We start from the raw sequence: 86212 nt of genomic DNA, 5'->3' as shown, positions 1-86212 counted from the left end.
CTTTGGGTTTTGAGAATTCCCTTTTCAAAATTTGGGGGGTGGGGAGGTTTTTTCCCCCAACGCTCCGGGACTCCGCCGCCCACGAGGACCGCAAGACCCGAGCCGAACACCGGTCCGTGAAGGCCTCCTTGAGGGACCCAGAGTCCCTCAAGGAGGCCTTCACGGACTCGGCACCCGACAGGACACCTTTGCCTATCTGCTCAATATTTGCTTCGGGATCGCGGCCGGAGGCGGGGTGTCCGAATGTTCGGGTTCAGGGGGCAGCGCGTTTCCGCTCCGGGGGGTGCGAAAGAAAGCGGAGCCGGACAACAACCGCACACCGGACGTAAAAGAACGCCACGGGCGCCCCGTGGCGTTCTCGACGTGCGGATCAGACCGTGGCCGGCGCCTCGGCCAGCTTGCAGGTGGCGACGCTGAGGTCGGCCGGGCACGGGGTGATCGACTCGACGTGCAGGCCCGCATCCGCGGCTTCGCGGCGGATGTCGGCCTCGGTGCGTTCGCGGGCGTGGGTCTCGCCCACCACCATCTTGATCACGTTGCGAAACGCCGCGCCGGAATCGTGCTCGGCCAGCGGGTCGATGACCAGTAGCGTCGGGTTGTCGCCGGCGGCCATCGCGGTGCGGATGTTCGACAGGATCCGCACGCTGCTCTCGGAGCTCCAGTCGTGCAGCACGTTCTTGATCAGGTAGAGGTCGCCGCCCTCGGGGATTTCCTTCAGAATGTCCGCCGGGCGGTAGGTGAGGCGCTGCTTGAGGTCTTCGTCGTCGTCGGAGGCTTGGAGGTCCGCCTCCGCGCGCCGGCAGGTGTCGGGCCGGTCCACGCACACGCCGTGCAGGTGCGGATGGGCCGCCAGGATCGTCTTGAGCAGCGCGCCGTTGCCGCCGCCGACGTCGACCACGACGCGGACGTTCTCGAAGGGCACGTGCTCGGCCAGCACCACGCCGATCGGGCGGGACCAGTCCTGCATGGCGAGGTCGAAGATCCGCGAGGTCTCGGCGTCGTTCTCCAGGTACTCGTACAGCGAGACCCCGAACGCGGCGGGCATCACCGCGGTGCCGTCCTTGACCGCCTTCGCGAGCCCGCCCGCGGCCGCCTGTCCGTAGAGGCCGCAGATGAGCGACGCCAGGTGCCGGATGGACTGCGGGTGGTCGGATTTCAGCTGTTCGGAGGCGGCGGTGTTGGCGTAGCGGCGGTCCTCGTCGACGGTGAAGATCCCCAGCGCTGCGACTGCCTGCATCAGCGATTCCAGCGAGACCTGGTCGGCTTCGATCGCTTCGGCGATCTCGGCGCCGGTCTTCGGCCTGTCGGCGAGCGCGTCCGCGATGCCGAGGCGGGCGACGGCGCCGATCGCGGCCGACGAGATCGACCCCATGACATGACTCAGCAGTGACACTTCCATGGCCCTTGGCTCTCCCCGGCTGGCTGGTGAATTGGCAGGCTCGTGCATTGGCTGGCGTGCTGTGCACACTAGGAGAATCGGGGTCGCGGGGACGGGCGTTCAACCGCCCGCGCGCCCGGAAGTCGTTCAGCCGCACGGAAAGGGCAGTTGAACAACTCTCGCGGTCTTGCGCTTTTTCCGGGCCGACGACGAGGCTGAGGCCATGACTGGTGCTCTCGAGGTTCCGGGTGCGCGGCGCAGTCGGGTCACGGCGACGCGCGGGTCTCGGCCGGCGGCGTGAACCTCGCGGGACTCTCCGGTCACCGAAGCCGATTTCGACACGCGTCACCGAAATGCGCTGGACCGCACGGTGCGGGCGCCCGTTCGGGGTGCGCCCGCGAATCCGTCTGTTATTCCGCCGCGGTCGCCCCGCCGCGGCGCTGTAGTGCGCAAGAGACAGAACCCCGGTAGTCAGGCGAGGTTGGGACCAGATGGCGAACGAAGACAAGCTCCGCGACTATCTCAAACTCGTGACGGCCAACCTGCGACAGGCCCGTCGCCAGCTCGCCGACGTCGAGCAGCGCGGACAGGAGCCGATCGCGATCGTGGGCATGGGCTGCCGGTTCCCCGGCGGCGCGCACAGCCCCGACGCGCTGTGGCAGCTGCTCGCCGAGGGCGCCGACGCCATCGGCGAGTTCCCGCAGGACCGGGGCTGGGATCTGGAGAACCTCTACGACCCCGACCCGGATAATCCGGGCACCTCCTACGCCCGGCACGGCGGCTTCGTCTACGACGCGGCCGGGTTCGATGCCGAGTTCTTCGGGATCAGCCCGCGCGAAGCGCTGATGATGGACCCGCAGCAGCGGCTCTTCCTGGAGGTGGCCTGGGAGACCGTCGAGCGGGCGGGCATTCCGGCGGATTCCCTGCGCGGCACCAAGACCGGCGTGTTCGTCGGCGCCTACAACCAGGGCTACGGCGCCAACCCCGCGGCCGAGGCCGGCGGTTCGGAAGGCCATCTCGTCACCGGGGTGTCGACGAGTGTCCTTTCCGGACGCGTGGCGTTCACGATGGGGCTGGAAGGCCCCGCTGTGACGCTTGACACGGCGTGCTCCTCCTCGCTGGTGGCCCTGCACCTGGCCACGCAGGCGCTGCGCTCCGGCGAGTGCTCGCTGGCGCTGGTCGGCGGGGTCACGGTCATCTCCGGGCCCGGCGTGTTCGTCGGCTTCTCGCGCCAGCGTGGCATGTCGACCGACGGGCGCTGCCGTTCGTTCAGCGCGGACGCGGAGGGTTCGGGCTGGGCCGAGGGCGCCGGCGTGCTGGCGGTGGAACGGCTTTCCGACGCGCAGCGCAACGGCCACCCCGTGCTCGCGGTGATCCGGGGCAGCGCGATCAACCAGGACGGCGCGTCGAACGGGCTGACCGCGCCCCACGGTCCTTCGCAGCAGCGGGTGATCCGCGCCGCGCTGGCCAACGCGCGGCTGTCCGGTTCCGACGTCGACGTGGTGGAGGCGCACGGCTCCGCGACCACGCTCGGCGACCCGATCGAAGCGGAGGCGCTGCTGGCGACCTACGGCCGGGAGCGGCCGGAGGGCCGTCCGCTTTGGCTGGGGTCGGTGAAGTCGAATATCGGGCACTCCCAGGCCGCGGCCGGGGTGGCCGGGGTGATCAAGATGGTGCTGGCGCTGCGGAACGGACAGTTGCCGCGGACGTTGCACGTGGGCGAGCCGACCCAGCACGTGGACTGGTCGGCGGGCGAGGTGCGGCTGCTGGCCGAGCCGGCGCCGTGGGAGCCGGGGGAGCGGGTCCGGCGGGCGGGGGTGTCGTCGTTCGGGATGAGCGGGACCAACGCGCACATCATTCTCGAGGAAGCTCCGGCCGGGCACGAGGCTGCCGAGTCCGCCGAGGTGTCCGATGTGGACGTTGCGGAGAACGAGCTGCCGGTGGTGGTCGAGCGCGTCCCGGTGGTGACGGGCGAGGCGACGGCGTGGCCGGTGTCGGCGCGTTCGGCGGACGGGGCGGCGGCGCAGCGGGATCGGTTGGCGGCGTGGGTCGGGGCTCGTCCGGAGCTGGACCCGTTGGATGTCGGCTGGTCGTTGGCGGTGACGCGGTCGGCGTTCGAGCATCGTTCTGTGACGGTGGGCGGCGACCTGGCGTCGTTGCTGTCGGGTGTGCCGGTGCGTGGGGTGGCGCGTTCTGGTGTGCGTGCGGTGTTCGTGTTCGGTGGGCAGGGTGCGCAGTGGACCGGTATGGGTCGTGCGTTGCTGGCGGAGAGCCCGGTGTTCGCGGCGCGGTTCGTGGAGTGCGAGCGTGCGTTGGTGTCCTGTGTGGACTGGTCTGCGCGGGAAGTGCTGTTGGACCCGGCGAAACTCGCGTCGGCGGAAGTTGTGCAGCCGGTCCTGTGGGCGGTGATGGTTTCCCTGGCGGCGGTGTGGGAAGCGGCGGGCGTCGAACCCGAGGCGGTGGTGGGGCATTCGCAGGGTGAGGTCGCGGCGGCGACGGTGGCGGGGATGTTGTCGCTGGACGACGCGGCGCGAGTGGTGACTGCGCGGTCCCGCGGTTTGTCGGGGCTGTCGGTGGAAGGGTCGATGGTGTCGGTGGTCGCGCCGGTCGGTTCGGTGACCGAACTGATGGAGCGGTGGGGTGATCGGTTGTCGGTGGCGGCGGTGAACGGTCCTGCTGCGACGGTGGTGTCCGGTGATCCGGAGGCGTTGGCGGAGTTCGAGCGGGAGCTGGCGTCGCGGAAGATGTTGCGGTGGCGTGTCCCGGAGACGGACTTCGTCGCGCACTCGTCGGCGGTCGAGCCGCTGGAGGCCGTGCTGGCCGACGAACTCGGCGGGATCTCTCCGCGGGCCGGTCGGGTGCCGATGATGTCGACGGTGACGGGCGGTTGGGTTTCCGGCGGGGAGCTGGGCGCGGGTTATTGGTATCGGAATCTGCGGCAGACGGTGCAGTTCGAGAGTGCGGCTCGGGCGTTGCTGGCGGCGGGCTTTGATTCCTTTGTGGAGGTTTCCCCGCATCCGGTGTTGATCGCGTCGGTGCGGGAGACCGCCGAGGATGCCGGGGTTTCCGGGGTGGTCGCGGTCGGGACGGTGGAGCGGGACAACGCGGGTGCGGCGCGGTTGCTGACCGCGTTCGCGGAAGGCTTCGTGCACGGCCTGCCGGTGGACTGGTCCGCCGTGCTGCCGGTCGGCGAGCCGGTGGAGCTGCCCACCTACGCGTTCCAGCACCAGCGCTACTGGCTGAACAACGAACTGCCCGCCGTTCGGCGAAGCGGTGCGGAAACGCCGGGCGAGGACTGGCGGTACCGGGTCAGCTGGGTGCCCGTCGCGGAGCCCGCGCCGGTGCGGCTCGGCGGGAACTGGCTCGTCGTGACGGCGGCGGGACAGTCCGGGCACCCGCTCGCGCAGGAATGCCGCGACGCACTGGCGAGGGCTGGTGCGGAGACGCGGAGCCTGGAGCTGCCGGACGGTGCCGGGGATCGCGGCGAGATCGCCGCCCTGGTGGCGGGCGACGAGTTGTCGGGCGTGCTTTCGCTGCTTTCGCTGGACGAGACGCACGGCCTGACGCAGACCGTTGCTCTGGTTCAGGCCCTCGGCGACCTTCAGTCCGAAGCTCCATTGTGGACGGTCACCAGCGGTGCGGTCGCGGCGGTTCCCGGTGAGGCACCGAAGAATCCCGCACAGGCCGGTCTCTGGGGACTCGGCCGGGTCGCGGCGCTCGAACACCCCGACCGCTGGGGCGGACTCGTGGACGTACCCGCGACGCTGACGGGTCGGGCCGCGAAGCGGTTGACGGCGCTCCTCGCCGGAGGCGGCGAGGACCAGGTCGCGATCCGCGAGACGGGTGTCCTCGGACGCAGGCTGCTGCGCGCCGCCACGCCGCGCGGTGGCGAAACGCCTTGGACGCCAAGGGAAACCGCGCTGATCACCGGTGAGGCGGACAAGATCGGCGGGCACGTCGCCCGGCTGCTGGCCGACCGGGGCGCCTCGCGCGTCGTGTTGGCCGGGCGGCGCGGTCCGGACGCGGGCGAGGCCGCGGCTTTCGCCGCGGAGCTGGCGGCGGCGGGTACCGCGGTCGACATCGTGGCCTGTGACACCGGGGTGCGGCCGGAGGTGGCCGCGGTCGTCGCCGGGCTCGGTTCGACGCTGTCCTCGGTGCTGCACACCGAAGAACTCATCGACGACCGGCCGATCGAGGACGCCGATCCGGCCGAACTGGACGCGGTGCTGGCGGTCAAGGCGGGTGCGGCGGCCTGGCTGCACGAACTGACCGCGGACCTCGACTTGGACGCGTTCGTGCTGACCTCGTCGGTCGCCGCGGTGTGGGGCGGCGGGCGGCAGCCCGGGTTCTCCGCGGCGAACGCCCGGCTCGACGCGCTGGCCGAGGCGCGGGTCGCCGCCGGGCTCCCGGCCACCTCGGTGGCATGGGGGCCGTGGGGCGCGGACGCGATGAACTCCGCCGCCGACCAGGCGCAGCTCGAACGCCGCGGCCTGTCGCCGCTGGCCCCGGACCGGGCGATCGGGATGCTGGCGCGGATCATGGACGCGCGCGAAGCGGTGGTCACCGTGGCGGACGTGGACTGGGCGAAGTTCGCTCCGCCGTTCACCCTGCGCCGTCCCAGCCCGCTGCTGGAAATCCTGCCGGAGGTGCGCACCGCCCTCACCGCCGGCGAGGCCTCGGCCGACCAGCAGGCGAGCGGCTCCCTGAAGCAGCAGCTCGCGGAACTGTCCGCGGCCGAGCAGGAACGGCTGCTGGTCACCCTGGTCCGGACCGAAGCGGCGGCGGTGCTCGACTACCCGTCCCCGTCGTCCATTCCGGCCTCCCGCGCGTTCAGCGAACTCGGCTTCGACTCGCTGACCGCTGTCGAACTGCGCAACCGCCTTGGCGCCGCCACCGGGCTGAAACTGCCCGCGACACTGCTTTTCGACTACCCGAACCCGACCACGCTGGCCGATTACCTCGGCACGGAACTGCTGGGCGCCGCGGATTCGACTCCGGTCGCGACGGCGGCGACGGCGGCGACGGCGGCGCTGGACGACGACCCGGTGGTCATCGTCGGCATGAGCTGCCGTTTCCCCGGCGGCGTCCGGTCGCCGGAGGAGCTGTGGGAGCTGCTGGCGTCGGGCACGGACGCGATCGGCGCGTTCCCGCAGGACCGCGGCTGGGAGCTGGACAGCCTCTACAACCCCGACCCGGAGCACACCGGCACCTCATACGTGCGGCAGGGCGGTTTCGTTTACGACGCAGCCGAATTCGACGCTGGGTTCTTCGGGATCAGCCCGCGCGAGGCGCTGGCGATGGACCCGCAGCAGCGGCTGCTGCTCGAAGTCTCCTGGGAGGCGCTGGAACGGTCCGGCGTCCCGGTGTCCTCGTTGCGGGGCAGCAAGACCGGGGTGTGGGCGGGGGCCAGCTTCACCGGCTACGGTCTCGCCGGTGCCAGCGCGGAGGAAGGCATCGAAGGGCATCTGCTGACCGGTACCACCACGAGTGTGCTGTCGGGCCGGTTGTCCTACACCTTCGGGCTCGAAGGCCCCGCCGTCACGGTGGACACTGCCTGCTCTTCGGCGCTGGTCGCGGTCGATTTGGCCAGCCAGGCGTTGCGCTCCGGCGAATGCTCGCTGGCGCTGGCCGGCGGCGTGTTCGTGTCGGCCACTCCGGACCTGTTCGTCTGGGTCAGCAGGCAGCGCGGGCTTTCCCCGGACGGCCGGTCGAAGTCCTTCTCCGCCGAGGCGGACGGCATGGGCATCGCCGAGGGCGCGGGCATGGTCGTGCTGGAGCGGCTGTCCGAGGCGCGCCGCAACGGGCATCCGGTGCTCGCGGTGGTCCGCGGCTCGGCGGTCAACCAGGACGGCGCGTCGAACGGGTTGACCGCGCCGAACGGTCCTTCGCAACAGCGGGTGATCCGCGCGGCGCTGGCGAACGCCGGACTGTCCACTCAGGACGTCGACGTGGTCGAGGCGCACGGGTCCGGCACGTCGCTGGGCGACCCGATCGAGGCGCAGGCGGTCATCGCCACCTACGGCCAGGGCCGGCCGCAGGACCGGCCGGTCTGGCTCGGCTCGGTCAAGTCGAACATCGGGCACCCGCAGGCCGCGGCAGGTATCGGCGGGCTGCTGAAGATGGTGCTGGCGCTGGGGCACAAGCAACTGCCCAAGACCCTGCACGCCGACGAGCCGTCTCCGCACGTGGACTGGTCCGCGGGCGCGGTCGAACTGCTCACCGCGCAGCGGGAGTGGGAGGCCGAGGGCCGTCCGCGCCGGGGCGGGGTCTCGTCGTTCGGCGTCAGCGGCACCAACGCGCACATCATCCTGGAAGAAGCCCCCGAACCGGAGGCCACCGCGGACACGGAGAGCACTGCGGGCCCGCACGCGTGGACGGTTTCCGGTCGCACCGCGGAAAGCGTGCGCGCCCAGGCAGCCCGGCTCGCCGAGCACGTGGCCGCCCGCCCCGATCTCGACCCGGCGGATGTCGCGTGGTCGCTGGCGTCGACCCGCACGATGTTCGAATACCGCGCCGTGATCACCGGCACCGATCTCGCGGAACTGACTTCGGGGCTGGCCGCGGTGGCCGCCGGCGAGCCCGCTCCCGGCGTCGTGGTCGGCGCTTCGGCGGCGGCTGAGGAGAGCGAGCCGGTCTTCGTGTTCCCCGGACAGGGCGCGCAATGGGCGGGCATGGGCCGGGAACTCCTGGCGTCCTCGCCGGTTTTCGCCGCCCGGATGGCCGAATGCGAGCAGGCGCTGCGACCGTACGTGGACTGGTCGCTGACCGAGGTGCTGCGGAACGAAGAAGATCTCGACCGCGCTGAGATCGGTCAGCCCGCCCTGTGGGCGGTCATGGTTTCCCTCGCCGCGGTGTGGGCGGCGGCCGGGGTCGCGCCGAGCGCCGTGCTCGGGCATTCCCAGGGCGAGATCGCCGCGGCCACCGTCGCCGGGATCCTGTCGCTGGACGACGCGGCGAAGGTCGTCGCGGTCCGCAGCAAGGCGCTGTCCGGGCTGGGCGCCGAAGGCGGCATGCTCTCGGTCGTCATGCCCGCCGAGGCGGTGCGGGAACTGCTGGTGCGGTGGGAAGACCGGCTGGCGATCGCCGCGATCAACGGGCCCGCCGCCGTGGTGGTCTCCGGCGAGACCGAAGCACTCACCGAATTCGAACGGGAACTGGCGTCGCGCAAGGTGTTGCGTTGGCGCGTCCCGGTTTCCGACTTCGTGGCGCACTCCGCCGGGATCGCCGGGCTGGAGAACGAGCTGCTCGAAGGCCTGGCGGACATCCAGCCGCAGCCGGGCGAGTTCCCGCTGTTCTCCACGGTCGAATGCCGGTGGATGAACGGCGAGGAACTCGACGCCGCGTACTGGTTCGCCAACGTCCGCCGAACCGTCCGGTTCGACGAAGCGGTCCGGGCGCTGGCCGCGGCCGGGCACCGCGCCTTCGTCGAGGTGTCCCCGCAGCCGGTGCTGACCACCGGCATCGCCGAGACCATCGAGGACCTGGCAGTCCCGGGCGCGCCGGTGATCACCGGCACGGTGGAGCGGGAGCAGAGCGGCGTCGCGCGGCTGCTGGCCTCGCTGGCCCAGGTGTATGTCGGCGGCACCGCGGTGGACTGGCCCGCCGTGCTGCCCGCCGGACAGTGGGTGGACCTGCCGACGTACGCGTTCCAGCGCCAGCGGTACTGGCTGGCCGGGTCCAGTCTGTCCGGCCCCGCCCCGGTGTCCGGCGACCGCGCTGTCTCCGCCGCGGACGCCCAGTTCTGGGCTGCCGTCGAGGAAGGAGACTTGGGACGGCTGGGTGGCGCTCTCGCGGTGGACGCGCAGCGTTCCTTCCACGAGGTGCTTCCCGCGCTCGCGGCCTGGCGTCGACGGGAGCAGGACCGGGACATCACCGGGAACTGGCGTTACCGCGTCACCTGGCGTCCGGTCGCCGATCCGGCTCCCATGCCGCTGACCGGGACCTGGCTGGCGGTCGTGCCGACCGGACACGGCGAGGACGTTCTGGTGCGCGCGTGCGTCGAGGCGCTCACCGCCCGCGGCGCGGACGTGACCGAGCTCGAAGTCGACGCGAGCACCGCCACCCGTGAAGAACTGGCGACCGCGGTCGCCGGGCCGCTGACCGGAGTGGTCTCGCTGCTCGCGCTGGACGAGACTCCGCTCGCGGGAGCGTCGGTGGTGCCGGGCGGACTGGCGGGCACCACGACGCTGATCCAAGCGCTGGCCGACGCGGATGTCACCGCGCCGCTGTGGCTGGTCACCACGGGCGCGATCGCCACCGGGCCAGGGGACGTGCTGACCCGGCCGGTGCAGACCCAGACCCGCGGCCTCGGCCGGGTGCTGCTGCTGGAGCAGCCGGACCGCTGGGGCGGGATGATCGACCTGCCCGCCGTGCTCGACGAGCGCACCGCGAACCGGCTGTGCGCGGTGCTCGCCGGATGCGGCGAGGACGAGGTGGCGCTGCGGCCCGCGGGCATTCTCGGCCGCCGCATCGTGCGCGCGCCACAGCCCGCCGAGCGGGAATGGCGGCCGCGCGGCACCACGCTGATCACCGGCGGCACCGGCGCGGTCGGCGGCCGGGTGGCCCGCTGGCTGGCCGAGCACGGCGCGGAGAAGGTGGTGCTGACCAGCCGTTCCGGAGCCTCGGCCGAAGGCGCGGCGGCGTTGGCCGCCACGCTGGCCAACGCCGGGACCGCGGTGGAGATCACCGGCTGCGACGCGGCATCGCGCGCCGACCTGTCCGGAGTGATCGACCGCATCGGGGCCGACGGACCCGCGCTCACCGCGGTGATGCACACCGCTGGGGTGCTGGACGACGGCGTGCTCGACCGGATGACCACCGACCGGCTCGCCAGTGCGCTGTCGGCCAAGGCCGGCGGCGCGGCGCACCTCGACGAGCTGACCGCAGAGCTGCCGCTCGACGCGTTCGTGTTGTTCTCCTCGGCCGCCGCGACCTTCGGCGGCGCCGGTCAGGCCAACTACGCGGCCGCGAACGCCTATCTGGACGGCTTGGCGGAGAACCGGCGTTCGCGTGGCTTGCCCGCGCTGTCGGTGGCGTGGGGACCCTGGTCCGGCGGCGGTGTTTCGCAGGCCAGCGAAGCCGCCCGCGCCCGGCTGCGCCGCAACCACTGGGAAGTCCTGATCGACCCGGACCTGGGCGTCAAGGCGCTGGCCGGGGCGATGGCCGGACCGGACACCGTGCTGACCGTGATGGACCTGGACTGGCCCGCGCTCGCCGCGGCGCCCGGACAGGCCGCCATCCTGGACCTGCCGTTCGTGCGCGACCTGCCGGACGCGCAGCGGTTGAAGGCCGGGCTCAAGGCCGACGGCGGCGCGCAGCGCGAGGCGGGCGAACTGGCCCAGGACCTCGCGGGCCGCTCCCGCGCCGAACAGGACCGGCTGCTGGTGGACCTGATCCGCGCCGAGGCGGCCGCCGTGCTCGGCTACGCGGGGCCGCAGGACGTGGAGCCGAGCCGCGCGTTCAGCGAACTGGGCTTCGACTCGCTGACCTCGGTCGAACTGCGGAACCGGATTTCGGCCGCGGCGGGCGTGCCGCTGCCCGCGACGCTGATGTTCGACTATCCGACCCCGACGGTGCTGGCCGAGCACCTGCGCACCACGCTGCTCGGCGCCCAGCCCGCCGGCCCGGCCGAACTGCCTTCGGCGGCGGCGGCCGTCGACGACGATCCGATCGCGCTGGTGGCGATGAGCTGCCGCTTCCCCGGGGACGTCAACAGCCCCGAGGAGCTGTGGGATCTGCTGGCCGCCGGGGGCGATGGGATCTCCGAGTTCCCGGCCGACCGCGGCTGGGACGCGGACGCGCTGTTCGACCCGGACCCGGCGAACCCTGGCACCACCTACGCGCGCCAGGGCGGCTTCCTCCACCAGGCCACCGCGTTCGACCCGGGCTTCTTCGGGATCAGCCCGCGCGAGGCGCTGGCGATGGACCCGCAGCAGCGGCTGCTGCTCGAACTGTCCTGGGAGGCGCTGGAATCCGCCGGACTGGACCCGGTCGCGCTGCGCGGTTCGCGCACCGGCGTGTTCATCGGCGGCTACTCCTCGAACTACGCGATGGTCAGCATGCAGCTGGCCGCGCAGAACGGCGCCGAAGCGGTCGAAGGCCACCTGATCAGCGGCAACGCGACCAGCATCATCTCCGGCCGGATCTCCTACACACTCGGTCTCGAAGGCCCGGCGCTCACCGTGGACACCGCGTGCTCGTCGTCGCTGGTGGCACTGCACACGGCGAGGCAGGCGCTGCGCACCGGCGAATGCTCGCTGGCGCTGGTCGGCGGTGTGTCGGTGATGGCCACGCCGTGGGAGATGGTCGGCTTCGCCCGCCAGCGCGGCATCGCGGCGGACGGCCGGTCCAAGGCGTTCTCCGAAGCGGCCGACGGCATGGGCATGGGCGAAGGCGCGGGCATCCTCGTGCTGGAACGCCTTTCCGACGCTCGGCGCAACGGGCATGCGGTGCTGGCCGTGGTGGCGGGTTCGGCGATCAACCAGGACGGTGCGTCGAACGGCTTGACGGCGCCGAATGGTCCTTCGCAGCAGCGGGTTATCCGGGCGGCGTTGGCGAATGCCGGGTTGTCGGCGTCCGAAGTGGACGTGGTGGAGGCGCACGGTACGGGGACGCCGTTGGGTGACCCGATCGAGGCGCAGGCGTTGCTCGCGACCTATGGACAGGAACGGGCCGGGCGGGACCCGCTGTGGCTGGGTTCGGTGAAGTCGAACATCGGGCACACGCAGGCGGCGGCGGGTGTCGCTGGGGTGATCAAGATGGTGTTGGCGTTGCGGAACAAGGAACTTCCGCGGACGCTGCACGCCGAAACGCCGTCGTCGCATGTGGACTGGATGGCGGGCGAGGTCCGGTTGTTGACGGAGAACGTGGCCTGGGAGTCGGGGCGGACTCGCCGGGCGGGCGTGTCGGCGTTCGGCATCAGCGGGACCAACGCGCACATCATCATCGAGGAAGCTCCCGAAGACGAGGCTGCCGAGGTCGTGGCGACGGACGAGCCGACGGTGTGGGTGGTGTCGGGTCGTTCGGCGGACGGGCTGACGGCACAGGCCGGGCGGCTTCGCGAGCGGGTCGTCGGGCGTGGGCTGTCGCCGGTGGACGTCGGCTGGTCGTTGGCCACCACGCGGTCGGTGTTCGACCATCGGGCCGTCGTGTTCGGCGACGATCTCCTGAGCGGGCTGGACAGTCTGGTCGCGGGGGAGTCCGCCGGGTCGGTTGTTTCAGGCGTCGCGGATCCGGGTGCTCGGGTGGGTTTGGTGTTCGCGGGTCAGGGTTCGCAGTGGGCTGGTATGGGTCGGCGACTGTTTGAGTCGAGTCCGGTGTTTGCGGAGGTGTTTGACCGGGTTTCGGGTTTGCTGGAGCTGGAGCTGGGTGTTTCGGTGCGGGATGTGGTGCTGGATCCGGAGACGCCGGGCAGTGATCAGACTTTGTATGCGCAGGCTGGGTTGTTTGCCTTTGAGGTGGCGTTGTTCGAGGTGTTGCGCGCCGCGGGTGTTCGGGCGGATGCGGTGGTCGGGCATTCGGTGGGCGAGGTCGCGGCGGCGTATGCGGCGGGGGTTCTTTCCCTGTCGGATGCGTGTCGTCTGGTCGCTACTCGCGCGAGGTTGATGCAGGCGTTGCCGGTGGGTGGTGCGATGGCGGCGATCAACGCGCCGGAGGACGCGGTGGTCGAGACCCTGACAGATGGGGTGTCGATAGCGGCGGTGAACGGTCCGGAGTCGGTGGTGGTCTCTGGTGAAGTCGAGGCGGTCGAACAGATCGTGGCGCGGTGGAAGGAGCGCGGGAACCGGGTTCGGCGGTTGCGGGTGAGTCATGCGTTCCATTCGGTGGCGATGGATCCGGTGCTAAACGAGCTGCGTCAGGTGGCTGAAGGGCTCACGTATGCGCGTCCGGAATTGTTGTGGGCGGGTGCGTTGACCGGTGAGCTGGTCGCTGACTGCGAGGCCGAGTATTGGCCGGAGCAGACGCGGGGTGCGGTGCGGTTCGGGGAGGCGGTGGAGTCTCTTGTCGCGCAGGGGATTTCGGTGTTCTTGGAGGTCGGGCCGGACGGTTCGCTGTCGGCGTTGGGTTCGGCGGCCGGGTTCGTGCCGTTGCAGCGCAAGGACGGCACCGGTTTGATCGCCGGGCTGGCGCGGGCCTTCGTGCAGGGCGTGAGTGTCGACTGGAGTGCGCTGATTCCCCAGGGGAACCGCGCGCAGCTGCCGACGTATGCCTTCCAGCACAAGCGCTACTGGCCGCAGGGCGTGCAGACGCGACCGGGCACCGCGACGGGTTCGGCGGCGGACGCCGAGTTCTGGGCCGCGGTGGAGAGTGGCGATCTGACCGAACTCGCCGACACCTTGTCTATAGAGGACAGTGCGCAGCTCGGCGAGGTGCTGCCCGCACTGGTCTCCTGGCGCAAACGCGAACACGACCGCACGGTCACCGCGGACTGGCGTTACCGCGTGAGCTGGGCTTCGATCCCGGAGCCCGCCGCGCATACGTTGTCCGGGCGCTGGATCGTGGTGCGCACCCCGGACCAGGCCGAGCACGAGTTGGCGCGGACCTGTCTGCGCGTGCTGGCCGAGCACGGCGCCGAGGTGAGCGTGCTGGAAGCGGTGGAGAGCACCGACGTGGCGGCCATGACCGCGCGGATCGAGGACGTCGTCGGCGACGGCGCGGTCTCCGGGCTGGTGTCGCTGCTGGCGCTGGACGAGACTCCGGCGCCCGGCTTCCCGAACCTGGCCAATGGCGTGGCCGGGACCCAGACGCTCATCCAGGCGATGATCGCGCTGCACCTGCCCGCTCCTTTGTGGACGCTCACCCGGGGCGCGGTGTCCGCCCTTCCCGGCGAGCCGACCGAGAATCCGGAGCAGTCGCAGGTATGGGGCGTGGCCAGGGTCGCGGTGCTGGAGCACCCCGACCACGGAGGCGGCATGATCGACGTGCCGGTCGAGTTCGACGACACGGCCGCGCGACGGCTGTGCGCGCTGCTGGCCGACTCGGACGGTGAAGACCAGCTCGCGATCCGCGAGAACGGGATCTTCGGCCGTCGTCTCGGCCGGGCCGGAGCGCCCAAGGGCGCGGCGGGGCGGTTCGCGCCGTCCGGCACCGCGCTGATCACCGGCGGCACCGGCGCGATCGGCGGGCACGTGTCCCGCTGGCTCGGCGAGCGCGGCGTCGAACGGCTCGTGGTGACCAGCCGCTCCGGCGCCACCGCGGCGGGGGCGCCGGCGCTGGCCGCCGAACTGGCCGGCGAGGGCACTGCGGTCGAGGTGTTCGCCTGCGACGCCGCTGTCGAGTCCGAGCTGGCCGGAGTGCTGACCCGGATCGGGCACGACGGCCCGCCGTTGAAGGTGGTCATGCACGCCGCGGGCGTGGCGCAAGCGACGCCGCTGGACGAGATTTCCTTGGCGGAACTGGCGACCGTGCTGGCGGCCAAGGCCGACGGCGCGGCCGCGCTGGACCGGCTGACCGCGGGGATCGAGTTGGACGCGTTCGTGCTGTTCTCCTCGATCGCGGCGACCTGGGGCAGCGGCATGCAGGCCGGCTACGCCGCCGCCAACTGCTACCTGGACGCGCTGGCGGAGAACCGGCTCGCCCGCGGCCTCGCCGCCACCTCGGTGGCTTGGGGTCCGTGGGGCGGCGGCGGGATGACCGACGTCGAGGACGCGGCGCTGCTGAGCCGTCGCGGGCTCGGCATGCTCGATCCCGCCCACGCGGTCAACGCGCTGGCGCAGGTGCTCGACAGCGGCGAGAGCCTGACGGTCGTCGCCGACGTGGACTGGGGCCGGTTCGCGCCGCCGTTCACCCTGCGCCGCCCGAGCCGGCTCATCGAAAGCCTTCCCGACGTCGTCGAGGCGTTGGAGAGCCGGGGCGAGGAGCCGGGCGTGGCCGCGGGCAACGCGCTGGCCGAGAAGCTGTCCGGGCTTTCCCAGGCCGAACAGCAGCGGCTGCTGGTCGACCTGGTGCGCGCCGAGGCGGCGACCGTCCTCGGGTACGAGAAGGACGTCGTGGAGGCCGACCGGTCCTTCAGCGATCTCGGCGCCGACTCGCTCACCGCGGTGGAACTGCGCGACCGGCTGGGTTCGAGCACCGGGATGTCGTTGCCCAGCACGCTGTTGTTCGACTACCCGACTCCGGCCGCGCTCGCCGAACACCTGCGGACGAGCCTGGTCGCGGAGGTCAGCGCGGTCGCCCCGGTGCTCGCCGAACTGGACAAGCTGCAAGGCCTGCTCGACGGGCTGGCCACCGCGGACGAATCCGCGCTGATCACCAACCGGCTCGAAGTCGTGCTGGCGAAGTGGAAAGAAGCGAAGGAAAACCACGCCGGCGACGGCGTCGAGGAGAAGCTCGAATCGTCTTCGGACGACGAAGTCTTCGACTTCATCGGCAAAGAACTCGGCATCTACTGACCAGACGAAGACGCGACTTCCTCGACGGGGTGACGTAAGTGAACGAAGACAAGCTCCGCTACTTCCTCAAGCGGGTGACCGCCAGCCTGCACGAAACGCGGCAGCGCCTGCAGGAGGTGGAATCCTCCGGCGAGGAGCCGATCGCCATCGTCGGCATGAGCTGCCGGTTCCCCGGCGGCGTGGCGACGCCGGAGGACCTGTGGGAGCTGCTGTCCGACGGGCGCGAGTCGGTCGCCGAACTGCCGCGAGACCGCGGCTGGGACGTCACCGCCGCGGAGGTGCGCGAGGGCAACTTCGTCGACGACGCCACCGGTTTCGACGCCGGGTTCTTCGGGATCAGCCCGCGCGAGGCGGTCTCGATGGACCCGCAGCAGCGGTTGCTGCTGGAGGTGGCGTGGGAGGCGTTGGAACGCGCCGGGATCGACCCGGCCTCGCTGCGGGGGTCCGCGACGGGTGTGTTCGCCGGTGCGTCCGGTTCGGGCTACGGCTGGCTTTCGGGCAAGCAGGGCGAGCACGACGGACACGTGATGACCGGCAATGCCACGAGCATTCTGTCCGGCCGGATTTCCTACACGCTGGGGCTGGAGGGGCCCGCGGTCACCGTGGACACGGCGTGCTCCTCGTCGCTGGTTTCGCTGCACCTGGCCTGCCAGACGTTGCGCTCGCGAGAGTGCTCGATGGCGTTGGTCGGCGGTGCCTTTGTCGCGGCCACTCCGGTGCTGTTCACCGACTTCAGCACGTCGCTCGGGCTTTCCCCGGACGGCCGGTGCAAGACGTTCGGCGCGGGCGCGGACGGCATGGGCGTCGCCGAGGGCGCGGGTGTCGTGGTGGTCGAGCGGCTGTCGGACGCGCGGCGGAACGGGCACCGGATCTTGGCGGTGGTGCGGGGTTCGGCGGTGAATCAGGATGGTGCGTCGAATGGTTTGACGGCGCCGAATGGTCCTTCGCAGCAGCGGGTGATCCGGGCGGCGTTGGCGAGTGCGCGTTTGTCCACTGAGGACGTTGATGTGGTGGAGGCGCATGGGACCGGTACGCCGCTGGGCGACCCCATTGAGGCGCAGGCGTTGCTGGCGACTTATGGTCAGGGTCGGCCGGAGGGGCGGCCGTTGTGGCTGGGTTCGGTGAAGTCGAACATCGGGCACACCCAGCAGGCCGCGGGCATGGCCGGGATCATCAAAACCGTGCTGTCGCTGCGCAATCAGGAACTGCCGCGCACCTTGCACGTGGAAGAACCGACCACGCATGTGGACTGGTCGGCCGGGGACGTCCGGCTGCTGGCCGAGCCGGTGCCGTGGCCGTCGGGGGAGCGGGTGCGCCGGGCCGGGGTGTCGGCGTTCGGCATGAGCGGCACCAACGTGCACATCATCGTCGAGGAGGCTCCTGCCGCCGAAGAGACCGCGCCCGAGCCGGACGCTCCGGAAGAGGAAGTGCCGGAGGGCGCGGACGAGCGGGTTCCGGTACTGGAGTCGGGCGGGTTGACCGCGTGGCCGGTGTCGGGGCGTTCGGCGGGCGGGCTGGCGGCGCAGTGGGATCGGCTGGCGGAGTGGGTCGGGGCTCGTCGGGAGCTGGATCCGGTGGATGTCGGTTGGTCGCTGGCGGCGACGCGGTCTTCGTTCGAGCATCGTTCCGTGACGGTCGGCGGGGATTTGGGTTCTCTGTTGTCGGGTGCGGCGGTGCGTGGGGTGGCGCGGTCTGGTGTGCGTCCGGTGTTCGTGTTCGGCGGGCAGGGTGCGCAGTGGGTGGGGATGGGGCGTGCCGCGTTGGCGGAGAGCCCGGTGTTCGCGGCGCGGTTCGCGGAGTGCGAGCGTGCGTTGGAGTCCTGTGTGGACTGGTCGCCGCGTGAGGTGTTGACCGGGGCTGCGGAGCTGGGCTCGGCGGCCGTGGTGCAGCCGTTGTTGTGGGCGGTGATGGTGTCTTTCGCCGCGGTGTGGGAAGCGGCGGGCGTGTCGCCGGAGGCCGTGGTGGGGCATTCGCAGGGCGAGGTCGCGGCCGCGACGGTGGCGGGGATGTTGTCGTTGGAGGATGCCGCTCGGGTCGTGGTGGCCCGGTCCCGGGGATTGTCGGGGTTGTCGGTCGAGGGGTCGATGGTGTCGGTGGTCGCGCCTGTCGGTTCGGTGGCCGAACTGGTGCAGCGGTGGGGTGATCGGCTGTCGGTGGCGGCGGTGAACGGCCCTGCTGCGACGGTGGTGTCCGGTGATCCGGAGGCGCTGGCGGAGTTCGAGCGGGAGCTGGCGTCGCGGAAGATGCTTCGTTGGCGTGTCCCGGAGACGGATTTCGTGGCGCACTCGTCGGCGGTCGAACCGCTGGAAGGTGTGTTGGCGGACGAACTCGGCGGGATCTCTCCGCGGGCCGGTCGGGTGCCGATGATATCGACCGTCACGGGCGGTTGGGTGTCCGGTGAGGAGCTGGATGCCGGTTATTGGTATCGGAATCTGCGGCAGACGGTGCAGTTCGAGAGTGCGACTCGGGCGTTGCTGGTGGACGGCTTCGATTCCTACGTGGAGGTTTCGCCGCATCCGGTGTTGATCGCGTCGGTGCGGGAGACCGCCGAGGATGCCGGGGTTTCCGGGGTCGTCGCGGTCGGGACGGTGGAGCGGGACAACGCGGGTGCGGCGCGGTTGCTGACCGCGTTCGCGGAAGGCTTCGTGCACGGCCTGCCGGTGGACTGGTCCGCCGTGCTGCCGGTGGGCGAGCCGGTGGAGCTGCCCACCTACGCGTTCCAGCACCAGCGCTACTGGATGGAGGCCGCTTCGGGCGGCGACGGCGCGGGAACGGTCGCGGAGACGCGGTTCTGGGCGGCGGTCGAGGGCGGCGATCTCGCGCACCTGACCGAGGTGCTGGAGCTGGAGGACGAGCGTCCGGTCGGCCAGGTGCTGGAGGCGCTGACCACGTGGCGGCACCGGGAACTGGGCCGGGCAGCGACCGAGAACTGGCGCTACCGCACCATCTGGACCCCGGTGGCCGATCCGGCCCCGGTCTCCCTCGACGGCATTTGGATGGTGCTCACCGCAGACGCGGCCGACGATCTCACCGCGAGCTGTGTGCGGGCGCTCGAGGCCCGCGGCGCGGAGGTGCTGGTCGCCGAGCTGCCCGATGGGGTCGTCACGCGCGAAGAAGTCACCGGGTTCCTCGACGAGGCGCTGCCGGAGACGCAGCCCGCCGGGGTGCTGTCGCTGCTCGCGATCGACGAGACGCCGATGCCCGAACACCCCGTCCTGACGCGCGGACTGGCACGGACGCTTTCCGTGGCGCAGGTGCTGGTGGACCTGGAGGTCGAGGCGCAGCTGTGGGTGGCCACGCAGGGCGCGCTCGCCGCCGCGGCCGACGACACGGTGCCGAATCCGGTGCAGGTGCAGGCATGGGGGCTCGGCCGGGTGGTCGGCCTGGAGCACCCCGAAGCCTGGGGAGGTCTGCTCGACCTGCCCGCAGAACTCGACGATGCGGCTGGCGACCGGCTCGCCGCGGTGCTCGCCGGCTGCGGCGAGGACCAGGTCGCGATCCGCGCCGGCGGCCTCCTCGGGCGGCGGCTGGCCAGGGCGGACCGGCCGAAGACGACGGACCGGATGTGGACCCCGCGCGGGACGGCGCTGGTCACCGGCGGCACCGGCGCGATCGGCGGGCACGTAGCCCGCTGGCTGACCCGCCGCGACGCCGAACGCGTTGTGCTGACCAGCCGTTCCGGACCTGCCGCCGGGCACATGCCCGCCTTCGCCGCGGAGTTGGCCGCGGCGGGCACCCGGGTGGACGTCGTCGCCTGCGACGCGGGCAACCGGGCGGAGCTGGCCGGGCTGCTGGACTGGACCGCGCGGACCGGACCCGCGGTGTCCTCGGTGCTGCACACCGCGGGCATCGGGCAGGCCACCACGGTCGCGGAGACCGATCTCGCCGAGACGGCCGCCGTGCTCGCGGCGAAGGTCGCGGGCGCGGTGCATCTCGACGCGCTGACCCGGGATTTCGACCTCGACGCGTTCGTGCTGTTCTCCTCGATCTCCGCGACCTGGGGCAGCGGCCTGCAACCCGCATACGGCGCCGCGAACACCTTCCTGGACTCCCTCGCCGAACAGCGCCGGGCCGCGGGCCTGCCCGCCACCTCCGTGGCGTGGGGTTCGTGGGGCGGCGGCGGCATGACCGACTCCGACGGTGCCGCGCAAGGCATCCGACGCGGTCTGCTGGTGATGGACCAGAACCGCGCCATCGACGCTCTCGGCCAGATCCTCGACGGCGACGAGGGCAGGCTGACCGTCGCCGACATCGACTGGGCGCGGTTCGCTCCGCCCTTCACACTGCGCCGCCCGAGCCCGCTGATCGAGAGCCTTCCGGAGGTCCGCGAGGCGCTTGACGGGCCGGAGGGCGCCGCCGCCGCGGACGACGCGACGCTGCGGCAGGAACTCGCCGGGCTGTCGAAGTCCGAGCGGAACCGGCTGCTGGTCGGGCTCGTCCAGGCGAAGGCCGCCGACGTGCTCGGCTACGCCTCGCCCGACGAGGTGGAGGCCGCCCGTGCGTTCAGCGACCTCGGTTTCGACTCGCTGACCTCGGTGGAACTGCGCAACCGGCTCAGCGCCGCCACCGGGCTCGCTCTCCCGGCGACGCTGCTGTTCGACGCGCCCACCCCGAACGCCGCCGCCGCGTTCCTGCTGGCGAAGGTGTCCGGCGCGGACGAGACCGCCGCGCAGGCGCCGGTCGCGGCGGCGGTCACCGACGAACCGCTGGCGATCGTCGGGATGAGCTGCCGGTACCCGGGCGGCGTCACCGGCCCCGAGGACCTGTGGAACCTGGTGGCCGCCGGGACCGACGCCATTTCGGTACTGCCCGGCGACCGCAACTGGGTGGTCGAGGACATGCCGACCAGCGGCGACGGCTACTCCGGGAAACCGGTCCGGTCCGGCGGATTCGTGTACGACGCCACCGGTTTCGACGCCGGGTTCTTCGGGATCAGTCCGCGCGAGGCGGTCTCGATGGACCCGCAGCAGCGGTTGCTGCTGGAGGTGGCGTGGGAATCGCTGGAGCGCGCCGGGATCGACCCGGCGTCGCTGCGGGGTTCCGCGACCGGCGTGTTCGCCGGTGCGTCCGCCTCTGGCTACGGCTGGAGCTCCGGGCTGCAGGGCGAACTGGACGGGCACCTGGTCACCGGCATCTCCACCAGCGTGGTGTCCGGCCGAGTCGCCTACGTGATGGGGCTGGAAGGCCCCGCGGTCACCGTGGACACCGCGTGCTCGTCGTCGTTGGTGGCGCTGCACCTGGCCTGCCAGGCGGTGCGCTCCGGGGAATGCTCCCTGGCGCTGGCCGGCGGTGTGATGGTGGCGGCGAGCCCGCTGCTGTTCAACCAGTTCAGCCGGCAGATGGGGCTCGCGCCGGACGGACGGTGCAAGCCGTTCGGCTCCGGCGCGGACGGCATGGGCCTCAGCGAGGGCGCGGGCATGCTGGTGGTGGAACGGCTTTCCGACGCCGAACGCAACGGGCACCGGATTCTGGCCGTGGTGCGGGGTTCGGCGGTGAACCAGGACGGTGCTTCGAACGGGTTGACCGCGCCGAATGGTCCTTCGCAGCAGCGGGTGATCCGGGCGGCGTTGGCGAGCGCTCGTTTGTCCACTGAGGACGTTGACGTGGTGGAGGCGCACGGGACCGGTACGCCGCTGGGCGACCCGATCGAGGCGCAGGCGTTGCTGGCCACCTATGGCCAGGGCCGGCCGGAGGGGCGGCCGTTGTGGCTGGGTTCGGTGAAGTCGAACATCGGGCACTCGCAGGCCGCGGCCGGCGTGGCGGGCGTGATCAAGATGGTGCAGGCGTTGCAGAACCGGGAGCTGCCGCGCACCCTCCACGCCGACGAGCGTTCGCCGCATGTGGACTGGGCGTCCGGCGAGGTGCGGCTGCTGACCGAGAACAAGCCGTGGGCCGCGGAGGACCGGCCGCGCCGGGCGGGGGTGTCCTCGTTCGGGATGAGCGGGACCAACGCGCACCTCATTCTCGAGGAGGCGCCGGAGCCGGTCGCGGCGGAGATCGTCGACGAGCGGGTTCCCGTCGTCACGGGCGGGCTGACCGCGTGGCCGGTGTCGGGCCGTTCGGCGAACGGCCTGGCAGCACAGGGGAAGCGGCTCGCGGCGTGGATCGATGCCCGCGCGGAGCTGGACCCGGTCGACGTGGGTTGGTCGCTGGCGGTGACGCGGTCTTCGTTCGATCACCGGTCCGTGACGGTCGGCGGCGACCTGGCGTCGCTGCGGTCGGGTGTGCCGGTGCACGGTGTCGCGCGTTCTGGCGTGCGTCCGGTGTTCGTGTTCGGCGGGCAGGGTGCGCAGTGGACCGGTATGGGTCGTGCGTTGCTGGCGGAGAGTGCGGTGTTCGCGGCGCGGTTCGTGGAGTGCGAGCGTGCGTTGGTGTCCTGTGTGGACTGGTCTGCGCGGGAAGTGCTGTTGGACCCGGCGAAACTCGCGTCGGCGGAAGTCGTGCAGCCGGTCCTGTGGGCGGTGATGGTTTCCCTGGCGGCGGTGTGGGAAGCGGCGGGCGTGTCGCCGGAGGCCGTGGTGGGGCATTCGCAGGGCGAGGTCGCGGCCGCGACGGTGGCGGGGATGTTGTCGTTGGAGGATGCCGCTCGGGTCGTGGTGGCCCGGTCCCGGGGGCTGTCGGGGTTGTCGGTCGAGGGGTCGATGGTGTCGGTGGTCGCGCCTGTCGGTTCGGTGGCCGAACTGGTGCAGCGGTGGGGTGATCGGCTGTCGGTGGCGGCGGTGAACGGCCCTGCTGCGACGGTGGTGTCCGGTGATCCGGAGGCGCTGGCGGAGTTCGAGCGGGAGCTGGCGTCGCGGAAGATGCTTCGTTGGCGTGTCCCGGAGACGGATTTCGTGGCGCACTCGTCGGCGGTCGAGCCGCTGGAAGGTGTGTTGGCGGACGAACTCGGCGGGATCGAGCCGCAGGCTGGTCGGGTGCCGATGATGTCGACGGTGACCGGTGAGTGGGTGTCCGGCGGGGAGCTGGGCGCGGGTTATTGGTATCGGAATCTGCGGCAGACGGTGCAGTTCGAGAGTGCGACTCGGGCGCTGCTGGCGGAGGGCTTCGATTCCTTTGTGGAGGTTTCCCCGCATCCGGTGCTGGTCGCGTCGGTGACCGAAACTGCTGAGGACGCCGTGGTTTCCGGTGTCATCGCGGTCGGGACGGTCGAGCGGGACAACGCCGGTGCGGAGCGGTTGCTGACGGCGTTCGCGGAGGCGTTCGTGCACGGCCTGTCGGTGGACTGGTCCGCCGTGCTGCCGATGGGGAAGCCGGTAGAGCTGCCCACTTACGCGTTCCAGCACCAGCGCTACTGGCTGAAGCCCGCGCCGGGCGGCGAGGCCGTGGGCACGGTGGCCGAGGCCCGGTTCTGGGCCGCGGTCGAAGGCGGCGACCTCGCGCAGCTGACCGAGGTGCTGGAACTGGACGACCAGCGCCCGGTCGGCGAGGTGCTGGAAGCGCTGACCTCGTGGCGGCACCGCGAACTGGGCCGGGCCGCGACAGGCAACTGGCGCTACCGCACCGTCTGGGCGCCGATCACCGACCCCGACCCCGTCACTCTCGACGGGACCTGGGCGATCGTCGCGCCGAGCGGCCGGCAGCTCGCCAGCGACTGCGAAGCCGCTCTGCGGGCTCGCGGCGCCGAGGTGCTGCTGCTCTCGCCCGAAGACCCGATCCCCGGCAGCGAACTCAGCGGAATCCTCTCGCTGCTGGCACTCGACGAGACCCCGACGCCGGGCAATCCCGCGCTGAACAAGGGATTGGCCGCGACCATCGACCTGGTGCGGGCACTGGGCGACGCGCAGCCGGACACGCCACTGTGGACGGTCACCTCGGGTGCGGTCGCCACCGCGCCGGGCACGCCGCTGACGAACCCGGTGCAGGCGCAGGTCTGGGGCTTCGGCCGGGTCGCCGCGCTGGAACACCCCCACCGGTGGGGCGGTCTGCTCGACCTGCCCGCCACCCTCGACGACCGCACGGCGGGCCTGCTGGCCGCGGTGCTGGCCGGCACCGGGGAAGACCAGGTCGCGATCCGCACCGCGGGGATCCACGGCCGCCGGCTCGAACGCGCCCCGCGCAGGGGGGACGCGGCGGCGCCGTGGATGTCGCTGGGCACCGCGTTGATCACCGGCGGCACCGGCGCGATCGGCGGCCGGGTGGCCGGCCTGCTGGCCGCCCGCGGCGCCGAACGGCTGGTGCTGGCCAGCCGCACCGGGCCCAGTGAGGGCGTCGTCGCGCTGGTCGCCGGGCTCGCCGCGCAGGGAGCCGACGTGGAGGTGGTGGCCTGCGACGCGGGCAACCGGCCCGACCTGGCCGGGCTGCTGGACCGGATCGCCGCGACCGGGCCCGCGCTCTCCAGCGTGGTGCACGCCGCGGGTATCGGGCAGTTCGGCGCCATCGCCGACACCGACCCGGCCGAGGCGGCTTCGGTGCTGGCAGCGAAGGTCGAGGGCGCGCGGCATCTGGACGAGCTGACCCGCGACGCCGATCTCGACGCGTTCGTGCTCTTCTCCTCGATCTCGGCGACCTGGGGCAGCGCCATGCAGTCGGTGTACGCGGCGGCCAACGCCTACCTGGACGCGCTCGCGGAAAACCGTGCGGCCCGCGGCGAACCCGCGACCTCGGTGGCGTGGGGTCCGTGGGGCGGTGGCGGTCTGACCAGCGAGGAAGGCATCGCGCAGCTGGCGCGCGGCGGGTTCTCCATCCTGGAACCCGGACAGGCGATCCAGGTGCTCGCGCAGCTCGTCGACGAGGGCGCGGCCCAGACGACGGTGGTCGACGTGGACTGGGCGACCTTCGCTCCGACGTTCACGCTGCGCAGGCCCAGCCCGCTGGTCGAAAACCTGCCGGAAGTGCGGCAGGCGCTGGACGACTCCGCGGACGGCCCGGCCGGGGACGGCGCGACGGACCTCGCCGAACGGCTGGCCGGACTGTCCCGCGCCGAACAGGTGCGGGTGCTGGTCTCGCTGGTCCAGGCGGAGGCGGCGGCCGTGCTTTCCTACGCCTCGGCCGACGACGTGGAAGCCACCCGCGCGTTCAGCGACCTCGGTTTCGACTCGCTGACCTCGGTGGAGCTGCGCAACCGGCTCGGCGAGGCGACCGGGCTGCGGCTGCCCGCGACCCTGCTGTTCGACTGCCCGACCCCGGCCGCGGTGGCCGGCCACCTGTGGTCCGAACAGTTCCAGGACGAGGCCCGGCCCGCCTCGCTGGTGGAGGAGGTCGACCGGCTCGGCTCGCTGCTGACCGAGGCGGCGCCCGACGAGAAGACCCACGAACTGATCGCCGAGCGTCTCCAGAGCCTGCTTTCCCGCTGGACCGACGCGGGAGCCCGCGACGGACGGGCGAACGCCGCGGAGAAGCTCGAATCCGCCTCCGACGACGAAATCTTCGACTTCATCCACACCGAACTCGGCCGGTGATCCCGCGCTTTCGCGCATCCGCGCTGGTGTATTTACGACTGGAATGGTGAGAACCGATGGCAGACGAGGCGAAGCTCCGGGATTACCTGAAATGGGTGACGACGAATCTGCACGAGACGCGTCAGCGCCTTCGTGACGTCGAGGACCGCTACGGCGAGCCGATCGCGATCGTCGGCATCGGGTGCCGCTATCCCGGCGGGGTGACTTCGCCGAAGGAGTTCTGGCGGCTGCTCTCCACCGGGACCGATGGCGTCGCCGGGTTCCCGGAGGACCGCGGCTGGGACGCCGAGGCGCTGTTCGGCCGCGAGCCGGACGGCACGGTGCCCAAGCCCGAGGCCGGGTTCATCGACGACGCCAGCGGATTCGACGCCGGATTCTTCGGGGTCAGCCCGCGCGAGGCGGTCGCGATGGACCCGCAGCAGCGGGTGCTGCTGGAGGTCTGCTGGGAAGCGCTGGAGCGGGCGGGGCTCGACCCGACTTCGCTGCGCGGCTCGCAGACCGGCGTGTTCGCGGGCGCCGCGCTGTCCGGTTATGGCTTCGCCGCCGAAGAGGACTTGGACGTCCACCTGATGACCGGGACCTCGACCTCGGTCATCTCCGGCCGGGTGTCCTACTCGCTGGGCCTGGAAGGACCCGCGGTCACCGTCGACACCGCGTGCTCGTCCTCGCTGGTGGCACTGCACCTCGCCTGCCAGTCGATCCGCACCGGCGAATGCGACCTCGCCCTCGCCGGCGGGGTCACCGTCACCGCGATCCCGATCATGTTCACCCAGTTCGCGCGTCAGCTCGGCCTGGCCTCGGACGGACGCTGCAAGGCGTTCTCCGCCGACGCCGACGGCATGGGCGTCGCCGAGGGCGCGGGCATGCTCGTGCTGGAACGGCTGTCGGTCGCCCGACGCAACGGGCATCCAGTGCTGGCGGTGGTGCGGGGTTCCGCGGTCAACCAGGACGGCGCCTCCAACGGCCTCGCCGCGCCGAACGGCCCCTCGCAGCAGCGGGTGATCCGCGCGGCGCTCTCCAACGCCCGGCTGTCCCCACAGGACGTCGACATGGTGGAGGCGCATGGCACGGGGACGACGCTGGGTGACCCGATCGAGGCGCAGGCGGTGATCGCCACCTACGGCCAGGACCGGGCGGAAGGCCGTCCGACGTGGCTGGGCTCGGTGAAGTCGAACTTCGGGCACACCCAGGCCGCGGCCGGGGTCGCGGGCGTGATCAAGACAGTGCTCGCGCTGCAGCACGAGCGCATGCCGCAGACCTTGCACGCCGACGAGCCGTCGCCGCACATCGACTGGTCGGCCGGGGACGTCCGGCTGCTGTCGGAAGCGCGGCCGTGGCCGTCCGGCGAACGGACCCGCCGGGGCAGCGTGTCCTCGTTCGGGGTGAGCGGCACGAACGCGCACTTCATCATCGAAGAAGCTCCGGCCCTGGAAGAGACCGAGGCTGAGGACAGCACCGAAGATCAGCCGCAGGACACCGCCGAAGTCGCCGAAGTCCGGACCCCGGTGGTGTCGGGTGCGGTCGCCTGGCCGGTCTCCGGCCGGTCGGCGGACGGTCTGCACGCGCAGGCCGCACGGCTGCTCGACTGGACGAGCAGCCGCCCCGAACTGTCCACAGCGGACATTGCCTGGTCGCTCGCCGACACCCGCTCCGTCTTCGAGCACCGCGCCGTGGTGATCGGCGCCGAACGCGCGGAGCTGGTCGGCGGTCTGCGCGAGCTGACCGCCGGGGAGACGGTCTCCTCGGTCGTGACCGGCGTCGCGCACGGACAGGCCCGCACGGTGTTCGTGTTCCCCGGCCAGGGTTCGCAGTGGCTGGGCATGGGTCGTGAGCTGGCGCGGGTCAGTCCCGTTTTCGCGGCACGCCTCGCCGAATGCGAGCGAGCGCTGGAGCCCTTCGCGGACTGGAAACTGTCCGAAGTGCTCCAGAACGAGCTGGAGTCGGCGGACCTGGTGCAGCCCGCGCTCTGGGCGGTGATGGTGTCGCTGGCCGCGGTGTGGGAAGCGGCCGGGGTCGACCCCGAAGCCGTCGTCGGCCACTCGCAGGGCGAGATCGCGGCTGCCACGGTGGCGGGCATTCTGTCCCTTGAGGACGGTGCGAAGGTGGTGGCGCTGCGTTCGCGGGCGCTGCGGGCGATCACCGGCATCGGCGGCATGCTGTCGGTCACCGAACCGGTCGAACGCGTCGAAGAGCGGCTGCGGGCGTGGGACGGGCGGCTGTCGATCGCCGTGATCAACGGTCCTTCGACGGTGGTGGTCTCCGGCGAGATCGAAGCGCTGGGCGAACTGCGTGCGCAGCTTCAGGCGGACGGGATCCGCGAGCGCCTGGTGAAGGTGGACTACGCCTCGCACTGTGCGCAGGTCGAACAGCTCGAGGACGAGATCAAGTCCCTGCTCGCCGAGGTGCGGCCGCGGACCGGACGGGTGCCGCTCGTCTCGGCCGTCACCGGCGAACCGCTCGACGGCACCGCGCTCGACGCCGGGTACTGGTACGACAGCTTGCGCGCCACGGTCCGCTTCGAAAAGGCGGTCCGCACTCTCGCGGGCACGGGCCACCAACTGTTCGTCGAGGTCACGCCGCACCCGGTGCTGCTGGCCTCCATGACCGACACCCTCGACGCGGCCGCCGCTGAAGCGGGTCCGGGCACCCAGCCCGCCGCCGTGTGCGCCACGTTGCGCCGGGACGATGGCGGTGCGACCCGGCTGCTGACCTCGCTGGCCGAGGCTTTCGTCGCCGGTGCCACTGTGGACTGGACGGCCGTGCTCCCCGCCGGAGAGCGGGTGGAACTGCCCACTTACGCGTTCCGTCATGAGCGTTACTGGCCGAAGGGCACCCTCGGGTTGCCCGGCACCAAGACCGTCGGTGGCGGTGACCCGGCGTCGCTGGGCCTCGGCGCCGCCGGGCACCCGCTGCTGGGCGCGGTGGTGGAACTGGCCGACGGCGGCATGCTCGCCTGCACGGGCCGGCTTTCGCTGCGTTCGCACCCGTGGCTGGCCGACCACGCCGTGGGTGGCGTCGTTCTGCTGCCTGGCACCGGATTCGCCGAGCTGGTCGCGCAGGCCGGCCGGCAGGTCGGCTGCGCGCTGGTCGAAGAACTGACCTTGCAGGCGCCGCTGGTGCTGCCCGCGGACAACACCGGCGTGCAGGTGCAGGTGGTGGTGTCCGCGGCCGACAGCACCGGCCGCCGCGACGTGAACGTCTTCTCCCGGCTCGACCGGCCGGACGAGGACCACGAGTGGGAGAAGAACGCGGCCGCGGTGATCGCCGCCGCCTCCGACAGCCCCGTCCAGACCGCGGATCTCGCGGTGTGGCCGCCGCGGGACGCCACCGCGGTCGACATCTCCGACCTATACACGGTGCATCTCGCCGATGTGTACGGCCCTGCTTTCCAAGGGCTGCAGGCGGTTTGGCTGCGCGGTGAGGACATCTTCGCCGAGGTCGCGCTGCCTGAGCAGGTGGCCGCGGACGCGGAAGCGTACGGGCTGCACCCGGTGCTGCTGGACTCGGCGTTGCTGGCCGGAGTCGTCGCGGACGCGGCGAAGCCGGAGGCGGACGGCGACAGCGATCAGGGCCAGATCCGGATGCCGTTCGCCTGGACGGGCGTGCAGCTGCACTCCCGGGGCGCCGCGACGCTGCGGGTCCGGCTGCGCCGGGACGCGCAGGGCAACCTGAGCATGTCCGGTGTGGACGCCGACGGCCGTGCGGTGGTTTCCGTGGGTTCGCTGGTGACCCGGCCGGTCTCGCCGGAGCAGTTGCAGACCGGGGACGAATGGCTGAAGGAAGCGTTCTTCACCGTCGAGTGGACGCCGTTGGCGGAGAAGAACATCCCCGGCGGCGACTGGGCGCTCGTCGGCGCTGACCTGTTCGGCGTGGCCGAGGGACTCGGCGTGGCCGGGATTCCGGTGCAGGTCTACGAAGACGTCGCGGAGCTTGTCGCCGCCGAGACCGTTCCGGCGCTCGTGCTGTCCTGCGTGCAGGGCGGCACCGGCGACGTGACGGCCGCGACCCAGCAGGTCACCGCGCACGCCCTCGAAGTGACGCAGGCCGTGCTCGCCGAGCGGAGGCTCGAACCGGCGCGCCTGGTCGTGCTCACCCGGGGCGCGGTCGCCGTGCGGGCCGGGGAAGACCTGTCGGACGTGGCTTCCGGCGCGGTCTGGGGTCTGCTGCGGTCCGCGCAACTGGAGAACCCGGAGCGGATCGTGCTGGCCGACCTCGCCGGCGCCGGGGAGGTCGCCGCGCTGGCCGCCGCGCTGGGCAGCGGGGAACCGGAACTGGCCGTCCGCGACGGGCAGGCCCACGGCCGACGGCTGACCCGACCGGCCGGTCAGCTGGCGGTGCTCGACCCGGCCGACATCGCACCCGCGCCGGATTCGCGCACCGTGCTGATCACCGGCGGCACCGGAACGCTGGGCGGGGTCGTGGCCCGGCACCTGGTGACCACCCGCCGGGCAGACGGCGTGCTCCTGCTCAGCCGTTCCGGCGCGGGCGCGGACGGAGCGGCCGCCACCGCGGCCGACCTGGCCGAGCGCGGCGCTTCCGTGCGGATCGTCGCGTGCGACGTGGCGGACCGCGACGCGCTGGCCGCGGTGGTGGATGCCGTTCCGGCGGACTGTCCGCTCGGCTCGGTGTTCCACGCCGCGGGCGTCATCGACGACAGCATGGTCGAATCGCTGAACCCGGAGCGCCTCGCCTCGGTCATGCGCCCCAAGGTCGACGCCGGGTGGCATCTGCACGAGCTGACCCGCGACCTCGACCTGACCGACTTCGTGGTCTTCTCCTCGGTCGCCGCCGCCTTCGGTGGCGCCGGGCAGGCGAACTACGCCGCGGGCAACGCTTTCCTCGACGCGCTGGCCACGCACCGCCGCGCGGCCGGACTCGCGGGCACCTCGCTCGCCTGGGGGCCGTGGATGCCCGAGGCGGGCATCGGCCGCGACCTCGACGAGGTCATGCTGCGCCGGATGACCGGTTCCGGTCTGATGGCACTGGACGAGCAGGAAGGCCTCGTCCTGCTCGACCTCGCGCTCGGCCGCGCCGACGCGAACCTTGTCACCGCGCGGCTGGACAAGACGGCGCTGCGCGCGCAGGCCGCCGCGACCGGCATCCCGGCGCTGTGGAAGGTGCTGGCCGACGATTTCCTCCCGCGCCGTGCGGTCGCCGCCGCGGACACCGGGGGTGCCGGCGCTTCCGACGGGCTGCGCCGCGAACTCGCCGGGCTGGCCGGGGCGGAACGCGACCGGGTGCTGGTCGACCTGGTCCGCACGCACGCGGCCGCGGTGCTCGGGCACTCCTCCGGCGACGCGATCGAGCCGGGCAAGCCGTTCACCGACCTCGGGTTCGACTCGCTGATCGCGGTCGAGTTCCGGAACCGGCTGAACCCGGCGACCGGGCTGCGGCTGCCCGCCACGCTGGTCTTCGACTACCCGACCCCGGTGGCACTGGCCGGTTTCCTGTGGGAGCAGCTCGCCGACGACCTGGAGGACCTCGCCGGCGTCGAAGCGTCCGCCGCCGCACCGGCGCCGCAGGCGGTGGTGGACGGCGAGCCGATCGCGATCGTCGGCATGGCCTGCCGGTTCCCCGGCGGCGCGACCAGCCCCGAGACGCTGTGGGAGATGCTCTCCACCGGCGGCGAAGGGCTCTCCACCTTCCCGACCGACCGAGGGTGGGACCTGGAGGCGCTCTACGACCCGGATTCCGAACGCACGGGGACCTCCTACACGCAGGTCGGCGGTTTCCTCCGGGAGGCCAGTGCGTTCGACCCCGGGTTCTTCGGGATCAGCCCGCGCGAGGCGCTCGCGATGGACCCGCAGCAGCGGTTGCTGCTGGAGACCTCGTGGGAGGCGTTCGAACGCGCCGGGATCGACCCAGCGACGCTGCGCGGCTCCCAGACCGGCGCGTTCGTCGGCGGCTACGGCTCTTCCTACCTGGCGCTCACCATGGAGGACGAGGAGGAGCTGGAGAACCTCGGCTCGCACCTGATGACCGGCAACGCGGCCAGCGTGCTGTCCGGGCGGGTTTCCTATGCGCTCGGCCTGGAAGGCCCGGCCGTCACCGTCGACACCGCGTGCTCTTCTTCGCTGGTCGCGCTGCATCTGGCGACTCAGGCGCTGCGCGGCGGCGAATGCTCGCTGGCGCTGGCCGGCGGGGCCACGGTCATGGCCAGCCCGGACGGATTCCTGGCCTTCTCCCACGCTCGCGGTCTCGCGGCCGACGGCCGGTCGAAGGCGTTCGCGGACGCCGCGGACGGCATGGGCATGGCCGAGGGCGCGGGCATGCTCGTACTGGAGCGGCTGTCGGATGCCCGGCGCAACGGGCACCCGGTGCTGGCGGTGGTGCGGGGTTCGGCGGTGAATCAGGATGGTGCGTCGAACGGGTTGACGGCGCCGAATGGTCCTTCACAGCAGCGGGTCATCCGGGCGGCGCTGGCGAGTGCGCGTTTGTCCACTGAGGACGTTGACGTGGTAGAAGCGCATGGCACGGGGACGACGCTGGGTGATCCGATCGAGGCGCAGGCGTTGTTGGCGACGTATGGGCGGGATCGGGATCGTCCGTTGTGGTTGGGTTCGGTGAAGTCGAACATCGGGCACACGCAGGCCGCGGCGGGTGTGGCGGGCGTGATCAAGATGGTGCTCGCGTTGCAGCACGAAGAGCTTCCGCGGACGCTCCACGTGGACACGCCTTCGTCCCATGTGGACTGGGAGGCCGGAGATGTCCGGCTGCTGACCGAAAAGCGGCCGTGGACGCCCGGTGACCGGGTCCGCCGCGCCGGGGTTTCGGCGTTCGGCGTCAGCGGCACCAACGTGCACGTGATCATGGAAGAAGCCCCCGCTTTCGAGGACACCGAGGGCACCGCGGAGGTCGCGGCTCCGGAGCCGGTGCTGTCCGGCGCGGGCGCGTGGGTGCTGTCCGGCCGGTCCGGCGCCGCGCTGGCGGCGCAGGCGGGCCGGTTGCGGGAATGGGCGCTGGCGAATCCGGACGCGGACCCGGTCGACGTGGGCTGGTCGCTGGCCACCACCCGGTCGGTGTTCGAACACCGCGCGGTGGTCGTCGGCGAGCCGTCCGGCGGGCTCGAAAGCCTGGCCGCCGGGGTGACCTCCTCCGAGCTGGTCTCGGGGGTGTCGGAGGCCAGCACCCGAGTGGCGTTCGTGTTCGCGGGCCAGGGTTCGCAGTGGGTCGGCATGGGGCGTGAACTCGCGCAGGTGAGCCCGGTGTTCGCGGCGCGGCTGGCGGAGTGCGAGGTGGCTTTGGAGTCCTTTGTGGACTGGAAGCTGTCCGATGTGCTCGAAGGCGAGTTGGAGTCGGCGGATGTCGTGCAGCCTGCGTTGTGGGCGGTGATGGTGTCTCTCGCCGCGATGTGGGAGGCGGCCGGCGTCCGTCCGGATGCCGTGATCGGGCACTCGCAGGGCGAGATCGCGGCGGCGACGGTTGCGGGGATGTTGTCCCTTGTGGACGGTGCGAAGGTTGTTGCGCTGCGGTCGAAGGCTCTGAAGGCTCTGGCAGGTCTGGGCGGCATGTTGTCGGTGAGCGCGGCTGCCGGGGAAGTGGAAAAGCGGCTGGGCCGCTGGGGCGAGCGGCTGTCGCTCGCCGCGGTGAACGGTCCGTCCGCGGTGGTGGTTTCCGGCGCGCCGGAGGCGTTGGCGGAGCTGAAGTCCGAACTGGACGCCGAAGGCGTGCGGGCGCGGATGGTCGCGGTGGATTACGCGTCGCACTGTGCGCAGGTGGAAAGCCTGGAAGCCGAGATCCGCGCGGTGCTGGCGGGGATCGAGCCGCGGCGTGGCCGGGTGCCGATGGTGTCGGCGATGACCGGGGAGAACCTCACCGGTGAAGAACTCGACGCCGGCTACTGGTACGAAAGCCTGCGCGCGCCGGTGTACTACGAGCGCGCCGTGCGCATCCTCGCCGACCGCGGCTACCAGCTGTTCATCGAGGTGACGCCGCATCCGGTGCTTCTCGGCGCGACGAACGACACCGTCGAGGACGCCGCGGCCGCCGCGGGTCCCGGCGCGGTGGTCGCCGCGGTGTGTGGCACCCTGCGGCGCGACGACGACAGCGCCGCCCGAGTGGTCCGGTCGATGGCCGAAGCCTTCGTGCGCGGTGCCTCGGTGGACTGGACCTTGCTGCTGCCCGCCGGGCGGCCCATCGAACTGCCCACCTACGCGTTCCAGCACCAGCGGTACTGGCCCTCCGGTGCGCTTCCCTTGCCGACAGCCAAATCCACTGGCGACGGCCATCTCGTCAGCTCCGCGGCGGACGCCGAATTCTGGTCGGCCGTGGAGAAGGGCGACCTGGCTTCGCTCGGCGAAACGCTATCGCGGGAAGGGGCGCGCCCGTTCAACGAGGTGCTGCCAGCGCTGGCGTCCTGGCACCGCGGGGAACAGGACCGCTCGACCGCCGCGAACTGGCGGTACCGGGTCGGCTGGGCCGCGGTCGCGGAACCCGGGACCGGGTCGCTGAGCGGTGCCTGGCTGCTGGTGGTCCCCGAGGGCGTCGAGCCGGTGTGCGCGGCCGCGTTGTCCGCGCGTGGTGCCGAGGTCGTCGTGGCCGAGGTCCCGGCCGGTGTCGTGGACCGGGCCGAAATCCTGGCGGGAGTCGAATTCGGCGAGCTGTCCGGGGTGGTGTCGCTGCTGGCGCTGGACGAGTCGCCGGTGGCTGGGCATTCCTCGGTGCCGGTGGGCTTGGCGGCGACGCTCGGCCTGGTGCAGGCGCTCGGCGACGCCGGGCAGAACGTGCCGCTGTGGGTGCTCACCCGCGGCGCCGTGGCGGCCGGGCTGGGCGAGACTCTCGCGAGCCCGGTGCAGGCGCAGGTCTGGGGCCTGGGCCGAGTGGTCGGCTTGGAGCACCCGGAGCGTTGGGGCGGGCTGATCGACCTGCCGGAGACCTTCGACGAGCGGGCGGGTGCGCGGCTCGCCTCGGTGCTCGCCGGGGCGGGGGAGCCCGAGGTGGCCCTGCGCCCGGCCGGGATTCTCGGCCGCCGTCTGTCGCGGGTGCCTCGCCCGCGTGCGGGCCGGACCTGGTCGCCGCGAGGCACGGCACTGGTCACCGGCGGCACCGGCGCGATCGCCGGTCATGTGTCGCGTTGGCTGGCTGAGCAGGGTACGCCGCGCGTGGTGCTGACCGGACGTTCCGGGCCCGCTGCGGCCGGCGTCGCCGAGACGGCGGCGTGGCTGGCGGAGCAGGGCACCGCGGTGGACGTGGTTTCCTGCGATGTCACCGATCGGTCGGCGTTGGCCGGGCTGATCGCCTGGTGCGGTCCGGAGTTGTCTTCGGTGCTGCACACCGCCGCGGTGCTGGATGACGGCGTTGTGGACCGGCTGACGGTGCCGCGCCTGGAGACGGTGCTGGCGGCGAAGGCAGCGGCCGCCGCTCACCTGGACGAGCTGACCGCGGATCTCGATCTGGATGCGTTCGTGCTGTTCTCGTCGGCGGCTTCGACGTTGGGCGGTCCGGGGCAGGGCAACTACGCGGCGGCGAATGCGTACCTGGACGCGCTGGCGGAGCATCGCCGGGCGCGCGGGCTGGCCGGTCTGTCGATCGCCTGGGGGCTGTGGGCCGGGCTCGGGCTGGCCGACTCGAACGAGGCCATCCGGTCGCGGATGCGCCGCATCCCGATGCCCGCGATGGAGCCGAAGCTCGCCGTGCGCGCGCTGGCCGATTCGCTGGCGGGCACCGACCCCGTGGTCACCGTGATGGACGTGGACTGGGAGCAGCTCGGGTCCGCCGCGGGCACCGCCGAAGTGCACCGGATGCCGCTGGTGCGGGATATGCCGGAGATCCGCCGGCTGGCCGCCGCCACCGCGGCGAACCGGACCGCGGCCCCGGCGGCGGGCGAGCTGGCGCAGCGGCTCGCCGGGCTCAGCCACGCCGAACAGGAACGCGTGCTGACCGATGTGGTCCGCGCGCAGGCCGCGGTGGTCCTCGGGCACGCGTCGGCCGAGATGGTGCAGGCCCGGCAGGCGTTCCGGGACCTCGGGTTCGACTCGCTGACCTCGGTGGAACTGCGCAACCAGCTCAACGCGGCCACCAAGCTGCGGCTGCCCGCCACGCTGGTGTTCGACTACCCGACGCCGCTCGCGCTGGCCGGTTTCCTGCGCGGCGAGCTGATGGGCGACCAGGAACAGGTCGCGGTGCCGGTGGCCCCCGTGGCGGCGCTGCCGGTGGACGAGCCGTTGGCGATCGTGGGGATGGCGTGCCGGTTCCCGGGTGGTGCGGCGAGTCCTGATGAGTTCTGGGAGATGTTGCGTTCGGGTACGGACGCGGTGGGTGCGTTCCCGACCGATCGAGGTTGGGATCTGGAAGGGTTCTACGACCCGGACCGGGAGAGCGAAGGCACCACCTACACCCGTTCCGGTGCTTTCCTGCGGGACGCCACCGGTTTCGACGCCGGGTTCTTCGGGATCAGCCCGCGCGAGGCGTTGGCGATGGACCCGCAGCAGCGGTTGCTGCTGGAAACCGCCTGGCAGGCGGTGGAAGGCGCCGGGATCGACCCGACCACGCTCAAGGGCAGCGCCACCGGCGTGTTCGCGGGCGGTTTCGGCTCCGGCTATGCCATCGGCATGGCGCTGACCGGTCAGGACGGCGCCGGGGTCGAAGGCCACCTGATGACGGGCAACTCGACGAGTGTGCTGTCGGGGCGACTGTCCTATGTGCTCGGTCTGGAAGGGCCCGCGGTCACGATCGACACGGCTTGTTCGTCGTCGTTGGTGGCGCTGCATCTCGCGGTTCAGGCGGTGCGCTCGGGCGAGTGTTCGCTGGCACTGGCCGGTGGTGTCACGGTGATGGCGACTCCGTTCTCCTTCGTCGAGTTCTCGCGCCAGCAGGGCTTGTCCGTGGACGGGCGATGCCGGGCGTTCGCGGATGACGCCGATGGCACCGGCTGGGCCGAGGGCGTGGGCATGCTGGTCGTCGAACGGCTCTCCGATGCTCGGCGCAAGGGCCACGAAGTCCTCGCCGTGGTGCGGGGAAGCGCGATCAACCAGGACGGTGCGTCCAATGGTCTGTCCGCGCCGAACGGTCCTTCGCAGCAGCGGGTCATCCGGGCGGCGCTGGCGAACGCCGGGTTGTCGGCGTCCGATGTGGACGTGGTGGAGGCACACGGCACGGGGACGACGCTGGGCGACCCGATCGAGGCGCAGGCGTTGCTGGCGACTTACGGCCAGGAACGGACTGGGGACCGTCCACTGTGGCTGGGTTCGGTGAAGTCGAACATCGGGCACACGCAGGCCGCGGCCGGTGTCGCTGGTGTGATCAAGATGGTGTTGGCGCTGCGGAACAAGGAACTTCCGCGCACGCTGCACGCCGAGACGCCGTCGTCGCATGTGGACTGGACGGCCGGTCGGGTCGAATTGCTGACGGAGAACGTGGCCTGGGAATCCGCGGGACGGGTTCGCCGGGCAGGCGTGTCGGCGTTCGGGATCAGCGGTACGAACGCGCATGTGATCGTGGAAGAAGCGCCTGCCGTCGAAGAGGTTCCGGCGGTGGAGCCGGCTCCGGTGGTGTCGGGTGTGCGGCCTTGGGTGTTGTCGGGTCGCAGCGCGAACGGGTTGCTCGCGCAGGCGGGTCGCCTTCGCGAGTGGGTCGTCGGGCGTGGGCTGGATCCGGTGGATGTCGGCTGGTCGTTGGCTACTACGCGGTCGGTGTTCGAGCACCGGGCCGTGGTGCTGGGCGAGGATTTAGCGGGCGGTTTATCGGATTTGGCGGCTGGGGTGTCGTCGGGTTCGGTGGTGTCCGGGGTTGCCGATCCGGGTGCTCGGGTTGGTCTGGTGTTCGCGGGCCAGGGTTCGCAGTGGGCCGGCATGGGCCGGGACCTCTACGAGGCGAACCCGGTGTTCGCCCAGGCCTTCGACCGGGTTTCGGGTTTGTTGGAGCTGGAGCTGGGTGTTTCGGTTCGGGACGTGGTGCTGGATTCGGGGACGCCGGGCAGTGATCAGACCCTTTACGCGCAGGCTGGGTTGTTTGCTTTCGAGGTGGCGTTGTTCGAGGTGTTGCGGGCGGCCGGGGTTCGGGCGGATGCGGTGGTCGGGCATTCGGTGGGCGAGATTGCGGCGGCGTATGCGGCGGGGGTTCTTTCTCTGTCGGATGCGTGTCGTCTGGTGGCGGCGCGTGCTCGGTTGATGCAGGCGTTGCCGGTGGGTGGTGCGATGGCGGCGATCAACGCGCCGGAGGCCGAGGTGCTGGAGTCGCTGGAGCCGGGGGTGTCGATCGCGGCGGTGAACGGGGCGGAGTCCGTGGTGGTCTCTGGTGAAGTCGATGCGGTCGAGCGCATCGTGGCGCGGTGGAAGGAACGCGGACGTCGTGCTCGGCGGCTGCGGGTGAGCCATGCGTTCCATTCCGCGGCGATGGATCCGGTGCTGGACGAGTTGGGCGAAGTGGCCGCGGGGTTGGCGTACGAGCGTCCGGAGTTGTTGTGGGCGGGTGCGTTGACCGGTGAGCTGGTCGCTGACTGCGAGGCCGAGTATTGGCCCGCGCAGACGCGGGGTGCGGTGCGGTTCGCGGATGCGGTGGCTGCGCTGGTGGAGCAGGGGATTTCGGTGTTCTTGGAGGTCGGGCCGGACGGTTCGTTGTCCGCGCTCAGCCCGGCCGACGCCGCGTTCGTGCCGTTGCAGCGCAAGGACGGCACCGGCCTGATGGCCGGGCTGGCGCGGGCCTTCGTGCAGGGCGTGAGTGTCGACTGGAGTGCGCTGATTCCCCAGGGGAACCGCGCGCAGCTGCCGACGTATGCCTTCCAGCACCAGCGTTACTGGCCGGACGGCATCCTGGCGATGCCGAAGGCCGGTGCGGACGACAGCCCCACCTCCGCCGCCGACGCCGAATTCTGGGCGGCGGTGGAGAACGGCGACCTCACCGAACTCGCCGATCGACTGTCCATCGAGGACCACACGAAGCTCGGCGAGGTACTGCCCGCGTTGGCTTCCTGGCGGCGGCGCGAGCAGAACCGTTCGGCCACCGCGGACTGGCGCTACCGGATCAACTGGACGCCGGTCGAGGGACTCGATCCGCGGCCGCTGACCGGCACCTGGCTGCTCGTCGCCCCGGCGGACCACGACGTCACCGGCTACGCCGAGGCGTTGTCCTCGCGCGGCGCGGAGACCCGGGTGATCCGGCTCCCGGCCGGCACGGCGGACCGCCTCGAGATCGCGGCCGAGTTCGACGACGTCGATCCCGCCGAGGTGCGCGGCGTGCTGTCGCTGCTGGCCTTGGACGAGACCTCGACGCCGGGGCATCCTGTGGTGGCTGGGGGATTGGCGGCCACGCTCGGCCTGGTGCAGGCACTCGGCGACGCGATCATCGACGCCCCGCTGTGGCTGGCTACGCGCGGTGCGGTGGCGGCCGACGCCGGGGAGACGCTGACGAGCCCGGTGCAGGCGCAGGTCTGGGGCTTCGGCCGCGTCGCCGGTCTCGAACACCCCGACCGCTGGGGCGGGCTGATCGACCTGCCGGAGACCTTCGACGAGCGTGCGGGTGCGCGGCTGGTTTCGGTGCTCGCCGGATGCGGCGAGTCCGAGGTCGCCATCCGGCCGGCGGGCGTGCTCGGCCGTCGGCTGGGTCGCGCCGCGCGGGGCCGGGATGCCGAGGGCTGGTCGCCCCGGGGCGCGGTGCTGATCACCGGCGGGACCGGCGCGATCGCGGGTCACGTGTCGCACTGGCTGGCCGAGCGCGGTGCGCCGCGCGTGGTGCTGACCAGCCGTTCCGGCGCCGGTGCGCGTGACGTCGCGGGGACGGCGGCGCTACTCGCCGAGCGGGGAACCTCCGTCGACGTGGTGGCGTGCGACGTTGCCGATCGGTCGGCGTTGGCGGGTTTGGTCGAGTGGTGCGGTCCGGAGTTGTCTTCGGTGTTGCACACCGCGGGCGTGCTGGACGACGGTGTGGTGGACCGGCTTTCGGTGCCGCGTTTGGAGTCGGTGCTGGCGGCGAAGGCGGCGTCGGCGGGTTACTTGGATGAGCTGACCGCGGATCTTGATCTGGATGCGTTTGTGTTGTTCTCGTCGGCGGCTTCGACGTTGGGTGGTCCTGGGCAGGGTAACTACGCGGCGGCGAATGCGTACCTGGACGCGCTGGCGGAGCATCGCCGGGCGCGCGGGCTGGCCGGGCTGACGGTGGCCTGGGGTGTCTGGGCGGGCGGCGGTTTCGCCGAATCGAGCGAGGTCGTGCGGGAACGGGTCAAGCGCGGCCTGATGCCCGCGATGGACCCACAGCTCGCCGCGCGGGCGCTCGGCGAAGCCCTCGACGGGCCGGACGCCGCGGTCACCGTGATGGACGTCGACTGGGCACAGCTGGAGTCCTCCGCCGAGCTGCGGAACGCGCCGTTGGTGCAGGAGCTGCCGGAGGTGCGGCGGCTCGGCTCCGCCAAGGCCGCCGCGGACACTGCGCGCGGCGAGGGCGACCTCGCCCGCACGCTGGCCGGGCTGAACCCGACGGAGCAGGAGCGGGTGCTCACCGAACTGGTGCGCACCGAGGTGGCGATCGTGCTCGGGCACGCCTCGGCGGAGGCGATCGAGGACCGGAAGGCGTTCAAGGACCTCGGTTTCGACTCGCTGACCTCGGTCGAGCTGCGCAACCGGCTGGGGGCGGCGACCGGCGAGCGGCTGCCCGCGACGGTGGTGTTCGACTACCCGACGCCGGTGGCGCTGGCCGCGTTCCTCCGCGAGGAACTGACCGGCGACCTGACCGCCCCCGTGGCCGCGGCTCCCGTGGCGGCGGTGCCGGTGGACGAGCCGTTGGCGATCGTGGGGATGGCGTGCCGGTTCCCGGGTGGTGCGGCGAGTCCCGATGAGTTCTGGGAGATGTTGCGTTCGGGCGCGGATGCGGTGGGTGCGTTCCCGACTGACCGCGGTTGGGATCTGGAAGGGTTCTACGACCCCGACCGGGGCAGCGCCGGCACCTCCTACACGCAGTCGGGCGCGTTTCTGCGCGACGCCACGGAGTTCGACGCGGCGTTCTTCGGGATCAGCCCGCGCGAGGCGCTGGCGATGGACCCGCAGCAGCGACTGCTCCTGCAGACCTCGTGGGAAGCGCTGGAGCGCTCTGGAATCGACCCCGCCGCGCTCAAGGGCACCGCTACCGGCGTGTTCGCCGGTGGCTTCGCTTCCGGCTACGGGTTCGGCGTCACCCTGTCCGGCCAAGCCGGTTCCGGTGCCGAAGGGCACCTGATGACGGGCAACTCGACGAGTGTGCTGTCGGGGCGACTGTCCTATGTGCTCGGTCTGGAAGGGCCCGCGGTCACGATCGACACGGCTTGTTCGTCGTCGTTGGTGGCGCTGCATCTCGCGGTTCAGGCGGTGCGCTCGGGCGAGTGTTCGCTGGCGCTGGCCGGCGGGGTCACCGTGATGGCCAACCCCGGCACGTTCGTCGACTTCTCGCGCCAGCAGGGGCTTTCCACCGACGGGCGGTGCCGGGCATTCTCTGACGACGCGGATGGCACCGGCTGGGGTGAAGGCGTGGGCATGCTGGTCGTCGAACGGCTCTCCGACGCCGAGCGCAACGGCCATCGCGTGCTGGCTGTGGTGCGGGGTTCGGCGGTGAACCAGGATGGTGCGTCGAATGGTTTGACGGCGCCGAATGGTCCTTCGCAGCAGCGGGTTATCCGGGCGGCGCTGGCGAACGCCGGGTTGTCGGCGTCCGATGTGGACGTGGTGGAAGCGCACGGCACGGGGACGACGCTGGGCGACCCGATCGAGGCGCAGGCGTTGCTGGCGACCTACGGACGTGATCGGGACCGTCCCTTGTGGCTGGGTTCGGTGAAGTCGAACATCGGGCACACGCAGGCCGCGGCGGGTGTGGCCGGCGTGATCAAGATGGTGCTGGCGTTGCAGCACCAGGAGGTTCCGCGCACGCTGCACGCCGAGCATCCGTCGTCGCATGTGGACTGGACGGCCGGCCGGGTCGAGCTGCTGACCGAGAACACGCCGTGGCCGGCCGCCGGAAGTCCGCGCCGCGCCGGTGTCTCCGCGTTCGGGATGAGCGGCACCAACGCGCACATCATCGTCGAGGAGGCTCCCGCGCCGGAGCCCGCGGCCGCGGTGCCGGCCGACGATCCCACGGCCTGGGTGTTGTCGGGTCGCAGCGCGGACGGGCTGGCCGCGCAGGCGGGTCGGCTTCGTGAGTGGGTGGTCGGGCGTGGGCTGAATCCGGTGGATGTCGGGTGGTCGTTGGCGACTACGCGGTCGGTGTTCGAGCACCGGGCCGTGGTGCTGGGCGAGGATTTGGCGGGCGGGCTGGACAGCCTGATCGGGGGAGTGTCGTCGGGTTCGGTGGTTTCGGGCGTCGCCGATCCGGGTGCTCGGGTCGGTTTGGTGTTCGCGGGCCAGGGTTCGCAGTGGGCTGGCATGGGTTGGGACCTCTACGAGGCGAACCCGGTGTTCGCCCAGGCCTTCGACCGGGTTTCGGGTCTGTTGGAGCTGGAGCTGGGTGTCGCGGTACGGGATGTGGTGCTGGATCCGGGAACCCGGGACGGCGATCAGACTTTGTTCGCGCAGGCGGGATTGTTCGCCTTCGAGGTGGCGTTGTTCGAGGTGTTGCGGGCGGCCGGGGTTCGCGTGGATGCGGTGGTCGGGCATTCGGTGGGTGAGGTGGCCGCGGCATACGCGGCTGGCGTGTTGTCCCTGTCGGATGCGTGCCGTCTGGTGGCTACTCGTGCTCGGTTGATGCAGGCGTTGCCGGTGGGTGGTGCGATGGCGGCGATCAACGCACCGGAGGCCGAGGTGGCCGAAACGCTGGTCGACGGCATGTCGATCGCGGCGGTGAACGGTCCGGAGTCGGTGGTGGTTTCCGGTGAGACCGAGGCGGTCGACCAGCTTGTCGCGCTCTGGAAGGAGCGCGGGAATCGGGTTCGGCGGCTGCGGGTCAGCCATGCCTTCCATTCCGCGGCGATGGATCCGGTGCTGGACGAGCTGCGCGAAGTGGCTGAAGGGCTCACGTACGAGCGTCCGGAGCTGCTGTGGGCGGGTGCGTTGACCGGTGAGCTGGTCGCTGACTGCGAGGCCGAGTACTGGCCCGCGCAGACGCGTCGCCCGGTCCGGTTCGGGGACGCGGTGGAGTCCCTTGTCGCGCAGGGGATTTCGGTGTTCCTGGAGGTCGGGCCGGACGGTTCGCTGTCCGCGCTCGGCACCGCGGACGCCGCGTTCGTCCCCTTGCAGCGCAAGGACGGCACCGGCCTGATGGCCGGGCTGGCGCAGGCTTTCGTGCGCGGCGTGCACGTGGACTGGCGCGCCGTGCTGCCCGCCGGCCAGCGGCTGGACCTGCCGACCTACGCCTTCCGCACGGAACGGTTCTGGCCGGAAGGCATCCTGAAGCTGCCGAAGGCCGGCGCGACGGAGGTCCAGGACAGCGCGGCCGACGCCGAGTTCTGGGCGGCGGTCGAAGGGGGCGACCTGAGCGGTCTCGCCGACTCGCTGTCGGTGGACAGCAAGCGGCCGTTCCACGAGGTGCTGCCCGCGCTGGCCTCCTGGCGGCGACGCGAACAGGACCGGTCGACCACCGCGAACTGGCGTTACCGCATCACCTGGGCTCCGGTCTCGGAGCCGGACGCCCGCGTGCTGTCCGGGACCTGGCTCGTCGTCGCGCCGGACGCCGACACTGCCCGGGATTGCTCGGCAGCGCTGGAAACCCGGGGCGCGGACGTGGCCGTGGTCGAATGCCCGGCCGGGACGGTGGACCGTGCCGAGTTCACCGCGCTGCTGTCTGACATAGACCGCGATGCGGTGTCCGGGGTGGTTTCGCTGCTGGCCCTGGACGAGACGCCGGTCGCCGGGCACGCTTCGGTGCCGGTGGGCTTGGCGGCGACGCTCGGCCTGGTGCAGGCGCTCGGCGACGCCGGGGTGACCGCCCCGCTGTGGCTGGCGACTCGGGGCGCGGTGGCGGCCGGGCCGGGGGAGGCCCTGGTCAGCCCGGTGCAGGCGCAGGTGTGGGGTCTGGGCCGGGTGGTCGGCTTGGAACACCCGGAGCGTTGGGGCGGGCTGCTCGACCTGCCGGAGACGCTCGACGAGCGTGCGGGTGCGCGGCTGGTTTCGGTGCTCGCCGGGTGCGGCGAGTCCGAGGTCGCGCTCCGTTCGGCCGGGCTGCTCGGCCGCCGGCTCGTGCACGCCGGACGACCGGCGTCGCAGCCGTGGACGCCGCGAGGCACGGCGCTGCTCACCGGCGGCACCGGCGCGATCGCCGGGCATGTCGCGAGGTGGCTCGCCGAACAGGGCGCGCCTCGGATCGTGCTGACCAGCCGTTCCGGTCCCTCGGCACGCGGGGTCGCCGCGACCGTCGCGGAACTGGCCGCGCTGGGCACCTCGGTCGAGGTGGTGGCGTGCGACGTCACCGATCGGTCGGCGTTGGCGGGCTTGGTCGAGTGGTGCGGTGCGGAGCTGTCCTCCGTGCTGCACACCGCGGGCGTGCTGGACGACGGAGTGCTGGACCGGCTTTCGGTGCCGCGTTTGGAGTCGGTGCTGGCCGCGAAGGCCGCGTCGGCGAAGGACTTGGACGAGCTGACCGCGGATCTTGACCTGGATGCGTTCGTCCTGTTCTCCTCGGCGGCTTCGACGTTGGGCGGTCCGGGGCAGGGCAACTACGCGGCGGCGAACGCGTACCTGGACGCGCTGGCGGAGCATCGCCGGTCGCGTGGGCTGGCCGGGCTGACGGTGGCCTGGGGTGTCTGGGCCGGTGGCGGGCTCGCCGAGTCCACCGAGGCGGCGCGCAAACGGCTCGAACGCGGCGCGATGCCCGCGATGGACCCGAGGCTGGCCGCGCGGGCGCTGGGCGAGGCCCTGCGCGGACCGGACCCGGTGCTCACCGTGATGGACGTCGACTGGACCGAACTCGCCTCGGGGCCGGGCACGGCGGGGCTGCGCGCCGCGCCGCTGATGCGGGACCTGCCGGAGATCCGCCGGATGGCGAGCACCGCGGCCGAGCCGTCGGCCCGCCCCGAAGGGGACCTGGCCGCCCGGCTGGCCGGACTGGGCCGCGCGGAGCAGGAGCGGGTGCTCACCGAACTGGTGCGCACCGAGGTGGCGATCGTGCTCGGGCACGCCTCGGCGGACGCGATCGAGGACCGGAAGGCGTTCAAGGACCTCGGGTTCGACTCGCTGACGTCGGTGGAACTGCGCAACCGGCTCGGTGCCGCGACCGGGCGGCAACTGCCCGCGACGCTCGTGTTCGACTACCCGACCCCGAGCGAACTCGCCGCGTGGCTGCGGACCGAACTGCTGCCGGACGGCCCGGACGACGCCGCGGAGCCGGTGCTGGCCGAGATCGGCCGGCTCGAAGCCGCGCTGCGGGACGGGGCGGGCGACGAACCGGTGTGGGCCGAAGCAGGCGAACGGCTGCGCAGGCTGCTGGAGGTCATCGGCGACCAAACCGCCGGAAAGACCAAGAAACGGCGCGAGGAAGACCTCGAGACCGCCTCCGACGACGAGCTGTTCGCACTCGTCGACGGACTCGAGTGAATCCGCGCCGCCGATCGTGAACCATCGAACATCCTGGCTAGGGGCTGACCGTGTCTGACGACAAACTTCGGAGTTACCTGAAGCGGGCCATCGCGGACGCGCAAGACGCACGGGCGCGGCTGCGCGAGGTCCGGGAACGAGCCGACGAACCGCTCGCCGTCGTCGGCATGGCCTGCCGCTTCCCCGGCGGGGTGACCACGCCGGAGGAGTTCTGGGAGCTGCTGTCGGCCGGGACCGACGCGGTCGGCGGCTTCCCGACCGACCGCGGCTGGGACCTCGACAGCGTCTACGACCCGGACCCGGCGCACGAGGGCACCTCCTACGTCGCGCAGGGCGCGTTCCTGAGCGACGCCACGGAGTTCGACCCGGCGTTCTTCGGGATCAGCCCGCGCGAGGCGCTGGCGATGGACCCGCAGCAGCGGCTGCTGCTGGAGACCTCGTGGGAGGCCCTGGAGCGGGCCGGGATCGACCCGGCGAAGCTCAAGGGCACCGCCACGGGTGTCTTCGCGGGCGCCTTCGCCTCCGGGTACGGCATCGGTGTTTCCCTGTCGGGCCAGGCGGATTCGGGTGTCGAAAGCCACCTGATGACCGGCAACTCGACCAGCGTGCTGTCCGGGCGGGTGTCCTATGTGCTCGGTCTGGAAGGGCCCGCGGTCACCATCGACACCGCGTGTTCGTCGTCGCTGGTCGCGCTGCACTTGGCCGCGTATGCGGTCCGGTCGGGAGAGTGCTCGCTGGCGTTGGCCGGTGGTGTCACGGTGATGCCGTCTCCGGGGACGTTCGTCGAGTTCTCCCGGCAGCAAGGACTGTCCGCGGACGGGCGGTGCCGGGCGTTCTCCGAGGACGCGGACGGCACCGGCTGGGCCGAGGGCGCCGGGGTGCTGGTGGTGGAGCGGCTGTCGGAGGCGCAGCGGCTCGGCCATCGTGTGCTGGCTGTGGTGCGGGGTTCGGCGGTGAACCAGGATGGTGCGTCGAATGGTTTGACGGCGCCGAATGGTCCTTCGCAGCAGCGGGTTATCCGGGCGGCGTTGGCGAATGCCGGGCTGACGGCGTCCGATGTGGACGTGGTGGAAGCGCACGGCACGGGGACGAAGCTGGGTGACCCGATCGAGGCGCAGGCGCTGCTGGCCACGTACGGGCGGGACCGGGACCGTCCCTTGTGGCTGGGTTCGGTGAAGTCCAACATCGGGCACACGCAGGCCGCAGCCGGGATGGCGGGGCTGATCAAGGCGGTGCTCGCCCTTCAGCACGGCGAGCTTCCGCGGACGTTGCACGCTGAGACGCCTTCGTCCCATGTGGACTGGGCGTCGGGCGAGGTTCGGTTGTTGACGGAGAACGTGGCGTGGGAGCGGGGCGAGCGGGTCCGGCGGGCGGGGGTGTCGGCGTTCGGTATCAGTGGGACCAACGCGCACATCATCGTCGAGGAGGCTCCGGCGGAGGAGCCCGTCGAAGTGGTCGTGACAGATGAGCCGACCGTGTGGGTGTTGTCGGGTCGCAGCGCGGACGGGCTGGCCGCGCAGGCTCGGCGGTTGCGCGGGTGGGTGGCCGGGCGCGAGCTGCCGCCGGTGGATGTCGGGTGGGCACTGGCGACTACGCGGTCGGTGTTCGAGCACCGGGCCGTGGTGCTGGGCGAGGATTTGGCGGGCGGTTTATCGGATTTGGCGGCTGGAGTGTCGTCGGGTTCGGTGGTGTCCGGGGTTGCCGATCCGGGTGCTCGGGTTGGTCTGGTGTTCGCGGGCCAGGGTTCGCAGTGGGCCGGCATGGGTTGGGACCTCTACGAGGCGAACCCGGTGTTCGCCCAGGCCTTCGACCGGGTTTCGGGCTTGTTGGAGCTGGAGCTGGGTGTTTCGGTTCGGGACGTCGTGCTGGATCCGGAGACACCGGGCAGTGACCAGACTTTGTATGCGCAGGCTGGGTTGTTCGCTTTTGAGGTGGCGTTGTTCGAGGTGCTGCGCGCCGCGGGTGTTCGTGTGGATGCGGTGGTGGGGCATTCGGTGGGTGAGGTGGCCGCGGCACACGCGGCTGGCGTGTTGTCTCTGTCGGATGCGTGTCGTCTGGTCGCTACTCGCGCTCGGTTGATGCAGGCGTTGCCGGTGGGTGGTGCGATGGCGGCGATCAACGCATCGGAGAGCGAGGTCGTTGAGACTCTGACAGATGGGGTGTCGATCGCGGCGGTCAATGGGCCGGAGTCGGTGGTGGTCTCTGGTGAGGTCGAGGCGGTCGACCAGCTTGTCGCGCTCTGGAACGAGCGCGGGCGTCGGGTTCGGCGGTTGCGGGTGAGCCATGCGTTCCATTCCGCGGCGATGGATCCGGTGCTGGACGAGCTGCGCGAAGTGGCCGAAGGACTCACGTATGCGCGTCCGGAACTGCTGTGGGCGGGTGCGTTGACGGGTGAAGTGTTGACTGTGTGCGAGGCGGGCTATTGGCCTGCGCAGACGCGTCGCCCGGTCCGGTTCGGCGATGCGGTGGAGTCCCTTGTTGCGCAGGGGATTTCGGTGTTCCTGGAGGTCGGTCCGGACGGTTCGCTGTCCGCGCTCGGCACCGCGGACGCCGCGTTCGTCCCCTTGCAGCGCAAGGACGGCACAGGCCTGATGGCCGGGCTGGCGCAGGCGTTCGTGCACGGCGCACGCGTGGACTGGAGTGCGCTGATTCCCCAGGGGAACCGCGCGCAGCTGCCCACGTATGCCTTCCAGCACCAGCGTTACTGGCCCGACGGCATTATCTCGCTTACGCCGTCGGCCGCCGCTGACACCGAGTTCTGGACCGCGGTGGACGAGGGCGATCTGGACTGGCTCGCCGGGGAACTCGACCTTGACGACCAGCAGCACCTCGACGTGCTCCTGCCCGCGCTGGCGTCCTGGCGGCGCCGGAAACAGGACCGCTCGACCATCGCCGACTGGCGTTACCGCACCGAGTGGACCGCGCTGCCCGAGCCCGCTCCGGCGGCTCTTTCCGGACGCTGGCTGCTTGTCGCGCCGGAGAGCGTCGGCACGCGGCCGTATGCCGACGCGCTGTCGGCCGCGGGAGCTGAGGTCAAGGTGATCGAGGTCCCCGCCGGTGTCGTGGCGCGGGACGCGCTCGGCGCGCTGCTGGACTCCGCGCCGGCGGGCGTGCTGTCGTTGCTCGCGCTGGACGAGAACCCGCTGCCCGGACTGCCCTCCGTCCCCGGCGGACTGGCCGCGACCCTCGGGCTCGTCCAGGCTTTGGCTGAGGTCAGCGCGCCGCTGTGGGTGGCCACGCGCGGCGCGGTGGCGAACGGTGCCGCGAATCCGGTGCAGGCGCAGGCTTGGGGCCTGGGCCGGGTAGTCGGCTTGGAGCACCCGGAACGCTGGGGCGGGCTGCTCGACCTGCCGGAGACGCTGGACGAGCGCGCGGCCGCGCGACTGGTCTCGGTGCTCGCCGGGGGCGTTGAGCGCGAAGTCGCGCTCCGCGACGGCGGGGTGCTGGGCCGCCGTCTCGTGCAGGCCGGACGGGTTTCGCGCGAGCCGTGGACGCCGCGTGGCGACGTGTGGCTCACCGGCGGCACCGGCGCGCTCGCCGGGCACGTGTCCCGCTGGCTGGCCGAAAACGGCGCGCGTCGGCTGGTGCTCACCAGCCGTTCCGGCCCGGCCGCCGGAGTCGCGGCGCTGGTCGCCGAGCTGGCCGAGCAGGGCACCCGGGTGGACGTGCTGGCCTGCGACGTGACCGACCGCGCGGCGCTGACCGCGCAGGCCGCCTGGATCGGCCCCGAGCTGAGCACCGTGCTGCACACCGCCGGGGCGCTCGACGACGGCGTGCTCGAACACCTGTCACCCGCGCGACTGGCCGCCGTGCTGGACGTGAAAGCCCGCGGCGCGGCGTTGCTGGACGAGGTCACCGCCGGTCTGGAACTGGACGAGTTCGTGCTGTTCTCCTCGGCCGCCTCGACCCTCGGCGCGGCGGGACAGGGCAACTACGCGGCCGCGAACGCGTACCTGGACGCGCTGGCGGAGCACCGTCGGGCGCGGGGACTGCCCGCGCTGGCCGTGGCGTGGGGCGCGTGGGCGGGCGGCGGCTTCGCCGACTCCAGCGCGGCCGCGCGCACCCGGACCAGCCGCGGCGGCATGCGGCCGATGGAGCCGCAGCTCGCGGTCCGCGCCCTCGGCGAGGCGCTGCGCGGGGTCGAACCGGTGCAGACCGTGCTGGACATCGACGTGGCCGAGCTCCCGGCGGAGCTGCGGACCGCGCCGTTGCTGCGGGATCTGCCGGCGATCCGACGTCTTCCCGCCGTCGCCGCGCAGCCGCCAGCCACCGGCGAACTCGTGCGGCGGCTGACCGGGCTGAGCCCCGCTGACCAGGATGAACTGCTCACCGACCTGGTCCGCACCGAAGCGGCGATCGTGCTCGGCCACGCCTCGGCGGACGCGATCGAGCAGCGGCGGGCGTTCAAGGACCTCGGTTTCGACTCGCTGACTTCCGTCGAGCTGAGAAACCGGCTGGGGGCGGCGACCGGCGAGCGGCTGCCCGCGACGGTGGTGTTCGACTACCCGACCCCGGAAGCGCTGGCCGCGTTCCTGCGGACCGAACTGCTCGGCGAGCACCCGGAAATCGGTGCCGCCGCGCCCGCCGCCGTGTCGTCTGCCGACGAGCCGATGGCGATCGTCGGCATGGCGTGCCGGTTCCCCGGCGGTTCCAGCACTCCGGAGCAGTTCTGGGAGATGCTGGCCTCCGGCACCGACACGGTGGGGGACTTCCCCGCCGACCGCGGCTGGGACCTCGACAACGTGTACGACGCCGACCGGGACAATGCGGGCACTTCCTATGTGGCGCAAGGGGCGTTCGTCGCCGACGCCGCCGGGTTCGACGCCGACTTCTTCGGGATCAGCCCGCGCGAGGCGCTGGCGATGGACCCGCAGCAGCGGCTGCTGCTGGAGACCTCGTGGGAGGCGCTGGAGCGCGCGGGGATCGACCCGGCGAAGCTCAAGGGCAGCGCCACCGGCGTCTTCGCGGGCGGCTACATCTCCGGCTACGGCCTCAACCTGGCCACCGAAAGCGGGGTCGAAGCGCACAGCCTGACCGGCAACGCCACCAGCGTGCTGTCCGGCCGGATCTCCTACGCCCTCGGCTTGGAAGGCCCCGCGGTCACCATCGACACCGCGTGCTCGTCGTCGCTGGTCGCCCTGCACCTGGCCGCGCAAGCGGTGCGCTCCGGCGAATGCTCACTGGCGCTGGCCGGTGGCGTCACGGTGATGGCGACCCCGGGCATGTTCATCGACTTCTCGCGCCAGCAGGGCCTTTCCGCCGACGGGCGGTGCCGGGCGTTCTCCGACGACGCGGACGGCACCGGCTGGGCCGAAGGCGCGGGCATGCTGGTGGTGGAGCGGCTTTCCGACGCACAGCGCAACGGGCACCCGATTCTGGCGGTGGTGGCCGGCAGCGCGGTGAACCAGGACGGTGCGTCGAACGGGTTGACAGCGCCGAACGGTCCTTCGCAGCAGCGAGTGATTCGGGCGGCGTTGGCCGATGCCGGGTTGTCGGTGTCCGATGTGGACGTCGTGGAGGCGCACGGCACGGGCACGACGCTGGGCGACCCGATCGAGGCGCAGGCCGTGCTCGCGACTTACGGCCAGGACCGGGACCGTCCACTGTGGCTGGGTTCGGTCAAGTCCAACATCGGCCACACACAAGCGGCGGCCGGTGTGGCCGGGGTGATCAAGATGGTGCTGGCGTTGCGGAACAACGAGATTCCGCGCACGCTGCACGCCGAGACGCCTTCGTCGCATGTGGACTGGACGGCGGGCGACGTTCGCCTGCTGACCGAGAACGCGCCGTGGCCGGTCAACGGTCATCCGCGCCGCGCGGGCGTGTCGTCGTTCGGGATGAGCGGCACCAACGCGCACATCATCCTGGAGGACGCGCCGGCCGCGGTGCCGGCCGAACCGGAGGACGCGACGGCTCCGGTGGTGTCCGGCGCGGGTGCGCTGGTGCTGTCCGGCCGGACCGAGCCGGGACTCGCCGCACAGGCGCGTCGCCTGGACGACTGGCTGACCGGGCGGGAGACGCGTCCGGAGGACGTGGCCTGGTCGTTGGCGACGACGCGGTCGGTGTTCGAACGCCGGGCCGTGGTGATCGGCGACGGCACCGGTTTGACGGATCTGGCGGCGGGTTCGCCCTCGGGTGCGGTGGTGACCGGGTCGGCGCGGACCGGGGTCCGGGCGGTGTTCGTGTTCGCCGGTCAGGGTTCGCAGTGGGTCGGCATGGGGCGTGAGCTGGCGCAGGCGAGTGCGGTGTTCGCGGCGCGGCTGGCGGAGTGCGAGGCGGCTTTGGAGTCCTTTGTGGACTGGAAGCTGTCCGATGTGCTCGGCGGCGAGTTGGAGTCGGCGGATGTGGTGCAGCCTGCGTTGTGGGCGGTGATGGTGTCGTTGGCCGCGGTGTGGGAAGCGGCTGGGGTGCGCCCGGAGGCGGTGGTCGGTCATTCGCAGGGTGAGATCGCGGCGGCGACGGTTGCGGGGATGTTGTCCCTTGAGGATGGTGCGAAGGTTGTTGCGCTGCGGTCGAAGTCTCTGAAAGCTCTGGCAGGTCTGGGCGGCATGTTGTCGGTGAGCGCGGCTGCCTCTGAGGTGGTGGAGCGGCTCGGCGGGTGGGGTGATCGGTTGTCGCTTGCGGCTGTGAATGGTCCGGCCGCGGTGGTCGTGTCGGGTGAGCCGCAGGCGTTGGCTGAGCTGAAGTCCGAACTGGATGCCGAGGGCGTGCGGGCGCGGATGGTGGCGGTGGATTACGCGTCGCATGGTGCGCAGGTCGAGAGCCTGGAAGAGGAGATCCGCGCGGTGCTGGCGGAGGTGTCGCCGCAGCGAGGCCGGGTGCCGATGGTGTCGGCGATGACGGGGGAGACCCTGACCGGCGAGGAACTGGACGCCGGGTACTGGTACGAGAGCCTGCGTGCGCCGGTGATGTTCGACCGCGCGATCCGGACGGTGGCGGGCAGCGGGAACCGGATGTTCATCGAGGTCACTCCGCATCCGGTGCTGCTCGGCGCGATGAACGACACCTTGGACGAACTGGCCGCCGACGCCGAGTCGGGAACCGCCCCGGTCTGCGGCACGTTGCAGCGCGACGACGGCGGCGCGGTCCGGCTGCTCACCTCGTTCGCCGAGGCCTTCGTGCACGGCGTGACCGTCGACTGGACGAAGGTGCTGCCCGTCGGGAACCGGGTCGAGTTGCCTACCTACGCCTTCCAGCACGAGCGGTTTTGGCCGCAGGGCATGCTTTCGCTCTCGCCTCACGGCGGCACGGACCCGGCCGCGCTGGGGTTGTCCGCGGTCGGGCACCCGCTGCTCGGCGCGGCGATGGAACTCGCCGACGGCGCGACGGTGTGCTCCGGCCGGCTCTCCACACGTACTCAGCCGTGGCTGGCCGACCACGCCGTCGGCGGCGTGATCCTGTTCCCCGGCACCGGATTCGTGGAGCTGGCGGTGCGCGCGGGCGACCAGGTGGGCCGCGGCAAGGTGGAAGAACTGACCTTGCAGGCCCCGCTGGTGCTGCCCGCCGACGGCGGTGCGGTGCGGATCCAGGTCGTCGTCGCTGCGGACTGCGAGAACCTCGAGATCTTCTCCCGCCCGGACGGTTCCGCGGCGGAGTGGACCCGCCATGCCACCGGCGTGCTGGCCGCCGCGTCCGCCCCGCCCGCGGTGTCGGAGGACTTCGGCGTCTGGCCGCCTTCGGACGCGACCGCGTTGGCCGTCGACGGTTTTTACGCCGCGAAACTGTCCGATGTGTACGGTCCGGCGTTCCACGGCCTGCGCGCGGCATGGCGGCGCGGCGAGGACGTGTTCGCCGAGATCGAGCTGCCGGAGTCGGTGGCGGGCCAAGCGGATCAGTTCGGCCTGCACCCGGCGTTGCTCGACGCAGCCCTGCACGCCGCGCTGCTGGAGGACTCCGGCGACGAGATCCGGATGCCGTTCGCGTGGACCGGCGTCGAACTCCACGCCGAGGGCGCTTCGGTGCTGCGCGCCAAAGTCGGGCGCGGGCGGCGCGGCGATCTTTCGCTGGTCGCCGTCGACCCCGCCGGTGCTCCGGTGGTCACGGTGGATTCGTTGACCAGCCGTCCGGTGTCCGCGCCCGCGGTCGCCGAACCGGCTTCGTCCGGACTGTTGTTCGCCGAACAGTGGACCCCGGCCGCCGAAGCCGCGATCCCGGCCGGTGCCTGGGCGGTGCTCGGCGAAGACCCCTTCGGCCTGGCCGAAGAGCTGGCCGTTGCGGGCCTCTCGACGCAGACCTACCCGGACCTCGCCGGACTGGCGGCCGCGGACCCCGTTCCCTCGATCGTGCTCACCAGCGTCGCCGGGGCAGGCTCGATGCCCGAAGCCGCGCACACCGCCGCCGCGGCGGCGCTCGAACTGGTCAAGGACTGGCTGGAGGTACCGCGCCTGGACGCGGCGCGGCTGGTGGTGGTCACCCGGTCCGGCGCCGCGGTCGCCCCGGGCGAGGCCGTGGCCGATCTCGCCGCGGCTGCCGTCCGTGGGCTGCTGCGTTCGGCACAGGCGGAGAACCCCGGCCGGTTCGTCCTCGTGGATCTGCCCACCGAGAACGCCGGAATCGCCGCGCTCCCCGCCGTGCTCGGCGGGGAGGAACCGGAGCTGGCGTTGCGGGAGAACGGCGTCTTCGGACGCCGCGTGGTCCGTTCGTCTGGCAACGCGATGGCGGTTGAACGACCCGACGCGGGCCCCGATGGCCCCCGTTCGCTGCTGGTCACCGGCGGCACCGGCACCCTCGGCGGCCTGGTCGCCCAGCATCTGGTGCGCACCGGCCGCGCCCAGGAAGTGCTGCTGACCAGCCGGTCCGGCCCGGCCGCCGCCGGAGCGGCCGCGCGCGCCGCGCAGCTGGCGGAACTGGGCGCCGCGGTCCGGATCGTCGCGTGCGACGCGGCCGACCGCGACGCGCTGGCCGCGCTGCTGGACACCGTCGGAGAGGACTGCCCGCTCGGCGAGGTCTTCCACGCCGCCGGGATCATCGACGACGGTCTGGTCGCCGGGCTCACCGCCGACCGCCTGTCCACGGTCCTGCGCCCGAAGGCCGACGCCGCCTGGCACCTGCACGAACTCACCCGGCACCTGGACCTGCGGCAGTTCGTGCTGTTCTCCTCGGCCGCGGCGACCTTCGGAGCGCCGGGGCAGGGCAACTACGTCGCCGCCAACACCTTCCTCGACGCGCTCGCCGGACACCGCCGGGCAGCGGGCCTGACCGGCACTTCGCTGGCCTGGGGCCCGTGGGTGCACGAGGCGGGCATCGGCCGCGACCTCGGCGAACAGTCGTTGTCGCGGATCAGCCGCTCCGGCGTCACCGCGCTCGGCGCCGACGAGGGGCTCGCGGTGATGGACGCGGCGCTGGCCACCGAAGACGCCGTGCTCATCCCGGTCCGCCTGGACGTGGCGGCCCTGCGCGGCGCCGACGTCCCGCCGCTGTGGCGGGCGCTGGCCGGTGCTCCCGCGCGGCGCACCGCTGCTTCGGCCCCGGCTGCTGACAGCGACTCCCTTCGCGAGCGGCTGGCCGCGGCCACTCGCCAGGAACGCGACCGGATGCTGCGGCAGCTGGTGCTGGCGCACGTCGCCGCGGTGCTCGGGCACGCCTCGGCGGCTTCGATCGGCGCCGACCGCGCGTTCACCGATCTGGGCTTCGACTCGCTGACCGCGGTGGAACTGCGGAACCGGCTGCGGGCCGAAACCGGGCTGCGGCTGCCCGCCACGCTGATCTTCGACCACCCCACGCCTGCCGCGCTGGCCGTTTCGCTGCGCGGCGAGCTGATCGGCGACCTGTCCGCGCCGCACTCGGCCCCGACCGTGCGGCGGGCCGGAACGGACGAGCCGATCGCGATCGTCGGCATGGCCTGCCGGTTCCCCGGCGGCGCTGCCAGCCCGGAGGAGCTGTGGGAGCTGCTGTCCTCCGGCGGCGACGCGATCGAATCCTTTCCGGCCGACCGAGGCTGGCCGGTGGACGAGCTCTACGACCCGGAGTCCGAGCAGGCCGGGACCACCTACACCAAGGAAGGCGGTTTCGTCCGCGACGTCATCGGTTTCGACGCCGGGTTCTTCGGGATCAGCCCGCGCGAGGCACTGGCGATGGACCCGCAGCAGCGGCTGCTGCTGGAGGTGTCCTGGGAGGCGTTCGAACGCTCCGGCATCGACCCGGCGAGCCTGTCGGGCAGCCAGACCGGCGCCTTCGTCGGCGGCTACGGCTCGGGTTACGCGGCGGCGGGTCTGGACGGCAGCGCGGAGTTCGAGGGTGCCGAAGGCCACCTGATGACCGGCAACGCGACCAGCGTCCTTTCGGGCCGCCTGTCGTACTTCTTCGGGCTGGAAGGCCCGGCGGTCACGATGGACACCGCGTGTTCCTCGTCGCTGGTCGCGCTGCATCTGGCGGCGAAGGCGCTGAGCGCGGGGGAGTGCTCCCTCGCGCTGGCCGGCGGAGCCACGATCATGGCCAGCCCGGACGGGTTCGTCGCCTTCTCTCAGGCGCGCGGTCTGGCGGCAGACGGCCGGTCGAAGGCGTTCGCCGAGTCGGCCGACGGCATGGGCATGGCCGAGGGCGTCGGCATGCTGGTGGTGGAGCGGCTCTCCGACGCGCGGCGCAACGGGCATCCGGTGCTGGGGCTGGTCCGGGGTTCCGCGGTGAACCAAGACGGGGCCTCGAACGGCTTGACGGCGCCGAACGGTCCGTCGCAGCAGCGGGTCATCCGCGCGGCGCTGGCGAGCGCCGGCCTTTCGCCGTCCGAAGTGGACGCGGTGGAGGCACACGGCACCGGCACGAAACTCGGCGACCCGATCGAAGCGCAGGCGTTGCTGGCCACCTACGGCCAAGACCGCGACCGCCCGTTGTGGCTGGGTTCGGTGAAGTCGAACATGGGCCACACCCAGGCCGCGGCCGGCGTGGCGGGCGTGATGAAGATGCTGCTGGCGCTGGGACACGAGCAGCTGCCGAAAACCCTGCACGCGGCCGAGCCGTCCTCGCAGATCGACTGGACAGCCGGGAAGGTCGAGCTGCTCGCCGAACCGGTGGCCTGGCCTTCCGGCGGACAGCCGCGCCGGGCCGGGATCTCCTCGTTCGGCATCAGCGGCACCAACGCGCACATCATCCTCGAGGAGGCCCCGCCGGAGGACGCCGAACCGCGTCCGGACGCCGAGCCCGTGCTGCGCGGACCCGGTGCCTGGCTGGTGTCCGGCCGCTCCGCGGAGGGCCTCGTCGGACAGGCGGGCCGGCTGCGCGAATGGGCGGCCGCGCGTCCGGAGACCGACCCCGCCGACGTGGCGTGGTCGCTGGCGACGACCCGCTCGGCGTTCGCGCACCGTGCCGTCGTCCTCGGCGAGGACCGGACGAACTTGCTGGCCGGACTGCACGAGCTGGCGACCGGAGGCACCACCGGCACGGTGGTGGCCGGAACGGCCCGCCCCGGCGGCGCGGTGACGTTCGTCTTCCCCGGCCAGGGCTCCCAGTGGGCGGGCATGGGCCGGGAACTGGCGGAGGCCAGCCCGGTCTTCGCGGCCCGGCTCGCCGAATGCGAGCGTGCACTGGCGCCGTTCGCCGACTGGAACTTGACGGAGGTGCTCTCCGGCGAACTGCGCACCGCGGACCTGGTGCAGCCCGCGCTGTGGGCGGTGATGGTCTCGCTGGCCGCGGTGTGGGAAGCGGCCGGAGTGGCGCCGGATGCGGTGGTGGGGCACTCGCAGGGCGAGATCGCCGCCGCCACCGTCGCCGGGATGCTGTCCCTGCGGGACGGCGCACGGGTTGTCGCGCTGCGCTCGAAGTCACTGAAAGTGCTCGCGGGCGCGGGCGGGATGCTGTCGGTGACGCTGCCCGCCGCGGCGGTCGAACAGCGGATCTCCCGCTGGGGAGAGCAGCTCGCGCTGGCCGCGGTCAACGGTCCGGCCGCCGTGGTCGTCTCCGGCACTCCCGAAGCGCTCGCGGAGCTCAAGGACGAACTCGACGCGGAGGGCGTGCGCGCCAAGATGGTCGACGTCGATTACGCCTCGCACTCCGCGCAGGTGGCGCGGCTGGAAGACGAGATCCGTGCGGTGCTGGCCGGGATCGAGCCGCGTCGTGGCCGGGTCCCGATGGTGTCGGCGATGACCGGCGAAACCCTGACCGGCGAAGAACTCGACGCCGGGTATTGGTACGCGAGCCTCCGCGCCACCGTGCGTTTCGACCGTGCGGTGCGGACGCTGGCCGAGGAGGGACACCAGCTGTTCGTCGAGGTCAGCCCGCACCCGGTGCTGCTCGGCGCGACGACCGACACGCTGGAGGAAGCCGCCGCGGACGCCGCCCCCGGCACGGAACCGGCCGCGGTGTGCGCGACGCTGCGCCGCGACGACGGCGGCGCGACCAGGATGCTCACCTCGTTGGCGCAGGCGTATGTCACGGGAGCCGGGGTGGACTGGACCGCGGTGCTCCCGGTCGCCGAGCGGATCGCCTTGCCCACCTACGCCTTCCGGCACGACCGCTACTGGCCGACCGGGGCGGCTGCCGCCGGCGCGGTGCGCGGCGGCGACGGTTCGCAGGCCGAAGCCGAATTCTGGGCGGCGGTGGAGAGCGGCGACCTGGCCCAGATCGCCGACACCCTGGCGCTGGAGGACCAGGAGCAGTTCAGCGCGGTGCTGCCCGCGCTGGCGTCCTGGCGGCGTCGGGACCAGGAGCAGTCGGTGACCGCGAGCTGGCGCTACCGCATGTCGTGGGTGCCCCTGCCGGAACCCGATCCCGTGCTGCTGAACGGAACTTGGCTGCTCGTCGTCCCCGAGGGCGGCTTCGCCGAGACGCTGCGGAGGGACTGCGCCACAGCGCTGACCGTACGGGGCGCCGAGGTCTTGGTCGCGGAGATCCCCGCCGGGCACGCCGCCCGGCACGAGCTTTCGCCGGTGCTCGACCAGGTCGTCGACGGCGCGCCGATCGCCGGGGTGCTCTCGCTGCTGGCGCTCGACGAAGCTCCGCTGCCGGACCATCCGGTGGTGGCCGCCGGACTCGCCGCCACGCTGGGCCTGGTGCAGGCGTTGGGCGACGCCGGGGTGCTCGCGCCGCTGTGGCTGGCGACCAGCCAGGCGGTCGCGGCCGCGCCCGGCGAGGTGCCCTCGAGCGTCGCGCAGGCGCAGGTGTGGGGGCTGGGCCGGGTCGTCGGACTCGAACACCCGGACCGCTGGGGCGGGCTGCTCGACCTGCCCGCCGAGATCGACGAGCGGGCGGGCGCGCGGCTGGCCGCGGTGCTGGCCGACGGCGACGAGGACCAGGTCGCCCTCCGCCGGTCCGGGGTGCTGGGCCGCCGGATGGCGCGGGCAGGACGCCCGCGGCGAGGCGGGTCCTCGTGGCGGCCGCGCGGCAGCGTGCTGATCACCGGCGGCACCGGCGCGATCGCGGGGCACGTCTCGCAGTGGCTGGCCGAACGCGACACCGAGCGGCTCGTGCTCACCAGCCGGTCCGGCTCCTCGGCCGCGGGCATCGCGGCGCAGGCGGCGGGGCTGGCCGAACAGGGCAGCCGGGTGGACGTGCTGACCTGCGACGTCGGCGAGCGGGCCGAGGTCGCCGGGGTGCTCGACTGGATCGGGCGCACCGGACCGGAGCTGTCCTCGGTGATGCACACCGCCGGCGTGCTCGACGACGGCGTGATCGACCGGCTCTCCACCTCTCGCTTCGAGAAGGTCCTCTCGGCCAAGGCCACCAGCGCGGGCCACCTGGACGAGCTGACCGCCGAGCTGAACCTGGATGCGTTCGTGCTGTTCTCCTCAGCGGCTTCGACGCTGGGCTCGGCCGGGCAGGGCAACTACGCGGCGGCGAACGCCTACCTGGACGCGGTGGCGGAGAACCGGCGCGCGCGGGGCCTCAGCGGTCTGTCGGTGGCGTGGGGCCTGTGGGGCGGCGGCGGTCTCGCCGAGTCCAAGGACGCGATCAAGAGCCGGATGAAGCGGCTGCCGATGCCCGCGATGGATCCGCGCCTGGCGGTGCGGGCGCTGGGCGAATCGCTCGACGGGTCCGATGCCGTGGTGACGGTGATGGACGTGGACTGGAGCCGGCTGGCCAACCTGGCGCGGCGCCCGCTGGTGCGGGATCTGCCCGAGATGCGGCAGCTGGCCGCGGCTCCGGCCGCGACCGCGCCGGAAGCGGGCGACCTCGCCCAGCGGCTGGCGGGGCTCGAACGGGCCGAGCAGGAACGGCTGCTCACCGATCTGGTGCGCGCGGAGGCCGCGGTGGTGCTCGGCCACCCGTCGGCGGACGCGGTGCAGGCGAGCCAGGCGTTCAAGGAACTCGGCTTCGATTCGCTGACCGCGGTGGAGATCCGGAACAGGTTGAACACCGCCACCGGGCTGCGGGTCCCGACTACGTTGATTTTCGACTACCCCACCCCGGTGGCGGTGGCCGCCTGGCTGCGGTCCGGGCTCGTCGGCGACGACGCGGCCGGGGTCCCGGTGCTGGACGAGCTGGACCGGCTGGAGGCGGCGCTGACGAAACCGGCGGCCGGGCGGGAGATGGAGGACCGGATCACGCGTCGGCTGCAGACGATCCTGTCGGCGTGGATCACGAAGCAGGGCGGAGCGGAAGCCGAGGGCAGCGAGGTCGAACTCGGCTCGGCGACGCCCGACGAGGTGTTCGAGTTTCTCGACAAGGAACTGGGCCTGTCCGACTAGGTGCTGCGGGCTTGTTTGACGTCACGGTGTTGCTAAGGGGCCAGAGTGGTTAACCAAGAGAAGCTCTTCGACTACCTCAAGAAGACGGCGGCCGAACTCCAGGAGACCCGCAAGCGGCTGCACAGGCTGGAGGCGGGCGAGGACGAGCCGATCGCCATCGTCGGCATGGCGTGCCGGTATCCGGGTGGGGTGGAAACCCCGGAGGACTTCTGGGAGCTGCTCTCCGACGGACGCGACGCGGTCGGCCCGTTCCCCGAAGACCGCGGCTGGGACCTCGGCGACTTCTACGACCCGGACCCGGAAAAGGCGGGCAAGTCCTACACCCGGTCCGGTGCCTTCATCAAGGACGCGAGCGGCTTCGACGCGGGCTTCTTCGGGATCAGTCCGCGCGAGGCGCTGGCGATGGACCCGCAGCAGCGGCTGCTGCTGGAGGTGTCCTGGGAAGCGCTGGAGCGCGCCCGGATCGACGTCACCACGTTGAAGGGCAGCAAAACCGGCGTGTTCGTCGGCGGGTTCACCTCGAACTACGCGATGAGCCTGGAACTGCTGCAGGGCGGCTCGGGCGAGCTCGAAGGCCATATGATGACCGGCAACCTGACTGCCGTGCTCTCCGGCCGCATCGCCTACCTGATGGGGCTCGAAGGCCCCGCGGTGACCGTCGACACCGCGTGCTCCTCGTCGCTGGTGGCCCTGCACCTGGCCTGTCAGGCGATCCGCGCCGGCGAATGCACCATGGCGCTGGCCGGCGGCGTGACCGTGCTCGTGACGCCCGGCATGTTCGTGGAATTCTCGAAGCAGCAAGGGCTTTCGGTGGACGGGCGGTGCCGCGCGTTCTCCTCCGACGCCAACGGCACCGGCTGGGCCGAGGGCACCGGCATGATCGTGCTGGAGCGGCTGTCCGACGCGCGCCGCCACGGACACCACGTGCTCGCGGTGATCCGCGGCTCCGCGATCAACCAGGACGGCGCGTCCAACGGGCTGACCGCGCCGAACGGCCCGTCGCAGCAACGGGTCGTGCGCGCCGCGCTGGACAGCGCCCGGCTGACCCCCGCCGACGTGGACGCGGTCGAGGCGCACGGCACCGCCACCACCCTCGGCGACCCGATCGAAGCGCAGGCGCTGCTGGCCACCTACGGCCAGGAACGCGACGGCGGCAAACCGTTGTGGCTGGGTTCGGTGAAGTCGAACATCGGGCACACACAGGCCGCTGCCGGCGTGGCCGGGATCATCAAGATGGTCCTGGCGCTGCGCAACGAAAAGCTGCCGAAAACGCTGCACGTCACCGAACCGACGCCGCACGTGGACTGGTCCGCCGGCGAAGTGGAACTGCTGACCGAATCGGTCGCCTGGCCCGCCGGCGAGCGCATCCGCCGCGCCGGGGTTTCCTCTTTCGGCGGCAGCGGCACCAACGCGCACTTCATCCTCGAAGAAGCCCCGGCGGAGGAAACGTCGGACGAAGCCGCCGAGCCCGAAGCTCCGGTCGTCGCCGGCGCCAACGCCTGGCTGGTCACCGCCCGGTCCGCCGAAGGGCTCGCCGCGCAGGCGGCCCGGATCCGGGACTGGGCGGCCGACCGTCCGGAGCTGGACGCCGACCGGATCGCCTGGTCGCTGGCCACCACCCGGTCGGTGTTCGAGCACCGCGCCGTGGTGCTGGGCGAGGATCCGCGGGCCGGGCTGGACAGCCTGGTCGCGGAGGCCCCCAGCGGCGCGGTGGTCTCCGGGGTGCGGCGCGACGACGTGCGCCCGGTGTTCGTCTTCCCCGGGCAGGGTTCGCAGTGGCTCGGCATGGGCCGGGAACTCGCGCAGGTGAGCCCGGTGTTCGCGGCGCGGTTGGCGGAGTGCGAGGCGGCGTTGGAGTCCTTTGTGGACTGGAAGCTGTCCGAGGTGCTGACCGGAGAGCTGACGACGGCGGATGTGGTGCAGCCCGCGTTGTGGGCGGTGATGGTTTCCCTTGCCGCGGTGTGGGAACCGGCTGGGGTGCGCCCGGAGGCGGTCGTCGGCCATTCGCAGGGCGAGATCGCGGCGGCGACGGTTGCCGGAATGCTGTCCGTTGAGGACGGTGCGCGGGTGGTGGCGTTGCGGTCCAAGTCGTTGAAGGTGTTGGCGGGTCTGGGCGGGATGTTGTCGGTCAGTGCGGCGGCCGGTGTGGTGGGGGAGCGGATCGCCAAGTGGGGCGAGAAGCTGGCTCTCGCCGCGGTGAATGGTCCGGCTGCGGTGGTGGTGTCCGGTGAGCCGGAGGCGTTGGCGGAGCTGAAGTCCGAGTTGGATGCTGAGGGCATCCGGGCACGGATGGTGGCGGTGGATTACGCGTCGCATTGTGCGCAGGTTGAGAGCCTGGAAGACGAAATCCGCGCGGTGCTGGCGGGTGTTTCGCCGCGGCGTGGCCGGGTGCCGATGGTGTCGGCGATGTCCGGGGAGACCCTCACTGGCGAGGAACTGGACGCCGGTTACTGGTACGAGAGCCTGCGCTCGACTGTCCACTTCGAACGCGCGATCGCCACGCTTTCCGGCCAGGGCCACCAGATGTTCGTCGAGGTGTCCCCGCACCCGGTCCTGCTCGGTGCGATGAACGACACCCTGGAGGAGGTCGCGCGCGAGGCGGGCGCCGGTGCGGTGGCCGGGGTGGTCTGCGCGACTCTTCGCCGGGACGAGGGCGGCGCGGATCGGCTGGTCGCTTCGTTCGCCGAGGCCTTCGTGCACGGCGCGTCCGTGGACTGGACCAAACTGCTGCCCGTCGCGGCGCACGTCGAACTGCCGACGTATGCCTTCCAGCGCCGGCGTTACTGGCCGCAGGGCGTGCTGTCCGGCTTCCACGGGAAGTCCGGCAACGGGGACCTGTCGACGCTGGGGCTCGGGGTGCTCGGGCACCCCCTGCTCGGCGCGGCCGTGGACCTGGCGGGCGGCGCGGGCCTGGTGTGCACCGGGCACCTCTCGCCGAAGGCCCAGCCGTGGCTGGCCGACCACGCGGTGGACGGCACGATGCTGTTGCCCGGCACCGGATTCGTCGAACTGGCCGTCTGCGCCGGGGACCAGCTCGGCTGCGGCGCGCTGGACGAGCTGACGCTGCAGGAGCCGCTGATCGTGCCCGCCGAGGGCGAGGGCTTGCAGCTCCAGGTCGTGGTGGCCGAGGCCGGCCGGGACGGCCGTCGGCCGGTGGAGATCTTCTCCCGCCCCGAACAGGCCGGTCCCGGCCAGGAATGGGTCCGGCACGCGGTCGGGACGGTCGCGCCCGCGGGCCCGGTCGGTTCCGCCGACGAGGACCTGCTGATGTGGCCGCCGCGCGACGCCACGCCGGTCGATGTCTCAGAGCTGTACCCGACTTACCTCGCCGACGTTTACGGCCCTTCGTTCCACGCGCTGCGCGCCGCCTGGCGCCGCGACGGGGACGTCTTCGCCGAGATCGTGCTTCCCGACGACGTCGCCGAGAAGGCCGGTTCCTACGGCCTGCACCCGGTCCTGCTGGACGCGGCGCTGCACGCCTCGGTCATCGCCGAGGCCGAGGCGGGCGTGCCGGAGGAGCCCGGCACGGTGCCGATGCCGTTCGCCTGGAACTCCGTCGAACTGCACGCCGCGGGCGCGTCCACGCTGCGGGTGCGGTTGCGGCTGGACGGGCAGGGCTCGGTTTCGCTGACCGCCGCCGACGCCACCGGAGCCCCGGTCGTTTCGGTGGGCTCGCTGGTGAAACGCCGCGTGCCGACCGGCCGGCTGCGGCCCGCCGACGGCGCGCTGGCCGACTCGCTGTTCGTCCAGGACTGGGCCGCGCTGCCGGACGCCGCCGCTCCGGCGGGGGAGTGGGCGCTGCTCGGCACCGACCGGTTCGGCCTGCTCGACGGGCTGGGGCTGCCGGTGCGGGCGTACGCGGATCTCGCCGAACTGGCCGCGGCCGTCGAAGCCGGCGAGATCGACCCGAGCGTGGTGCTGCGGTGCGCCGGTGCGGAAGACACTGGCGCGGACATGCCGGAGACAGTGCGCCGCGTCAGTGCCGCGCACCTGGAATCGCTGCACGAATGGCTGGCAGAGACCCGGTTGGCCGGTGCGCGGCTGGTGGTCGTCACCCAAGGCGCGGTCGGCGCCGAGGTGACCGACCTCGCCGGCGCCGCGGTATGGGGACTGACCCGCTCGGCGCAGTCCGAAGAACCCGATCGCCTGGTGCTCGCGGACCTGGGCGCCGAGCAGCTCGCGCTGCTTCCGGCGGCGCTGGGCGGCGACGAACCCGAACTGCTGCTGCGCGACGGCCGCGCCCACGGCAGGCGGCTGATCCGGCCGGAGGGCCGGTTGTCCGCGGTCGAATGGCCGGACGGCCCCCGCGCCGATCCCGCCGCCCGCACGCTGCTGGTCACCGGCGGCACCGGCACTCTGGGCGGCCTGACCGCCCGGCATCTGGCGGCCACCGGCCGCGCCGGGGGAGTCGTGCTGCTCAGCCGTTCCGGCGCGTCCGCGGGCGTGGCCGCACTGGTGGCCGAGCTGGCCGAAATGGGCGTGTGGGTGCGAGTTGTCGCCTGCGACGCCGCCGATCGCGCCGCGCTGGCGACCGTGCTGGCACAGCTGCCCGAAGAGCATCCGCTCGGCTCTGTCGTGCATTCCGCCGGTGTCGTGGACGACGGCGTGATCAGCGCACTGACGCCGGAGCGGCTGGCCGCCGTGCTGCGGCCGAAGGTGGACGCCGCCTGGCATCTGCACGAGCTGACCGCCGGGATGGATCTCGACCTGTTCGTGCTGTACTCCTCGGCGGCGGCCATGTTCGGCGCGGCCGGGCAGGGCAGCTATGTCGCCGCGAACTCCTTCCTGGACGCGCTCGCCGCCTGGCGGCGCGGCACCGGGCTCGCCGGGATGTCCCTGCAACTCGGACCGTGGGCGCACGAGGAGGGCATCGGACGACACCTGGACCAGCAGTTGTTGTCCCGGATCGACCGCAGCTTCATCCCGTTGAGCGGCGAGGAAGGCCTCGTCGTCCTCGACGTGGCGCTGGGCCGCGACGAGCCGGTCCTGATGCCCGCGCACCTGGACATGCCCGCGCTGCGGGCGCTGGCCGCGGGCAGCACCGAGGTCCCGCCGATCTGGCGTTCGCTCGTCGGTGCCACCGGGCGGCGGACCGCGGTCTCGCGCGTCGCGGACGGCGCGGGCGAAGGCGAGTCGCTGCGGCGGCGGCTGGCGTCGGTCTCCGGCGCGGAACGCGGCCGGGTCCTGCTGGACCTGGTGTGCGCGCACGTCGCCGCGGTGCTCGGGCACGCCTCCGTGGAAGCGATCGACGCGAACCGGGCGTTCACCGACGTCGGCTTCGACTCGCTGACCGCGGTGGAACTGCGGAACCGGATGAACGCGGCCACCGGCCTGCGCCTGCCCGCCACGCTGATCTTCGACTACCCCACGCCGATCGCGCTGGCCGGACTGCTGCGCACCGAGCTGTCCGGCGACCTGCCCGCCGTCGCGCCGCCCCCGGCCCCGACCGTGCGGCGGGCCGGAACGGACGAGCCGATCGCGATCGTCGGCATGGCCTGCCGGTTCCCCGGCGGCGCGGCCAGCCCCGAGGAGCTGTGGCAGCTGCTGGCGGCGGGCGCGGACGCCATCGGCCCGTTCCCGCAGGACCGCGGCTGGGACCTCGACCTGCTGAACGACCCGCTGCTGGGCTCCTTCGACCAGGCAGGCGGTTTCGTCCGCGACGCCAGCGCGTTCGACGCCGGGTTCTTCGGCATCAGCCCGCGCGAGGCGCTGGCGATGGACCCGCAGCAGCGGCTGCTGCTGGAGGTGTCCTGGGAGGCTGTCGAGCGGGCCGGAATCGACCCCGCTTCGCTGCGTGGCACGCAGACCGGCGCGTTCGTCGGCGGCTACAGCTCCCGGTACGCGACGGATATCGACCTGGAAACCTCCGGCGTCGCCGAAGCGCAGTTGGTGACCGGCAACGCCACCAGTGTGCTTTCCGGCCGGTTGTCCTACACACTCGGGCTGGAAGGCCCGGCTGTCACGATGGACACCGCGTGTTCGTCCTCGCTGGTCGCTCTGCACCTGGCCGGCCAGGCGTTGCGCGGCGGCGAGTGCGGGCTCGCGCTCGCTGGTGGCGTCACCGTCACCGCGACGCCCGGCGTGTTCAGCGCCTTCGCGAAGGCAGGCGGCATCTCGGTGGACGGGCGATGCAAGTCTTTCGCCGCCGCCGCGGAGGGTTCCGGTTTCGCCGAGGGCGCGGGCATGCTCGTGCTGGAGCGGCTTTCCGACGCCCGGCGCAACGGGCATCCGGTGCTGGCGCTGATCCGGGGTTCCGCGGTGAACCAGGACGGCGCGTCGAACGGGTTGACGGCGCCGAACGGTCCGTCGCAGCAACGGGTGATCCGCGCGGCGCTGGCCAGTGCCCAGCTCTCCGAGTCCGATGTGGACGTCGTCGAGGCGCACGGATCGGCCACCACACTGGGCGATCCGATCGAGGCGCAGGCGTTGCTGGCGACCTACGGACAGGGCCGGGAACGACCGTTGTGGCTGGGCTCGGTGAAGTCGAACATCGGGCACACGCAAGCCGCGGCGGGCGTGGCCGGCGTGATGAAGATGGTGCTCGCGCTGGGACACGAGCAGCTGCCGAAGACCCTGCACGTGGACGACCCGACCCCGCACGTGGACTGGACGGCGGGCGAGGTGCGGCTGCTGACCGAGCCGGTGTCGTGGACGCCGGGGGAGCGGGTGCGCCGGGCCGGGGTGTCGGCGTTCGGCATGAGCGGCACCAACGTGCACGTCATCGTCGAAGAAGCGCCCCAGACCGACGCGGCCGAGCCGGAGCCGGACGAAACCGGGGTGCCGGTGCTGACCGGTGGTCCGTCGGCGCTGCTGGTGGGCGGGCGGAGCGCGGAAGGCCTGGTGGCGCAGGCGGATCGGCTGGCCGACTGGCTGGCCGAGCGCCCGGAGCTGCCGCCGTCGGACGTGGCGTGGTCGCTGGCCACCACCCGGTCGGCGTTCGAGCATCGGGCCGTGGTGCTCGGCGACACCCACGAAGAGCTGGTTTCCGGTCTGCGCGCGGTGCCCGGCCCGCTGTCCGGGGTGGCACGGGCCGGTGGCCGGACTGCCTTCGTGTTCGCCGGACAGGGCACCCAATGGGCGGGCATGGGCCGGCAGATGCTGGCCGACAGCCCGGTCTTCGCGGCCCGGTTCGCCGAATGCGAGCGCGCCCTTTCGTCCTGTGTGGACTGGAACCTGACCGAGGCGCTCGCCGGTGAGCTGGAATCGGCGGAGATCGTGCAGCCGTTGCTGTGGGCGGTGATGGTGTCGCTGGCCGCGGTCTGGGAGGCGGCCGGCGTCGCTCCGGACGCGGTGGCCGGCCACTCGCAGGGCGAGATCGCGGCGGCGACGGTCGCGGGCATGCTGACCGTCGAGGACGCCGCGAAGGTCGTCGCCGTGCGGTCGCGGGAGCTGACCGGACTGTCCGCGCAAGGCTCGATGGTCTCGGTGGTCATGCCCGCCGAACCGGTGCGCGAACTGGTGGCGCGCTGGGGCGACCGGCTTTCCCTCGCCGCGGTCAACGGGCCCGCCGCCGTGGTGGTGTCCGGCGAACCCGAGGCGCTGACCGAATTCGAACGGGAACTGGCCTCGCGGCACGTGCTGCGCTGGCGGATCCCGGCGACCGACTTCGTCGCGCACTCCCCGGCGGTGGATTCGCTGGCCGAGGTGCTCGCGGCCGGGCTGGCGGGCATCGTGCCCCGCACCGGCCGGGTGCCGATGATGTCCACGGTCACCGGCGAATGGGTGTCCGGAGCCGAACTCGACGCGGACTACTGGTTCGCGAACCTGCGCCGGACCGTCCGCTTCGAGGACGCCACCCGTGCGCTGCTCGCCGCCGGTTATCTGTCCTTTGTGGAGGTTTCGCCGCATCCGGTGCTGACCGCGTCGGTGACCGAGACCGCGGAGGACGCCGGGACCGGCCCGGTGCTGACTGTCGGCACCCTGGAACGCGAAAACGCGGGCGCGCGCCGGATGCTCGCTTCGCTGGCCGAAGCGCACGCGGGCGGCCTCCCAGTGGACTGGACCGCGGTGCTGCCCGCGGGCGGCCGCGTCGATCTGCCCACCTATGCCTTCCAACACGAGCGTTACTGGCTGAGCGGCTCCGCCGCCGCAACGCCGCCCGCCGGGGCGGAAACCGCCGAGGAAGCCCGTTTCTGGGCCGCGGTCGAGGGCGGCGACCTGGCGGGGGTCGCGGACACGCTGTCGCTGCCCGACGAAGGCCACCTGGACGCGGTGCTGCCCGCACTGGCCTCGTGGCGCAAGCGGGAACGGGATCGCTCGGCCACCGAGTCCTGGCGCTACCGCATCACCTGGGCGCCGGTGGCCGAACCGTCCGCCGCCCGGCTCGACGGGAGCTGGCTGGTCGTCGTGCCCGCCGCGCAGGCCGAGGACGAGCGGGTGCGGGCGTGCGTGGCCGCGCTTTCCCGCCGCGGCGCCGAGCCGGTGCTGATCGCGCTGGACGCCGCGGTGACCGGCCGGGTCGCGATGTCGGCGGTGCTCGGACCGGTGCTGCGAGACACCGGCGAAGCGAGCGGCGTGCTGTCGCTGCTCGCGCTGGACGAGACTCCGCTGGCCGGGCACCCGGTGGTTTCGACCGGTCTCGCCACCACCACCGCATTGGTGCAGGGGCTGGACGACGCGTGCGTGGACGCCCCGCTGTGGCTGGCCACCTGCGGCGCGATCGCCGCCGGGGCGGGCGAGTCCCCGGCCAGTCCGGCACAGGCCCAGATCTGGGGCTTCGGCCGGGTGGTCGGACTCGAGTACCCGGACCGCTGGGGCGGGCTGGTCGACCTGCCCGCCGAGGTGGACAAGCGGACCGGCGCGCAGCTGGTCGCGGTCCTGTCCGGCTGCGATGAGAACCAGGTCGTGCTGCGACCCGCTGGGATACTGGGCCGCCGCCTGACCCACGCTCCCCGCCCGAAGAGCACGGGGACGTGGCAGACCCGCGGCGCCGCGCTGGTCACCGGCGGCACCGGCGCGCTCGGCGGCTACGTGGCCCGGTGGCTGGGCGAACACGGCGGCGACCGGCTCGTGCTCACCAGCCGGTCCGGTCCGGCCGTGGCGGGCATCGCCGCGCGGGCCGCCGAACTGGCCGAACAAGGCAGCCAGGTGGACGTGCTGGCCTGCGACGTGAGCGTGCGCGCCGAGGTCGCCGGGGTCCTCGACTGGATCGGCGACGACCTCTCCGCCGTGGTGCACACCGCGGCGGTGCTGGACGACGGCGTGATCGACGGTCTGAGCCCGGCCCGCCTGGAAACCGCGCTGTCGGCCAAGGGCGGTGGCGCCGCGCATCTGGACGAACTCACCGCCGGCCGCGAGTTGGACGCGTTCGTGCTGTTCTCGTCGGTGGTGGCCACCACGGGCGGGCCCGGACAGGCCAACTACGCCGCGGCCAACGCCTACCTCGACGCGCTCGCGGAGCACCGGCGAGGACGTGGCCTGCCCGCGTTGTCAGTGGCCTGGGGCCCCTGGGAAGCCGGGGTGGCGCAGGGCTCCGAAGCGGCGCGGCAACGGCTGGCCCGCAACCAGTGGGAAGGCATGATGGCACCGAAGCTCGCGGTGCGAGCGCTCGGCGAGGCGCTCGAGGGCGGCGACACCGTCCTCACGGTGACCAACATCGACTGGTCCATCATCCTGGACACCCCGCACTCGGCGGCGAGTCTGCTCGAAGTCCCGCTGATGCGGGATCTGCCGGAGATCCACCGGCTGGCCGCGCTCGTCGCGGACGCGCCCGCGGAAACGGCCGAGGGTGATCTGGCCGCTTCGCTGACCGGGCTCTCCGGCGCCGAGCGGACCCGTGTGGTGGCCGACCTGGTCCGAAGCATGGCCGCGCAGGTGCTCGGCTTCGGCTCGGGCGAGTCCGTCGACCCCGACCGCGCGTTCAGCGAGATGGGCTTCGACTCGCTGACCTCGGTGGAACTGCGCAACGACCTCGGCTCGGCCACCGACCTGCGGCTGCCCGCGACGCTCCTGTTCGACTACCCGACCCCCGGCGCGGTCACCGACTACCTGCTGGCCGAACTGCTCGGCGCGCTGCCCGAGCAGACCCGCGCCCCGGTCGCCGCATCGGCGGCGGCCGACGAGCCGATCGCCATCGTGGGCATGAGCTGCCGCTATCCCGGCGGAGTGGTCGATCCGGACGGGCTGTGGGCGCTGCTGGCCTCCGGCGGCGACGCGATCTCCGGCTTCCCGCTCGACCGGGACTGGGACCTCAGCGCGCTGGACGAGTCCTCCTATGTCAGCTCCGGCGGTTTCGTCGAGGACATCTCCGGCTTCGACGCCGGGTTCTTCGGGATCAGCCCGCGCGAGGCGCTGGCGATGGACCCGCAGCAGCGGATGCTGCTCGAACTGTCCTGGGAAGCGCTGGAACGGGCCGGGATCGCCCCGGAATCCCTGCGCGGCACCAGCACTGGCGTGTTCGCGGGCGGCTACTCGTCCGGCTACGGCTACGACGCGGACTTCGACGGCGCGGCGCACCTGATCACCGGTAACGCGACCAGCGTGCTGTCCGGCCGGGTGTCGTACTCGCTGGGCTTGGAAGGCCCGGCCGTCACCGTGGACACGGCGTGCTCTTCGTCGCTGATGGCCATGCACTTGGCTGCGCAGGCGTTGCGGTCCGGCGAATGCTCGATGGCGCTCGCCGGCGGCGTGACCGTGCTGGTCAGCCCGGCCGGGTTCGTTGGGTTCAGCGAGCAGAGCGGACTGGCGAAAGACGGCCGCTGCAAGGCTTTCTCCGACGACGCGGACGGCATGGGCTTCGCCGAGGGCGCGGGCCTGGTCGTGCTGGAGAAGCTCTCCGACGCGCGACGGCAGGGCCACCAGGTGCTCGCCGTGCTGCGGGGTTCCGCGGTGAACCAGGACGGCGCGTCGAACGGTCTGACCGCGCCGAACGGTCCTTCACAGCAGCGCGTTATTCGCGCGGCACTGGCGAATGCCGGGTTGTCGCAGTCCGATGTGGACGTAGTGGAGGCGCACGGTACGGGCACCAAGCTCGGTGACCCGATCGAGGCACAGGCGTTGTTGGCGACGTATGGCCGGGACCGGGACCGTCCACTGTGGCTGGGTTCGGTGAAGTCGAACATCGGGCACACGCAGGCGGCGGCCGGCGTGGCGGGCGTGATCAAGATGGTGCTGGCGTTGCGGGAGCGGCAGTTGCCGCGCACCCTGCACGCCGGGGTGCCGTCTTCCCAGGTGGACTGGACGGCCGGTCAGGTTGAATTGCTGACCGAGAGCACGCCGTGGCCGGCCAACGGGCGTCCGCGGCGCGCCGGGGTGTCGTCGTTCGGGCTGAGCGGCACCAACGCGCACGTCATCCTGGAGGAAGCGCCCGCCGAGGCACCCGCGGAGGTCGAGGAGCGCGAGCCGGTGCTCAGTGTTGGTGAGGCTGGGGCGTGGGTGCTGTCCGGCCGGACCGTCGAGGGGCTCGCGGGCCAGGCGGAGCGGCTGCACGACTGGGTGCTCGACCGGCCGGAGCTGTCTCCGGCGGACGTGGCCTGGTCGTTGGCGACGACCCGGTCGGTGTTCGAGCACCGAGCCGTGGTCACCGGCGATTTTCCCGCTGGGTTGCGAGATCTGGTCGCAGGGACGCCGTCGGGCTCGGTAGTTGCCGGGTCGGCGCGGGCGGGAGTGCGTCCGGTGTTCGTGTTCGCGGGTCAGGGTTCGCAGTGGCTCGGGATGGGGCGTGAGCTGGCGCGGTCGAGTGCGGTGTTCGCGGCGCGGTTGGCGGAGTGCGAGGCGGCTTTGGAGTCCTTTGTGGACTGGAAGCTGTCCGATGTGCTCGGCGGCGAGTTGGAGTCGGCGGATGTGGTGCAGCCTGCGTTGTGGGCGGTGATGGTGTCGCTGGCCGCGGTCTGGGAGGCGGCTGGCGTCGCTCCGGACGCGGTGGTCGGGCACTCGCAGGGTGAGATCGCGGCGGCGACTGTGGCGGGCATGTTGTCCCTTGAGGACGGCGCGAAGGTTGTTGCGCTTCGCTCGAAGTCTCTTAAGGCGTTGGCGGGCTTGGGCGGGATGTTGTCGGTCAGTGCGGCGGCCGGTGTGGTGGGGGAGCGGATCGCCAAGTGGGGCGAGAAGCTGGCTCTCGCCGCGGTGAATGGTCCGGCGGCGGTGGTGGTGTCGGGTGAGCCGGAGGCGTTGGCCGAGCTGAAGTCCGAGTTGGATGCCGAGGGTGTCCGGGCGCGGATGGTGGCGGTGGATTACGCGTCGCATGGTGTGCAGGTGGAAGGCCTGGAGGACGAGATCCGTGCGGTGTTGGCGGGTGTTTCGCCGCGCAAGGGCCGGGTGCCGATGGTGTCGGCGATGTCCGGGGAAACTTTGACGGGCGAGGAACTGGACGCCGGGTACTGGTACGAGAGCCTGCGCTCGACTGTCCACTTCGAACGCGCGATCGCCACGCTTTCCGGCCAGGGCCACCAGATGTTCATCGAGGTGACTCCGCATCCGGTCCTGTTCGGCGCGATCACCGACACTGTCGAGGACGCCGCTGCCGTGTGCGGCACGCTCCGCCGGGACGACGGCGGTGCGGCGCGGTTGCTGACCTCGTTCGCGGAAGCTTTCGTGCAGGGTGCGCCGGTGGACTGGGCGGCGGTGCTGCCGTCGGGGAACCGGGTCGAGCTTCCGACCTATGCGTTCGAACGTGAGCGTTACTGGCCGAAGGCCGCGACCGGCCGTGGCGGGGACGCGGTGTCCCTTGGCCTGGGCGCGGTGGACCACCCGTTGCTCGGCGCGGCGGTCGAACTGGCCGGCGGCACGGGTGTCCTCTGCACCGGTCGGTTGTCGGTGCGTACGCATCCGTGGCTGGCCGACCATGTGGTGGGTGGCGTGATCCTGTTGCCCGGCACCGGGTTTGTCGAGCTTGCGGTGCTGGCGGGCGACCAGGTGGGCTGCGGTCTGCTGGAAGAACTGACCTTGCAGGCGCCGCTGGTGATCCCGGCCGAGGGCGGCGTACAGGTCCAGGTGGTTCTCACCGGCGCCACCGACGACGGCCGCCGCACGGTGGAGGTGTTCTCCCGCCGGGACGGCACCGGTGAAGAGTGGACCCAGCACGCCACCGGGGTGCTGGCCCCGGTCGCGGCCTCGCCGGTCGCGGACGAACTCTCGGTGTGGCCCCCGCAAGGCGCGGAAGCGATCGTCATCGACGGGATGTACACCGCCGAAGGCGCGTACGGCTACGGCCCGGCGTTCCAGACTCTCCGCGCGGCTTGGCGGCTCGACGACGAGATCTACGCCGAGGTCCGGCTTTCCGGGGACACCGCGGAGGAAGCGGACGCGTTCGGCCTGCACCCGGCGCTGCTCGACGGGGTGCTGCACGCCAGCGCACTGCTCGGCACGGCTGAGCCGGGCGAGGCGCGGCTGCCGTTCGCGTGGAACGGCGTCCGGCTGCGGGCCGGCGGTGCGTCCGTGCTGCGCGCCCGGCTGCGTCGGGACGACGCCGGTGCTCTCGCCGTGCTGGCCGCCGACACCGCCGGGGCCACCGTGATCTCGGTGGACTCGCTGGTCACTCGTGCGGTTTCGCTGGAGCAGGTCCGCGCGGCCGGTGCGACGCAGCCTGACTCGCTGTTCACCGTGCAATGGCAGCCGATCGCGGAAACCGCCGCGAAGACCGGCGACTGGGCTCTCCTTGGCACTGATCGCTTCGGTGTCGCGGACGCGCTGCCGGTGACATCCTTCGCGGACCTCACGGCGCTGGCCGAGTCCGGCACGGTGCCGAGCGTGGTGGCGGTCTGCGCCGGTGGCGCCGACGAGACCGACACGGCCGAGGCCGCGCGGCGCGCCACCACCGAGACGCTGGAACTGATTCAGCGCTGGCTGGCCGACGACCGCTTCGAGACGGCGCGGCTGGTGGTCCTGACCCGGCGCGGTCTGGCGACCGCCCCCGGCGAACCGGTGGCGGACCTGGCGTCCGCGGCGGTCTGGGGTCTGGTGCGCTCCGCGCAGTCGGAGAACCCGGACCAGGTCATCCTGGCCGACTTCGCCGAGGGCAGGGACCTCGCCGCGTTGCCGTCCGCAGTGGACAGTGGTGAGCCGGAGGTGGCTGTTCGTGGTGGTGTCGCGTTGGGACGGCGGCTGACCCGTCCGTCCGGCGATCTCGCACTGCCGGCGGGCTTGTGGCGGCTGGAACCGGACACGGGCGGCTCGCTGGAGGGCCTCGCGCCGGTCTCGCTCGCCGACGCACCGCTGGAGCCGGGCCAGGTCCGGGTAGGGGTGCGGGTCGCGGGCCTGAACTTCCGGGACGTGCTGATCGCGTTGGGGATGTACCCCGACGGTGGGGTGATGGGCGGCGAGGTCGCGGGCCGGGTTCTGGAGGTCGGGCCCGGGGTGAGCGGTTTCGCGGTGGGTGACCGGGTGCTGGGCATCGTGTCCGGCGGGTTCGGCCCGGAGGTGATCGCCGACGCGCGGCAGCTCGTGCCCATCCCCGAAGGCTGGACGGACGTCGAGGCCGGTGCTGTCCCGTCGGCCTTCCTGACCGCCTGGTACGCGCTGGTGGAGTTGGCGGGTGCGCGGTCCGGTCAGCGGGTGCTGGTGCACGCGGCCGCGGGTGGCGTGGGGATGGCGGCGGTGCGTATCGCGCGCTATCTGGGGCTGGAAGTCTTCGCGACCGCCAGTCCGGCGAAGCACGGTGTGCTGGCTGGTTTGGGTCTGGACGCGGACCATGTTTCGACCTCGCGCGGTGTTGAGTTCGAGCGTGATTTCCTTATCACGACGGATGGTCGTGGTGTGGACATCGTGGTGAACTCGTTGGCGGGCGAGTTGGTGGACGCGTCGCTGCGGCTGCTGCCGCAGGGCGGTTCGTTCGTGGAGATGGGCCGCACCGACCTGCGGGACCCGGAGAGCATCCCGGCGGGGATCGCCTACCGGCCGTTCACCCTGGCGGAGGCCGGGCCGGACGGACTGCACGACATGCTGGTCCAGATCGTCGAACTGATGGCGTCCGGGGTGCTGGCGAAGTCGCCGGTGCGGGTGTGGGATGTGCGGCGGGCGCGGGACGCGTTCCGGTTCATGTCGCAGGCCAAGCACACCGGCAAGATGGTTTTCACCATTCCGGCGGCTGCGGCGGCGGGTTCGGCGTTGATCACCGGCGGTACCGGGACGTTGGGTGGTCTGGTCGCCCGGCATCTGGCGTCGACCGGGCGCGCGGACGAGTTGGTGCTGACCGGCCGTTCCGGCCCGGGTGCGCCGGACGTCGCCGCGCTGGCCGCGGAGCTGGCCACCTCGGGTGCGTCAGTGCGCGTTGTCGCCTGCGATGCGGCGGAACGCGACGACCTCGCCACCGTGGTGCGCCGGGTGCCGTCGCTGAAGACCGTGGTGCACACGGCCGGTGTGCTGGACGACGCGACAATCGCGTCGCTGACGTCCGAGCGTGTGTCGGCCGTCATGCGGCCCAAGGTCGACGGTGCGTGGAACCTGCACGAGCTGACCAAGGACCGCGAGCTGGACGAGTTCGTCCTGTTCTCCTCGGCGGCTTCCACCTTCGGTGCCGCCGGGCAGGGAAACTACGTCGCGGCGAACTCCTTTTTGGACGGTCTCGCGGCGGACCGGCGCGCGGCGGGGCTGCCGGGCACGTCGCTCGCGTGGGGTTTGTGGGCCGAAGCGAGCGCGTTGACCGGACAGCTCAGCGACAGCGAACGCTCCCGCATCAACCGCGGCGGGATCGGGGCGCTGAGCGCCCAGGACGGCCTCGAGCTGTTCGACCGTGCGCTGGCGCGGGACGAATCCGTGCTCGTGCCCGCCCGGCTCGACGTCGCGGGCATGCGCGCGAAGGTCCGGACCGCCGAGGACGTGCCGCCGCTGTGGCGCGCGCTGGTCACCGGCGGCCCGGCTCGGCGGGCGGCGGTGACCGCCGGCGCCGGTGGCGCCGATTCGTTGCGGCAGCGGCTGGCCGGACTGTCCGAACAGGACCGGGACCGCGCACTGGTCGACCTGGTGCGCACCCACGTGGCGGCCGTGCTCGGGCACGGGTCTTCGGAGGCGATCGACGCGAACCGGGCGTTCACCGACCTGGGCTTCGACTCGTTGACCGCGGTCGAACTGCGGAACCGGCTGAACACAGCGACCGGACTGCGGCTGCCCGCCACGCTGGTCTTCGACTACCCGAACGCGGTCGAGCTGGCCGGTCTGCTCCGGGACAAGCTGGTGCCGGACCTCGAAACGCCCGACGGCGCGCAGGCGGCCGAGGACCAGCTCCGCGCCGCGCTCGCCGCCGTTCCGCTGGCGAGGTTCCGCGAAGCGGGGCTCATGGAGGGGCTGCTGCGGCTGGCCGGCGTCGAGGATTCGGCGGCCGAAGAGGACGCGGGCGACATCGACGAGCTGGACGCGGACAGCTTGATCCGCCTGGTGCTCGAAACCGACAGCGAATGACCGTGACGATGCGGGACGAGTGGGATGGGTGGAAGCAGCGATGAGCGAGAAGGCTGACAAGCTCCTGGAAGCGCTGCGGGCCTCGGTCAAGGAGACCGAGCGGCTGAAGTCGCGCAACCGGGAACTCGTCTTGGCGGCTTCCGAGCCGCTGGCCATCGTCGGCATGGGCTGCCGCTATCCCGGCGGGGTGCGCACCCCCGCACAGTTCTGGGAGCTGCTGTCCAAGGGCGGCGACGCGATCTCGGGTTTCCCGACCGACCGCGGCTGGGACGCCGAGGGCGTCTACGACCCGGACCCGGACAACCCGGGAACGTCCTATGTGGTCGAAGGCGGGTTCCTGCGAGACGCGGCGAGCTTCGACGCCGAGTTCTTCGGGATCAGCCCGCGCGAGGCGCTGGCGATGGACCCGCAGCAGCGGCTGCTGCTGGAGATCTCGTGGGAAGCGCTGGAGGCCGCCGGGGTCGATCCGGCCGCGCTGCGCGGTTCGCGGACCGGCGTGTTCATCGGCGTCGCGCCGGGGGACTACGTCACGCATCCCTCGCTGCAGACCACCGAGGGACTGGCCTGGCACCTGATGACCGGCGGCGCGGCCAGCGTCATGTCCGGCCGGATCTCCTACCTGCTCGGCTTGCAGGGGCCGGCGGTCTCCATCGACACGGCTTGCTCTTCTTCGCTGGTCGCGCTGCATCTGGCGGCGCAGGCGGTGCGGTCGGGGGAATGCTCGATGGCGTTGGCGGGCGGGGTCACCGTAATGGCCTCGCCGAGCGGGTTCGTCGGCTTCTCGCGGCAGCGCGGTCTCGCCGAGGACGGCCGCTGCAAGGCGTTCTCCGCGGACGCGGACGGCATGGGCATGGCCGAGGGCGCCGGGATGGTGCTCGTGGAACGGCTGTCCGACGCCCAGCACAACGGGCACCAGGTGCTGGCCGTCCTTCGCAGCAGTGCGATGAACCAGGACGGCGCGTCCAACGGCATGACCGCGCCGAACGGGCCTTCGCAGCAGCGGGTGATCAAGGCCGCGCTGGCCGGGGCGCATCTCTCGTCCGCCGACGTGGACGTGGTCGAGGCGCACGGCACCGGCACCACGCTCGGCGACCCGATCGAGGCGCAGGCCCTCCTGGCCACCTACGGCCAGGACCGGCCGGAAGACCGGCCGCTGCTGCTGGGCTCGGTGAAGTCCAACATCGGGCACACCCAGCAGGCCGCCGGGGTCGCCGGGGTGATCAAGCTGGTGCTCGCGCTGCAGCACGGCGAGCTGCCGAAGACCCTGCACGTGGACGAGCCCTCGCCGCATGTGGACTGGACCGAAGGCCACGTCCGGTTGCTGACCGAGACCACGCCGTGGCCCGCAGGCGAACGTCCTCGCCGAGGCGGGGTGTCGTCGTTCGGGCTGAGCGGCACCAACGCGCACGTCATCCTGGAAGAAGCGCCCGCCGCGGCTCCCACGCCGGTCGAGCGGCCGGAGCCGGTACTCGGCACCGGAGTGGGCGGCGCGTGGGTGCTGTCCGGGCGGACGCCTGAAGGCCTTGCCGGGCAAACGGAACAGCTGCGCGAGTGGGTGCTCGCGCGGCCGGAGCTGTCACCGGCGGACGTGGCCTGGTCGTTGGCGACGACGCGGTCGGTGTTCGAGCACCGCGCGGTGGTGACGGGCGAGTTCGCTTCGGGGTTGAGCGACCTGGCAGCCGGGGTGCCGTCGGGTGCGGTGGTGACCGGGTCGGCGCGGGCGGGAGTGCGTCCGGTGTTCGTGTTCGCGGGCCAGGGTTCGCAGTGGGTCGGCATGGGCCGGGAACTCGCGCGGTCGAGTGCGGTGTTCGCGGCGCGGTTGGCGGAGTGCGGGGCGGCTTTGGAGTCCTTTGTGGACTGGAAGCTGTCCGAGGTGTTGGCCGAAGAGCTGACGACGGCGGATGTGGTGCAGCCTGCCTTGTGGGCGGTGATGGTGTCTCTGGCCGCGGTGTGGGAGGCGGCGGGGGTTTCGCCGCAGGCGGTGGTCGGGCATTCGCAGGGTGAGATCGCGGCGGCGACGGTTGCGGGGATGTTGTCCGTTGAGGACGGTGCGCGGGTGGTGGCGTTGCGCTCGAAGTCGTTGAAGGTGTTGGCGGGTCTGGGCGGGATGTTGTCGGTCAGTGCGGCGGCCGGTGTGGTGGAGGAGCGGATCGCCAAGTGGGGCGAGCGGTTGGCGTTGGCTGCGGTGAATGGTCCGGCTGCGGTGGTGGTGTCGGGTGAGCCGGAGGCGTTGGCGGAGCTGAAGGCCGAACTGGACGCCGAAGGCGTGCGGGCGCGGATGGTCGCGGTGGATTACGCGTCGCATTGTGCGCAGGTGGAAGGTCTGGAGGACGAGATCCGCGCGGTGCTGGCGGGGATCGAGCCGCGGCGGGGTCGGGTGCCGATGGTGTCGGCGATGTCCGGTGAGACTCTCACTGGTGAGGAACTGGACGCCGGGTACTGGTATGAGAGCCTGCGCTCGACTGTCCACTTCGAACGCGCGGTGCGCCTCCTCGTCGAGCAGGAACACAATGTTTTCCTCGAGGTGACCCCGCATCCGGTGCTGCTGGGCGCGATGAACGACACTCTGGGCGACACCGCCGTGGTGTGCGGCACGCTGCGCCGCGACGACGGCGGCAGCGCGCGGATGCTCACTTCCTTCGCCGAGGCTTTCGTGCACGGGGTCGCGGTGGACTGGACGCGGGTGCTGCCGTCCGGGAGCCGGGTGGAACTGCCGACGTATGCGTTCCAGCGGGTGCGGTTCTGGCCTTCGGAGACCGCGCCGGTGCTGGGTGGCGACGCCGTGTCGCTGGGCCTGGGCGCGGTCGATCACCCCTTGCTCGGCGCGGCGGTGGAACTCGCCGATGGCGCCGGCTTGGTCTGCACCGGTCGGCTGTCGGTCCGGACTCATCCGTGGCTGGCCGATCACCGCGTCGGCGGGGTGATCCTGTTGCCTGGCACCGGTTTCGTGGAGATGCTCCTGCGGGCCGGGGACCAGGCGGGCTGCGGCGTGCTGGAAGAATTGACCTTGCAGGCGCCGCTGGTGGTGCCCGCCGAGCAGGGCGTGCAGGTGCAGGTCATCGTGTCCGAGGCGGGCCAGGACGGCCGGCGCGCGGTCGAGGTGTTCGCCCGCCGCGACGACGCGGGCGAAGGCTGGACCCAGCACGCCGGCGGCACCGTGGCCCCAGCCGGACCGGGCGAAACCCACGACGAGGAACTGGCCGTCTGGCCGCCGCGGAACGCCACCCGCGTCGAGGTCGACGGCCTCTACGAGGCTTTGGCTGACGCTTCCTACCGGTACGGTCCGGCTTTCCGGGGCGTGCGCGGAGTCTGGCGGCGCGGCGAAGACGTCTTCGCCGAAGTGTCGTTGCCCGAGGGCATGGCCGAGCAGGCGGGCACGTTCGGCCTGCATCCCGCGTTGCTCGACGCGGTCCTCCAGGCCGGCGTGTTCGCCGGTGGCCCCGACGCGGAGGTCTCCGGCGAAGTACGGCTGCCGTTCGCCTGGACCGGAGTGGAGCTGTTCGCGGGCGGCGCGTCCGTGCTGCGCGCGCGGCTGCGCCGGGACGCGACCGGCTCACTGTCCTTTGTGGCGGCGGACGTCACCGGCGCGACCGTCGTCTCGGTGGGGTCGTTGAATACCCGTCCGGTGGCGGCGGACCAGTTGAGCGTCGCCGACCCGGTGGTGCAGGATGCGCTGTTCGCGGTGGAGTGGGCGGAGATCGGCGAGTCGACTCCCACCGATGAGGCCTGGGCAGTCGTGGGGGAGGACCGGTTCGGCGTCGCCGATGCCCTTCCGGCCGAGTCCGTTTCGGACCTTTCCGCGCCGGCTGAGACGGCACCGGGTGTGCTGGTGGTCTGCGCCGGCGGCACCGGGAACGCCGACACGTCCGCATCCGCGAGGCGGGCGACCGCCGAAGTGCTCGACGTGGTCCAGCGGTGGCTGGCCGACGAACGTCTCGAAGCGGCGCGCCTGGTCGTGCTGACCCGCGGCGCGGTGGCTTCGGTGCCCGGCGAGAGGGTGCACGATCTGGCCGGGGCCGCGGTCTGGGGGCTCGTGCGGTCGGCCCAGTCGGAGAACCCCGGACGGCTGGTGCTGGCCGACGTCCTCGACGACGCGGACCTCGCCGCGTTGCCGTCCGCAGTGGGCAGTGGTGAGCCGGAGGTGGCTGTTCGTGGTGGTGTCGCGTTGGGGCGGCGGCTGACTCGTCCGTCCGGTGATCTCGCGTTGCCGGGGGGCTTGTGGCGGCTGGAGGCGGATGAGAACGGGTCCCTCGACGGACTCGTGCCGGCTCCGGTGGCCGACGTGGCGCTGGAGCCGGGCCAGGTCCGGGTGGGGGTGCGGGTCGCGGGCTTGAACTTCCGGGACGTGCTGATCGCGTTGGGGATGTATCCCGGCGGTGGGGTGATGGGTGGCGAGGTCGCGGGCCGGGTTGTGGAGGTCGGGTCCGGGGTGACAGGTTTCGCGGTGGGTGACCGGGTGCTGGGCATCGTGTCCGGCGGGTTCGGTCCGGAGGTGGTCGCCGACGCGCGGCATCTCGTCGGCATTCCGGACAGCTGGTCCGAAGTGGACGCTGCTTCGGTGCCGGTGGCGTTCCTGACGGCTTGGTACGCGCTGGTGGAGTTGGCGGGTGCGCGGTCCGGGCAGCGGGTGCTGGTGCACGCCGCCGCGGGCGGCGTGGGGATGGCGGCGGTCCGTATCGCGCGGCATCTGGGGTTGGAGGTTTTCGCTACTGCCAGCCCGGCGAAGCACGGTGTGCTGGCTGGTTTGGGCCTGGATGCGGACCATGTTTCGACGTCGCGCGGTGTTGAGTTCGAGCGTGATTTCCTTGCTGCGACGGGTGGTCGTGGTGTGGACATCGTGGTGAATTCGTTGGCGGGGGAGTTGGTGGACGCGTCGCTGCGGCTGTTGCCTGAGGGTGGTTCGTTCGTGGAGATGGGCCGCACCGACCTGCGGGACCCTGAGACGATTCCCGCCGGAGTGGTTTACCGGCCGTTCGATCTGGCGGAGGCCGGTTCGGCGGGCCTGCACGAGATGTTGGTGCGGGTGGTCGAGCTGATGGCCTCGGGCGTGCTGGCGAAGCTGCCGGTGCGGGTGTGGGATGTGCGGCGGGCGCGGGAGGCGTTCCGGTTCATGTCGCAGGCCAAGCACACCGGGAAGATGGTTTTCACCATTCCGGCCGGGGCGGTGTCGGCTTCCCGTTCGGCGTTGATCACCGGTGGCACCGGGACGTTGGGTGGTCTGGTCGCCCGGCATCTGGCGTCGACCGGGCGTGCGGACGAGTTGGTGCTGACCGGCCGTTCGGGCCCGGGTGCGCCGGACGTCGCGACGCTGGCGGCGGAGTTGGCGTCGTTGGGCGCGTCGGTCCGCGTGGTCGCCTGTGACGCGGCGGAGCGCGAGGATCTCGCCACCGTGCTGCGCGGCGTGCCGTTGCTGAAGTCGGTCGTGCACACGGCGGGCGTCCTGGACGACGCTACGATCGCGTCGCTGACGTCCGAGCGTGTGTCGGCGGTGATGCGGCCCAAGGTGGACGGTGCGTGGAATCTGCACGAGCTGACCAAGGACCGCGAGCTGGACGAGTTCGTGCTGTTCTCCTCGGCGGCGTCGACGTTCGGCGCGCCGGGGCAGGGCAATTACGTCGCGGCGAACTCCTTTTTGGACGGTCTCGCGGCGGATCGGCGCGCGGCGGGGCTGCCGGGAACCTCGCTGGCGTGGGGGATGTGGGCCGAGACCAGCGCACTGACCGGGCAGCTCAGCGACGCGGAACGGTCCCGGATCAACCGGGGCGGCGTGGCGGCGCTGAGCGCGCAGGACGGTCTCGCGCTGTTCGACCGCGCGGTGTCGCGCGACGAAGCGGTCCTCGTGCCCGCGCTGCTGAACGTCGCCGGACTGCGGGCGCAGGCGGCCAAGGGCGGCGAAGTCCCGCCGGTCTGGCGGGCACTGATCACCGCCAGGCCCGGCCGCCGGACGGCGGCGTCGGAGGTCGGCGCGGACTCGTTGCGGCAGCGGCTGGCCGGACTGTCCGAACAGGACCGGGAACGCGCCCTCGTCGATCTGGTGCGCACCCATGTGGCGGCGGTGCTCGGCCACCGTTCCCCCGAGGCGATCGGCGCGAACCGGGTCTTCACCGAGCTGGGCTTCGACTCGCTGACCGCGGTCGAACTGCGGAACCGGCTGAACGCCGCCACCGGTCTGCGGCTGCCCGCCACCCTCGTCTTCGATTACCCGACCCTGCTCGTGCTGGCCGGGCACCTCACCTCGCTGCTGGTGGACGGCTCCGCGGCGCCGGTGCGCTCGGTGGCGACACACGCCGCGGCGGCCACCGGCGAGCCGATCGCGATCGTCGGCATGGCCTGCCGGTATCCCGGCGACGTCACCGACCCCGAATCGTTCTGGCGGCTGCTGCGCACCGGGACCGACGCGGTCGCCGGGTTCCCGGACGACCGCGGCTGGGAGACGGTCTACGACCCCGACCCGGACAGCGTGGGCACCCTCTACACCCGGTCCGGCGGCTTCATGTCCGACGCCAGTGGCTTCGACGCGGGCTTCTTCGGCATCAGCCCGCACGAGGCGCTCGCCATGGACCCGCAGCAGCGGCAGCTGCTCGAAGTCTCCTGGGAGGCGATCGAGCGGGCCGGGATCGACCCCGGTTCGCTGCGCGGCAGCCAGACCGGCGTGTTCGTCGGCGGGTTCGCTTCCGGCTACGGGATGAGCCTCGGCGCGGGCGCGGAGGGCAGCGAAGGGCACGCGACCACCGGTTTCGCCACCAGCGTGCTGTCCGGCCGGATCTCCTACACTCTCGGCCTCGAAGGCCCGGCGATCACCGTGGACACCGCGTGCTCGTCCTCGCTGGTCGCGCTGCACCTCGCGGTCCAGGCGATCCGGGCGGGGGAGTGCTCGATGGCGCTCGCCGGCGGCTCGACGGTCATCGCCACCCCGGACGGCATCGTCGGGTTCAGCAGGCAGCGTGGTTTGGCAGCAGACGGCCGGTGCAAGGCGTTCTCCGACGACGCGGACGGCATGGGCTTCGCCGAGGGCGCGGGCGTCGTGGTGGTGGAGCGGCTTTCGGACGCACAGCGCAACGGGCACCCGATTCTGGCTGTAGTGGCCGGTTCCGCGGTGAACCAGGACGGTGCGTCGAACGGGTTGACGGCGCCGAACGGTCCGTCGCAGCAGCGCGTCATTCGCGCGGCACTGGCGAATGCCGGGTTGTCGGAGTCCGATGTGGACGTGGTGGAGGCGCACGGCACCGGCACGGTGCTGGGCGACCCGATCGAGGCACAGGCGTTGCTGGCCACCTACGGCCAAGACCGGGACCGTCCACTGTGGCTGGGTTCGGTCAAGTCCAACATCGGCCACACCCAAGCGGCGGCCGGCGTGGCCGGGGTGATCAAGATGGTGTTGGCGTTGCAGCATCAGGAGATTCCACGCACGCTGCACGTCGAAGAGCCTTCGTCGCATGTCGACTGGGAGTCCGGCGCGGTCCGGCTGCTCGACGCCCCGGCTCCGTGGACCTCCGGCGACCGGGTGCGCCGAGCCGGTATTTCCTCGTTCGGTATCAGCGGCACCAACGCGCACATCCTGGTCGAGGAGGCCCCCGCCGCGGACGACGCCGAGACCGAGGCGGTCCCGCCGTCCACGGCGGTCGAATCCGGCGGGATCGGCGCTTGGCTGGTTTCCGGGCGGACGGCGGACGGCCTGGCGCGCCAGGCCGAGCGGCTGCACGGCTGGGCCACGGCCCGGGAGGCGCCGGCGCCTGCCGACGTGGCCTGGTCGCTGGCTACCACCCGGTCCGCGTTCGAACACCGCGCTGTGGTCGTCGGCGACCAGGACGCCCTGCTCGCGGGTCTGCGCGACCTCGCCGACGGCGTCCCGTCCGGCTCGACGTCCGCCGGAGTGGTCCGCGACGACGTGCGCCCGGTGTTCGTCTTCGCCGGTCAGGGTTCGCAGTGGCTCGGCATGGGCGAGGAACTCGCGCGGTCGAGCGCGGTGTTCGCGGCCCGGCTCGCCGAATGCGAGCGGGCGCTGGGGTCCTTTGTGGACTGGAAGCTGTCCGAGGTGCTCGGCGGCGAGCTGGAGTCGGCGGATGTCGTCCAGCCCGCGCTGTGGGCGGTCATGGTTTCCCTTGCCGCCGTCTGGGAAGCGGCCGGGGTCCGGCCGGACGTGGTGGTCGGTCACTCGCAGGGCGAGATCGCGGCGGCGACCGTCGCCGGAATGCTGTCCGTTGAGGATGGTGCGCGGGTGGTGGCGCTGCGCTCGAAGACGTTGAAGGCGTTGGCGGGCCGGGGCGGCATGCTGTCGGTGAGCGCCGCTGCCTCTGAAGTGGAGGAACGGCTCGGCCGGTGGGATGATCGACTGTCGCTCGCGGCCGTGAACGGTCCGGCCGCGGTGGTCGTCTCGGGTGAGCCGCAGGCGTTGGCGGAGCTGAAGTCCGAACTGGACGCCGAGGGCGTGCGGGCACGGATGGTCGCGGTGGATTACGCGTCGCACTGTGCGCAGGTCGAGAACCTGGAAGACGAGATCCGTGCGGTGCTGGCGGAGGTGTCGCCGCGGCGGGGCCGGGTGCCGATGGTGTCGGCGATGTCCGGGGTAACTCTGACCGGCGAGGAACTGGACGCCGGGTATTGGTACGAGAGCCTGCGTGCGCCGGTCAGGTTCGATCGCGCGATCCGGACCGTCGCAGGCGACGGGCACCGGATGTTCATCGAGGTGACTCCGCACCCGGTCCTGCTCGGCGCGATGACGGACACCCTGGACGAGGTGGTCGCCGCCGCCGGTCCGGGCGTGGCGCCCGGCGTCGTGTGCGGCACCCTCCGCCGGGACGACGGCGGCGCGGCGCGGTTGCTGGCCTCGTTCGCGGAAGCTTTCGTGCACGGTGCGCCGGTGGACTGGGCGGCGGTGCTGCCGTCCGGCGCCCACGTGGACCTGCCGACCTATGCGTTCGGCCATGTGCGGTACTGGCCGAAGCCCGGTGGCGGTCGTGCCGGTGACGCGGTCTCGTTGGGTTTGGGCGCTGTGGACCATCCCTTGCTGGGCGCGGCGGTGGAACTGGCCGGCGGCGCAGGCATGGTGTGCACTGGCCGGTTGTCGGTGCGCACGCATCCGTGGCTGGCCGACCACGTCGTGAACGGGGTGCTCCTGTTGCCGGGCACGGCGTTCGTGGAACTGGCGGTGCTGGCCGGGGACCAGGTGGGCTGCGGTCTGCTGGAAGAGCTGACTTTGCAGTCTCCGCTGGTGATCCCGGCCGACGGCGGCGTGCAGGTCCAGGTGGTGCTGGGCGACGCAGAGGACGGGCGTCGGACGGTCGAGGTGTTCGCGCGCCGCGACGACGAGGACTGGACTCAACACGCCGGCGGCACCGTCACTACGGCGACGACCGCGGAGACCCGGGACCCCGAGCTGGCCGTCTGGCCGCCCCGCGAGGCCACTGCTGTGGACATCGACGGGATGTACGCGGACGAAGGCCCGTACGGCTACGGCCCGGCCTTCCGCGGCCTGCAAGCGGTCTGGCGTCGCGGTGAGGATGTCTTCGCCGAGGTCGCCCTCCCGGATGGGCTCGACGCGGGAGCGTTCGGCCTGCACCCCGCGCTGCTCGACGCGGTGCTGCACGCCAGCGCGCTGACCGGCACCGCCGAATCCGGCGAGGTGCGCCTGCCGTTCGCGTGGACGGGAGCGCGGCTGCACTTGAGCGGGGCGTCGGCGCTCCGGGCGCGGTTGCGCCGGGACCACACCGGCGCGCTGACCGTGACGGCCGCCGACCCGACCGGGGCTACGGTGATCACGGTGGACTCGCTGATCACCCGTCCGCTCGCGACGGATCAGCTGACCGTCGCCGGACCCAGCGTGGCGGACGCGTTGTTCGCGGTGGAGTGGTCCGCGATCGGCGAGGCACCCGCGCTCGCCGGGGACTGGGCTCTTCTCGGAGCTGACCGCTTCGGCCTCACCGACACGCTCACGCTGCGGTCCTTTGTGGACCTGCCTGCGCTGATCGCGGCGGAGAACACCCCCGACGTGGTGCTGGTTTGGGTCGGCGACGGAGACGCGGCCGACGCGGCGAAGGCGGCGCGCCAGGCCACTGTGGACACGCTGAACCTGCTTCAGTCGTGGCTGGCGGAGGAACGGCTGGAGCAGACGCGGCTGGTGCTCCTGACCCGGCGGAGCCAGGCTGTCGAGCCTGGCGAGCGGATCGGCGATCTGGCCGGTTCCGCGGCGTGGGGACTGGTGCGGTCCGCACAGGCGGAAAACCCCGGCCGGGTAGTGCTGGCCGACCTGCCCGACGGCGCCGCCGCCGCGCTCCTGCCGACCATTGTGGACAGTGGGGAACCGGAACTGGCGGTCCGAGGGCGGCTCGCCTACGCCCGGCGGCTCGCCCGCCCGAGCGGCGCCCGGCAAGGGGCAGCGCACCCGCCGGTCGCGGGCACCGCCTTGGTGACCGGCGGCACCGGCACCCTCGGCTCACTCGTCGCCCGGCATCTGGCGACCACCGGACAGGCCGACGCGGTGGTGCTGACCAGCCGATCCGGTCCCGCGGCCGCCGGGGCGGCGGCGCTGGCCGCCGAACTGGCCGAACGCGGCACCGGAGTGGCCGTCCTCGCCTGCGACGCGGCGAACCGGGCCGAACTGGCCACCGTGGTCGACGCGATCCCGGAGCTCACCTCCGTGGTGCACACCGCCGGGGTGCTCGACGACGCGACGATC

At 72.2% G+C, this 86212-nt stretch carries 6 protein-coding genes and 4 pseudogenes (1 of these 10 running past the window's edge); 9 read left to right on the top strand and 1 reads right to left on the bottom strand.

Annotated features, from left to right (window positions below):
- Positions 1-370 precede the first annotated feature (370 nt).
- Positions 371-1399: a methyltransferase gene (locus ACZ5IK_RS16280; protein WP_465488390.1), complete on the bottom strand. Its 1029-nt coding sequence runs from the start codon at positions 1397-1399 to the stop codon at positions 371-373.
- Positions 1400-1869: 470 nt separating this feature from the next.
- Here ACZ5IK_RS16280 and ACZ5IK_RS16275 point away from each other — a divergent pair, with 470 nt between their 5' ends.
- The 9 genes and pseudogenes from ACZ5IK_RS16275 to ACZ5IK_RS16235 all read left to right on the top strand — a co-directional run.
- The gene (locus ACZ5IK_RS16275) at positions 1870-15768 is read left to right on the top strand and encodes a type I polyketide synthase (protein WP_465488389.1); all 13899 of its coding nucleotides are present in this window, start codon (positions 1870-1872) and stop codon (positions 15766-15768) included.
- Between the two features lie 38 nt (positions 15769-15806).
- Positions 15807-15854, top strand: a pseudogene (locus ACZ5IK_RS16270) (polyketide synthase docking domain-containing protein); the annotation flags it as partial.
- A gap of 30 nt (positions 15855-15884) precedes the next feature.
- The gene (locus tag ACZ5IK_RS16265; protein WP_465488511.1) at positions 15885-25166 is read left to right on the top strand and encodes a type I polyketide synthase; all 9282 of its coding nucleotides are present in this window, start codon (positions 15885-15887) and stop codon (positions 25164-25166) included.
- Positions 25167-25222: 56 nt separating this feature from the next.
- Positions 25223-44587: a type I polyketide synthase gene (locus tag ACZ5IK_RS16260; protein WP_465488388.1), complete on the top strand. Its 19365-nt coding sequence runs from the start codon at positions 25223-25225 to the stop codon at positions 44585-44587.
- An 83-nt stretch (positions 44588-44670) separates the two neighbouring features.
- Positions 44671-52185 (top strand): annotated as a pseudogene (locus tag ACZ5IK_RS16255) (type I polyketide synthase); the annotation flags it as partial.
- A gap of 18 nt (positions 52186-52203) precedes the next feature.
- Positions 52204-52659 (top strand): annotated as a pseudogene (locus ACZ5IK_RS16250) (polyketide synthase dehydratase domain-containing protein); the annotation flags it as partial.
- A complete protein-coding gene (locus ACZ5IK_RS16245; protein ID WP_465488510.1) occupies positions 52654-59205 on the top strand; it encodes a type I polyketide synthase in 6552 nt (2183 codons plus the stop codon). The pseudogene ACZ5IK_RS16250 and the gene ACZ5IK_RS16245, both read left to right, overlap by 6 nt.
- 45 nt (positions 59206-59250) lie before the next feature.
- Positions 59251-75537 (top strand): type I polyketide synthase, encoded by a 16287-nt coding sequence (locus ACZ5IK_RS16240; RefSeq protein ID WP_465488387.1) that lies wholly within the window; start codon positions 59251-59253, stop codon positions 75535-75537.
- Between the two features lie 40 nt (positions 75538-75577).
- A pseudogene (locus ACZ5IK_RS16235) lies at positions 75578-86212 on the top strand (SDR family NAD(P)-dependent oxidoreductase); its annotated part runs 3468 nt beyond the window's last position; the annotation flags it as partial.

It is taken from the genome of Amycolatopsis sp. NPDC031561 (genome assembly GCF_055580625.1).
The sequence above is the reverse complement of the archived record's forward strand: the minus strand, read 5'-3'. Positions and strand labels throughout refer to the sequence as shown.

Bases quoted from the DNA above. Each gene is read 5' to 3' on its own strand.
- ACZ5IK_RS16275 (WP_465488389.1), top strand. From the start codon at position 1,870: ATGGCGAACGAAGACAAGCTCCGCGACTATCTCAAACTCGTGACGGCC.
- ACZ5IK_RS16260 (WP_465488388.1), top strand. From the start codon at position 25,223: ATGGCAGACGAGGCGAAGCTCCGGGATTACCTGAAATGGGTGACGACG.
- ACZ5IK_RS16280 (WP_465488390.1), bottom strand. From the start codon at position 1,399: ATGGAAGTGTCACTGCTGAGTCATGTCATGGGGTCGATCTCGTCGGCC.